This window comes from Colwellia asteriadis (genome assembly GCF_039523295.1).
GTDB lineage: Bacteria > Pseudomonadota > Gammaproteobacteria > Enterobacterales > Alteromonadaceae > Colwellia > Colwellia asteriadis.
In genome coordinates this window covers 57,672-173,014 of sequence record NZ_BAAAFA010000009.1, presented here as the reverse complement: position 1 = coordinate 173,014, position 115,343 = coordinate 57,672, and the positions used below count along the sequence as shown (strand labels likewise).

At 37.5% G+C, this 115,343-nt stretch carries 109 protein-coding genes and 1 pseudogene (2 of these 110 cut by a window edge); 50 read left to right on the top strand and 60 right to left on the bottom strand.

Annotated elements, in window-relative coordinates:
* A protein-coding gene (locus ABD005_RS13810) for a hypothetical protein (RefSeq protein WP_343818122.1) crosses the window boundary here: on the bottom strand, positions 1-253 show its 5' portion. Its footprint begins 2,603 nt before the window's first position; the window shows 253 of its 2,856 coding nt (coding positions 1-253); it begins with the start codon at positions 251-253; the stop codon falls past the left edge of the window.
* 276 nt (positions 254-529) lie between these two features.
* Between ABD005_RS13810 and hemF the strand changes: the two genes are divergently transcribed.
* The 16 genes and pseudogenes from hemF (at position 530) to ABD005_RS13730 (ending at position 9,098) form a co-directional block, all read left to right on the top strand.
* A complete protein-coding gene (gene hemF / locus ABD005_RS13805; RefSeq protein ID WP_343818120.1) occupies positions 530-1,462 on the top strand; it encodes an oxygen-dependent coproporphyrinogen oxidase in 933 nt (310 codons plus the stop codon).
* A 287-nt stretch (positions 1,463-1,749) separates the two neighbouring features.
* Complete coding sequence (locus ABD005_RS13800) at positions 1,750-2,067, top strand: hypothetical protein (protein ID WP_343818118.1); 318 nt, start codon at positions 1,750-1,752, stop codon at positions 2,065-2,067.
* 38 nt (positions 2,068-2,105) lie between these two features.
* Positions 2,106-2,519: a hypothetical protein gene (locus tag ABD005_RS13795; RefSeq protein WP_343818117.1), complete on the top strand. Its 414-nt coding sequence runs from the start codon at positions 2,106-2,108 to the stop codon at positions 2,517-2,519.
* 36 nt (positions 2,520-2,555) lie between these two features.
* Positions 2,556-2,816, top strand: a complete 261-nt coding sequence (locus ABD005_RS13790) for a hypothetical protein (protein WP_343818116.1) — start codon at positions 2,556-2,558, stop codon at positions 2,814-2,816.
* Between the two features lie 47 nt (positions 2,817-2,863).
* Positions 2,864-3,706, top strand: a complete 843-nt coding sequence (locus ABD005_RS13785; protein WP_343818115.1) for a hypothetical protein — start codon at positions 2,864-2,866, stop codon at positions 3,704-3,706.
* 107 nt (positions 3,707-3,813) lie between these two features.
* The gene (locus tag ABD005_RS13780; protein WP_343818113.1) at positions 3,814-4,224 is read left to right on the top strand and encodes a hypothetical protein; all 411 of its coding nucleotides are present in this window, start codon (positions 3,814-3,816) and stop codon (positions 4,222-4,224) included.
* A 134-nt stretch (positions 4,225-4,358) separates the two neighbouring features.
* On the top strand, positions 4,359-4,673 hold the full coding sequence (locus tag ABD005_RS13775; RefSeq protein WP_343818110.1) for a hypothetical protein: 315 nt from the start codon (positions 4,359-4,361) through the stop codon (positions 4,671-4,673).
* On the top strand, positions 4,633-5,052 hold the full coding sequence (locus ABD005_RS13770) for a hypothetical protein (RefSeq protein ID WP_343818108.1): 420 nt from the start codon (positions 4,633-4,635) through the stop codon (positions 5,050-5,052). Before ABD005_RS13775 ends, ABD005_RS13770 begins: the two co-directional genes overlap by 41 nt.
* Positions 5,053-5,103: 51 nt before the next feature.
* Complete coding sequence (locus ABD005_RS13765; protein WP_343818105.1) at positions 5,104-5,439, top strand: DUF6559 family protein; 336 nt, start codon at positions 5,104-5,106, stop codon at positions 5,437-5,439.
* A gap of 201 nt (positions 5,440-5,640) precedes the next feature.
* Entirely contained in the window at positions 5,641-5,901 is a 261-nt protein-coding gene (locus ABD005_RS13760; protein WP_343818102.1) for a DUF4282 domain-containing protein, read from the top strand.
* Positions 5,902-5,979: 78 nt separating this feature from the next.
* Entirely contained in the window at positions 5,980-6,336 is a 357-nt protein-coding gene (locus tag ABD005_RS13755; protein ID WP_343818100.1) for a hypothetical protein, read from the top strand.
* Between the two features lie 15 nt (positions 6,337-6,351).
* Positions 6,352-7,005, top strand: a complete 654-nt coding sequence (locus ABD005_RS13750; protein ID WP_343818098.1) for an NAD(P)H-binding protein — start codon at positions 6,352-6,354, stop codon at positions 7,003-7,005.
* A 134-nt stretch (positions 7,006-7,139) separates the two neighbouring features.
* Positions 7,140-7,594 (top strand): annotated as a pseudogene (locus tag ABD005_RS13745) (GNAT family N-acetyltransferase).
* Positions 7,595-7,687: 93 nt separating this feature from the next.
* Positions 7,688-8,128: a hypothetical protein gene (locus ABD005_RS13740; protein ID WP_343818096.1), complete on the top strand. Its 441-nt coding sequence runs from the start codon at positions 7,688-7,690 to the stop codon at positions 8,126-8,128.
* A gap of 152 nt (positions 8,129-8,280) precedes the next feature.
* On the top strand, positions 8,281-8,676 hold the full coding sequence (locus ABD005_RS13735) for a DUF3224 domain-containing protein (RefSeq protein ID WP_343818094.1): 396 nt from the start codon (positions 8,281-8,283) through the stop codon (positions 8,674-8,676).
* 134 nt (positions 8,677-8,810) lie between these two features.
* On the top strand, positions 8,811-9,098 hold the full coding sequence (locus ABD005_RS13730) for a hypothetical protein (protein ID WP_343818092.1): 288 nt from the start codon (positions 8,811-8,813) through the stop codon (positions 9,096-9,098).
* 259 nt (positions 9,099-9,357) lie between these two features.
* Here the strand turns inward: ABD005_RS13730 and ABD005_RS13725 are convergent, their stop codons facing one another.
* The 3 genes from ABD005_RS13725 to ABD005_RS13715 are packed head-to-tail and all read right to left on the bottom strand — an operon-like array spanning position 9,358 to position 13,505.
* Positions 9,358-12,090: a hypothetical protein gene (locus tag ABD005_RS13725; protein ID WP_343818090.1), complete on the bottom strand. Its 2,733-nt coding sequence runs from the start codon at positions 12,088-12,090 to the stop codon at positions 9,358-9,360.
* Between the two features lie 15 nt (positions 12,091-12,105).
* Positions 12,106-12,831: a PP2C family serine/threonine-protein phosphatase gene (locus tag ABD005_RS13720; protein WP_343818089.1), complete on the bottom strand. Its 726-nt coding sequence runs from the start codon at positions 12,829-12,831 to the stop codon at positions 12,106-12,108.
* Positions 12,831-13,505, bottom strand: coding sequence for a vWA domain-containing protein (locus ABD005_RS13715; protein ID WP_343818087.1), 675 nt, complete (start codon positions 13,503-13,505; stop codon positions 12,831-12,833). Before ABD005_RS13715 ends, ABD005_RS13720 begins: the two co-directional genes overlap by 1 nt.
* A gap of 205 nt (positions 13,506-13,710) precedes the next feature.
* Here ABD005_RS13715 and ABD005_RS13710 point away from each other — a divergent pair, with 205 nt between their 5' ends.
* The 6 genes from ABD005_RS13710 (at position 13,711) to ABD005_RS13685 (ending at position 16,966) form a co-directional block, all read left to right on the top strand.
* Positions 13,711-14,037, top strand: a complete 327-nt coding sequence (locus ABD005_RS13710) for a hypothetical protein (RefSeq protein WP_343818085.1) — start codon at positions 13,711-13,713, stop codon at positions 14,035-14,037.
* Between the two features lie 164 nt (positions 14,038-14,201).
* Complete coding sequence (locus ABD005_RS13705; protein WP_343818083.1) at positions 14,202-14,585, top strand: STAS/SEC14 domain-containing protein; 384 nt, start codon at positions 14,202-14,204, stop codon at positions 14,583-14,585.
* A gap of 260 nt (positions 14,586-14,845) precedes the next feature.
* Positions 14,846-15,004 (top strand): DUF3012 domain-containing protein, encoded by a 159-nt coding sequence (locus ABD005_RS13700; RefSeq protein WP_215981345.1) that lies wholly within the window; start codon positions 14,846-14,848, stop codon positions 15,002-15,004.
* A gap of 118 nt (positions 15,005-15,122) precedes the next feature.
* Positions 15,123-15,659, top strand: coding sequence for a DinB family protein (locus ABD005_RS13695; protein ID WP_343818080.1), 537 nt, complete (start codon positions 15,123-15,125; stop codon positions 15,657-15,659).
* A gap of 52 nt (positions 15,660-15,711) precedes the next feature.
* On the top strand, positions 15,712-16,368 hold the full coding sequence (locus ABD005_RS13690) for a Bax inhibitor-1 family protein (protein WP_215981347.1): 657 nt from the start codon (positions 15,712-15,714) through the stop codon (positions 16,366-16,368).
* Positions 16,369-16,414: 46 nt separating this feature from the next.
* On the top strand, positions 16,415-16,966 hold the full coding sequence (locus tag ABD005_RS13685) for an HPP family protein (RefSeq protein ID WP_343818078.1): 552 nt from the start codon (positions 16,415-16,417) through the stop codon (positions 16,964-16,966).
* An 81-nt stretch (positions 16,967-17,047) separates the two neighbouring features.
* Here the strand turns inward: ABD005_RS13685 and arfA are convergent, their stop codons facing one another.
* Complete coding sequence (arfA, locus tag ABD005_RS13680; RefSeq protein ID WP_343818076.1) at positions 17,048-17,272, bottom strand: alternative ribosome rescue factor ArfA; 225 nt, start codon at positions 17,270-17,272, stop codon at positions 17,048-17,050.
* 360 nt (positions 17,273-17,632) lie between these two features.
* Here arfA and ABD005_RS13675 point away from each other — a divergent pair, with 360 nt between their 5' ends.
* Entirely contained in the window at positions 17,633-18,370 is a 738-nt protein-coding gene (locus ABD005_RS13675) for a dienelactone hydrolase family protein (RefSeq protein ID WP_343818074.1), read from the top strand.
* Positions 18,371-18,478: 108 nt separating this feature from the next.
* On the opposite strand, the gene rplS is transcribed toward ABD005_RS13675, so the two are convergent.
* The 11 genes from rplS to ffh form a co-directional block, all read right to left on the bottom strand.
* Positions 18,479-18,832, bottom strand: a complete 354-nt coding sequence (rplS, locus tag ABD005_RS13670; RefSeq protein ID WP_215981351.1) for a 50S ribosomal protein L19 — start codon at positions 18,830-18,832, stop codon at positions 18,479-18,481.
* 34 nt (positions 18,833-18,866) lie between these two features.
* Positions 18,867-19,628: a tRNA (guanosine(37)-N1)-methyltransferase TrmD gene (gene trmD, locus ABD005_RS13665; RefSeq protein ID WP_215981366.1), complete on the bottom strand. Its 762-nt coding sequence runs from the start codon at positions 19,626-19,628 to the stop codon at positions 18,867-18,869.
* A gap of 39 nt (positions 19,629-19,667) precedes the next feature.
* Positions 19,668-20,195 (bottom strand): ribosome maturation factor RimM, encoded by a 528-nt coding sequence (gene rimM, locus ABD005_RS13660; RefSeq protein ID WP_215981352.1) that lies wholly within the window; start codon positions 20,193-20,195, stop codon positions 19,668-19,670.
* A gap of 27 nt (positions 20,196-20,222) precedes the next feature.
* Complete coding sequence (rpsP, locus tag ABD005_RS13655) at positions 20,223-20,471, bottom strand: 30S ribosomal protein S16 (RefSeq protein ID WP_215981353.1); 249 nt, start codon at positions 20,469-20,471, stop codon at positions 20,223-20,225.
* Between the two features lie 146 nt (positions 20,472-20,617).
* Entirely contained in the window at positions 20,618-22,243 is a 1,626-nt protein-coding gene (locus ABD005_RS13650; protein WP_343818072.1) for a putative bifunctional diguanylate cyclase/phosphodiesterase, read from the bottom strand.
* An 8-nt stretch (positions 22,244-22,251) separates the two neighbouring features.
* Positions 22,252-23,088, bottom strand: a complete 837-nt coding sequence (locus ABD005_RS13645) for an outer membrane beta-barrel protein (protein WP_343818070.1) — start codon at positions 23,086-23,088, stop codon at positions 22,252-22,254.
* Between the two features lie 115 nt (positions 23,089-23,203).
* Positions 23,204-24,157 (bottom strand): sterol desaturase family protein, encoded by a 954-nt coding sequence (locus tag ABD005_RS13640; protein WP_343818068.1) that lies wholly within the window; start codon positions 24,155-24,157, stop codon positions 23,204-23,206.
* Positions 24,158-24,333: 176 nt separating this feature from the next.
* Positions 24,334-26,622 (bottom strand): TonB-dependent receptor family protein, encoded by a 2,289-nt coding sequence (locus ABD005_RS13635; protein ID WP_343818066.1) that lies wholly within the window; start codon positions 26,620-26,622, stop codon positions 24,334-24,336.
* Between the two features lie 2 nt (positions 26,623-26,624).
* Positions 26,625-27,887, bottom strand: coding sequence for an imelysin family protein (locus ABD005_RS13630; protein WP_343818064.1), 1,263 nt, complete (start codon positions 27,885-27,887; stop codon positions 26,625-26,627).
* 150 nt (positions 27,888-28,037) lie between these two features.
* Positions 28,038-29,888, bottom strand: a complete 1,851-nt coding sequence (locus tag ABD005_RS13625; RefSeq protein ID WP_343818062.1) for a DUF4856 domain-containing protein — start codon at positions 29,886-29,888, stop codon at positions 28,038-28,040.
* Positions 29,889-30,360: 472 nt separating this feature from the next.
* Positions 30,361-31,746, bottom strand: coding sequence for a signal recognition particle protein (gene ffh / locus ABD005_RS13620; RefSeq protein ID WP_215981360.1), 1,386 nt, complete (start codon positions 31,744-31,746; stop codon positions 30,361-30,363).
* A gap of 361 nt (positions 31,747-32,107) precedes the next feature.
* Between ffh and ABD005_RS13615 the strand changes: the two genes are divergently transcribed.
* A complete protein-coding gene (locus ABD005_RS13615; protein ID WP_343818059.1) occupies positions 32,108-32,908 on the top strand; it encodes a cytochrome C assembly family protein in 801 nt (266 codons plus the stop codon).
* A 122-nt stretch (positions 32,909-33,030) separates the two neighbouring features.
* Entirely contained in the window at positions 33,031-34,311 is a 1,281-nt protein-coding gene (locus tag ABD005_RS13610; protein ID WP_343818057.1) for an HlyC/CorC family transporter, read from the top strand.
* Positions 34,312-34,743: 432 nt separating this feature from the next.
* Here ABD005_RS13610 and ABD005_RS13605 read toward each other — a convergent pair whose 3' ends face one another.
* The 3 genes from ABD005_RS13605 to ABD005_RS13595 all read right to left on the bottom strand — a co-directional run bounded on the left by ABD005_RS13605 (position 34,744) and on the right by ABD005_RS13595 (position 41,071).
* Complete coding sequence (locus ABD005_RS13605) at positions 34,744-35,364, bottom strand: transglycosylase SLT domain-containing protein (protein WP_215981363.1); 621 nt, start codon at positions 35,362-35,364, stop codon at positions 34,744-34,746.
* Between the two features lie 982 nt (positions 35,365-36,346).
* A complete protein-coding gene (gene gshA, locus ABD005_RS13600) occupies positions 36,347-37,927 on the bottom strand; it encodes a glutamate--cysteine ligase (RefSeq protein ID WP_343818055.1) in 1,581 nt (526 codons plus the stop codon).
* A 183-nt stretch (positions 37,928-38,110) separates the two neighbouring features.
* On the bottom strand, positions 38,111-41,071 hold the full coding sequence (locus ABD005_RS13595) for a M16 family metallopeptidase (RefSeq protein WP_425544903.1): 2,961 nt from the start codon (positions 41,069-41,071) through the stop codon (positions 38,111-38,113).
* A gap of 9 nt (positions 41,072-41,080) precedes the next feature.
* Here ABD005_RS13595 and ABD005_RS13590 point away from each other — a divergent pair, with 9 nt between their 5' ends.
* Positions 41,081-41,773 (top strand): TIGR01621 family pseudouridine synthase, encoded by a 693-nt coding sequence (locus ABD005_RS13590; protein WP_343818051.1) that lies wholly within the window; start codon positions 41,081-41,083, stop codon positions 41,771-41,773.
* A 265-nt stretch (positions 41,774-42,038) separates the two neighbouring features.
* Positions 42,039-42,407: a hypothetical protein gene (locus tag ABD005_RS13585; RefSeq protein ID WP_343818050.1), complete on the top strand. Its 369-nt coding sequence runs from the start codon at positions 42,039-42,041 to the stop codon at positions 42,405-42,407.
* 90 nt (positions 42,408-42,497) lie between these two features.
* On the opposite strand, the gene ABD005_RS13580 is transcribed toward ABD005_RS13585, so the two are convergent.
* A complete protein-coding gene (locus tag ABD005_RS13580; protein WP_215978790.1) occupies positions 42,498-43,850 on the bottom strand; it encodes a sodium-dependent transporter in 1,353 nt (450 codons plus the stop codon).
* Positions 43,851-44,272: 422 nt separating this feature from the next.
* On the opposite strand from ABD005_RS13580, the gene ABD005_RS13575 reads away from it, so the two are divergent.
* The 4 genes from ABD005_RS13575 (at position 44,273) to ABD005_RS13560 (ending at position 48,485) form a co-directional block, all read left to right on the top strand.
* Entirely contained in the window at positions 44,273-46,318 is a 2,046-nt protein-coding gene (locus ABD005_RS13575) for a TonB-dependent receptor (RefSeq protein ID WP_343818048.1), read from the top strand.
* Positions 46,319-46,519: 201 nt separating this feature from the next.
* On the top strand, positions 46,520-46,738 hold the full coding sequence (locus ABD005_RS13570) for a hypothetical protein (RefSeq protein WP_343818047.1): 219 nt from the start codon (positions 46,520-46,522) through the stop codon (positions 46,736-46,738).
* A gap of 287 nt (positions 46,739-47,025) precedes the next feature.
* Positions 47,026-48,003, top strand: coding sequence for a hypothetical protein (locus ABD005_RS13565; protein ID WP_343818045.1), 978 nt, complete (start codon positions 47,026-47,028; stop codon positions 48,001-48,003).
* A gap of 2 nt (positions 48,004-48,005) precedes the next feature.
* Positions 48,006-48,485 carry a hypothetical protein gene (locus ABD005_RS13560; protein WP_343818043.1) on the top strand — a complete coding sequence of 160 codons (480 nt, stop codon included), beginning with the start codon at positions 48,006-48,008 and terminating at the stop codon, positions 48,483-48,485.
* A gap of 499 nt (positions 48,486-48,984) precedes the next feature.
* On the opposite strand, the gene lysS is transcribed toward ABD005_RS13560, so the two are convergent.
* The 4 genes from lysS to ABD005_RS13540 all read right to left on the bottom strand — a co-directional run bounded on the left by lysS (position 48,985) and on the right by ABD005_RS13540 (position 54,604).
* Positions 48,985-50,577: a lysine--tRNA ligase gene (gene lysS, locus ABD005_RS13555; RefSeq protein WP_343818041.1), complete on the bottom strand. Its 1,593-nt coding sequence runs from the start codon at positions 50,575-50,577 to the stop codon at positions 48,985-48,987.
* Between the two features lie 57 nt (positions 50,578-50,634).
* Positions 50,635-51,733 (bottom strand): peptide chain release factor 2 gene (gene prfB, locus ABD005_RS13550; protein ID WP_343818039.1). Its coding sequence is split into 2 segments (ribosomal slippage): positions 50,635-51,657 and positions 51,659-51,733, totalling 1,098 coding nucleotides; the frame shifts between segments, so codons are not numbered across the junction.
* Positions 51,734-52,019: 286 nt separating this feature from the next.
* Positions 52,020-53,156, bottom strand: coding sequence for a GNAT family N-acetyltransferase/peptidase C39 family protein (locus tag ABD005_RS13545; RefSeq protein ID WP_343818037.1), 1,137 nt, complete (start codon positions 53,154-53,156; stop codon positions 52,020-52,022).
* Between the two features lie 2 nt (positions 53,157-53,158).
* Positions 53,159-54,604, bottom strand: a complete 1,446-nt coding sequence (locus ABD005_RS13540) for a RimK family protein (protein ID WP_343818036.1) — start codon at positions 54,602-54,604, stop codon at positions 53,159-53,161.
* 704 nt (positions 54,605-55,308) lie between these two features.
* Here ABD005_RS13540 and ABD005_RS13535 point away from each other — a divergent pair.
* Positions 55,309-57,927 (top strand): bifunctional diguanylate cyclase/phosphodiesterase, encoded by a 2,619-nt coding sequence (locus ABD005_RS13535; protein WP_343818034.1) that lies wholly within the window; start codon positions 55,309-55,311, stop codon positions 57,925-57,927.
* A gap of 29 nt (positions 57,928-57,956) precedes the next feature.
* Here ABD005_RS13535 and ABD005_RS13530 read toward each other — a convergent pair whose 3' ends face one another.
* The 3 genes from ABD005_RS13530 to ABD005_RS13520 all read right to left on the bottom strand — a co-directional run bounded on the left by ABD005_RS13530 (position 57,957) and on the right by ABD005_RS13520 (position 61,464).
* The gene (locus ABD005_RS13530; protein ID WP_343818033.1) at positions 57,957-58,661 is read right to left on the bottom strand and encodes an ABC transporter permease; all 705 of its coding nucleotides are present in this window, start codon (positions 58,659-58,661) and stop codon (positions 57,957-57,959) included.
* 63 nt (positions 58,662-58,724) lie between these two features.
* Complete coding sequence (gene recJ, locus ABD005_RS13525) at positions 58,725-60,533, bottom strand: single-stranded-DNA-specific exonuclease RecJ (RefSeq protein ID WP_343818032.1); 1,809 nt, start codon at positions 60,531-60,533, stop codon at positions 58,725-58,727.
* 142 nt (positions 60,534-60,675) lie between these two features.
* Positions 60,676-61,464, bottom strand: a complete 789-nt coding sequence (locus ABD005_RS13520; protein WP_215981054.1) for a thioredoxin fold domain-containing protein — start codon at positions 61,462-61,464, stop codon at positions 60,676-60,678.
* 315 nt (positions 61,465-61,779) lie between these two features.
* Here ABD005_RS13520 and fldB point away from each other — a divergent pair, with 315 nt between their 5' ends.
* From fldB to ABD005_RS13500, 4 genes are all read left to right on the top strand, one after another.
* Positions 61,780-62,298, top strand: a complete 519-nt coding sequence (gene fldB / locus ABD005_RS13515; protein WP_215981053.1) for a flavodoxin FldB — start codon at positions 61,780-61,782, stop codon at positions 62,296-62,298.
* 105 nt (positions 62,299-62,403) lie between these two features.
* Positions 62,404-63,651 carry an ATP-dependent RNA helicase SrmB gene (srmB, locus tag ABD005_RS13510; protein ID WP_343818029.1) on the top strand — a complete coding sequence of 416 codons (1,248 nt, stop codon included), beginning with the start codon at positions 62,404-62,406 and terminating at the stop codon, positions 63,649-63,651.
* A gap of 543 nt (positions 63,652-64,194) precedes the next feature.
* Complete coding sequence (locus ABD005_RS13505) at positions 64,195-66,777, top strand: TonB-dependent receptor plug domain-containing protein (RefSeq protein WP_215981051.1); 2,583 nt, start codon at positions 64,195-64,197, stop codon at positions 66,775-66,777.
* A 251-nt stretch (positions 66,778-67,028) separates the two neighbouring features.
* Positions 67,029-68,156 carry a porin gene (locus ABD005_RS13500; RefSeq protein ID WP_343818224.1) on the top strand — a complete coding sequence of 376 codons (1,128 nt, stop codon included), beginning with the start codon at positions 67,029-67,031 and terminating at the stop codon, positions 68,154-68,156.
* A gap of 137 nt (positions 68,157-68,293) precedes the next feature.
* Here the strand turns inward: ABD005_RS13500 and yaaA are convergent, their stop codons facing one another.
* A complete protein-coding gene (gene yaaA / locus ABD005_RS13495) occupies positions 68,294-69,070 on the bottom strand; it encodes a peroxide stress protein YaaA (protein WP_343818027.1) in 777 nt (258 codons plus the stop codon).
* A 247-nt stretch (positions 69,071-69,317) separates the two neighbouring features.
* Between yaaA and tal the strand changes: the two genes are divergently transcribed.
* The 3 genes from tal (at position 69,318) to ABD005_RS13480 (ending at position 71,825) form a co-directional block, all read left to right on the top strand.
* Positions 69,318-70,280 (top strand): transaldolase, encoded by a 963-nt coding sequence (gene tal / locus ABD005_RS13490; protein ID WP_215981048.1) that lies wholly within the window; start codon positions 69,318-69,320, stop codon positions 70,278-70,280.
* Between the two features lie 200 nt (positions 70,281-70,480).
* Positions 70,481-70,654: a DUF3545 family protein gene (locus tag ABD005_RS13485; protein ID WP_215981047.1), complete on the top strand. Its 174-nt coding sequence runs from the start codon at positions 70,481-70,483 to the stop codon at positions 70,652-70,654.
* 370 nt (positions 70,655-71,024) lie between these two features.
* Entirely contained in the window at positions 71,025-71,825 is an 801-nt protein-coding gene (locus tag ABD005_RS13480) for an alpha/beta fold hydrolase (RefSeq protein ID WP_343818026.1), read from the top strand.
* A 44-nt stretch (positions 71,826-71,869) separates the two neighbouring features.
* Here ABD005_RS13480 and ABD005_RS13475 read toward each other — a convergent pair whose 3' ends face one another.
* From ABD005_RS13475 to pyrG, 3 genes are all read right to left on the bottom strand, one after another.
* The gene (locus ABD005_RS13475; RefSeq protein ID WP_343818025.1) at positions 71,870-72,664 is read right to left on the bottom strand and encodes a hypothetical protein; all 795 of its coding nucleotides are present in this window, start codon (positions 72,662-72,664) and stop codon (positions 71,870-71,872) included.
* Positions 72,665-72,887: 223 nt separating this feature from the next.
* A complete protein-coding gene (gene eno / locus ABD005_RS13470; protein ID WP_343818024.1) occupies positions 72,888-74,186 on the bottom strand; it encodes a phosphopyruvate hydratase in 1,299 nt (432 codons plus the stop codon).
* Between the two features lie 112 nt (positions 74,187-74,298).
* Positions 74,299-75,936 carry a CTP synthase gene (gene pyrG, locus ABD005_RS13465; RefSeq protein WP_343818022.1) on the bottom strand — a complete coding sequence of 546 codons (1,638 nt, stop codon included), beginning with the start codon at positions 75,934-75,936 and terminating at the stop codon, positions 74,299-74,301.
* Positions 75,937-76,262: 326 nt separating this feature from the next.
* Here pyrG and ABD005_RS13460 point away from each other — a divergent pair, with 326 nt between their 5' ends.
* Positions 76,263-76,856, top strand: coding sequence for a DUF4202 domain-containing protein (locus ABD005_RS13460; protein WP_343818020.1), 594 nt, complete (start codon positions 76,263-76,265; stop codon positions 76,854-76,856).
* Between the two features lie 32 nt (positions 76,857-76,888).
* Here the strand turns inward: ABD005_RS13460 and ABD005_RS13455 are convergent, their stop codons facing one another.
* From ABD005_RS13455 to rlmD, 5 genes are all read right to left on the bottom strand, one after another.
* On the bottom strand, positions 76,889-77,269 hold the full coding sequence (locus tag ABD005_RS13455) for a YbaN family protein (RefSeq protein ID WP_343818018.1): 381 nt from the start codon (positions 77,267-77,269) through the stop codon (positions 76,889-76,891).
* Positions 77,270-77,344: 75 nt separating this feature from the next.
* Positions 77,345-77,956 carry an RNA methyltransferase gene (locus ABD005_RS13450; protein ID WP_343818016.1) on the bottom strand — a complete coding sequence of 204 codons (612 nt, stop codon included), beginning with the start codon at positions 77,954-77,956 and terminating at the stop codon, positions 77,345-77,347.
* 78 nt (positions 77,957-78,034) lie between these two features.
* Positions 78,035-78,895 carry a nucleoside triphosphate pyrophosphohydrolase gene (gene mazG, locus ABD005_RS13445; protein WP_343818015.1) on the bottom strand — a complete coding sequence of 287 codons (861 nt, stop codon included), beginning with the start codon at positions 78,893-78,895 and terminating at the stop codon, positions 78,035-78,037.
* Positions 78,896-78,992: 97 nt separating this feature from the next.
* Positions 78,993-81,203, bottom strand: coding sequence for a GTP diphosphokinase (gene relA / locus ABD005_RS13440; protein WP_343818014.1), 2,211 nt, complete (start codon positions 81,201-81,203; stop codon positions 78,993-78,995).
* Positions 81,204-81,269: 66 nt separating this feature from the next.
* Positions 81,270-82,685, bottom strand: coding sequence for a 23S rRNA (uracil(1939)-C(5))-methyltransferase RlmD (gene rlmD, locus ABD005_RS13435; RefSeq protein ID WP_343818012.1), 1,416 nt, complete (start codon positions 82,683-82,685; stop codon positions 81,270-81,272).
* 183 nt (positions 82,686-82,868) lie between these two features.
* On the opposite strand from rlmD, the gene barA reads away from it, so the two are divergent.
* On the top strand, positions 82,869-85,691 hold the full coding sequence (barA, locus tag ABD005_RS13430; RefSeq protein ID WP_343818011.1) for a two-component sensor histidine kinase BarA: 2,823 nt from the start codon (positions 82,869-82,871) through the stop codon (positions 85,689-85,691).
* Between the two features lie 461 nt (positions 85,692-86,152).
* On the opposite strand, the gene ABD005_RS13425 is transcribed toward barA, so the two are convergent.
* The 11 genes from ABD005_RS13425 to rpoE all read right to left on the bottom strand — a co-directional run bounded on the left by ABD005_RS13425 (position 86,153) and on the right by rpoE (position 95,811).
* Entirely contained in the window at positions 86,153-86,410 is a 258-nt protein-coding gene (locus tag ABD005_RS13425) for a hypothetical protein (protein WP_343818010.1), read from the bottom strand.
* Positions 86,411-86,665: 255 nt separating this feature from the next.
* Positions 86,666-87,403 carry a pyridoxine 5'-phosphate synthase gene (gene pdxJ, locus ABD005_RS13420; protein ID WP_215981037.1) on the bottom strand — a complete coding sequence of 246 codons (738 nt, stop codon included), beginning with the start codon at positions 87,401-87,403 and terminating at the stop codon, positions 86,666-86,668.
* 17 nt (positions 87,404-87,420) lie between these two features.
* Positions 87,421-88,143 (bottom strand): DNA repair protein RecO, encoded by a 723-nt coding sequence (gene recO / locus ABD005_RS13415; protein ID WP_343818008.1) that lies wholly within the window; start codon positions 88,141-88,143, stop codon positions 87,421-87,423.
* A 9-nt stretch (positions 88,144-88,152) separates the two neighbouring features.
* Positions 88,153-89,079, bottom strand: coding sequence for a GTPase Era (era, locus tag ABD005_RS13410; RefSeq protein WP_343818007.1), 927 nt, complete (start codon positions 89,077-89,079; stop codon positions 88,153-88,155).
* 2 nt (positions 89,080-89,081) lie between these two features.
* Positions 89,082-89,888 (bottom strand): ribonuclease III, encoded by an 807-nt coding sequence (gene rnc / locus ABD005_RS13405; RefSeq protein WP_343818222.1) that lies wholly within the window; start codon positions 89,886-89,888, stop codon positions 89,082-89,084.
* A gap of 8 nt (positions 89,889-89,896) precedes the next feature.
* Positions 89,897-90,841: a signal peptidase I gene (gene lepB, locus ABD005_RS13400; protein WP_343818006.1), complete on the bottom strand. Its 945-nt coding sequence runs from the start codon at positions 90,839-90,841 to the stop codon at positions 89,897-89,899.
* Positions 90,842-90,917: 76 nt separating this feature from the next.
* Positions 90,918-92,708, bottom strand: a complete 1,791-nt coding sequence (gene lepA, locus ABD005_RS13395) for a translation elongation factor 4 (protein WP_343818004.1) — start codon at positions 92,706-92,708, stop codon at positions 90,918-90,920.
* A 181-nt stretch (positions 92,709-92,889) separates the two neighbouring features.
* Entirely contained in the window at positions 92,890-93,381 is a 492-nt protein-coding gene (locus tag ABD005_RS13390) for a SoxR reducing system RseC family protein (protein ID WP_343818002.1), read from the bottom strand.
* Between the two features lie 15 nt (positions 93,382-93,396).
* On the bottom strand, positions 93,397-94,356 hold the full coding sequence (locus tag ABD005_RS13385; RefSeq protein ID WP_343818001.1) for a MucB/RseB C-terminal domain-containing protein: 960 nt from the start codon (positions 94,354-94,356) through the stop codon (positions 93,397-93,399).
* Positions 94,357-94,450: 94 nt separating this feature from the next.
* On the bottom strand, positions 94,451-95,149 hold the full coding sequence (locus ABD005_RS13380) for a sigma-E factor negative regulatory protein (RefSeq protein WP_343818000.1): 699 nt from the start codon (positions 95,147-95,149) through the stop codon (positions 94,451-94,453).
* Positions 95,150-95,229: 80 nt separating this feature from the next.
* Positions 95,230-95,811, bottom strand: coding sequence for an RNA polymerase sigma factor RpoE (gene rpoE / locus ABD005_RS13375; protein WP_343818220.1), 582 nt, complete (start codon positions 95,809-95,811; stop codon positions 95,230-95,232).
* Between the two features lie 310 nt (positions 95,812-96,121).
* Between rpoE and nadB the strand changes: the two genes are divergently transcribed.
* Entirely contained in the window at positions 96,122-97,774 is a 1,653-nt protein-coding gene (gene nadB / locus ABD005_RS13370; RefSeq protein ID WP_343817999.1) for an L-aspartate oxidase, read from the top strand.
* A gap of 61 nt (positions 97,775-97,835) precedes the next feature.
* On the opposite strand, the gene ABD005_RS13365 is transcribed toward nadB, so the two are convergent.
* Together ABD005_RS13365 and ABD005_RS13360 are read right to left on the bottom strand one after the other, a co-directional pair.
* Positions 97,836-98,252, bottom strand: coding sequence for a hypothetical protein (locus tag ABD005_RS13365; RefSeq protein ID WP_343817998.1), 417 nt, complete (start codon positions 98,250-98,252; stop codon positions 97,836-97,838).
* 73 nt (positions 98,253-98,325) lie between these two features.
* A complete protein-coding gene (locus ABD005_RS13360; RefSeq protein ID WP_215981027.1) occupies positions 98,326-98,616 on the bottom strand; it encodes an FAD assembly factor SdhE in 291 nt (96 codons plus the stop codon).
* 183 nt (positions 98,617-98,799) lie between these two features.
* On the opposite strand from ABD005_RS13360, the gene ygfZ reads away from it, so the two are divergent.
* Both ygfZ and ABD005_RS13350 read left to right on the top strand, forming a co-directional pair.
* Complete coding sequence (gene ygfZ / locus ABD005_RS13355; RefSeq protein ID WP_343817997.1) at positions 98,800-99,774, top strand: tRNA-modifying protein YgfZ; 975 nt, start codon at positions 98,800-98,802, stop codon at positions 99,772-99,774.
* Positions 99,775-99,818: 44 nt separating this feature from the next.
* Positions 99,819-100,307, top strand: a complete 489-nt coding sequence (locus ABD005_RS13350) for an FKBP-type peptidyl-prolyl cis-trans isomerase (RefSeq protein WP_343817995.1) — start codon at positions 99,819-99,821, stop codon at positions 100,305-100,307.
* Positions 100,308-100,461: 154 nt separating this feature from the next.
* Here the strand turns inward: ABD005_RS13350 and ABD005_RS13345 are convergent, their stop codons facing one another.
* Positions 100,462-100,944 carry a YajQ family cyclic di-GMP-binding protein gene (locus ABD005_RS13345; protein WP_215981024.1) on the bottom strand — a complete coding sequence of 161 codons (483 nt, stop codon included), beginning with the start codon at positions 100,942-100,944 and terminating at the stop codon, positions 100,462-100,464.
* 127 nt (positions 100,945-101,071) lie between these two features.
* Between ABD005_RS13345 and ABD005_RS13340 the strand changes: the two genes are divergently transcribed.
* Together ABD005_RS13340 and ABD005_RS13335 are read left to right on the top strand one after the other, a co-directional pair.
* Positions 101,072-101,461 carry a VanZ family protein gene (locus ABD005_RS13340; RefSeq protein WP_343817994.1) on the top strand — a complete coding sequence of 130 codons (390 nt, stop codon included), beginning with the start codon at positions 101,072-101,074 and terminating at the stop codon, positions 101,459-101,461.
* Between the two features lie 34 nt (positions 101,462-101,495).
* Positions 101,496-102,443 (top strand): ketopantoate reductase family protein, encoded by a 948-nt coding sequence (locus ABD005_RS13335; protein ID WP_343817993.1) that lies wholly within the window; start codon positions 101,496-101,498, stop codon positions 102,441-102,443.
* A 69-nt stretch (positions 102,444-102,512) separates the two neighbouring features.
* Here the strand turns inward: ABD005_RS13335 and thiI are convergent, their stop codons facing one another.
* The 3 genes from thiI to pomA all read right to left on the bottom strand — a co-directional run bounded on the left by thiI (position 102,513) and on the right by pomA (position 105,788).
* Positions 102,513-103,967 carry a tRNA uracil 4-sulfurtransferase ThiI gene (thiI, locus tag ABD005_RS13330; protein WP_215981021.1) on the bottom strand — a complete coding sequence of 485 codons (1,455 nt, stop codon included), beginning with the start codon at positions 103,965-103,967 and terminating at the stop codon, positions 102,513-102,515.
* 99 nt (positions 103,968-104,066) lie between these two features.
* On the bottom strand, positions 104,067-105,017 hold the full coding sequence (locus ABD005_RS13325) for a flagellar motor protein MotB (protein ID WP_215981020.1): 951 nt from the start codon (positions 105,015-105,017) through the stop codon (positions 104,067-104,069).
* A 6-nt stretch (positions 105,018-105,023) separates the two neighbouring features.
* Positions 105,024-105,788, bottom strand: a complete 765-nt coding sequence (gene pomA, locus ABD005_RS13320; RefSeq protein ID WP_215981019.1) for a flagellar motor protein PomA — start codon at positions 105,786-105,788, stop codon at positions 105,024-105,026.
* Positions 105,789-106,034: 246 nt separating this feature from the next.
* Between pomA and ABD005_RS13315 the strand changes: the two genes are divergently transcribed.
* From ABD005_RS13315 to ABD005_RS13300, 4 genes are all read left to right on the top strand, one after another.
* Complete coding sequence (locus ABD005_RS13315) at positions 106,035-106,283, top strand: exodeoxyribonuclease VII small subunit (protein ID WP_215981018.1); 249 nt, start codon at positions 106,035-106,037, stop codon at positions 106,281-106,283.
* Entirely contained in the window at positions 106,283-107,173 is an 891-nt protein-coding gene (gene ispA, locus ABD005_RS13310; RefSeq protein ID WP_215981017.1) for a (2E,6E)-farnesyl diphosphate synthase, read from the top strand. Before ABD005_RS13315 ends, ispA begins: the two co-directional genes overlap by 1 nt.
* Positions 107,174-107,190: 17 nt before the next feature.
* On the top strand, positions 107,191-109,053 hold the full coding sequence (gene dxs, locus ABD005_RS13305; RefSeq protein ID WP_215981016.1) for a 1-deoxy-D-xylulose-5-phosphate synthase: 1,863 nt from the start codon (positions 107,191-107,193) through the stop codon (positions 109,051-109,053).
* Positions 109,054-109,147: 94 nt separating this feature from the next.
* Positions 109,148-110,011: a substrate-binding periplasmic protein gene (locus ABD005_RS13300; protein ID WP_343817992.1), complete on the top strand. Its 864-nt coding sequence runs from the start codon at positions 109,148-109,150 to the stop codon at positions 110,009-110,011.
* A gap of 149 nt (positions 110,012-110,160) precedes the next feature.
* Here the strand turns inward: ABD005_RS13300 and nqrM are convergent, their stop codons facing one another.
* From nqrM to ABD005_RS13265, 7 genes are all read right to left on the bottom strand, one after another.
* Positions 110,161-110,391, bottom strand: a complete 231-nt coding sequence (gene nqrM / locus ABD005_RS13295; RefSeq protein ID WP_215981014.1) for a (Na+)-NQR maturation NqrM — start codon at positions 110,389-110,391, stop codon at positions 110,161-110,163.
* A 99-nt stretch (positions 110,392-110,490) separates the two neighbouring features.
* Positions 110,491-111,510, bottom strand: a complete 1,020-nt coding sequence (locus ABD005_RS13290; protein ID WP_343817991.1) for an FAD:protein FMN transferase — start codon at positions 111,508-111,510, stop codon at positions 110,491-110,493.
* 232 nt (positions 111,511-111,742) lie between these two features.
* Complete coding sequence (gene nqrF / locus ABD005_RS13285) at positions 111,743-112,966, bottom strand: NADH:ubiquinone reductase (Na(+)-transporting) subunit F (RefSeq protein ID WP_215981012.1); 1,224 nt, start codon at positions 112,964-112,966, stop codon at positions 111,743-111,745.
* Between the two features lie 63 nt (positions 112,967-113,029).
* Entirely contained in the window at positions 113,030-113,653 is a 624-nt protein-coding gene (gene nqrE / locus ABD005_RS13280; RefSeq protein ID WP_215981011.1) for an NADH:ubiquinone reductase (Na(+)-transporting) subunit E, read from the bottom strand.
* Between the two features lie 4 nt (positions 113,654-113,657).
* The gene (locus tag ABD005_RS13275) at positions 113,658-114,281 is read right to left on the bottom strand and encodes an NADH:ubiquinone reductase (Na(+)-transporting) subunit D (protein ID WP_215981010.1); all 624 of its coding nucleotides are present in this window, start codon (positions 114,279-114,281) and stop codon (positions 113,658-113,660) included.
* The gene (locus tag ABD005_RS13270; RefSeq protein ID WP_215981009.1) at positions 114,281-115,051 is read right to left on the bottom strand and encodes a Na(+)-translocating NADH-quinone reductase subunit C; all 771 of its coding nucleotides are present in this window, start codon (positions 115,049-115,051) and stop codon (positions 114,281-114,283) included. The genes ABD005_RS13275 and ABD005_RS13270 overlap by 1 nt, the downstream gene beginning before the upstream one ends.
* Positions 115,044-115,343, bottom strand: the 3' portion of a protein-coding gene (locus ABD005_RS13265; protein WP_343817987.1) for an NADH:ubiquinone reductase (Na(+)-transporting) subunit B. Its footprint extends 903 nt past the window's final position; only the last 300 of its 1,203 coding nucleotides appear in the window; the start codon falls outside the window, past its right edge; its stop codon occupies positions 115,044-115,046. Before ABD005_RS13265 ends, ABD005_RS13270 begins: the two co-directional genes overlap by 8 nt.

Below are 115,343 nucleotides of genomic sequence, written 5' to 3'. Positions count from 1 at the left end.
TGCTTGACTTACCTGGCAATTCAACATCACTACCACCGCCGTTACCTGTACCAGTGTCAGGGTTATTGATAACGGTATCACCTACTGAATTGTCTACATCTGATGATAAATTAATGTCACCACCACAAGCGGTTAAACCTAATGCTAACGCGCCAACAAGCGTGGTGTGTTTTGCAGTTTTTTTAGCTGAGGCAATTGCCGTATTAATCGCAGTATTCGTAGCGCTGACTTTAAATAGTTTGTTTAATTGCATGTTTTTCTGCTCCGCAGAGTTAGTTGTTAGACCAAAGAATTAAATAGTTAAATTAAATAACTAAGTTAAATAATTAAGTTAAATACATAAGTTGAATGATTAATTTTTCGAACATGCTACAAGGGATAAATGACAAAAATGTTTTAGAAATATTACCGTTTAGGGTCGGTAATATGACAAACAAATGACAGTAAGCTTTTTCAGCTTGTTTTGATTTTGACACGCCTATACGCATTCTCTACAATGCACGTCTTGCCAACTTACTCATAACAAACAATGACAACGCAACACTCAACAAATAACGTACCTGATATAAACCACATCATTGAATTCTTTAAAAGTTTACAAGACAGGATCTGCAGCGCTTTAGCGCAAGCTGACGGCAGTGGAGAATTTATTGAAGATAACTGGCAACGTAAAGAAGGTGGCGGCGGTCGTACCCGTGTTTTAACCAATGGCAGCGTTATTGAACAAGGCGGTGTAAACTTTTCAGTGGTGTCAGGTGACAAATTACCCCCGTCGGCAACAGCGCATCGTCCTGAATTAGCAGGCAGAACATGGCAAGCCTGTGGCGTATCATTAGTTATTCATCCGAAAAATCCACATATTCCAACTTCACACGCCAACGTACGTTTTTTTATTGCCGAAAAAGAAGGTGAAGACCCTGTTTGGTGGTTTGGCGGTGGCTTTGATTTAACCCCCTTTTATCCAGTAGATGAAGATGTAACACATTGGCACCAAACGGCACATGATTTATGCTTACCGTTTGGCGAAAATATCTATAACGAGCATAAGAAATGGTGTGATGAGTACTTTTACTTAAAACACCGTGATGAAACTCGTGGCGTTGGTGGTTTATTTTTTGATGATTTAAATCAGTGGGATTTTAGCCAATGCTTTAACTACGTAAAAGCGGTTGGCCAAGGCTTTATTGATGCCTATGTACCTATTATCGAACGTAGAAAAAACGATGAATACACGGAGCAGCAACGTCAATTTCAATTATATCGTCGTGGTCGTTATGTCGAGTTCAACTTAGTATTTGATCGCGGCACGTTATTTGGTTTGCAATCTGGCGGTAGAACCGAGTCTATTTTAATGTCAATGCCACCGTTAGCTCGCTGGGAATATAATTATACGCCTGATGAAAATAGCGCAGAGGCAAAGCTAAATAACTACCTTGTAGCACAAGACTGGCTGGCTAAATAAGCTAACTTGAGTTAACTCAACTAGACCATTTAAATGATAAGGCGTATTTACGGACGGGAAACTACCGCTAAATGCGCTTTAGCCTATGAATAATGTCATAGAAAAATCCCCCCTACTCCACACTACTTTTCAAAGAAAGACTTAAGTGATTGATTAAAGATAACAATAAGCATAGAGTTAGTGATAATGATTTTACATGAGGAATACATCATAAGGCGTATAAAGCATATATATGCCTTCTAATAAACTGTTAGGCATTCACCATAACTTGGCAGTAGGCATCCTTCATGAAAGAATCTGATTGGAAAGTATTTACAGCGCTAAAAGACAAGGCGATAGAAAAGTATTGCACTTTGGCCTTAGAAGAATCACAAGAAGTTATTTCTAATAATAAAGAACATGTACATAACAGATATCTTTACCTTTATAAATTACTTCAAAACAGTAATAAGAAAATGGCTTTACTTTTTGATGGGCATAGTCGCTCAAAAGCTTGGATTCAACTCATTGCTATTCGAAGCCAAGGACTTGCCGACGAAGATCTATTATCTAAATTATCAGATAAAATGCTTGAAGAGACAGATCCTGAAAAGCATGGTTGGTAAAAATGCCTAACAAGGCATCAAAGTTATAGGAAAAGTATATGAATCATAAGTTAATCAAAAATGGATTTGTTTTAGCTGCATTAATGAACTTTAGCGTTATTATTTTTTCTAGAGGCTTTACTAATGTAGCAATTAATGAAGCTGACCCAATTGTAATGTCTAATTTTGGGCTTCTTATGATCGTTATCTGGGGTTTAGCTTACCTTGCTGGTTCGACTGCAATTTCAAACATAAAATGGTTAGCCGCTGTTTTTACTTTAGAAAAGCTAGTTTATGGTGTTATCTGGATTAAATGGCTATCCGAAAATAGCTTAGATGCTGTTTATTCTAAAGACATTTTTGCAGGTGTTTTTTATAGCATATATGGCGTAAATGATCTCTTTTTTATGTTCTTCTTTATTTATGTATTCTTTGCTAGCAGCAAGAATGAAAATGCCGAGCAAGTTGTTTAAACGTTAGCTAACTCAACTATTTAACATGGAGTCGTTATGTATAAGATTATTTTAGTCATCTCAATTTTATTTTTTCTTCAGTTTTCTTATGCAAATTCAGACGTAGATAACGAACCCTTATATAAAATAGTTTTTGAAAATGTTCAGATTCAGCATGATGGTGAGATAGCAAGTATATATTTTGATTACGCGTTATATCATCTAGATGTAAAATCATTCTGGGGTAAGAAAAGTATGCTTTTGGTTAACACAGAAAATGGCTGGAAAATCAATTTGGCTATTCACTCTATTAGGTAGAGGATAAACGTTAGTGGTGATTCCACAATTCAACTTCAGAGTAACTAATGATCCAGATTTCACTTAAAATTACCGTAATATTATCGGTGTTAACCTCCTGTGCATCAACAGTAGATCAAACCATTCCCCTTTCAAACGAGTTTGAGGTGAATTCTAAAGTTATAACTTTAGAAAATCCTAACTGGAAAACTCCAGATACAATTTATGATAAAAATTTAGATCAATATTCTACTGAAAACTCTAAAACCTCTTGGAGGAACTCGGACAGGACGTTAGTAGACAGAAAGAAAGACAGTAGCTTTATCAATTATATTCTTTTTGATGATGCTCTTTCTTTTATAACCGAAGAGTTTGAAGTTGATGATACACAAATCTTTTCTTTTAATCTTGTGAAAGGTGATTCATTAATCTCCACATCTAAATGTGAAATATTTTCACAATCTTTAGCTAAAGAAACGGTAGCTAAAGATAATGAAAATTCAAAGGGGAGCTCAAATTCTAGCTATGGTACAAGACTTAAAACTTATTTGATTTGTGCTATTACACACAATAACAAGCTGTGGGAGCTTACGTTAACATCCTATAGTAAAAATAAGCTTAAAGTACAATTGAAAAGTGATGATCTATTTTATGAAGTCAAAGATGTGTCAAAAGTTATAAGTTTAGTGAAAGATGGAGACATAGTAGAGCGGAGAAATTCTCCACCATGGCTTTCATTAAAATCAGGACTTGAATATTATCAAAATACAAAACAGGTTGCGGCTTTATCTTTTGTCGGAAAACCTAAAATTTGGTTAAGGGGAGACTTATCTTCGGAATCAAAAGAGTTGTTATTATCAGTCAATTACAGTTTAATTATGTTTAATTGGCTAGATAGTAATTGGAGGTGACAACGTAATACCACTAACAAATTACTTAAACGGAATCATAATAGTTGGCCATCCAACTATTATCAGCCTCTTAGCAAGGCATTAGCTTACAAGGAAGTATTCGAATATTGGCAACTCTAATAGGTTTTTTCTTATTATTCATTCCCCTTGTAGCAATAGATTTTTACTCACATAAGGAGTTTGATTTATCGCTTTCTGATAATCTTAAAAAGTGGCGTGTAGCTAAATACATCGCTATTTTTATTATATTTTTATATTGTATTCATCTTTTAATAAATGGACATGAATACGTCGTTATGGGTGAGTATGAAAATACAACTTATTTAGAAGACTGGTTTAGTTATTATCTATTTCCCGGCTTATGTTTAGCTGGGATAATTTATTCTAAACCTGCAGGTTACTGCCTGAGTGAGTCTAGTTCACCATACGGTTCAGGTATGAAAGATGATTATGCTTTCTTCATTGGTTGGCTTGGTTTGCTATTTTTTACTTGGGTAGTATTTCTAGAGAGTTTGTAAGTTAACGAGTCACTTAAGCAGAACAAATAACAGTTGGTTTTTGCTCGTTCCTCATTTATTTAAGCCAACAGATTTTTGCCTGTTAACAAGGCGTTATATTTTTACATTCTAAGTAGATACAAGGAAGTTTTGCTATGTGGATTTATAAATTAACGTTAATTATCAATGTAATATGTATGGTATTATTGTCTCAAGATAATTCTTATAGTGAGTTAAATTACTTATTTATTCCAGCTTTAGTATTATCTTTGTTCGGCCTTGTTTACAAGTTCACTAATATAAAATTTTTTGGTTATATGGCTATGTTCGGACTTGTTGTTTTTTTACCCATTGGCTTTTTAGGTATTTACTCAATAAGAGAGGCAATGGATAAACAAAATAAACTTAACTTTATAAGGAAATTAGAAAATGACGGATACAGTAATAGAAAGTCCAAAGACAGTAATTAAGCCTGCAATCGACAAATTGCTACCTCATATCATCGGTGGGATTGCTGTTGTTGGGATAGGTCTACTTTTTGCTCCAAACGTCATTTGGATAGGCATAATGGTCATAATTATTTTTTCAATGAATGGTAGCATTGAAGTTTTTAGATCCTACTCGAACTATTCAGAAGTAAAGTTAGCAATTGCTCGACCTCGTTGGTTCATTTTAAATTCCAGTATCGAAAGTGCGGATGTTAATGGGAAAGTATTGACTATCAAGATAACTGAGGAAGATAAAACATACACCAGAAAAATACCATTAAATACACTTTCTGATGAAGATGGCCAAAAAATCATTAGCTATTATAAAGCCAAAGCTAAACAAAATCGCAAATCAAAATAAATATAACTAGTTGTTTAAATTAATTAAAATAGTTTGCGTGAAGGAATTTCAATGTTCGGGAAGAATTCAGCAATTCGAAAGTACAAATATAAACTACGACCAGCACTTGCAAAGAGATATGGTGGTTCCCCTGTATATACTCAAGCTCAAGTTGACAAAACAATCGATGAGTTAGGTTTTAATAAACGACATATACAGTACGCCTATTTAATGTATTGTGATGAATATACATTCACCTCTAATATTTCCTCGAATGCAAATAGAGAAGATATGAGTAATACCATAGCTGCGGCAACTACTTTTGGTTTCATCGGTTCCCTTTTTTATAGTTCTGGTGACGATGGAAGTGGTGGTTTTTCGGATGGCGGCTCAGGTGGAGGTGAATAATACCAATCGGATTAATTAATCCGATTGGTATAAGTTTACGCATAATAAACTCTCTAAAGGATAAGACTGTTGGCTTTTCTCCTTAGTCTCTTATTTTAGACAACTACAATTTGCCCCTTAACGGGGCCTTAGACTTTTAATAACTCCATTAGTCTAGCGTACATTTAAATGGAGTTATTTAATAATAAAAAGGATTTACCCATGAGAAGTATATTTTTCTTTGACTCAATGCTGACACCTAAGATCATTACATTTATTTATTGGTTAATGTTGTTAGGTGTCGTTATTAGCGGTATCACAACTATGTTTAGTGGTTATGATGGGATTTCATTTTTAACATTTATAACAGGATTCTTATTTATAATAGGTGGAGCTATTGGTGCAAGAGTTTGGTGTGAACTTATGATTGTGTTATTTAAAATACACGGTAACCTACAAAAAATTGCAGATAAATCAGAGTGAAGCCATGCCGTTTTCTTAAGCGGACTCCAAAAAGTTGGCTGTTAACGAAGCGTTATATACCAGTGCAAAGGAGTTGCCGTGTTCAAGTTTGAAGTTCACAATGTTATTAAACTAGCAGCATTTATATCCGCTTTAGCTGTATGTGTTACCCATTGGCATATGAATGCCCTAGCCTTACTCCTCTTATGTACTCCATATTTAGTTGTGTATTACTTAGCAACAAAAAGTAATTATAAAAATTGTAAGGTAGCTTTTCTTAGAGGGGTATCTGCAATTATTGTTTTTATGGCTGCCATTCGTTTAGGCGTTTATCCTATAGGAATAGATGCGCAATCAGCCATCCCTTTTAGCTACTTTATTGGTATACAATTAACAGCTATTAGCGCTTCAGAGGTGTACATTTCATTCTTTACCCGTAATTCAACTAGCACATAACATAAAAGTGAGTTTATGAAGGTAGCAATAGTTTTGGGAGCAACAGGTTTAATAGGTCGAAAGCTTGTTGATAGACTAGCCAAAGAAGACAGCGTTGTAAAAATTGTTGCTGTTACAAGGCGAACTGTTGAATATGCATCCCCAAAAGTCATTAATGAAGTTATTAACTTTGAAAATATTGAGGAATATGGTCATATTTTTAAAGGAGATGTACTTTTTTCATGTTTAGGAACAACGGTTAAGCAAGCTGGAACGGTTCAAAAACAAAGAAAAGTTGACTTAGAATACCAATATACAGCTGCAAAAATATCGTCAGAAAATAACGTAGCCCATTATATTTTAGTCTCCTCCTATGCTGCCAACGAAAAAAGTAAAAGCCCATACTTAAAAATGAAAGGTGAATTAGAACAAAAAGTTTTAAGGTTGAATTTCAAACAAATCACCATATTACAGCCCTCTCTTCTAAAAGGAGAACGCGAGTCTTTTCGTTTAGGTGAAACACTTTCAAACTGGTTTCTTCCCATAGTTTGTAAATTATCATTTTTGAAAAAATACCGACCCATATCAGGTGATGAGGTTGCTAAGAAAATGGTATCGGTTAGCTTGTCAGCTATAAAAGAGAATAAAGTATACCGACTTGATGAAGTTTTCTGCTCAAAAGAAGATTAAACAACTCCCTAAAGTCACTTAAGTAGAAGTAACCGTTGGCTTTTTACTCGTCAGTCGATAACTTTAATCAATAACTCTTGCCTCTTAACATGACGTTAGTTAAACATTTAATCAATAATTAACTTAGGTACTACATGGAAATTCGTATTGGTGAATTAAGCAATAAAGACGTTATTGCAATGCTCAAAGAGCATCATGAAGATATGCTGTGTCATTCACCGCCAGAAAGTGTTCATGCATTAGATTTAAGTGCTTTAGAGTCGCCCGGTATCACTTTTTGGAGTTTTGGGGAAATCAGCAGTTAGCTGGGGTTGGCGCGTTAAAAACGCTAGAGAATGAGCATGGCGAAATAAAGTCAATGCGCACATCAACTAATTTTTTGCGTCAGAGCATTGCCAGTAAGCTATTAACGCATATTATCAAGCAAGCGAACCTTCGTTCGTATAAAAAACTAAGCCTAGAAACAGGCACTATGGATGCTTTTTTATCTGCACAGTAACTTTATCAACACTTTGGTTTTAAAGAGTGTGAGCCATTTGGTAATTATAAAGAAGATCCGTATAGTATGTTTATGACAAAAAACTTGTAGGTACTCCCTCCACTGAAGAAGTACGCTTAAATAAACTATTACTTTTTACCTAATCAGACTTCGTATGAATAAGAGCATCATGGATAGAACATTATGAAAATATTACTGGTTATATCGCTATTAACCTCTTCAACTTTCTCTTTCGCTTTAGAAAGCAATTTAGCTGGCAATTCTAACGGTGCTCAAGTATTTAATAAGGCTCAAGTTACTTTTGTTTCAGCTGCTCAGCAATTCGATGGTAGTTGGTGCTTTAACACCTCGGTTAAGCATAATGATGAAGGCTGGAAACATTACGCCAATGGTTGGGAAATTTTAGATATAGAGGGTAAGCAGTTATGGGAGCGACCATTAACTCACCCTCATGTAAACGAGCAGCCCTTTACCAGACGCCTTTGTGATATTTATATTCCTTCAGACATTAAAAAATTAGTAGTTCGAGCAAAATGTAATCAGCACGGTACTGGTGATAAAACAATTACCCTTGACTTAACAACCACTCAAGGGCTTGGCTACGAAGTTAAGCGCTTCGATTAAAGCTGGACGACCACCTTTTGTTAGGTTAATTTTACTACGTATTCTTTACTACGCACTCAAACCAACGAACATTTGCTACTAAAACTTGCCTGTTCATATACCCATTCCACTTGAGGGTTCAGGAAGGCTAGTCATTATAACCAGGAGATATTATGTCAATTCAATTAAACGGTACCTTTCAAATCACAGCTTGGGATGAAAGCCCATACAATCAAAACGACGATGGTTCAAAGCAAGTTCTCGCTAAAGTTACTCAAATTTATTCGGGTGATATTGAAGGCGCAAGTGAGCTACAATATTTAATGGCATATTCAACTAGTGGCGCTGCAATGTTTGTTGGCTTAGAAACATTAACGGGTACAATTAATGGCAAATCAGGCAGCTTTATTATTAAGCATGAGGGTAAGTTTGAAGCTGGCGTTGCCAGTAGTAACTTCACTATTGTGCCTAACTCTGGCACCAATGAATTAGTTGGTATAGTAGGTACGGGTAGCTTTAAGTCTGGTGAAAGTGGTCAAGCAGATTACAGCTTTGAAATAAACGCCTAAAAACCAATTAATGCGCAATTTATAAAGAGTAACTCATAAGGAGTAACTTAAATATGCTTATAACAAATACCGTCAACAGCCTTATTTAAGAGCAAACACTAAATAAATTAGTGCTAACCAATAAGAACAAATTCATGGAAAGAAAAAACACAAAAATACAACGCAGTGCACTGTTAATTAAAGGCTTTATGGCTTTGGTTATGTTCACCTTAGCTATTAACACCTATAAAACCAATGTTATTGATTTTGGAGCTGTAGCTGGCGCTATTGGTATTTTAGCTATGTTACGCGGGTTTCTTGCTTCACCAAGTTTATTATCAATGCCACTCAAGCACTGGCTTGAGTCAAATCATAAAATATCAAGAGAAAGTTATTTATATTTTTCCCTCGCTTTCATCTTAATTGTGGTCAGTGGTTTTTGATCTCGATTAGAGAGAAGTACTAAGTAGCAAGATAATTAAATAACTCATATCCGTTACCATTCAAAGTGCTTGATTTCAGTAGCTGATAAAAATGATTTAGGTGCATGTTATACGCTCCAAACATAACCTATGTCGCTCCCCCATATAGCTGAGGCGTTCTTTATACAATGGTCTATCATTATTTAAATAACGCCACGTAAATAATTTTTAGCCTTATCAGTTAATTAATTCGGGCTAATGAATTGTCACTTAACGGTAATTAATGAACCGGTTTGGTATTAACATTAAAAAGATCGAGCTGATACTGTTGAGTCGCTAGCGTTTTCTTCCAGTCATCTGATTTAGCGTCAGCAAATACAAACCAACCAAAAGCAACTTGCGTACCATCATTAGATAACGCAGCACTTAAATAGGTAAACTCTTTTAAGCCTAACGTCTTTTGTGAACTGTTCGTAGAAGTATAGGTTTCTTCCAACTCGGCAGTTAACGATAGACTATTACGTGCGGCGTTTAACTTATATATAGAAACCTTACTGTCTGTGAACTTCCCCCTTCTTTTCGCATCTATCCCTGTCAGTAAAACATTGCCTCGCTGGTTGAACATAAACCCTCGATTCACACCTAAATCACTCACTATTTTAGAGTCAGAAAGCACTGTCAAAAGCGCTGCCATATGCATTATGGTGTCACTAATATTGCTTGGTACTTCCACTAACACTTTTGCTGGGTTATATTGATTAGGGGTTACTGTCAGGGTTTTATTCTCCAATGACTGCAATGGCTGCCAACCTTGAGCTGTTTTCTGCCACAAACTAATTACAGGGTAAGCAAGCGCTACTTCAATTGGCTTGCTGAAAAATTCATACTTAGTACCGTTTATTTCAGGATGAACATATTCACCTATTGCTAAAATATCACCAGCAAGGTTAGTTGCAACATCAACACCCGACATAGTATTAGCGCCCGTTAACCTAGAAAAATCAGTAGTGATTTGATAAACGCCATCAATTAACGAAAGCTCAACCACAAAACCTTGGTAGTTTATGCCGTATTTCTCACTTTTCGCTAAAGAAATAAATAATCGTTGCCCGTTATTAACCGTTAACAAACGAGTAATATTCCAGTCTGCCCATTTTTCAGGGAGCTTTTGTTTAATTATTGGCTTATTGGAATTGTTAACATCATAAACAAGTAGCTCAAAGTTACTCATCATCACTATTTTCTTACCATTACCTGTTAAGCTAAAGCGCCAAGGTCGGTAACTATGCTCTGACATTTTAACCTTTTCACCTGGTAATCTATCTTCGGCGCTAAAGTCGTTAAATTTATAACTGACTTTTTTCCCTGAGTTCATTTGCGTAACATGGGTACAAACACCAGGGCTGTACTTGCAATTATAAACATAGGCATGGTTATTATGGCGGTCATATTGCCAATCATCCAAGCGATAAAGTCTGTCAGTTCTATGGGCAAGCTTAGCCACTTCTGATCCTGTCATTTCAAAGTCAATTTTTTTCAAACTTACTTCAGGCGAAACACTCGGAGAAATAGCACCAAAGGGCGAGTACTTTATTAACGGAAAATCGGCTGCAGAGTCAAATGCACTTAGCTGATAAAAAGGTATTTCAGCTAAAATTTCAGAATCACGGCGAGAGGTTATTCCTCGACTTTTATAAGTAACATTGCCAGATAACGAATGAGCCACGGTTAGTTCAGGCGCTGCTTTATAGGTAAATTTAACTCTGTCATTGGTGATAGCAGTGTCATCGGCATTAGAGTTAGTAGGTGATTGTGACGAGTTGTTTTGCTTGATTACTGATTCAGAGCCAGAACAACTATATAGCGTAATAATGGCTAGCGTAATAACAATAATCGCCATAATAACCGAGCTAGGATTCACCGTCCTAGGATGAGTTTGATTATTTGCTGATTGCTGTTGAGCATTTAGCCCTGAAGGCTGTTTTGCTGATGTATTATTATTACCTTTCGTTTTTTTCTGAACTTTTGCCCTACTTTGATGTAATTGGCAATGCGGGCAATTTTTCTGCCAATAAGCATGGTTTGCATCTTGTTGACATACTTTTAACTGCAAACTCTGTGCGCTAAGGAGCTGCTGCCAAACACTTGCTTTGGTTCTCAGTTTACTAATTAAGCTTTGCGTAAAGGCTTGTGATAATGCCTCAGGAAAATCGGTATGTATACTCCACGGGGAAGGCTTTATTTTTGCGTGTGGTTTTTTCGCATAAGCATAAAGACCTGCGGTAATTTTAGCTTGGTTGTCACTTGGTAACAGTTTGCCATTTCTCGACACGCCTTGAAAAGGGTGTAAGCCATTATTAAGTAATTGAAATAGTATTGCCGCTAAGGCAAATAAGTCTTGCCCTATACCGAGTTTTTCAGGGGTTATTTTTGCGCCAAATGCTTCGGGGGCAATATAACCTGCGGTATATTGATGCCCTTTAAAGCGCTTATTTTTACCTTGAATAGAAAAGCCATCACAATCTAGAATTACTACCTCGCCAGTATGTTGATCAAACGATAAATTGGCGGGTTTTAAATCAATAATATGATGGCCCAAACGATGAAGTTCTGCGACTTTACTCGCTAAGTTAATCGCAACAGTTACCCTAAACTGATAACTTTCTGTAATACCTAGCGACTCTCGTAACCGTTTAGAAAGTAGCATTTCAAGGGTATGACAACTACTTAAATCAAGTAGTGGCATTGCATAACCAATAAAGTTATTTTTTTTGTCGCTAACTACCGCAATAGGCCAACAAAACCCAGCCGTTGTTGGTGCATGCGCCAACATTTGCCATAACTTGTCTTGACGCTGCATGTCTTTAGTTGGGTCATGATAAATTTTTAACGCTAATTTACCGTCAACGCTAGCGTAAATTGTGCCATCAGCGCCGCTGCTAATAGCTTTTTGCTTATGCTGTACTTGCGCCGACTTCCCATCAAGGTAAAGTAGTTTTACGTTATTGCTCACTTTACCATGACCCATTTAGCTATTTTCACTTGATAACCAAACCAAGGTTTTATCGTCACTCGTAATACTATTGGTGCGTGGATCTTTTAAGGTATTCTCTAATGCCTGTTGCCCTGTAGCATTATCAACACTGTTTAAATAATTGTGTATTGGTAGCAAAAAATTTTCAGTGGGTCGATAAGGGTTAGTTAATGCTGCGAAACTGGCCGCACCATCAGACATTAAAAACCACAATGTATAGCGCTTAGGCGCACAAATAAATCGCAAGTGCGACTGCCAATCAGGTAAAGTGAAAAAGTAAGTGGTTTCAGCAAACTCGCCATTTTCTGGTTCGCTAACAATAAAGTCAGACCAATCATCAGGGTTAACGCCAATAATAACGCCATCGCCCAAATGAAAAACCACACTACCCTCAATGCCAGTAACTACACCGCATAACGTGGCGTGGTAGTCAGCAATTTCTCCTTGCTGACTAACAGTTTCTCTAACATTACGGATCGCAGCGGTAACACTTTTTATTGTGCTTTCGCCAAGAGCTACTTGCTGATCAAGTGCTTGACATACTTCATCAACCAATAGTCTCGAGCCAATATGTGAGTGTTTCGCCGAGCCAGCGCCATCTGATACACAGGCTACTAAACCAGTAGCGGTTTCTGTTACTTGCCAAGCATCTTGGCAAGGAATATTTTTATCTAGATGTGATGTACCTGTAACCGAGCTACCAAGAAAGCGCCCAGCCATTAAATTTCAACCTCAGCCCATTCATCGGCAGCAGGAAGGCGTACTTTTTGACCCGGAACACTCGCAGATACCGTTGCCATTGAACGGCTTAACCACACAAAAAGCTCCGTAAAATTGAGCCCTTTTAATTTTTTAGCAGATTTATTCGAAAACTGACCAAGCGCTTCAAAGTTTGCACCTTCAGTACCAATTGGAAAAATAACTACTTTTTTATCGGTTTCCGCTTTACGACATGCGCTAGCAGATTGTTCCCAGTTAAGATCAGTTGGGCAACCATCAGATAATAAAATAACCCAAGGGCGAGTACTTGAAATACCATTAGCGTCGTACACTGACTTTTGCTGCTGTACTTCTTGCAGTGCAGTTTCCATACCAGCACCTAACGGTGTTAAGCCACCAGCTTTAATAGTTGGCGCGTTAAAGTCAACGGCATCAACCCAAGGTTGTAGCACCTCAACATCATCATGCCCACCAACAGCCAATACTAATACCTGCACTTTTAAGGCAGCAGAAAGGTCACTCTTGAGTTGTTCTTCAAAAACTTTAAGACCAAGGTTAAGTTGTTTTAACGGCTCACCAGCCATTGAACCAGAAGCATCTAGTACTAATACACAAGGAGTTCTTTGATTGGCATTATCGATAAATTCAACACCAGGGATCGCATCATGAGACATTTTGAAATTAAGTCCTTTTAAAATAAAAAGCTATTAAATCAAAGAAATCTAATAAATTCTAGAGCTTGCTTAATATTAAAAATATTTTATTAACTACCAGATAGAAGACACACGCATTGTGATTTTGCTACTTTTTTAATATAGTCTCTGCAATTAATACGCGCTTGTACTACACATTTATACTATAGAATTAGCTATTTATCTCATGGACAAAATATCGAAAATACAGTCATCCACTGAAAAGGTGTTAGCATTTAGTACCGCTTTCATTCATGTGGTAGCTTTTACAGCTATTGTTTATCATTCGCAAATTTATCACCATATCCCTGTATCTGCTGGGGATGCTTACGGCTTAGGTGATGTTATTAATTTAGGTTTTGCTTTTGTCATTGTGTGTATTTGGTTCTGCTCAGCTTTGTCAGCCTTAATACTTAGTATTGTTAACTTTAAAAGTAACAGTTGGTTTGCCTTTAAAACGTTATTGTTTTCAAGCGTAGCATTAATCGGGTACTTTTTTTATATAAGTATATAAATGCGAGCAAAGAGGTGGCTGTTATTAAAGGAGTGATTTTAGCTCGGCCATTCGCCGTATCCGCGTAATATCAAATGTAGTTATACTCTTTATTAATATACCTTGATATGAGCTAAAATAACTATTCACTACTCTCGATTAGGGTTTAAATACAAGGATTTTATATGAATACTCATGGACATATTTCTTTTTTATGGGAGGACGATTTATTCATCGCTTCTGTTGAAGGGGCATTCAATGAAGAAGCTATCGCTTATTACACGCCGTTGCTTCAAGAGGCTATATTAACAAGAAAACATGCTCACTGGCATCGTTTAGAAATATGGAATAGTGAGGTACTAGGCTCACCTGAGACAATAGCTGCTGCCAAATTAATATATGACTGGTATGAAAATAACGGCTGTAAACGAATTGCAGTGGTTGCTTGTAATAGCTTACAAGCTCACGTAATTGAGAATATATTTAACAGTAAGGCAAAATTGTTTAGTAATGTAGCTAAAGCAAGAGCATGGTTAACTGCACAAAAAGTCACTACCGATGAAAATTAGCAGCTGTATAGTCATAACAGCTTGCTGCCCCCTTATTAAAAAATGCGCTAAAAATAATTTACCAGGAATTAAAATTATATGCTCATTAAAAACTGGTTTCCATTAGTTAAAAAAGTATCGCAAACTTGTTTGCACTCTTTTGTAGTTTTTTAATATAAGTCACAATATTTTTCTATCTGCACCTTATTTTACTCGCTCCTCCCTTAAGTTACGGTTATTATTTAGTTTATTTTATTTTATCAATCAACTTTGGAGTAACAATGAAAAAGCTTATTAGTGTTTTATTTATCGGCGCAATGATTACTGGCTGTGCACCTAAAATAGGTAGTGAAGAATGGTGTACTAGCATGAAAGAAAAAGATAAAGGTGACTGGACTGCCACTGAAGCAAAAGACTTCACTAAACACTGTGTTTTTTAAGTCTACTTAAAAATAAACGGGGAAAATAAAGTTTCCCCGCTGTTTTTTAAATCATACCAATAGCTCTATCTAAAACAATCACGACATAAAGTGATCTCGATAAAAATTAAGGACGATTGTGAGTTTAGTTAAGAACTTTCAGATGCTAGCGCGCTATAATCAACGTATTAATAATCAATTATTAACTTGTTGCTTAACACTCTCAAACGCGCAACTAACAGCTAATACCAACAGTTTTTTCCCGACGATAATTAGCTACTGGAACCACCTCTTATTTGGTGATTTAATTTTGTTAGGCCGATTAGCCAAAAATAATATTGCTAATATTTCAATAGATGATTTTTCTAAGTTCCCTACACCTAAATCACCACAAGATGTTTATTATAATAATCTGGCTGACATTGCCCAATTAAGAGAGCAATTAGATAGGCTTATCATACAATATTGCCAACAATTAACCGATGAAGAGTGCCGACAATCAATTAATTACCAAACAACAGAAGGTCAACCTATGACTAAGGTCGTCGCTGATGTTACCCAACACATTTTTAACCATCAAACTCATCATAGAGGTCAATTAACCTGTATTTTAAGCCAATTTAATGTAGATTATGGCTCGATGGATTTACCCGTTATTGTGCCAGAAGGCAGTTAATAACCGTATGTTTAAACAAACGAATTATTATTTCAACTTATAAGGATATACCGTGGAAGTTAGCGTATTTAATAGAACCGAAACTAACGACAAAATAATTAGTGCTTCATTATATAATTTAGTCATTGGCTTAACATTATTATGGGGTTTTGCCGTTAATTATTTAATGGTGGTTAATATTTCTGCTGAGTCTATTGGCAGTATTAACCCTATCATCTTTTTCATTGGTTATATCGCTTCATGCTTTTTTGGCATTTACCTTTTTAGTAAATCAGACAAGCCTATTGTCAGCTTTATTGGCTATAACTTCGTTGTGGTTCCTTTTGGTTTAATTATTAATTTAGTCGTTAGCCAATACGATCCAACCATTGTACAAGAGGCGATCAGAGTAACTGGTTCAGTGACTTTTGTGATGATGCTATTAGGCTCTATGTACCCTGCTTTTTTCCAAAAAATAATTGGCGGCCTAACCATAGCGCTCATTTGTGTCATTATTGTTGAGTTAATTGAAGTATTTATTTTTAAGACGCATCACGGTATTTTAGACTGGATAGTGGCACTTATTTTTTGTGGTTATATTGGTTATGATTGGGCTCGTGCTAATGCGATCCCAAAAACCTATGATAATGCTATAGATAGCGCAGCAGCATTGTATATGGATATCATTAACTTATTCTTACGTATTCTGCGCATTCTAGGTAGAAAGTAAGTAGGTAATATCAACATTCTATAGAGTAATCGGTCATATCGAAAACATGCTAAAAACAATCATTTCTAGAACAAGAGGTGGTGAGCAAAGTCCACCACGCAAACCTTTTTCAAAAATAGCTTGGTCTTGGTTAGGTGCTTTTATTGGCATTTACTTAGTATCTATTATCAGTCAAATCACTGAAGTTGATCTTTTAAAAAGTATGTTTTTGGTGGGCTCATTTGGCGCATCTGCTGTATTGATTTATGGTGCGCCTCAGGCAGAGTTTTCTCAACCTAGAAACCTGCTTGGAGGACATATTATATCGGCGCTCATTGGTGTGACGATACAAAAGTACCTCGCCTTAGATATTACTTTATTGGGTGCACTCGCGGTGTCATTATCTATTGTAGCAATGCACTTTACCCGCACACTACATCCACCTGGCGGCGCAACAGCGTTAATTGCCGTGATAGGAAGTGCTGAGGTACATAGTACTGGCTACTACTTTGTTTTAACTCCTATTGCCATTGGCGCAGTAATATTGCTACTAATTGCCTTGGTTGTTAACAACTTATCAAGTAACCCACTGCGACACTATCCAAAATATTGGTTATAGCATTAAAGCGATAATATTACATTTAGCGGTAGAAAATTGAATCGCAGCAAGCTAAGTAAAGTCTTATTTAATGGTAACTTATTAAGCAACCATTAAATAAGACTCTCGTCTTAAATTTTTAGCTTTACGTTGATATGCGCCTTTACCTTTTTTCGCCTTTACAACTTGCATTTTATACACTTTAGAAGTGACTAATGCTTTTAAAAAGCTATCTTTGATCACGCCTCGACCTAAGTCATTGCTGCTTTTGCTTTCAGCCTTTACTGTTAATTCAGTTTTAGCTTGTTGTTTTTTTCGTTTACTCATTGAACTTCCTTACTTTATTACTTAGTTTATTGCTTAGTTTATAACTAAATTAATACGAATACGCGCTAACTAGTCAGCTTATATTCAAGCTAATCAAGCATGATAAAAAGCTAAGCTGGAATGATCGTATAAAAATAAACCACCCATACTAGTTGCGCGGCAGATTATATGATTATGTGAGCGCTGTCATTAATTATTATTCGTTCTTATAAAAATAATTATTCCATGACAATATTGTTAAATACTCATCAAAGATCAACATTGATGCGCCACCTTGTGCAAATATCATCAAAGGCTATTTTTATACTTTTTCAGCAGGTAAACTAGCTTAATTAAACATAGAAGGAAGAGCATTACACAATGATTATCCAACAAGAAAGTGTAGATATTGAAACACCCACAGGCACTATGCGTACTTATGTATATTGTCCACAAGCCAGTGGTGTTTATCCTAGCATTATTTTTTATTCAGAAATATTTCAACAAACAGCCCCAATAGCCAGAACCGCAGCAATAATGGCTGGTCATGGTTTTGTCGTACTTGTACCTGAGGTTTTTCATGAGCTTAACCCTATTGGCACTGTATTGGGTTATGATGATGAAGGTAAAGACAAAGGCAACCAAGATAAGTGGACTAAACCTTTAGAAGATCACGACAGCGATACGCAAGCTCTGATTAACTTTACTGCCTCACAAGACTATTGCAGTGATAAAGTTGGCGCTATGGGAGTGTGTATTGGCGGTCACTTAGCTTATCGCGCAGCACTTAATAATGGCATTATTGCAGCTTCTTGTTTATACGCCACCGATATTCATTCTAATACGCTACCATGTGCACAAGGTAATGATTCATTCACGCGTACTCAAGATATTAAAGCTGAGCTACAGATGATTTGGGGTAAGCAAGACCCACATATTCCTGATGAGGGGCGTATGGCTATTCATCAAAATTTACTCGCCTCAGGTAATGTATTTTCTTGGCATGAGTTTAATGCCTCACATGCTTTTATGCGCGATGAAGGTGAACGTTACGACCCTCAATTAGCTTTAAGAGTGTATGGCATGGCCGTTGAACTATTTACTCGCACATTAAAATAGTTAAGCACATACATATTATCAAGTACTTTAAAACAAAAAGGCTTGAGCAATAAATTGCTCAAGCCTTTTTTCAAACTTTCTTTACAGAAAATCGCCTTAAAGATATTACTATCTTTTAGCCAATTTCTCTTTGATACGTGCAGATTTACCTGAACGCTCACGAAGGTAGTAAAGTTTAGCTTGACGAACATCACCACGACGTTTAACTTCAATTGAGTCAACAATTGGGCTATGTGTCTGGAATACACGTTCTACACCAACGCCGTTCGAGATTTTACGAACAGTGAAAGCAGAATGTAAGCCGCGGTTTTTAACAGCAATAACAACACCTTCAAACGCTTGAAGACGTGATTTATCACCTTCAGTAACTTTTACTTGAACTACAACAGTGTCGCCCGGAGCGTATGCTGGTAGGTCTTTTTTCATTTGCTCTTGCTCGAGCATTTCAATAATTTTACTCATAATACCTTCTTCCTAGTGTGCACAGTCAAAGTGGTTACTTGGCTTGCTTTTTAATTAAAGCGAGCGTTTTTTCCTGCTCAGCTGTCAGAGCTAGGTTAGTTAATAATTCTGGTCTTCTGGTCCATGTTCTACGCAAAGATTGCTCTTGGCGCCATAGGCGTATATGTTCGTGATTTCCGCTTAATAGCACACTCGGTACTGACATTTCTTCCCCGTTAGAGGCTGTTAGTACTTCTGGCCTAGTGTAATGAGGACAATCAAGTAAACCATTAGAGAAAGAGTCTTGCTCTGCTGATTCGCTATGCCCCAATACGCCCGGCACTAATCGTGCTACGGCATCTATTACATTCATCGCAGGGAGTTCACCACCACTTAAAATGTAATCGCCAACCGACCATTCTTCATCAATATCTGATGCGATAAGTCGCTCGTCTATGCCTTCATATCGTCCAGCAATAAATACCAGTCGATCATGTTGCGCTAATTCACTCACACCCGCTTGGTCCAACTTTCGTCCCTGCGGCGACAAATAAATTACTTTAGCCTTGCCACCATCACTCTCTAACGCGGTTCGCGCAGCAGTAATAGCGTCTCGAAGTGGCTGTACCATCATCAACATACCTGGACCACCGCCGTAAGGGCGATCATCAACAGTGCGATGTCGATCATGGGTAAAATCTCGAGGGTTCCATTTCTGAAACTCAATAAGACCACGACGAATTGCTCGGCCTGTCACCCCATACTCGGTAATAGCATCAAACATTTCAGGAAAAAGGCTTATCACCCCAATCCGTATTTTGCACTCTGTGGTGCAAGGTTTAGTGCTAGTCACAAGTTAGAAACCTGGGTCCCAGTCAACACAAATTTGTTTATTTTCAGCGCTAACCGACTGAACAACTTGTTCTAAAAGATACGGGATTAATCGCTCTTTTTGACCAAAGCCGTCATTTAAGTTAGCTTTTACAACCAGTACATCGTTAGCGCCAGTTTCCATCATCTCGGTTACTACACCAAGGTCGTAACCTTGACTCGTCACCACAGACATACCTATTAGATCACGCCAATAAAAATCACCCTCAGGTAATTCAGGTAACGCGAGTTCATTAATGAAGATCTCTGAACCGACTAAAGCTTGCGCTATGTCGCGATCATCGATGCCCTGAACTTTAACTATTAGGCCTTTGTTATGCTTGCGCCAATCAGTAATTTTTACTGTTTGTATGTTATTCCCTAATTTTAATGACCAAGGGAAATAGTCAAGTATGGCATCGGGATCATCAGTGAACGAATGAATTTTCAACCAACCTTTGATGCCATAAACAGCGCCTACTTTACCTAAGGTTATTTCTTTTTCTTTACTCACTACTAACTCCTACTACCTACTAAGCAATTAAGCCGCAGCGTTTGCGTCTTTGATTAACTTAGCCACACGATCAGATACAGCAGCACCTTGACCAACCCAATGGTTGACACGGTCTAAGTCTAAGCGTAATTTTTCAGCTTGACCTTGTGCTGTAGGGTTGAAGAAACCAACTTTCTCGATGAAACGACCATCGCGAGAGTTACGGCTATCTGCAACAACAACCTGATAGAATGGACGCTTTTTAGCGCCACCACGAGCTAAACGAATGGTAACCATATCGTCCTCTATTATGTTAAGTGTTAAAACGGATTTTCCAGACACTTCCTGCCAACAAGCGACAGAAAAGCTCGCGTATTTTACGCTTTTAGAATGTTTTTACAAGGGGTATTTGCTTTATTGGTAAAGTATCTGCTTAAAAAGTATTAGTGACTAGGCGGTAAAACACCTTTTTGAAGTAGTAATGCAAACTCTTCTGCACTCACTGCACGACTAAAGTAAAACCCTTGAGCCGAGTCTGTTAGTGTTGTGCGAATAAATTCATACTGCTCTTTAGTTTCAATTCCTTCTGCGGTAATTTTTAGTCCTAAATTATTCGCTAACGTAACAATAGCGTTAGTAACGATAGTATCTTCGCGGTTATGTGGAATATGTTGAATAAAACTTCTATCAATTTTAATACGGCTTAATTGTAATTTACGTAAATAACTCATTGAAGAGTAACCTTTACCAAAGTCATCCAACGCAATTACAACACCTAATCCCGACAAGTACTCAAGCTGCTGAATAGATAATTCTGGGTCTTTCTTAATAGCAGTCTCTGTTAACTCTAACCCTAAATACTTGGCCTCTAAGTTAGTTACGGCTAACGTACGTTCAACTAACTTAGCAAAGCCGCGTAAACTTAACTCCTTAGCGGAAATATTCACCGAAACTGTAATAGTGGTATACCCCAAGTCTTGCCAGCGCTTATTTTGTTTACATACTTCAAATAATACCCATTCACCAATGCTGGTAATAATGCCTATTTCTTCCGCAATAGGGATAAAAACACTGGGCTCAATATTACCTAACTTAAAGCTATTCCAACGTAACAAGGCTTCTGCCCCTTTAATAGCTCCTGTTGTCACATTAACCACAGGTTGAAAATATAAAGTAAATTCATTACGCGCTATTGCTTTACGCAACTGCCTCGCTATTTTTTGCTTTTGCTCAGATTCTTTATTTAAGGCAACAGAAAAAAATTTAAAGGTATTTTTACCCGAGTGCTTTGCATAGTACATCGCCGTATCAGCATTTTTCATTAACTGCTGGGAGCTTTCGCCATCATTAGGGAAAATAGCAATACCAACACTAATACCGACATAAGCTTCTTGTTTTTGAATAATAAAAGGTTGCGATATTTTATCAATAAGCCGCTCTGCAAGAGCACTTATATCGCTAATAGAAAAGAGTGACTCAAGAATAATAACAAACTCATCCCCGGCGATACGCGCTAAAGTATCACCTGTTCTCAACTCATTAGATAAGCGCTCTGAGGCTTGCTTTAATAACTCATCGCCACCATCATGCCCTAAACTATCATTGACCTTTTTAAAGTCATCAAGATCAATAAACATCACTACGGCCATAGTATTACCACGCGTAGCATGGGCTAACGTATGTTCTAAACGATTTAAGCATAAACCTCGATTAGGCAAGCCTGTTAAGCCATCATAAAAAGCCAATCGCTTGATTTCTTCTTCTACTAGCATTCTTCGTTGCATCTCAGCACGTAAATAACTAGTGTTTCGAGTGATAATAGCAATGAGTGCAACTGCCGATATCATTAGCAATGTAAAAAACTCGTCTAGCTCCCATTCTTCATATTTTCGTGACAATTCAACTAACTGCTCAAAAGCATCGTAAGCTTGAGCAAACCAAAAAAGAATACCAGCAATAAAGACAATAGAGACAACTTCAGTGATAAAGCGATGCTTCTCTATTACCGTGGTACACTTTTTCGTTAGGTGCTTTATAGTCTTAATAGTCTTAATAGTCTTAATCAACAAAGTTAACCTTAAAACTCATATTGAAATTTAACCGTAAATGCGCGCTCTAAACGTTCATCATTATCACTTTGACCGTAAGCTAAACCCGCGATAAAACCATGATTATTTTGATAACTAAAGCCAACAGTGAACTGCGCTAATACTTCGGAATTACTCCCTTGTAATACATCTTCCTGCTCGCGCTCAACTAAATACTCAATCATTGCTGAAAAATTATCGTTAATCGGCCTAACAAACCCCAAGCCATAGCTTAATTCTGTTTCATCACCTTTATCGGCAACCCCATAAGCAAGGTTTGCATGTAAAAAGCCCCAAGCCTCAAGGTACTTACTAGCATTCACAAAACCTTCATAACCCCACTCTTCTGAGCGTATTGGCGCTTTATCGCTACTTGCTGCTATTTCAACACCGACCCCGATACTAACAACAGGTAAAACGCTGGTTTCTTGAATAACTTGGTAAATAAGTTCAATTTCAGGGTTACCAGCAGTTGAGGTGTTTATTTTAACATTGCCTTGGTAGCAACTACTTTTTTGATAAGGTAAAAAAAACTCAACCTGGAATCTGTCGGTAAAACCATATTCAACACCAAGCTTCCAAACATTATCAGTCCCCTTTTTTTGGTTTGGCTCACCGCTATAACTCACGTCTTGATAGCTAAGTCCAAATTGCCACTCCCCTTTTTCTTGGGTATAACCTTCTTCAAGTAAAAATAAAAAGTCTTGTTGATGCTCACTCTCATGACCATCAAAATCAATAGCTAATGCGTATGAAGATAAAGGAAATAAGAAAAGGATCGCATAAAAGTTACATATTCTTTTAATAGCACAGCAATAAAGCGTCATAACCTAAACCCTTACCGAATAAGTGCATTGAGTTAAGCAGATTAGTTTTATTATAGCCGAGCTGAAAATATTGAAAGGTTAAATGGAGAATTTAACCAAAAGCATAGAGCCTGTATTATAGTCGACGAGAAAATAAAGCCTGAATAGACTTCTTAAAAGGTTCAAGGTAAATTTGAACTAAGCTATGATGCCCTTTATGGTGCACACTAATGCCGTAAGTTATTTTACCAACGGCTGACGCTTTAATAAGGCAAGAAAAAAGACGATCCCAAACAGCAAGCGCTGAGCCGAAATTACGATCAAAATGTTTTGGGTTATCACTATGGTGTATTTGATGCTGTGCAGGGCTAATTAACCACCCTTCTATTTTATCTCCCCAGCTCAACCAAATATGGCTATGACGTAAATTAGAGCCAAAAATATTAAAAAGAAAAACAAAAGCATTCGCCCCTAAAATATCATACATTTTTAAGGTTGGCCCAAAGAGGTAATAACAAAGCCCAACAACAAAGCCTTGAGTGACTGCCATTCTAAAAGCATACAGTAGGCTCTCTATTGGGTGACTTCTGTATATAGTAAAAGGCGTTAACACTAAAGCCGAGTGATGTACTTTATGAAACTCCCATAACATAGGTACTTTATGTAAAAGGTAGTGCAGTAAAAATCGGGTAAAATCATCAATAACAAATAGCAACAAAGTAAATATGATAATGATGCTGGCACTTGACCATTCAATTGGCGGGTTTACCCCAAAGACACTTTCAAAGCCAGAAGAAACCGCAATAGCAATAGGTGCCATGCTAAAAACAACAAAAGGAAATAATGCTGATTTAATTAGTTTATTAATAAAAAATAACGCGTAGTCATGCTTAGCCGACTGATGCGTATAAACCGACTTAGGAAACAAGAAACACCAAAAATCAACTACCGAAAATTGGCTTGATGTTTTGATAAAAACAGGAACAGCTAACAGTATCGCCGAGAGTAAATAAACAAAGTAAATACGTTTATTAGCGTCAAACAAATAGTCGCTTAGCTCTACAATATTCCCTGAAAGAAAATCGAACACTAGTACTCCGCAAAGACTCAAATTAAAAAGCTAAATCAAATTGTTAACACAGTTTGATTTAGCTTTAGCGAGTTAACCAATGAATTACCATCGATTAACGATTTTTCATTTTAAACCATTAGACGTTAATAGTAACGTCAGTAGCTTAAAGGCTATAACATTTGGAGCTATACCCCTTAAAAATTATACTGATAACCTACAAAAAACTGTTGTGGTTTACTAGGTCTTGCACCATAAGGGCGACGACTAATAATTTCTTCACTTTCAAAAAGGTTGTCAGCTTTTACATAAATTTTACCGTAATTACCCAAGTAATAACTGGCTGATAAATCCACTACCGAATAAGCTTTTGTGCTAATACCTGATAAAGTGACGCCATCACCCGAAGCTTCAAGCATATCATCAACATATCGAGCTATTAAGTTGATGTCCCATTGCTCGGCGGTAATACCAATATTTATCGTTAATTGGTTTTCAGGTAAATAAGGTACTGCGTCACCTGCTTCAATATCACCCCACATAGGGAAGTCTGAGCTAAAGGTGTTTTTAAACTCAGAGTCGGTGTAGGTATAAACCACAGATAATGGTAAGTCGAGTTGCTTAGTTAACTCAGCAGTATACCCTGCGGTAAACTCTAAGCCGTACACGTCAACTTCACTACCATTAAACTCTTTATCTAAACTATCACCACAAGATGATGCGGCAGAAAAAGAACAGCTTTCTTTAAGATTACTCACATCGTTGAAGAAAAATATTGCTTCAACATTGGCATTACCATTGTTATAGCGACCGCCAAATTCATAATTGACACTTTTTTCAATATCAACTTCTGGACCTTCTTTCGGGCTGGTTGGCACAAATCCTTGATGCACACCAAAAAGTAAACCAGCACTATCACTTAAAGTATAAAAAGCACTTAAGCTAGGTAACCAAATACTTGAGCTTTTCTTCTGCCAATCATCTTCTTCACCTACTTTTCGGTTTTGGTAAGTTGAGTCAATAAACTCACCACGTACACCTAAGGTGACAGCAAGTGCTTCATAATTAATAGTATCTTTGAAGAACACAGAAATAGCATCAGTTTTTTCACGATTAGTGGTAGTTGCTACTTGCGCACTTCCGTCACTGACTAGCTGCGCTGAGCGCATATTAAAGCTATCGGTAGTATGATTACGCTCAATTTGATCTTGATGAAAACGTATACCCGTATTAAATTTATGGGTAAAACCTAGTAGGTTAACATCGAAGAAAATATCACTTTGAATACCTTGTGAGTAATACTCACGAGCGTTATCACCTACAATAATTTTTTCGTGCTCTGCTAAGCTATTAGCTTGACCGGTTAATATTTGATAAAAACGTGCATTAACATCACTGTCAGGGTTCGCTAAAATATCCTGTAAGTCGCTGTTAATTAAACCGCCCTTAAAGCCGTTAATTTTAAACCATGAACGCTCAAATTCATTACGATATACATGAGTGGTTATATCAAAGCTTTGCGTTTGCATGAAATGCGTGAACTGAATTTGCTGATGCTGCCAATCCATTTTGTCTAACTGGCTGGCACTATAACGGCGATTAGGTGATTGATAAAAGTCATCATCGGTTAAGCCTAAATAGCTCTCATTAGATAACTCGTCAGCATAAGACAACTTTAAGCCAAAGGTATGTTCAATATCACCTGTGGTTAAATCATAGCGAAATTTAGCCATGATGTCGTTTTTATCAAAGCCTGTATCGCTACTGCCATTATCGTTAACACTATCAAGGGTTTTAAAACCCTCTGACTGCATGTTAATGCCTTCAATCAAAACACCTAAATTACCAAAGGTATTACCGTAAAAGCCATGAACTTTCGAATAAGCATCTGTGCCAAGTGATACATCAATCATACCTTCTTGGGCATCAGGTACCGCTCTGGTATTCATATTTAATGCACCAGCAACAGTATTAGGACCATATTTAATAGCTGCAGGGCCTTTAAATACTTCTAGTGAAGTCATTTTGCTCATCATAGGGAAGTAATAAGCCGCAGGCGCAGAATACGGCGCAGGACCAATGAGAATGCCGTCTTCCATTACTGTGATTTTTTTACTACGTTCCGGTGTCGCCCCACGAAAGCCAATGTTCGGGCGTAAGCCAAAACCGTCTTCTTCACGAATGTTAATACCCGGTACGTTATAAAGTACGCGGTTAATATCATCAAACTTAAATTTTTCTAATTCAACTTCGCCAATTAAAGTAGCTGAGCCAGCCTCGGTTCTAAGCTTGTCGTTGTGACCGATAATTTGTAAGCGCTCAACAAAGTCAATTTTTTCTTCGGTATTAGCTGTTTGGCTAGTTACCGTACTCGTTTGAGTATTGCTGTTTTGAGCATCGTTAGCGTTTGCCATCACGGGTGATAAAGCAATAGCTAATGCTATGGTAACTTGAGATAAGCTAAAAGGTTTTGAAATGTAAGCCATGATTAATCGTTATCTCCTGCAGCAGTTTTTGGTAGCTCTAAAGCAAGACTTTGAATAAAGTCACTTTTCAATTTATCGCTGATATTTTTAACTTCATCATGGGTTTCCATGACCTTATCAGGATCATCACTTAACGTTTTAGCAAGTGAGGCTTGATAGTTTTGCGCCGAGCTTAGTGCATTGTCGATATATTCATTAATGCTATCAGCCGTTATGGTGTCACCAACGTCTTTTAGATAATCCGTAAAACCTAAAGCGGTTAGCTCATCGATGTTTTGGCTACCGTGCATAAACATTTTTAACGCTTGTAAGTTATTAATTATATTCTCTAGTGAGTGTTCACTATATGTTGACTCTACCGCCGAAGGACATGCCTGTGCGCCACACTCATTGGCGAATAAACCTAATGGGGTTGCCAGCTTGCCATCTTTTGTAAACTTAGTGAAATAGAAAATAGCATCACTTAATCGATTAACCGCATCATGTTCGGTTGTAAACTCACTATCGCTATTACCTGCTGCTTTTAACTTAGCGGCGTAACCACTTTCGCCATTATTTCCTAACCAAGTGGTTAGTAACGTTTGACTACTATTATAAATGTCACCCGCAACCACTTCTGCAAATTCACAACGAGCAATTTTCCGGTATTGTTCGGTTTGATTATTCCAGCCTTGCGGTACTGTTGAGCCAGTACAACTGTGAGCTAAGTCATCGTTAAACAGCAAGTATTCTAACGCCACTAGGCTTTTTCTAGATGCCGTACGTTTAGTAATATCATAAGGCTGACCATTAACAACGCCCTCTTTAAAAAAGCTAATATCTAAATCAACACCACAACTATTTTTAGTTGGCCATGAATAAATGTTGTTACGTAATGCACCATCATCTTCTAATAAAGGAGGTAGTTGCATCATTTCAGCTTGTTGCCAGATATTCATCGTTGAGCGCCAGCTATTTTGAGCCGCTAACTTACTCTCATCAATAAGTGCTGAACCAGACTTTTCTTGCTGACAATAAGCGCTAATCGCTTGCTGCTGCTCTAAAGCGACCACTGAAAATTGCTCAAAAGTAGGCGTAATTACTTTATCAACAATACTTGCAACTAACTGACCTTGATTAAAGTCGGTATTCGTATCGCTACCTTGATTGAAGCCGTCACCACTCGTTGAACTTGAGCTTTCACCACAAGCACTTAAGTAAAAAACAGAACTAAGCGCTAAAGCAACTAAGGTTTTCGTTGAGTTTATTTTTTTGGTTTGAATCATTAAAAATATTACCTTTTTTGAGCCTTATTCTTTCACGTAAATTTTAACAGGCTTAAACGCAATAAAGCTCGAACACTTCCCTGTTCAAGCTTTATTGATTATTGTTAACGTCCTACGACCTAAAGTTAACCTTTAGGCTAACAATTATCGTTACCAGTTTGCTACTGTTTTTTCATCAAGATCATACACATCTTTCAATAAGTCGCGCGCAATGAGTAACCTAACTCTGTATTCTGCAACACTGCGATTCCCAAATTCTGGTGTATTGGTTAATGCTGGTGCATCTTCAATATAAGCATGAAGTCTTACAAAATCTGCATCAGATAAAGGTGAGTAAGGATTAAATTGTAAACCTAAAGCAAAACCTTTTAATTCAGAGAAGTGTTTAGCTGCCGTTACAAAGTCAACTTTTTCTCCCTCTTCTAACGGTAAAAGGTCTGCACGTAAATCGTTAATATAATGAATAACCGTGCCGACTACACTACGTTCCCATGCATCAAGCGCGATATCACGGTGCTCTTTTAATTCGACTAATTGAGCTTCTGTAAAGCCTATACCAGCATTGTCATTAATCAACTTACGACCAGCTAAGAAAGCATCCATCGCTTGTTTAGTGTAATCTGTTGCGTTCGGGTTTTCTGAGCCATCCGCCAATAACTTTGAGCCTCGGTCACGCTTTGCTGCGTTACCTGAGTTACCAAAGTTTTTCTCACTAAGTAAGTCAATTACTCCATCACCATTAGTGTCGTGTTGACCATTCCAAGCTAGGCGACCATTTGACTCATCGTCCTTAACTTTGCCAGCAATTTCATCATCGCTATACGATAAATAGTCTCTTGCGGCTCCAAAATAACCAAAGCCTTCGTCAAATTGATGCTCTAAGTTTGTGTAACCACTTTTAACAAGAGCTACGTTATCAGTAAGAAAACCTTTACCTTCAGTCTCATGACCAAAATAATCATCAGCTGATTGCGAGTATGCTATCGACATTAATAAGAATTTTTGAATTAATTGATTTAAATCAGTACCGTCATAGTTTACATAAACAGGAATTTCATTTTCTGTGGTTTGCTCTGCACCTGGTACGTAACGTTTCCCCCCTGGGTTTTCCATAGCATTGTTAGCTATTTGTTCAAAATAATATTGAACTAAGCCATGAGGTGTTTGCTCTTCCGATGGAACATTTTTCCAGTTAGACCAACCTGAGAATTCAATAGAACCAGCAATAAGCTGGCCCGCTTCATCTTCCTGACCGTTCCAAAACTTGTGTTGGCCTTTAACATCATTACCTGCAACTTTATCTTTAAGTGATTTGTAGCTACCAAGATCTGCAAATGATTCCTGCTTCGCATCGGTAAAGGTAATTGGAAAATTATCCCATGCATTTTGATCGCGATGATAAAAACCGTTCAACTTAGCAATAACTTCATCTTTAGTAGAAATGCCTTGTTCAAGGTCAAACGCTAAACCAGCACCTGATGAGCTCTTTGCGCCAATGTAATGTTTCAATTCAGCGATGAGTGCATGACGTGTAGTTTGACCGCCGTAAGCAACACTTGACATAGTAGCGTCATCAACTTTGCTTTTAAATTCATAAAAGTCTAATAAATCATTTACAGTAATGGTTAATGCTTGAGTATGACTTAAACCACCGTTATCGGTAACTGTTACATTTAAAGCCACAGTTTCAGTTGCTTCAAAATCAAAGCTAGTGCTATCTTTTAAGCTAAGCTTATCGCCAGCAATAGCGAATAACTCGTTATCTGTAGTGAAGGTAAATGTATCGCCTGCGTTAGCATCGGTCGCGCTTAAAGTACCGACTTCAACACCGGTTACGTTTTCATCAACAGTGTTTGCTGACAGTGTTACTGCTGTAGGCGCGCTATTAGTTGGAGTTGTGCTAGTGTCGTCTTTTGAACCACTGCTTGAACCGCCACAAGCTGTTAATGTTGAGCTGGCTACCATTACGGCAATAGCTAATGCTTTTCTTTTGAATTCCATGTATTACTCCGTTCTGCTTATACAAATAAAGTAGTTATTTAATTAAGACTTTATTGCTTAGCCTTTCTTGTTAATTTTAATTATGCACATACTACACAAACTTAAACACAAATACGAATAGATATCATAAAGATGTAACAATTAATTACAAACGCAAATAATTCTCATAAAGATAACGTTTAATAATATACGTTATACTGAACGAAGCACAAAAGTTGCACCAACCAAAAAAACCGCATAAAACACTGATTATATTAATTTTTAGTGTTCACATGTAAATACTGTTAGTGCTTCAGCTTTATAATGCTGACATAACAAACTAGAAAGCACTAACTATAGAGTCTTATTCAATTGCATCGTCACCCATATTTTACCGACAAAAAAAGTGGCCTAAGCCACTTTCTATTATAATTCTAAGTACTGATTTATTGATGAACAACCGACAACACTAACAGCTACTTCATCGATTGTCTTAACGGCCAAACATGCCACCACCACCGCCCATACCGCCTGGTGGCATCATACCTTGCATAGAGCGCATCATTTTTTTCATACCGCCTTTGCCAGACATTTTCTTCATCATTTTTTGCATTTGACTAAATTGTTTTAGCAACTTATTCACATCTTGAATTTGTGTGCCTGAACCAGCAGCAATACGGCGCTTACGCGAACCTTTAATAACATCAGGGTTTTCTCGTTCCCCTGGTGTCATTGAATTAATAATAGCTTCCATTTGTACGGTAATTTTATCATCCATTTGATCTTTTACTTGCGCAGACATATTCCCCATACCTGGTAACTTGTCCATAAGTCCCATCATGCCGCCCATGCTTTTCATTTGCACGAGTTGATCACGAAAGTCCTCTAAGCTAAAGCCTTTACCACTTTTAACTTTTTTCGCTAACTTTTCAGCTTGCTTGCGATCAACTTTTTGTTCAATTTCTTCAACTAGCGATAAAACATCGCCCATACCTAAAATACGAGAGGCAATACGGTCAGGGTGAAATGGCTCTAATGCTTCAATTTTTTCACCAACACCCATAAACTTAATAGGCTTGCCAGTAATATGACGAATTGATAATGCAGCACCACCGCGAGCGTCACCATCAGTTTTTGTTAAAATAACCCCAGTTAATGGCAAGGCATCATTAAATGCTTTAGCTGTATTAGCAGCATCTTGACCTGTCATTGCATCAACGGTAAACAAAGTCTCAATTGGGTTAATGGCGCTGTGCAGCTCTTGAATTTCCCCCATCATATCTTCGTCAATATGTAAGCGACCGGCGGTATCAACAATTAATACATCAAAGAAGTTTTTCTTAGCGTGATCTATAGCGGCATTAGCAATATCAATCGGCTTTTGTTTAATATCACTTGGGAAAAAAGCAACGTCAATTTCATTCGCTAGAGTTTCTAACTGCTTAATAGCTGCAGGACGATATACATCGGCACTCACAACTAAGACTTTTTTCTTTTCACGCTCAGTTAAAAATTTAGCTAACTTAGCAACAGAGGTAGTTTTACCAGCACCTTGTAAACCAGCCATTAATACAACGGCTGGTGGCGCTGCACGTAAATCAAGTGCTTCGTTAACTTCACCCATTGCAGATTCAAGCTCTTTTTGTACTATTTTGACAAACACTTGACCTGGAGTAAGGCTTTTAGAAACATCGGTACCAACAGCTTTTTCTTTAACTTGTTTAACAAATTCACGAATAACCGGCAGAGCAACGTCAGCTTCAAGTAACGCCATACGTACTTCACGCAGGGTATCTTTAATATTATCTTCGGTTAAACGGCCACGGCCACTAATATTTTTAAGCGATTTACTTAAACGATCGGAAAGATTCTCAAACATGAATTACTCTAACAACGAAATATTGACGAAATTTATAGCGCTATTATACCCAACTAAACTTGAAATGCGAGCATCTGCCATGGTTACACTACGAGTAATAGAGGTCGATACATTTACTTACCCACTAATTTGATTTTAGCGCAATACGCTATTGATATTACGAGGCAAATGCAGCATGCTCATCAAATATCAAACGATATTGATAATTAATACTGTTTTAGCTTATTAATACACATTATTTATACGTAATCTCTAAGGTACCTTTATTATTCTAGGTCAATGATATTGCTTAATGGCATGGCGCTAATATCATTATCTGATAGAATATTTTTACTTAAATTTCATATTGTAGGAACTGTTTGTGAATTTTTTGGTTATTGGCTCTAGCATCGCTTTTATTGCTTATATGCTTGCTACGCTTGCGGTAGTATCGCGTTTATTTCACCCTAAAGGGCCAAATATCCCCTTAGTGCTTGGCTTAGCAACCGTTGCTATTATTGTTCACGCAATAAATGATATGCAATTGCTTTTTGCTCAAGACACAATTAATTTCAGCCTACCTAATGTTATTTCTTTGGTGAGTTTGGTTATAACCACTACGGTAACCTTAGTGGCCTTGCGCTTTAAAGTGAACTTATTATTACCCGTTATATATGGCTTTACTGGTTTATGGCAATTAGCGGTTATTTTTATTCCTCCGATTGAGTCAATACCGCTAGTTGTTGGTAAAATTGTATTGCTAAGCCACATAGGTTTAGCTCTCATTGCCTATTGTATTTTAATTATTGCAACCTTATATACCTTTCAAGTGACTTACATTAACCTAAAATTAAAAAGTAAAAACTTAACGGCTGTTGCTCATTTACCGCCTTTAATGCAGGTAGAACGTCAGCTGTTTAATATTTTATCTTTAGGTACTGCCATATTATTTGTTAGCGAGTTAATTGGCTTTTTCTTTTTAGATGGTTTCTTAGCTAAAGAAAACGCCCATAAAACCGTGTTATCGTTAATGGCTTTTGCTTTATACTGCGTTATTGTTTGGGGTCACTTTAGAAAAGGTTGGCGCGGACATCGCGTATTAGTATTGATGATTTCAGCAAGTAGTTTACTTACTTTAGCTTACTTCGGTAGCCGATTTGTTAAAGAGTTCATCTTAAGATAAGTCTATTAAGATACGCCTTTACATAACATCAGTAGCGACATCATTAAATAAAAGCTAAAATAGCGGGCTAACGTTGAATATTCCGTTAGCTTAACTTTATATAAACAGAGGAATTCCCCTTCTTGGACAGTATATCCACCGAAGTACTATTTATCATTCTAGGCATGTTGGTATTAATGTCAGCTTATTTTTCAAGTTCTGAAACCGGTATGATGTCGCTCAACCGCTATCGACTTCGCCATCTTGAAAAGCAAAAACACAAAGGGGCCAAGCGCGTTAGTAAGCTACTTAACCGCCCTGATCGACTTATAGGTTTAATCTTAATTGGTAACAACTTAGTTAATATTGCTGCCTCTGCTATTGCCACTATTATAGGTTTGCGTTTATTTGGTGATATGGGTGTGCTGGTTGCCACAATAGCCCTAACACTAATCATTTTAATTTTTGCTGAAGTTACCCCTAAAACACTCGCTGCCCTTTACCCAGAAAAAGTTGCCTTCCCAAGTTCAGTTATTTTATCTATTTTATTAAAGGTACTTTTCCCGTTTGTTATTATGTTGAATTGGATAACTAACGGCTTACTTATGCTTATTGGTGTTAGCTCAGAGCAACGTGAGCAACATAGTTTAAGTAGTGAAGAGTTACGGACGGTAGTAAATGAGTCTGGTGCTTTATTACATAAACGCGACCAAGATATGTTGGTGAGTATTTTAGACTTAGAAAAAGTTTCCGTTGAAGATATTATGATACCGCGTAGTGAGTTAGTGGGTATTGACGTTAATGGCAACTGGAAAAAAATTCAAAAACAATTAACGCAAGCAACCCATACCCGTGTTTTATTATATCGAGATAAAATTGATAACGTAGTCGGTTATATCCATGCTCGCGATGCCTTAAAACTTTTATCAAAAAACCAATTTAACAAAACTACACTACTTAGAGCAGTACGTGAGCTTTACTTTATTCCTGAAGGAACAACGCTCAACATCCAACTATTAAAATTTCAACATGCGAAAGAGCGCTTAGGCTTAGTTGTAGATGAATATGGCGATATACAAGGCTTAGTAACGCTTGAAGATATACTTGAAGAAATAGTGGGTGATTTTACAACAACAATGACCCCCACACCAAGCGATGCTGTTACCTTACAGCCAGATAGCAGCTACTTAGTTGATGGTGGTGCGAGTATTCGCGATATTAATAAAGAAATGTCTTGGAAGTTACCTACCGACGGACCTAAAACATTAAACGGTTTAATTGTTGAATACTTAGAAGACATCCCTGAAAGTAATATTAGCCTACGTATAGCTGGCTACCCTGTTGAGATAATTGATGTTGCCGACAATAAAATTAAAACGGTGCGAGTTATGCCTGAACATTTTATTAGTCAGACAAATGATTAATAACTTTACTAACTCAACACTAATGTACTTAACCTGAACTCGGTTTAAAAGATATTTAACAAATTTAAATATTAGCAAAATTATTTTCTGCTCAAAAAATAACAGATATAAATACCGACATAAAGTTATCCAAAAAGTTATCCACAGGCATAGCTAATATTTTTAACTTATTAGCTTTCCACAATTTCTGTGGATAACATATCCTACCCCTATAAATTACAGCCTTTAGCATTTTCAACATTTATTTAACAAAAATAATAACTTTATTTTGTTATTTTTCTCTTAAATAAGTAGCTATTTCTACAGCTACTATTCCTGCTCGCTTAAGAGGATTTTCGTGCTAAAAAAACTAAATTGGCAAGATTTATGCGTTGTACAGTTACTAATCTATAAGGCTTTCAGGCAATTTTTACATTTTGGCTATATTTACAGCTAACCAAAAAATAATCTCCATAACCAGCCATGCTGAAACTCTTTCTCACAACTTTTTAACTGACTACTATAACGACGCGCACGATCATCTACTTTGCGTGAAACTTTCATCAACCAAGGCTTCTTTTTGTAACTTTTACGTTTAAAGCCACCCCAGCCTTCGTGGTAATTTAAATATTGATTGTAAGCATCCCACTTAGAAACACCATTTACTTTTTGGGTTTTATAAATAAACCAACCCATAAAATCAATTGCATCATCAAAATCTTCCCTGCTTGCCCAGTTATTGCCTGTTTCACGCGTATAGTCATCCCAGGTCATGGTTTTCGCTTGAGAGTAACCATAAGCAGTACTCACTCTTCCCCATGGAATAAACCCTAAAAGATAATCTCTAGGAGGTAAGGCGTTATGGCGAAACGAGCTTTCTTGGTACATCATACTGATAGGCACATGAATCGGAACACCCCAGCGCTCTTGAGTTGCTTTAGCAGCATCATACCAATCTCTGTGCTCTCTAAATATTTCACAGATATTTTCAGGGTTTTTAGGAGGAGGCGTTGCGCAACTTGAGAGTAATATTACGCTTAACGTACTTGCCGTAATGGTTTTAAATTTAAACATAAAAAATCAACTAACTTACAGGTAGTTAAGATAATGCCAGAACTCATGACACATTGCATAAAAATAATTTAAGGAAAAAACAAATGAAATGGAACTAAATGAAAATACCATACTCTTACTTAACAGTAATGTTATTCCCTTATCATGTTTTTATACGCTCCGTTGTGAGCGTATTTTTTTGCCTAAAATTCAGTATGTCGTATTTAAACTGAATAAAATTAAAAATTTAGCTATTTTACTCAATAAAAGTAAAATTAAATTGAACTAACTAGCAAGACTACACTCTTACTTAACAGTAATGTTATTCCCTTAATGTTTTTTATACGCTCCATTGTGAGCGTATTTTTTTGTCTAAAATTCAGTATGTCGTGTTTAAACTGAATAAAATTAAAAATTTAGCTTATTTACTCAATAAAAGTAAAATTAAATTGAACTAACTAGCAAGACTACACTCTTACTTAACAGTAATGTTATTCCCTTATCATGTTTTTATACGCTCCGTTGTGAGCGTATTTTTTTGCCTAAAATTCAGTATGTCGTGTTTAAGCTGAATAAAAATTAAAATTTAGCTAATTTACTCAAGAAAAGTAAAATTAAATTGAACTAACTAGCAAGACTACACTCTTACTTAACAGTAATGTTATTCCCTTATCATGTTTTTATACGCTCCATTGTGAGCGTATTTTTTTGTCTAAAATTGGCCAAAACCTACTATTTACACTTAAAATAAAAAGATTGAATATTTTTTGAACTAATTAGAATATAAGCACTCTTATATTAGGAGTAATGTACTCCCTAGTGTTTCATGTTTTATACGCTCCTTAGTGGGCGTATTTTTTTGCCCTCATCTCATGCCATAGTAGTTAATATTACAGTGAAAAAACGCATAAAAAAAAGCTAACCCCATACATAAAATGTACATTGGGTTAGCCTTTATATGCATTAATAAAGCAATGACAGCGTTAGTCATTACTCCCTTACATTACTTATTAAAATAATGCTCTAAAAAATCATCAAAATTAAGCGTATCTTCATTTTCAATCGCTTGTCTCTCTATGTGCGACTGCTTAGCACTCTCAATAAAGTGCTCTTGTGAATAAAACTGATAATCGCGCTGTATTGCTTGCTCTTGATATTTTTTCGCTTGAGCTAACGAATAATCTGTTAGCTTTTGCTCTTGCACTATCGCTAATATTTGTGCTGATGGCGTTAAATTACTGTCGGTAATTTTGGCCCACTCACGTGTAACCGCTTCAGTGTATTTTGTGCTGTGGTAAGCCTGATCAAGTAAAGTTGCCACTTGCTGCATTTGCTCAAATAATTCATTACCCCACTGTTTTACTGACTTTTCTGTAGAAACGCCGTCAGTATTTATATCAGCGAGTAACAATGCGGGATCACGACCACGTAATACCACCTCATGCATATTTTTTTCATTAACACGCTGGCTTTCACAGTCAAGCTCGTGATCTCCTGCAAAGGCACAAAAGGTTAAAAACACATCTAAAAAGTAAACTTGCTCAATACTGATCCCTGTTTCAACAAAAGGGTTCACATCAAGAGCACGCACTTCAATATATTCAACACCACGTTTGCCTAGTGCTTGAGAAGGTTTTTCACCCGACTTAGCAACACGCTTAGGACGAATAGGAGCATATAGCTCATTTTCAATTTGTAATACGTTGTCGTTAAGTTGCTGATATTTACCGTCAACCTTCACGCCAATTTCGGCAAAATCATTTGATTTTAATTTAATCGCCTGTTGCACGGCCTCAACATAGTCAGCTAAATTGTTATAACAAATTTTTAATGATGATTGCTCGCTGCTGGTATAGCCTAAATCACTCATACGTAAAGAAGTCGCATGCTCTAAATACAAAGCGCCAAATGGTGTTTGTTTAAAAGGTAGCGAGGTTTCTCTACCTTGCAAGAATGAGCGACATATTACCGGTGAACTACCGTATAAATAAGGTATTAACCAGCAAAAGCGTTTGTAATTACGTAAAATTGAAAAATAACCTTCTGAGATAAACTCATCAAGTGGCTGAGTATTTTCATGTAAGCTTTGTTGTAACGTCCAAAAATCATGTGAAAAAGAAAAGTTAAAATGAATTCCAGCAATCACTTGCATCATAGAGCCGTAGCGGTTTTTCAAGCCTTGTCGATAAACCGTTTTCATCGTTCCTATATTAGAACTACCATATTGTGCCAGCTCAATGGTATCAGCATCGCTCACAAAGCAAGGCATACTCATCGGCCATAACCATTCACCTTCAATATTCTCGAAAGTAAACTTTTGAATATCTTGCAGCTGAGCAATAGTTTGCTCTGGTGAGTGACTAACAGGCGTAATAAACTCTAATAATGATTCGGCATAATCAGTGGTGATCTGCTCATGAGTGAGTGCCGAGCCAAGTTGGTGATAATGACCATGAGTAGAGAGCTTCCCCTCGGGCAACACTCGTAATGCTTCTCGCTCTATGCCTCGACCAATACCTGTTAAAGCAGATAAGTTGTCGTGTTGGCTAAAAGCACCGATATAATCGTTTAATGATAATGTCAAAATCGTTCCTGTTTCATTAACTTGAGACGTTATTTATAGTTGCTACGTTAACAGCAAAAGGCTACCAAAAGATATGCACTAAAACATATTAACGTAATTTACGTTATGAAAAAGATAACCCTCAATTAGATATCAACTAAATGAGGGTTAACGTTGTGATTTCAATAGTTCAGAACAACTTTATTATTGCGCTAATGTTAAATCGACAACATCAACATTTAATTTTTCAAGTTGTGGTCTAACTATTTGACCGTCCCCAACCACAATCCATTGCATCGGCTTAGCTAATTCTTCAGCCGCAATAGCATTTAATTGTGCTAGCGTAATATTTTGAATAATTTCAGTTTGCTGCTCACCATAATTAGTGGGTAAATTAAATTGTAGCAACTGTCTTAAAAAGCCACTCTTTTGACTAGGCGTTTCAAAACTTAACGCTTCACTTTGTGAAATAGCTTGGCGCATAAAAGTAACTTCATCATCAGTTAGCCCTTTTTCTTGATAGTTTTTAATTTCATTTTCAATTTCAACCATAGCATCATAAGTGTGCTCTTTTTTCACACTTGCGCCTGCGCTGAAGCTTCCTTGCGTTTTACCACCAGAAAAATAACTCGATGCACCATAGGTATAACCTTTATCTTCACGTAAATTTAGATTAATACGGCTATTAAAAGCACGACCAAGTGGATAGTTCATTAAGCTAGCTTTAAAGTATTCTGAGGTTGCATCATAGGTCATAGCACGGCGAGATAGCTTAATTGACGACTGACTGGCATTAGGTAAATCAACAAAGTACACCTTGTTTGGTGTTACTTCAGGTAAGGTAAAATCAGTGTTTATGGTATAACTTTGTCCTTGCCATGATTTAAGGCGTTTAAGTTTAGGTAATAAATCGCCCCTACTAACATCGCCAACGACGACTAAGCTTGATTTACTTGGCGAGAAGTATTGCTTATAAAAGCCCTTAACATCAGCCAAGGTAATGGTATTTACGGTCGTGATTGTACCGCTATCGGCTAAACCAACACGATTACCTTTACCGTAAGTAACTTGTTTAAAAGCATTACGGGCTAAGGTACGAGCATCTTTATTTCCTTGCTCTAATCCTTGAATGGTTTGATTTTTAACGCGGTCAAAGTCTGCTTGTGCAAACAGTGGATTAAACATCATTTCATGTAATAGCACCAAAGTAGCATCTAGGTTTTTTACTAAACTACTGACACTAATAAAGGTATTACGTCCTGATGCGCCAAAAGATATGTCACTGCCTAATTTAGCAAGCTCATTCGAGAGTGCCTCTTTAGAACGTGCTAAAGTACCTTCATTCATTAAACTTGCAGTTAATTGCGCTAAGCCAGCTTTATCAATAGGGTCTAATAATGGACCGCCTTCAAGGCTTAATAATAAACTTACCGTCGGTGTTTCATTATTTTCGCTGGCAATAACCTCCATGCCATTCGCAAAACTTTCACGCCATAACTCAGGAACTTTCACTTGTGGATTTTCACCCGCACTTGGCATAACGCTACGGTCAAAATCACTAATATTTTTCATAATAGGCGTGTCTAACTCTACTACGGCTGGCGGGTTACTGACATCAGGCAAGGTAAAGTTATCAGCTTTAGCCACTAGCGCTTCTTGTCCGTGCGGCACTATCGATAAAACCGCAGCGCCTTTACCTTTAATGTATTGATTAAAAACACGCATGACATCGGCTTTAGTCACCTGGTTATAACGTGCCACTTGCTGCTCAGTATAATTAGCATCATCGAGCATAGTTTGGTAATGCGCCAAGTTAGAGACTTTACCCGAAACACTCTGTAAACCATAAATAGTATCAGTTTCAATACTGACTTTAGTTTTTAACAAATCGTCATCGTTAACGCCACGGTTTTCAAACTCAACCAACGTGTCGTTAATCACTTGCTCAATATTAGCTAATGCTAAACCTTGTTGAGGATTAGGCAAGGCGTAAAAATTCATTTGGCAAACCAACTCACGACATGGGTGACTGGTACCTGCTTGCACTGCAACACCTGATTTGACTAAATTTTTATAAAGTAGAGAGGTTGGACCGCCACCTAGAATATTCGCAAGCACATCAAGAGCAGGCTCATCGTCATGCATACCATAAACCGTTGGAAAACTGATATAAAGCAGTGGTAATGATACGTTGTCGCTAAAGGAGTAATAACGGTTATCTGCTAAGCTCACTGGCGTTTTCGCTAATGGCTCAACTGCAGGTCCTGCTTTAAGTTCACCAAAATACTGGTTAACCCAGGCAAGTGTTTGAGCTTCGTCAATATCACCACCGATAGTTAATACTGCATTGTTAGGGCCGTACCAGCGTGAGAAAAACTCTTTTAAGTCGGTAACGGTACCACGATCTAAATCACTCATATAACCAATAACCGGCCAAGAATATGGATGTTCTCGTGGAAATATCATTTGGTTAACGGTTTCATTTAAACGACCATAAGGACGATTATCAACGTTTTGTCCTCGTTCATTTTTTACTGTTGCTCGCTGTACTTCAAATTTTTCAGCGGTAATAGCCTCAAGTAAAAAACCCATACGGTCAGACTCTAACCACAACATTTTTTCTAACTGATTTTTAGGTACTGTTTCAAAGTAATTGGTACGATCTGAGTTGGTTGTGCCGTTTAAGTTACCACCACTTTGCGTTACCACTTTAAAGTGCTGCTCATCAGCCACGTTATTAGAGCCTTGAAACATCATATGCTCAAAAAAGTGAGCAAAACCCGACTTACCTAACTGCTCACGCGCCGAGCCAACATGATAAGTAACATCTACATGCACTAATGGATCGGAGTTATCTTGATGAAGAATAACCGTTAACCCATTCGCTAAGGTATATTTCTTAAAAGGAATATTAACAACGCCTTCTTGCGCCTTAACGCTCTCAACTAAACTAACGCCCTGTGGTAGCTCAACGGATGGCTGTTGATAGTTAGTACATGAGGCAATAACGGCAACACTGGCAGCAACAGCGGTAACGTTAAATAGTTTTTTAAACGCTGTACCACTAGCTAGTGAAAAATGAGAAAATTTAGACAAAATAGTGTCCTGTAAAAAGAGTAAAAAGGTGAGATTTAAATTATCATAGCAAACATAGCCTTTTAACATCCTATTAATATGTTTAAAATTATTTCAGAGCAGCCCGATTTTATTGTGGTTGATAAAAATATCGGCGTTAATTTTCATGATGAAGGAGATCTTGGCGCTGGGTTGTTTTCTCAAGTCAAAGCGTATTTGCAACAGCAGCATAGTCACAATGAACTTTATCCTGTGCACCGCCTTGATAAAATGACTTCAGGGCTTGTTATGTTTGCAAAAAATCAACACAGCGCTCAACGTTTTGGAGAGCTTTTTGCTAAGCATGATATTGAAAAATATTACCTTGCCATTAGCGATAAAAAACCGACCAAAAAACAAGGGCTAATCAAAGGCGATATGGCGAAAAGCCGCCGTGGAATGTTCAAATTAATGCGCACTATGGAAAACCCAGCAATTACTCAGTTTTTCTCTTACAGTGTTGCGAATAAACAGCGACTTTATTTATTAAAACCGCACTCGGGGAAAACTCATCAATTACGAGTGGCATTAAGTAGTATTAGCGCCCCAATAATTGGTGACCCTCTCTATAATAGCAATTCAGTTGCCGATAGAGGTTATTTACATGCCTATTGCCTTAAATTTACTTATGCTAATACGCCTTATACTTTTCTGGCTAAGCCAAGTACTGGCGAGTTATTTTTAGCTGACTCTACCACTCAAGCGTTAGCCTTATTAAATGAACCTTGGCTACTTAATTGGCCAAAACTATAAATAACCATGTAGTGGCATATATGTGCCCTAACTAACCTGAACTCGGTTTAAGAAGTGCTTAACAAATTGAAATATAAGAAAAAATTACTCTTCAGAATCTCTAGCTTGATAGTTTTTCTTCTTTTCATATGATAAGCAAGGTAAATTTCGCGTCAATAGCTGGCCTATTGCAAGTAAATTTAACGAAGAAGTTAGGAAAAATAGCTGCTAGAGAAACATTTGTTAAGCCGAGCTCAGGTTAACTAATCAAAAAACGAGAAAAACTATGCCCTACTGTAATGAATTAGCAGTATTTGATGTGCCGCCAGCCAATCAAGCAAAAATAATTTCATTAAGTTTATCGTTATTTAAAGAGATGAATGCTGAGCAAGAGTTATTAATTTCACATCAAATATTACGAAAAACTGATAACCCAACACAGTTATGTTGGTATTTAGTATGGAAAGATGAAGCAGCTGTCGCCAAATCTAAAGCGAAATGGTCAAATTACCCCAGTGCAAAACCAATCGAGGCCTTGGTAACTGCGAAAGTATTTTATGGGCACTTTATGGATGTAAATACGGATGTCGATGTCGATGTCGATGTCAATAACAGTGTAGCTAGTAATATAAATAGCAATGTAGCGAGTGACTAAATACAATAATCGTTTTTCCATTCCCTAATAAGCAAAAAGCAAGTGCTTAGTCACTTGCTTTTTTAAAATTAAGGCTTAATTAGACTACATTTAACTTGCTAACGAGTGCCAAAAGACTAATGCAATTGCCGTAGGGCAAACAAACTTAGTGTACCAAGGCCAAATTTTCCAAAAAACACTGTGCTCTACTTCCGCATTACCTTGCTTTATTTCAGCGAGAATACCGCTGCGCTGCCAAACCCAGCCAGCAAAAATACAACATAACATAGCAATAATTGGCTGGCCGTATTGTGTTGATAAAATCGCAACAAAATCTAACATCCAATCTAAGTTAACAACAATGATCGTACTTAAAAGTAAAATACCTAGCCCAATCATAGTAGTCGCTTTTTCACGCGGTATATCATGGCGCTCAACAGCAAATGATACAGGCCCTTCAAGCATTGAAATACTAGAGGTTAATGCAGCTATCGACATTAAAACAAAGAAGCCAAAAGCGACAAACAATCCCACATAGCCCATACCTGAAAATAACGCGGGTAGTACCGTAAACACTAAGTTAGAGCCTGATATTAAGCTACCATCTTCAGCGAATATAGCAACGCCTTGAGCTTGAGCAACATACATTGCAGGAATAATCAGTAAGCCTGCTAAAAAGGCTATAGACACATCAATAAGTGTTACTTGTGCCCCTAACGTGACTAAATTCTCTTTTTTCGCGATATAAGAGCCGTAAATAATCATCACACTGGTACCCAGTGAGAGTGAGAAAAATGCCTGCCCTAAGGCACTAATTAATAAATCAGGCTCTAATACTCGAGAAATATCGGGGTTTAAATAGGCTTCAAAGCCTGCTCTAGAACCATCTAAAGTGAAAACGTAAATAATTAATAAAATCAACAAACCAATGAGCATTGGCATTAAACGTTTCGACCACTTTTCGATCCCCTGTTCAACACCACGACGAATAATAAAAATGGTTAACGCCATAAAGCATGTTGTGAAAAGAATATTACGTGTCAATGAATGATTGGTGAGCCAATTCGCCGATTCGTTAAAACCAGCTAACAAAGCCAGAGGCTCTACCGCATAGGAAATCATCCAACCAGCAATAATGCCATAAAAACTTAAAATAAGTGCCGCACAAATAATACCGCCAAAACCGACGACAAAACCAAAACGTTTTTCTCTAGTATTGCGCGCTATTTTTTGCATTGAGGTCACCGCGTTAGCTTGACCGTAACGACCAATAAGTAACTCCGCCATAAATGCTGGGTAAGCTAAACAAAATGCTAACACTAAATAAACCAATACAAATGCGGCACCACCATTACTAGCAGTTTGAGTTGGAAAGCCCCAAATATTACCTAACCCTACCGCAGAGCCTGCAGCGGCCATAATAAAGCCTAATCGCGAGCTAAAGCCGCCTCTTGAAACACCCATTTACTTCCCCATTTTTTGCGTTTTATTGCCTATAACTTATTGAGTTATTTTTATAATAAGGTCTCAAGTACAAGGCTATTTTTATCATGGTTACTGTTTTAAGTGACCATACTTTTATTAGCGCACTAATTTACGCAATTACGCTCAAGAAAAATAGCTTTAACTGTTAAAAAAAGTAAAAAGCACTGTGTATCACTCTGTGTACAGCGCTTTAAGCAAAGTATCACTTACAAGTTATTAACATATTAAACCTGTTCCATTAGCGCTTTCTCCCTTAACAAGTTGTTATTTATATTTTTTATCAATGAACTTTATTTAGAGTTAAAGCCCTAAATACGACTTTACATGATAATCATTATCATTTAGGATCTAGTTTCTTTTTTACCTACTCCTGTTATGGGATATATTTTTGTAGGAACAACATGAAAAAAAAATATTTATCTTTTGTTATCGCTTCATTTCTAAGCGCTCAAACCTTAGCGGCTGAAGCACAACGTTTAGCTGAAACTAAAGTTACAGATGATGCAATAAGTACTAACACCGAAGTTAGCGCGAAAGATCTCGAAAACATTCAAGCTAACGATATAAAAAGTGCCTTAAAAAAAGTTGCTGGTGTAAGTGTTGCCAATGGCGTTAGATATAGTCAAAAAGTTTATGTGCGTGGCGTTGAAGAACATTCTGCCAATGTGACTATTGATGGCGCTCGCCAAGATGGCCAGCTGTTTCACCACTCAGGTAACCAAATGGTTGATACTAATATGCTTAAACGCGTAGAGGTTCTGCTTGGCGCATCATCAGTGCTAAGCGGTTATGGCGCCAATGTAGGTGCAATTAAGTATGAAACTAAAGACCCTGCTGATTTATTATTACCTGAGCAAAAGTTTGGTTTTACCGCTGGAGCTAGCGCAGATACAGCAACTGAATTTAGACAGCTTAACCTTGCGTTATACGGCAGAGCAACCGAGAAATTAAGTCTGTTAGCCATGGCTAATATGAATGAGTCTGGTGATATAGAAACACCAGATAATGACCCTATTGTTAGTAAGCATAGTGAATTGACAAGTGGTTTGATTAAAGTCGTTTACGACTTTGATGAAACACAACAGTTTGATTTTAGTGCTCAGCGCTATGATGACGGTGGTAATCGTAACTTTTCAGGTGAAAAGCCCGGTGCAAAAACATTAGAAGAGCACTTAGGCTATAACGGTTATATCCGCGATACTTATACACTAAATTATTATAACGTAAGTGAAAATCCACTACTCGATTTAAACATTAATGTTTATTACAACGATAAGCAAATGGAGCGTGAAGGAGCAACAGGTGATAATTGGTACCGAGACTCGCAAGGTAAATGGCACAAAGACGGAACATCTACGACTCCTAAGCGCATGTACCATTATAAAACATCAGGTTTAAATATTCGTAATACTTCAATCATTTCAGATATCGCATGGACCTATGGTATTGAGAGTTTTAAATCTGAACAGAGTATTTCAGCAAAAGGGTTAGCTCATTATACGCTAAGCGATGGTAGCCAATTTAGCGAGCATATTTCTTTTGAAGACGGCCCGACCGCAACCTTAATTAGTGGTTATGTACAAGCTGAACTTAACTTCGGTAGTGTACAACTTATCCCAGGGCTGCGTTACGATGACTACAGTTTAGGTGGAACCTACGATACTAGCTTTAGCGAAGCGTCGCCTAAGTTTATCGCTAATTGGCAGGCTAATGATGATTTAAAATTAGGCTTGTCATACGGTCGTATTTTTAAAGGTCCGGGTTTACCTGAAACCCTAATGATTCAAGAAGGTATGGAAGAGTCGCCTGATGTTGAACCAGAAACAGGTAACCATTACGAATTCAATGTACTTTATGATCTACAATCATTAACAAATATTGATTCCTTTAATATTTTTGCCAATGTCTATCAATATAATATTGATCACTTTTATCATCCAACTAAAAATACTAGCTTAAATAAAACCCACGATTTAGAAATGCAAGGTATGGAAGCTGGCGTTAGCCTCTCATATCAGGGCTTAAATGCATCTATAAAGTATAGCTACAACACAGGAGATAAAGATTACCAAAGCTATGTAACCGACGCTTTAACTGCTGGCACACAACGTGTAAATTTAAGTTTTGATTATGCCCTAGGTGATAGTTTAGTTATCGGTTGGGATACATTTTTAGCTGATAATGCAGAGTTAACCGATACTTATTTCAATCGCCAAGGTGACCTAGTGCATGACGATGTATTAAAAGCTGGCTACGGTGTAAGTAATGCTTGGTTAAATTATAGCCCAGTAGAAGTCGCGGGATTATCGGTGCAATTTGGTGTCGATAATATCTTTGATAAAGCTTATCAAGATCATAATAGTTTTGGTATGTACTGGGGTAATGAAAAGTACAACGATAATGAAGTTGGTCGAAACTTTAAGCTAACGTTGAATTATCAATATTAATTAGCGAGCAAAATACTATGCGAGCTGCATTAGTATTAACCTAGCTCAAGTTATAATAAAGCCTCGTGTATCGTTTTTTTTATGGCGCTTTACACGAGGCTTTCTCTTTTCTGAACGCCTACTGCTAGCATTATTTTTACTGCTCCTATTGTAACTACTCAGGCTATCATTTGGTGATTCAATTAAGCTCAAGGAAACATATTGAAAAAAATAAATGTTCTAACTGGTATAGGTTTAACTACGCTTCTATTAGCAACGTCTAATCAATTATTAGCAAAAGATGTCAATATATTATGTGATGCTTGCTCTGTTAAAGAGATGGAGATTAAAGCAAAACAAAAGCTAGCCAATAGTCTTCCCTCAGAAGTAAAAGAAGGGTCATACAATCGATTGAAATCATCCTATTTTATATTCACTTAGATACGAAACCGGACGTTCCCCACAGATATAAAATGTATTGTTTGACTATAAATTTTACCAATGAGTTGAATAACCTGACTGGCAAAATTGCCACCATTGCAGTCATTAGTAATTACTAATTAATGGATAATGCTCCTTTTTAACTAGTAGGCGTTATCTTTAAATCATTTTAATGAATATTTACACCTATGTTACCAAAAATTATGACAATTATATTTTTGACTGAACATCATTTTTAAAGGTATAGTTGATTTATAGGATTCCCTGCCACGGATTAATAAAAGGCCATGAAACTAAATTATTACGCATACACTATAACCTTTAAAGACACTGGCAAAATTTGCAATATTTGTATATCTGACATTGTTGAAGTCTATTGTAAGCACCAAAGTAAAAAATCAATTCTTGAAAAGTATCATGATAAGTCATCTAAAAATCTATATTTTGCTAAAGCAGAAATTTATCCCGATGTTTACTATTTGATGGTACCTGCGTCCTTAGCCAATTATAGAACTCTTAATAAAGGGTCTGGTGTCATAAAGGACTTAAATGAAGTTTTAGAAGACGGTGATAGTTTAGAAAAAGTTACATACATCCATTTTGATAAGAGTAAACCTATAATTGGTGTTACTTCATCTTTAGGCGGGGCTTCAGTAGATGATCTTGAATACTACTTAAATGAAATATTGAATGGAATATATGGCCCTGATATAAAAAAATACCAACTAAAAGTAATACCACTTCAAAGTGAAGTTAGTAAGTCATCTGTAGGGAAGTTGAAGCTAATATCGCAAGCTAACGTAATCCTAAATGGAAAAACCAGTATGAATGGAATTTTGTCTGGTTTATTAGCAAGTAACACACCTGATAACAATGTAGAAATTAGTATCAGTGTAAAGCGTACTGGCATTAAAAATGGAATTGAAAAAGACATTAAGCCACTACTTGATTTAATACAATCAGATACTAATGGCAAAGAGTTTGCAGAAGTACACCTTAGGGCAAAACAAAATAGCCTTCAGGAAAACATTAAAGATTATTTCTTAGATCATTCGATGATACTTTTTGACATCATCAACCCTTATTTGAAAGCTTCTATAGAGATGCAAATTCAAGATAAAAGATACGCCAATCAGTCTATTGTAGATGCCTATAACGCATATATTGAAGGTGTTAGTGACAGGATAACGACTGACCATTCTTGCTCAAATTGGTCTAAACTTTCAAATAAAGACACTTACTTAATTGATGAGAGTGAAGGTTAAACATGCGTCAGCTTTCCAATGATGAAATCAAATCATTTGCAAGAGGAATATGGTTAATATCTGCATTACTTAGCCCTGCTTTACTTTTTATTTATTGGATCATAACTAAATGTATTGGTGTATCACTCTTTCCTCACATAGTTCCTAAAAATACTGATTTATTGATTAGCATATTAACGTCATTCAGTATGACTATGACAGGTTTCATAGCTGCAATAGGGGCTTATATTCTTTCAGTATCAAACAACCCTAGCTTTACATTATGGCGCAATGCTGGTTACCTTAAGCTTTTCTATCACTTATATGCTGCCGCAATCACATTTTTATTATTCACTTTTAGCTTATGTATATTAATGTTGCTTTCAGGCCAAACAATTATTTGGCTAAAAATAATACTTACATTGATAGTAGTGAATTTTATACACATAGCATTAATAACTACATCAGCTATTAATCAGACCAAGAATTCAACACAAAGTTAATTAGGCCACACTTGCGTTATCAATAAGCTGCAACAGCCTTATTAGTTAATGGCTAAGGCTTTTGTTGTGCTAGCTAGTATTGGATATGATCAATCAATGGCAGCAATGAGCTTACACCCGTCTAACAGACGAGCAGAAAGTCTTGATTAATATTTAAGTAAATATGCTCCTGAATTTGCAAAGGCTTAATGTCAGCAATTGGCTAATTACTGACCTAAAAAATAACCAGTAGTTAACATCATCTTAGCGTACTAAATGGTTAGTTTAAGTAAAGTCCTACTTTTGAACTTACAAGTTCAGATATAAATTCAATTTTTAGTGTACAAAAGCATCGTATTCAAACATTAACGGAGATGTTGGCATTTTTTGATAAGCACCTAAAATAATTAAAACCTTTAGGCACTTTCTAAAATTAAAAAGCCAAACATATGTTTGGCTTTTTATTACGTGTCGCTTGAGAAAGAAAGTTCAGGGTAACTAAAATCCCTTTCTAAACGATTTACTCAGCTTCAGGGCGCATATGTGGGAACAAAATAACGTCTTTAATGCTTGGTGAATCAGTAAATAACATTACTAAACGATCGATACCAATACCTTCACCGGCAGTTGGCGGTAAACCGTATTCAAGCGCATTGATATAATCAGCATCATAATGCATTGCCTCATCGTCACCCGCATCTTTTTCTGTTACTTGCTTTTGGAAACGTTCAGCTTGGTCTTCTGCATCATTAAGCTCTGAGAAACCGTTAGCCAACTCACGACCACCAACAAAGAATTCAAAACGATCTGTGATGAATGGGTTTTCATCGTTACGACGCGCAAGCGGTGAAACTTCCCACGGGTATTCTGTAATGAACGTTGGCTGGTCTAATAAATGCTCTGCTACTTCTTCAAAAATTTCACAGATGTATTTACCAGGTCCCCACACTTTAGACGCATCACTTTCTTTTACGCCAACTGCTTTTGCCATCGCTTTAATCGCATCAAAGTTGTTTTCTGGATCACGTAATGCTGCTTCATCAAGTTGCTCTGCACCGCGGTGATCTTTACCGTATTGTAAAATAGCATCAACCATTGAAAGACGTGCAAACGGCTTACCTAGGTCATAGAATTTCTCTTCTACTACTTCGCCATCACTATTTTTAACGGTATTACGAATAGTCGTTGTACCTAAAACATCTTGCGCAATAGTACGAAGCATGTCTTCAGTAGTGTTCATCAAGTCATGGTAATCAGCATAGGCTTGATAGAATTCGATCATCGTAAATTCTGGATTGTGACGTGTTGAAATACCTTCATTACGAAAGCTTCTGTTGATTTCAAATACACGGTCAAAGCCACCTACCACTAAACGCTTCAAGTTTAATTCAGGCGCGATACGTAAATACATATCAAGATCAAACGTGTTGTGGTGCGTCATAAATGGTTTGGCTGTTGCGCCACCAGGTATGATTTGCAACATTGGCGTTTCAACTTCCATAAAATCACGTTGTGTTAAAAAGTTACGAATACCCGCAACAATTTTTGAACGGATTTTAAAGGTGTTACGTGTGTCTTCATTGATAATTAAATCAACGTAACGCTGACGATACTTCATTTCTTGATCAGACAAGCCGTGGAATTTTTCTGGTAACGGACGCAGTGATTTAGTTAGTAATGAGTATTCGTCCATATTAACGTAAAGGTCGCCTTTACCTGACTTATGTAAAATACCTTTAATACCTACGATATCGCCAATATCTAACGAGCCCCACTTTTCACGAATTTCTTTTTGTACAGTTTTTTCAGCGTAACCTTGAATACGACCCGATGAGTCTTGAATTACTAAAAATGGTCCACGTTTAGCCATAATACGACCAGCAATAGCATAAGTGAGTTGCAGTGTTTCAAGCTCTTCTTTGGTTTTTTCACCATGTTCCGCTTGAATGTCTGCCGCTAAATGTTCGCGATTGAAATCATTAGGAAAACCATTCGCCGTAGAATTTGAGCGAATTTTCTCAAGTTTTACGCGGCGCTCAGCAATTAGCTTGTTTTCATCTTGCGCTGCGGATGCATTATTTTCTTGGCTGGTTTTATTGGCTTTATCTGTCATTTTATTTCCAAAGTTATCTGTAATTTGTTCAATAGGTTCAAAGGTAATTCAGTAATTTTACAAGCCAGACTTTAAACTCGCTTCAATAAATTTATCTAAATCACCGTCAAGTACGGCTTGAGTGTTTCTGTTTTCAACACCCGTTCTTAAATCTTTAATACGGCTATCATCAAGTACGTAAGAGCGAATTTGACTGCCCCAACCAATATCTGATTTTCCATCTTCTAATTCTTGTTTGCCTTCGTTTTGCTTTTGTATTTCCATTTCATAAAGCTTGGCTTTAAGCAACTTCATCGCAGTCGCGCGGTTTTTATGTTGTGATCTGTCAGCCTGACAAGCAACCACAGCGCCCGTTGGAATATGGGTAATACGAATTGCTGAGTCTGTTTTGTTAACATGCTGACCACCAGCACCTGAAGCACGGAAAGTATCGGTACGTAAATCAGCTGGGTTAATGTCAATATCAATATTGTCATCTATTTCAGGGTAAATAAACGCTGAAGCAAATGAGGTATGACGACGACCAGATGAGTCAAACGGTGATTTACGAACCAAACGGTGAACCCCTGTTTCAGTACGTAACCAGCCATAAGCAAATTCACCGGTGTATTTTATCGTACAACCTTTAATGCCAGCAACATCGCCATCAGTAACTTCAATGGCTTCGGTTTTATAACCATGTGCTTCACCCCAGCGTAAATACATACGCATCAGCATTTCTGCCCAGTCTTGCGCTTCGGTGCCGCCTGATCCTGATTGAATATCTAAATAACAGTTGTTGGCGTCTTGCTCGCCAGAAAACATACGACGAAACTCTAATTTTTCCAAAACGGCATCAAGCGCTTCGGCTTCAGCTGTTGCATCGTCAAAAGTATCTTGATCAGATTCTTCAACAGCAAGTTCCACTAAGCCTTCAATATCTTCACAGCCTGTTTCAAGCTCAACAATAGTTTTTACGACTTCTTCAAGCGCGCTACGCTCTTTTCCTAGCGCTTGCGCTCTTTCTGGTTCATTCCAAACATCGGGTAATTCTAATTCGCGGGTAACTTCAATTAAGCGCTCGGCTTTAACATCGTAGTCAAAGGTACCCCCTAAGCAGGTTTGCACGCTCGCGAATTTCTTTTAACTTACTTAATACTGGGTTAGTTTCGAACATAAGCCTTCTGAATACTTTAAATTATTGTAATTATATCAATTTATTACATAGACGTTTTGAAAAAATATCCGCTAACATTCCTAATAGTTATGGCATGTTAGCGATTGTTGCTAGCGCGTGGTCAACGCTAATTTAATAACGCCATTGACTGACTTAAATTACCACGCAAAAAATACGGCAAGCGACAAAACGCAAATAGTCGCGCATTGTAACGTAAATATGGGGGTAAATAAACGGCTATAAATTGAATAGCTGCTGCCATGTAAACGATGGTAATGTTCTGCTTTTACGATCGTTTAATTGCCACTGCAGTACGTAGTTTTCCACCGCCAAACATCGACATTTTGTCGAAGTCATCACCTGATATTGGTAAATATTGGCAATCAATAGGTAGCTGCTGTTTATCGTCTAAGTCTGGATCGTTCACATAAAAGCATAATTCATCAAAACCGGTCACGGTAACCCAGTGCGGTGCTTTTTTTCCATCTAAGCGGTAGGTGCTAATTAATAAAATAACCGCATAGCCATCACTGAGTAATTTCGCCAGCTGGTGTTGATTAATATCATCAAACCTCACATCAACCGCCAGCGCTTGAGCGTCTTCAATAAATTGTTGATGGACACTTTGCATAATGTGCTTTTTATGAGGGGCTCTTACTCCATCGACAAATAAAGGAGTTTGCTGGTTAATAAAAACTTTAGCGTCAAAACCTCGCTTTTTAGCAGCGTTACCTAAGCCAACAGGATGACAACCACCATGACCTGAGGTCATAAAAATGGTGGTTGCTTCACGCCACAAGTCTAATTCTAAACGCTGCGTCATCACTATTGGAGCATGTAAACTGTTCATTGCCATCATTAATGAGGCTGGACCACAGGTAAACTCAGTGGTTTGTTGGTACCAAGGTGTTATGGTTTGAAAGTCTGATGGTGTTTTTCGTAATAGCTGTTTTTGCATACGATAAGCATCACTGTGATCCTCATAATAATCACTGTATTCACCAAAAACACGATAACCTAAACCCTGGTATAACTTAATGGCTGCGCCATTGTTCTTAGCCACTTCTAAGCGTAAAAAATAATGGTTACGTATTAGCGTTTCTTGTTCAAGTTGCGCTAAAAGACCGCTGGCAATATGCTGTCCTCGACACGCTGGCGCTACCGCTAAAGAATATAAACGTGCTAAACGCGTACCTTTATGACACCAAACTAAGCCATAACCAATAAGCTGTTGAAGCTCAGAGCTCGCGTCAATATAACGCTCGGCGATTAATAAAATACCGTGATGCGCTTTGATCCAATGCTGTAAACTACGCTTACTTAATTTGTCTTGCTCGAAACAGTTATTCTCTAGAGCGACTAAAGCATTTAAATCGCTACTTTGTGCGATACGGTAATGCACATTGCCCCGTGTGTTAGCCATTATTATCGACCACGCTCTTCTAAGCGACGATTAAACTCTGCCATAACTTGCATGTATAATTCATCTTTTAGGTAGGCATCTTCAACTTTGTAATCTATGCTCGGGTTATCATTCACTTCAAGTACATAGGCTTTATTATCAACAGCCTTAATATCTACGCCATAAAGCCCTGTGCCAACGACACTTGCTGCGCGTAATGCTGAATCTAAAACATATTTAGGCACTTCAAACGTTGGCAGCGTTTCAAAATCACCTGAGAAAAAGCGTTTAGCGCTGTGGTTATAAATTTGCCAATGTCCGCGCGCCATTAAATATTTACAAGCATAAATAGCTCTACCGTTTAATACGCCAATGCGCCAGTCAAACTCGGTATATAAGTATTCTTGTACTAATACCAATGCACTCACTTTTAATAGCTCGTCTAATTTAGCTGACAGCTCTTCCCTATTTTTCGCTTTAAATACGCCATTAGAGAAAGAGCCTTCAGGCAATTTCAATACCACAGGGTAAGTAAACGCTTGCTCTAGTGCTGTAATGGTTTCTACACTTTGGTTGTTAACCACTTCAGTTTTTAAACTACGTACCTTTTTATAATTAAAAGCATCGTGTAAATACACTTTATTACAACAGCGTAAAATAGAGGTTGAGTCGTCTATTACAACTAACCCTAAATCTTCAGCTTTTCGTGCTAAACGATAAGTATGGTGATCTATCGCAGTGGTTTCTCGAATAAATAAAGCATCGTAATGAGCGATATTATCAATTTGATCAATACTTACCACGTTGGCGTTAATACCAAATTTGGCCGCGGCTTTTACAAAACGTGAAATAGCTTCTTTATTACTTGGCGGCACTTTATCTTGATGGTCGACTAATATAGCCATATCCCAACGATAGTTTTTACGACTGTTATTAATTCGCCATAAGGTTTTATTAAAGCCTTCAAGTTGTGTTAAAAAGCACTGCTTTTGCGCTTCATCAAGATCACAAAATGACATACGAGTAATGGTAATATTTGCTTGACCATTAAGCTGTTGTACCGATAAATTTAATAACGGGGCTGGGTATAATGCAAAAATTTTTGCTGTTAATTTATCTAACTCACTGCTATCACTTTTACCAAAAAACACATGTTTATTAGTAACCGTATTAAGGCCAATAGTTAAATGTGATAATACCGCAAAGTTATCGCTATCATGCGCTAAATTACGTAAACCATTAATAGTTTTTACGCTAGGTAACACAATATGGTTGCGCGCCTCTGCCAATAGTGAGCAATAGTAACCTTTGCTTAAGTATTGTTCGGTGTCACATAAATTAATAATACGTGTTTTCGGCTCATTTAGTTTTGGGTACTCACGTAAATACTTTTCAAAACTGATCACATCGCTGCGATCTTTATCCAATGCAACGTATTCATCATCCACTACAATAAGTGTTTTATACACGTTTGATATTCCTTAAAAAAATTAGACCAAAGTTATTATCGCGATACGTAGTCTTTAGGATTTTTTCAGTTGATGTAGGACGGATTTTGAGTTCGTGATAATCGATGAAAGTATCGTGATTTGCAGAATGTAGCACCTTTTATTCTGCAAGAATATAATTTTTATACTACTGAACGAAAATAAAAATAAACCGTTAAAAATCAAATAGTAAATGTAAAACTTATCGTGACATTATCGGTGATTTAAAAATAGGCGTCTTAATGAAAATCGAAATTCATCAAATCTGATTACTGTTATTATTTAACCTGAACTCAGCTTAAGAGATATTTAACAAATTGAAATATCAGTAAAAATTACTTTTATGAGTCTCTAGCTTGATAGTTTTTCTTCTTTTCATATGATAAGCAAGGCAAATTTCGCGTCAATAGCTGGCCTATTGCAAGTAAATTTAACGAAGAAGTTAGGAAAAGTAGCTGCTAGATAAACATTTGTTAAGCCGAGCTCAGGTTATTTAGTAAGTAATACGGGCTAATAAGCTATATAACTTTCATAAAATAATCTCTTTGCTATATTTAAAACTAACGAATGATAGGTTTTATAAAACAAATTAAGTCAATTTATTAAATATCTCTTAAACCGCGTTCAGGTTATATACCTAACAATAGCTTTAACATTATAATTTTATTTCACAAGGAAGAGACTAAATGACGTTTAAAGAAAGCCAAGATACGTCAACGTTAACCTTCATAAATAATGAACAAACGAAGCTTTACCTTCATGCAATTCTCACTAATACAAGAGATCCTATCTTTGTAAAAGATAATGAGTGTAAATTAATACTAGTTAATAACGCTTTTTGCCAACTATTTGGGCTATCAAGAAAAGGCATCATAGGTAAAACGTTAGCTGAAAAAGTCCCCCCATCGGAAAGAGAGCACTTTCTTGCTATTGATAAAAAAGTCCTTGAAGAAGGAAAGGAGATTCTATGCGAAGAAACACTTACCCTTAGTGCTGAGCAAGTTAAGATAATTAGTACAAGAAAAAGTCGCTTCACCGATAATTTAGGTAATCGCTACCTGATTGGCGTCATACACGATATTACTGAGCGTAAAAAAAACGAATTACGTAAAAAGTCTCATCGCCATGTATTAGAGCTTATTACTAGTGGTAAGCCACTAGCTATTATTCTTGATGCAATTTTGCACCTTGTTGAGCAAGATAACCCTGAGATGATTTGTAGTATCTTACTATTAGATAATTCAGGACAACATCTAATAAGTGGCTCTGCCCCTCGTCTTCCTACATTTTATAGTGAAGCTATTCATGGCGTCGAAATAGGCATCGGTGTTGGCTCTTGCGGTACAGCAGCTTTCATGAATGAGCGTATTATTGTAGACGATATTGAAAGTCACCCTTATTGGGAGCCTTATAAAGGATTAGCTAAAGAAGCTGGGCTAGCTTCTTGCTGGTCAGAGCCAATAAGATCTACAGAGGGAGACGTTTTAGGTACTTTTGCTATATACCATAATGAAATTAATGCACCAACCAAAGCAGACCTTACCGTAATTGAGCAAACTGCAAGTTTAGCTAGTATTGCTATAGAAAAAAAACATACTGAAGACAAACTAAAGCTCGCTGCTAGCGTATTTTCTCATGCGCGAGAAAGTATTATCATTACTGATGAAAATAATCATATTATTAATGTTAATGCTCGGTTTAGTGAAGTATCAGGTTACTATCATGAGGAAGTATTAGGAAAAAAACCACAGTCCTTAATGTCTGATGTTCATTCGCCCGAATTTCATGATGTGATGTGGGAAGAGGTTAATGCTAACGGCTACTGGATCGGCGAGGTAGTTAGTCGTCATAAAAGCGGAAAAAAATATACAGAAATGCAAACTATTAGTGCTGTACGTGATGAGCATAATAAAATTAGCCATTATGTTATTTTAGCTAATGATATTACTTCAATGAAAGAATACCAAAAACAGTTAGAGCATATAGCACATTTCGACGTACTTACTAATTTACCCAACCGGGTATTGCTTGCAGATCGCCTATCTCAAGCACTATTACAGTGTAATCGTCAAAAGCAGTCTCTTGCTGTAGTTTTTCTAGATTTAGACGGTTTTAAAGCGATTAATGATGCTTACGGTCACGACATCGGTGATGAACTGCTAATTTCTCTTTCGGGGTTGATGAAAGCATCATTACGCGAAGGTGATAGCTTAGCTCGTATTGGCGGAGATGAATTTGTAGCTGTATTAACAAACTTGCCGGAAAAAATTACCCCAATGGATTACGTGCCTATATTAGAGCGTCTTTTATTAGCTGCATCGGATCCCGTTATGGTTAATGGTGCCATTTTAAATGTTTCCGCTAGCATTGGAGTAACTCTTTATCCACAAGATAACGTTGATGCCGATCAACTCATGCGTCATGCTGATCAAGCTATGTATATTGCAAAAGAAAGGGGTAAAAATCGCCACCATCTATTTGATATAGCTCAAGATGATGCTGTAAAAGTACAACGAGAGGGCCTCAATGCTATTCGTCATGCTTTAGATCATAATGAATTTGTACTTCATTATCAGCCCAAAGTGAATATGAGATCTGGTACTGTAATTGGTTTTGAAGCTCTTATCCGCTGGCAACATCCGAAAAAAGGGCTATTAAGCCCAGCTGAGTTTTTACCCATTATTGAAAACAACCCTATGAATATTGAAATGGGTGAATGGGTTATTAATTCAGCTTTAACACAAATTAGTCAATGGCAAAAACAGGGGCTTCATCCCCCGCTCAATATCAGTGTAAATATTGCTGCTGTACAGTTACAGCAACCTAAGTTCACTAAAAACATTATAAAGTTACTGAAAAGCCATCCAGATGTTGAGCCTCACCTCTTAGAGCTAGAAGTGCTTGAAACAAGTGCTCTAGACGACATAAGCCATGTCTCAGCTACAATGAATGCGTGCATAAAATTAGGCGTAAACTTTGCGTTAGATGACTTTGGTACCGGGTATTCATCTTTAACTTACCTGAGACGTCTTCCTGCAAGCCTGATTAAAATAGATCAAAGCTTTGTACGAGATATGCTATGCGATCCTGATGATTCGGCAATTGTCGAAGGGGTTATTGCTTTAGCTAAATCTTTCAAGCGTAACGTCATAGCCGAGGGTGTCGAAACAATTGAACATGGTAAAGCATTATTAAAGCTTGGTTGTGACTTAGCACAAGGCTACGGTATTGCCAAGCCGATGCCCGCCAATGAAATACCGCAATGGATAGATAGCTGGCAGTGCAATGAAGTTTGGCAGCAATAAATAAAGATAAATTAGAAGGCCATGTTTAACTACTTATAACCTTTATTTAACCTTAAAAAAATAGCTGAAGCTAAGCCAGCTGACGCAAAAATCATACACATCACCATAACTTGATAACGTGCGGCAATAAATGGGGATACCCCTGCGAGTATTTGCCCCGTCATCATCCCCGGCAGTGATACTATTCCCACCGCAAAAAGCGCATTAACATTAGGGATCATTGAGGCCTTAAAGGCAATATTACGCGCATTAATATAGGTTTGTGCACGTTGACGTTCAGAAAAAAATCGCTCTCCTGATAAGCTGACACTGTTCATACAGTTAGCAAAAACCATTCCTGCTAATGGAATAATAACCTTCGGTTGGTACCAAGGTGATAAATGTAATACACCTTGTGTTATGACAATTAGAATAAAAACACCGCTAATAAAAATTGCGATAAAGGTTTGCTTAAATAACACTATTTTAGGTTGCTCAATATTATTAAGCGCGATCCAACTTGAAACAGCTATCATCAGTAATAATAGTAAGCCAATTACCCAAGCATTATCGCTTTCAAAAATATAACTGAGTACATAACCGACTAACAATAATTGCACTAGCATACGCACTAAGGCATGTAAGGTATTTTTAGTAGGCAGTGACCATTGCACTAAAATAATAAGCACTAACAATACAGGTAAAAATGCAATAGCAAGGTTGGCTAACGGTATAGCTGCGAGTGAATTTTCCATTACTTTCTCACGATGTTGTCGCAATATCTAAATTTACATTATCTTTATAATAATAAACGTATGTTACACCGCGGTGATATTTTCAATCATTAATTGCACGCTACGTTTACCTCTAAATTCATTCACATCAAGTCGATAAGCTAAGTGCACTTGTGTAGCTTGAGTATTAGGCCAAGCGTTAATATCAATATTAAAAGCAATACCGTCAAACACTTGATTCCCTCCGTTAGACGACTTTTGCACCACAACTTTCAAATGTTTTTCGCCAACAATGCGCTGCTGAATTAAAGTAAAAGTATCGTCGAATAATGGCTCAGGAAAGTTTTGTCCCCATGGTCCTGAATCTCTGAGTAATTCAGCAAAGTCTAGGTTCAAATTTTCAACCGGCAAAGCGCCGTCAGATAAAATAATACTCTGTAAGTCTTCAGGTTTAAGCCATTGACTAGCTAATTGGTCAAATAAAGTTTGAAAACGAGTAAAGTCACACTGTTTTATTGATAAACCTGCCGCCATGGCATGGCCACCAAATTTCAGAATAAGCCCAGGGTGTTGACTGTCAATATGTTCTAATAAATCTCGAATATGTAACCCTGGAATAGAGCGCGCTGAGCCTTTTATTTCTCTCGACTGCTCATCATTGACTTCATCATCACTGCCATTGGCAAAAACAATACAGGGACGGTGAAATTTTTCTTTTAAACGCCCGGCAACAATACCAATAACCCCTTGATGCCAATCTTTTTGATACAGTGCAATGGCACTTGGAAAGTCAGCTTTATTGTCTTTTGCTGTGCTCGTTTCATTAAAGTTAAACGCATCGAAGTTAAGTGAACTTAACACCCGTTCAGCCTCACCTTGCATACCCTGCTCTATTTCACGACGTGCTTTATTTAAATCATCAAGCTCTGCCGCCATTACCCTTGCGCTTGATAAATCACTCGCTAGTAAACAGTTAATACCATAAGCCATATCATCTAAACGTCCAGCCGCGTTAATTCTTGGGCCGAGTGCAAAGCCAAAATCGCTCGCCACTAAGCGTTGTTGGTTTTTATTAGCAATTTCAATCAATGCCTGAATACCCGGACGAGTTTGCCCTGCTCTTATACGCTTTAAGCCTTGCTCAACTAAAATACGGTTATTGCCATCAAGTGAGACCACATCAGCTACTGTACCTAAGGCAACTAAATCAAGTAACTGCGCAATATTAGGCTCAGGGATGTGATATTCACTGAAATAATTTTGCTCGCGACAATATTTTCTTAGCGCCAGCATGACATAAAAAGCGACACCGACACCAGCAAGCGATTTGCTTGGGAAGGTACAGCCGACTTGATTAGGGTTAACAATAGCATCAGCATTAGGCAAGCTATGTCCTGGTAAATGGTGGTCGGTAACAATCACTTGCATTCCCAAGTCTTTAGCGCGCTTCACTCCCGCAATACAGCTAATACCATTATCGACGGTAATTAACAGTTGCGCTCCTTGGCTTGCTGCAATATCAACTATTTCAGGAGTTAAGCCATAACCGTATTCAAAACGATTTGGCACAATAAAGTTATGATGTGTGCTACCAAATAAGTTAAACGCTGTCATCATTAAAGCGGTGCTCGTAGCACCATCGGCATCAAAGTCACCCACAATAATAATATGTGTTTTGTTGATTAAGGCTTGATACAGCAATTCACAGGCAGTATTTATACCCATTAATGATGAAGCAAGTTCGGTAACACCATGTAAGTTATTCACTTTAAGTTCAAGTTCGCTTGCTGATTTAACGGCTCGCGCGGCATAAACTTGTTTAATAATTGCAGGAAGATGAGGAGGTAAATGGCTATAGTCTACTGGTGTGCGACGAATTATTTTTTTACTCATAGGTTACTAATCTTCTTATCTTTTTTATAAAATACTGTAATTTAAAAAACTTACTCAATAGCCAGTTACAAAAAAGCAGTGATCGTGATCACTGCTTTTTATATGACACTTCAATGTAAGGCTTTACATTAAGGTTCTTACATTAAACTTCTTTTAATATTGCTTCAAGTTGTGCTGGCGGCTTGTAACCTGGCACCATCATACCGTTAGGCAAAATAATTGCTGGTGTACCTGTAACACCAATTTGGCGACCAAAGTTAAATTGCGCTTCAATAGGCTTATCACAAATTCTATAAGCAATACCTGCACCTGATTTTGCTCGTGTTAACGCATCGGCAGAGTCATCATTACACCACACTGAGCGTAAATCTTTAAAGCCATCGGTAAAGTTACCTAAACGATCGTTAATACCTGAGCGCGGATAAGCTAAATAGCGAAAGGTAATACCGAGTTTATTATACTCAGCCATTTCAGCGTGCATTTTACGACAATAACCACAAGTAATATCAGTAAAAACTGTCACTACATATTTTTCATCTTTAGCTGGATACGTAATAACATCATTAGCAAATGACTTTACCCCTTCAAGACGTATAGCAGCTAAGCTTTGCTCGGTTAAATCAGTCAGTTCATTTTTAATGCTATAAAGTTTGCCATGAATTAAAAATTCACCGTTATAACTAGAATAGAAAAGTCCTTGCTCGGTATGAATAGCCGCTAAATCATTCATTGGTGTTTTTTCAACTTTAACTACATTTAGCCCTAATTTATTTCCAACGACTTCTTTTAGCATTTGCGCATCAAATTTGTCACTAGGAGAGCTTGCGATTAAAGCGGGTACATTTTCATTCGCAATAGCTACTTGGGCTAACGTGGTCGGTACAATAAATACTATCGCGGTGATGACATAGGTAATAAATTTGCTGTGCATAGAAACTTCCATAAAGGTGATGTATTAATACGAATAAAATTAAGCTTTCATTAAAGACCGTACTTTAGCGTGTGAAATTACAGCCTAGTTAAACATATTGCAATTTTTTTAGCTAAAACGGTTATTTTATCGGATAAATAGCAAAACTAAAGGCATATCTTCTGATAAACTCAGCGAAAGTGTTACTAAGTATGATGACTTACTACGCTAGATAACTAAATTTAAGTAACTAAATCTAGGTAACTAAGCACTTAGAGCACAAAGTTACACAACACCATTTTATTATTGATGTAAATCCAACGAACGAGATCGCAAATGAAAATAGGCTTATTTTATGGTTCAACCACTTGTTACACTGAAATAGTTGCTGAAAAAATACAAGCAGCAATAGGTGAAGATTTAGTTGATATATTTAATATAAAAGATCAGCCACTTTCACTCTGCCTTGATTATGACTTCATTATTTTTGGTATTTCTACCTGGGATTATGGCGAGCTACAAGAAGACTGGGAGTCTATTTGGCAAGATATTAACTCGCTTGATTTATCAGATAAAATTGTTGCTTTGTATGGCATGGGCGATCAAATTGGTTACACCGAATGGTTTCAAGATGCTTTAGGTATGCTCCACGAGCAAGTACTTGTTCAACAGGCTAACGTTATTGGTTACTGGCCAAATGAAGGTTACGAGTTTACCGCATCAAAAGCACTGAGTGACGATGAAAGCCACTTTGTTGGTTTATCTTTAGATGAAGATACCCAATATAATTTAACCGATGAACGTATCGAGCAGTGGTGTGAGCAAATTTTACTTGAATATAGCGAGTTACTCTAACCCGTAATTGACCAGCATTAACGATTAAAGGGTTACAGCAAGCACGAAAGTCACTATAATTGCCGCCATATTTGTATTTATTTAACAGTTAGTGAATTATTCCCTATGTTTGAGCAATTTGATCTCGACTCTGAGTTATTAGCCAGTGTCAAAAAAGCGGGTTATACCAAACCAACATCTATTCAAGAGTTAGTTATTCCTGAGGCGATGCAAGGTAAAGACATTCTTGCTTCTGCGCCGACAGGAACCGGCAAAACCGCCGCTTTTTTACTGCCAATTGCTCAACACTTACTTGATTACCCAAGAACACAACCGGGCTTTCCTCGCGTATTAATTTTAACGCCAACCCGTGAATTAGCGATTCAAATCGGTGAAGACAGTGAAAAAATTGCTGAACTAACCAATATTAAAACGGGTGTTATTACCGGTGGCGTTAATTATGGTAGTCACAGTGATATCTTAAATAGCACCACTGATATTTTAGTGGCAACCCCTGGTCGTTTATTAGAATACATTGAGAATGAGCAATTTGATGCTCGTGAAATTGAAATTCTCGTATTAGATGAAGCAGACCGAATGCTTGATATGGGCTTTAGAGAAACTATTGATCGTATTGTTGGCGAAGCACGCTGGCGTAAGCAAACCATGTTATTTTCGGCAACATTAGAAGGTGCTGGGGTTTTACGCTTTTCTAAAGAAGTATTAAATGAGCCAGTCTTTTTAGAGTCTAATCCGTCACGTAAAGAAAAGGCGGTTATTCATCAGTGGTTGCACTTAGCTGATAATAGCGATCATAAATTAAAGCTTTTAGTGCATATTCTTAAACAAGAAGGCGTTAATCGTACCGTCGTTTTTGCTAATAAACGCGAAACAGTACAATATCTTTCAGGTAAATTATATGCCGAAGAGCTGCCTTGTGTGTGGCTTGAAGGCAAAATGCCGCAAGATAAACGTAACAAAGCCATTGAGCGTTTTAAAAGTGGTGAAATCAAAGTATTAGTTGCCACCGATGTTGCCGCCCGTGGTTTAGATATTGACGATATTAGCCACGTTATTAACTTTGATATGCCACGTAAAACAGATATTTACGTGCACCGTATTGGCAGAACCGGCCGTGCTGGTAATAAAGGCACGGCAATATCATTAGTTGAAGCGCATGATATGCCTGTTGTGGGTAAAATTGAGCGTTACGTTGACGAGCGCTTATCGCGCCGTGTTATTGAAGAGCTTCGCCCTAAGCATAAAGAGTCCCGCGTTGCTAACAAAAAAGCGAAAGTAAAACTGACCACGTCACAGAAAAAAGCCAAGGCAAAAAAGCAAGCGAAAAAACAAGCCAAACGCGCTAAAAAATAAATTTTTATAGCAATAAATTTTTATAACAATAAATAAGCCGCTCACATGTTTAATTAACCTGAACTCGGTTTAAGAGATATTTAACAAATTGAAATATCAGAAAAATTACTTTTCTGAGTCTCTAGCTTGATAGTTTTTCTTAATTCAAGGCAAATTTCGCGTCAATAGCTAGCCTATTGCAAGTAAATTTAACGAAGAAGTTAGGAAAAGTAGCTGCTAGAGAAACATTTGTTAAGCCGAGCTCAGGTTAATTACTAACATAGCAGCGGTTTTTTATTATTTGCATAGCGCGCTTTTATGGCTGCTTTATTGATCAACCTGAGTTCGACTTACTCAGCGCATTACTTCTTATCAGGCACTCTCCTTCCCTCAAGTTATTTAAAAACATTGTATTTTAACTTTATTCGACTACGCTTTAGCAAGTAAATGAATTAAAAGGTTATTATTCGATTACAACCGATAAATGATAATAATACGGACGTTAATCGATGTTGTTAATAGCTTACGCAGTTAAGTTACTAAACATGATAGGGAATATTCACAATGTACAATCGTAAAAAACAAATAATAAATACCACACTAATACCTATTTTACTTGGTGTAGCTAGCCAAAGTGCTTTAGCCCAAGAGCCCTCAAAAGCCTCATTAGAAGACGTAGAACAAATATCTGTTATTGGTAGCCGCGTCAGTGGTCGCTCTGTTGATGAGTTACCAGTGCCGGTTGATATTCTTTCAGCAGAAGCACTAGCAAACACAGGTCAAACAGAAGTTGGTAGAATGCTGCAAGCAATTGCACCTTCATTTAACTTTTCAAGCTCTGCCATTAGTGACGGCACTGATGCACTCAGACCAGCAACGTTAAGGGGTTTAGGCCCAGATCAAACCTTAGTATTGGTAAACGGCAAGCGTCGTCATCAAGCCAGCCTTATTCACATTAATACCTCTGTTGGTCGAGGCACCGCGGGAACAGATATGAATGCGATTCCTGCCGCCTCAATAAAACGCATTGAAGTGTTACGTGATGGCGCTGCCGCTCAGTATGGCTCTGACGCTATTGCTGGTGTTATTAATATCATTCTTGATGACGCTGATGAAGGCGGTAAAGTCGCACTTTCTTACGGTGAATATTCAGAAGGTGATGGAGAAACCACTAACATAGATATTTCAAAAGGCTTTGCACTTGGCGATAAAGGCTATTTAAATACCACCCTTAACTTTAGAGATAGAGGTTTTACTAATCGCGCAGGTTTGCATGGCTCTTGTCAGTTCTCGGGATGTACTGATTTAGGTAATGGTACTTCACTACTTGGCGATCCAAGAGAAGCAACGGCACCTCGTAATACCTTTCGAATTGGTGATGCCGACTCTGAACAGTTTGGTTTAACCGTAAATACCGGTTATGAGCTTGGTGAAGGTGAGCTTTATGGTTTTATTACCTACTCTAATCGCGATAACGAGTCTGCCGCATTCTTTCGTCATAACAACAATACCGGTGGTAATGCGCCACTACAAGATGGTGACGCGACTGTTCCTATGGGGTTTCTACCTAAAATAAATTCAGATATTAAAGATATGTCATACAACTTTGGCTACTTAACTGAATTTGACAATGGTGCCAGTTTAGATTTTTCTTACACTTATGGTCAAAACACCATTGATTACACCACCAGCAACACGATTAATTCATCGTATGCCAATGCACTACAGTACAATGACGATGGCTCCTTAGCGAGTATTACTCCTGATGAAATTCGCGCTGCAGTACCTAGCGAAGCTTCTGCCTACGGGTTGGAGCTAAGCTTATCAACCTTGAATCTTGATTATACTCAAGATTTTGACTTATTTTCATTGGCAATGGGCGCTGAAATTCGCACTGATACTTACAAAGTAACCCCTGGCGCAGAATATTCATATAGAGATTACGACACCGTAAATGGTGTTAGCTTATTTCCCACCGATAGAAGTGCTGGTACTCAAGGCTTTGGCGGTATAGGCCCGGTATCGGCTGTTGATGAAACCCGTGATGTTATTTCATTTTATCTGGATGCTGAAACGGAAATTACCGATGATTTAATTGTTAGTGGCGCTGTGCGTTACGATGATTATGACGGCTTTGGTGATAGCACTAATTTCAAACTTGCCGCGAATTGGTCAATTACCGAAGATATTGCATTACGTGGTGCAATGAGTACCGGCTTTAGAGCTCCGTCAATGCAGCAGCTCTACTTTAATAATATTAGTACACAGTTTAAGACCAACCCGAATGATCCTGATGGCGATCAAATTGCTGTTCAAGTGGGAACATTTAGAAACGATAGTAACTTAGCGCAAGCCATTGGTATCCCACAATTAAAAGAAGAGGAGTCAACCAACTTTAGCTTAGGAACCGTGATTAGAATAGCCGATAGTATTAACTTAACCGTTGATTTTTATACCATTGATATTGATGATCGTATTGTCTTAAGTAACTCGTTGGGTGAAGGTTTATCTCCAGCCTTAGATGCTGCACTGCAAGCCTCAGGCGCAGGTGGTGGTCAATTCTTCCTAAATGGTGCAGATACAGAAACACAAGGGGTAGATATTATTGCTACTTGGAACGGTGAAATGCTCGGTGGTGATTTAGACTTAACCTTTGCAGCCAATTTTACTGAAACCGATGTGGTTAATATATTCACACCACCCGATAGCGGCTTAGGTGATATTCCACCTGAGGATATTTTCTCCGAGCAAGATATTTCTATTATTGAAGAGTGGCAACCCCAAGATAGAATTAGCTTATCAGGTTTGTATCGTATTAATGACTTTACCGTTAATCTAGCATTTAACCGTTACGGCGAATACACAGTTACCGATGGTGGTAGACAAACCTATGGTGCTGAAATACTAACCGATTTACGTGTTAGTTATCAGGTTAACGAGCAATTATCATTTAACATTGGTGGTAATAATTTATTTGATGTCATGCCTGATAAAAACGAAATAGGTAACTCGAGAACAGGGACTATTGTTGATGCTAGCGGTAACGTAATTGTTAGTAGCCCTGGCGTATTTACTTACTCTCGTCGCTCAGCTCCTTTTGGCTTTAATGGCGCCTTTTACTACGCTGGTGCAGAATACCGTTTCTAATAATAAGACGGTTACCATAATAGCCTAACACTAAAAACACTCGCTTTGTCTTGATAGCGAGTGTTTTTTTTTGTCATAATCCACTCATGTCACAAACTTGTCACATAAAAATGTTGTAATTGTAATCATAACGTCATCTATTAATGAATTAAGTTGGCATTATCTGCTCGGGTAATAAATACGCTGGCAAATTTCAACTTAACCATTCAACTTAACCATTCAACTTCAAAATGAAAAAGACTACTGTGAAAATGATATCTAAGAAAAACCTATTAACTTTATCGGTGATTGGCGCATTAAGCAGCGTTAGCGCGTTAAATGCATATGCAGCACCTTCAAATCAATCAAGTGATACTAGCTTCAACGATGCTTGGAAAATGGCTGAGCTTTATCAGAATGAACAAGGTGATTATTTTAAGCTATCTGGTCGACTACAGCTTGACTCAACTTGGGTTGATGCTGAGCAAGGTGAATTTAATGACACCGAATGGCGACGCTTTCGCTTTGGTTTTAAAGCCAAAAAAGGCGAGTTCAAGTTCGCGTTAGAAGGTGATTTTAACCTAAATACTAGTCTTGATGACTCATATCGTCGTTTAACCGATGCCAATGTTGCTTGGGCGCTAAATAAAAATACTGAGCTAAAATTTCTCAAGCAGTCTACCGGCTTTACCTTAGACGGTAAAACCTCGTCAAATCGTTTATTAACGCCGCAACGTAATAACCTTAGTAATAACTTATGGTTTACTGCTGAATATTTTACAGGGGTTAGCGTTAAGAGCAGTTTAAGCAATGGCTGGAAGTATAAAACAGGTGTCTTTTCAAGTGATGGCTCTGATGAGTTATCAGTAAAAGAAGCAAGTTACTTCGCACTTTTATCAACCTCAAAAAAACTCGAAAAAAATGCACTTTGGGAGCAAGGCGAGCTGGGTATAGATTATGTTTACAACGATACTCATGAACATGGTAATACTCGAAAATTTTCTCAAATAGTCAGTGTATCAAGTAAATTAAAGCAACAAGCATGGGGCTTAGATACTGATATTTCATGGGGCAAAGGTGACTTAGGTCAAAGTAACCTATTTGGAATGGTGTTAATGCCAACTTTGCAACAAACAGAAAAATTGATTTGGGTTGCTCGTTATACTTATCTAAACAGTAAAGATAATAATGGCGTAAGACTTGGTCGTTATGATCGCGACATTGTCAGCGGCCGAGGCGATCAATACCAAGAGGTTTATGGCGGTATGAACTATCTAGTTAATGGCCATAAATTGAAATTTCAGGCCGGTGTACATTACGCAAAAATGCAAGACAGTGCTAACGATGGCGGCGAATATGCAGGCTGGGGTTTAACCTTAGCGATGCGCAGCTTCTGGTAATAAGCCAACCTAAGTTCAGATTAACTAACCCTTTAAATATTATACTAAAAAGCCTGTACAACAAATGTTGACAGGCTTTTTATTGGTTGCAACGATTACTCTTGATGATTAGCTACTTCAGATAACTCTGCGCACTATTACTCTACTTCTTTGCGAGTAAACACCCAATCATTACCTTTAGATAAAGCTTCATCATATTGATAGCCGCCTAAGTCAAAACCTTTAATTTGTTCAACAGAGGTCAACTTATTTTGGATAATGTAACGTGCCATCATACCGCGCGCTTTTTTGGCAAAGAAGCTGATCATTTTATATTGACCATTTTTCCAATCTTTAAAGTTCGGGGTAATAATGGTGCCTTTTAACGACTTTTTCTTTACTGACTTGAAATACTCAGTTGAAGCAAGGTTAATTAAAACATCATCCCCTTGAGCCGCAAGCGCTTCATTTAACTCATTGGTAATAATATCACCCCAAAATTGATATAAGTTATCACCTCGACAATTAGCCAATTTACAGCCCATTTCAAGGCGATAAGCTTGAATTAAATCAAGTGGTTTAAGTAAGCCGTATAACCCCGATAAAATTCTAAAGTGCTGTTGGGCAAACTCAAAGTCGCTATCGCTAAACGATTGTGCATCTAACCCCGTATAAACATCACCATTAAAGCTCAAAATGGCTTGCCTAGCATTCGCACAAGTAAATGGCGTAGACCACTCACCAAAGCGTGCTGCGTTCAACCCCGCTAATTTATCGCTAAGCTTCATTAACGTCGCTATTTGATCGGGAGATAGTTTAACGCAGTCATCAATAAGTAACTGACTGTGCTCAAGTAATGTTGGCTGGCTGAATTTTTCAGTCGCTAAGTCAGATTCAAAATCTAATTTTTTTGCTGGAGAAACAACAAGTAACATGGCTAACCTTCTAATAAACGGGTGTATTTTATAGTGCAGAACTATAACACATCCCCAGGCATAAGTGACTTAGAAAGTTATGCAAAAAGTACCTAAAAAAAGAAATAGAATAAAATTACAGTTTATTACGCATTACTTGGTACTTTTACGCTTTTATGTTGTAATATTTCATCAGCTACATTTATATACTGGCTATCAACGCTATGCTGTAGTCAATATTTCCAAGACACTATTTTAAGGTTACGTTATGACAAACTCTTCTTCACAGCTTGCACAATTAAAGAAAGTAACAACCGTTGTTGCTGATACGGGTGATATTGAGGCTATTGCTAAGTTTCAACCGCAAGACGCAACAACAAACCCATCACTTTTATTAAAAGCCGCTTCATTACCTGCATACCAGCAACTAGTGGCTGACTCAGTAGCATGGGCAAAAACACAGTCGAATGATGCCGCTCAACAAGTGATTGATGCCGCAGATAAACTTTCTGTGTTGATTGGTTTAGAAATTCTAAAAATTGTCCCTGGCCGTATTTCAACCGAAGTTGATGCCCGTTTATCATTTGATACCAAAGCCTCAATTACTAAAGCACATAAGCTGATTGCTATGTACAACGAAGCAGGTATTAGCAACGACAGAATTTTAATCAAACTTGCTTCTACTTGGGAAGGCATTAAAGCCGCTGAACAATTAGAAAGCGAAGGTATTAACTGTAACCTCACTTTATTATTTAGCTTTGCTCAAGCACGTGCTTGTGCAGAAGCGGGTGTTTATCTTATTTCTCCTTTTGTTGGTCGTATTCTTGACTGGTACAAAAAAGATACCGGCCGTACAGAGTACCCTAGTGATGAAGACCCTGGTGTTGTTTCAGTAACCAGTATTTATAACTATTACAAGCAACAAGGTTTTAACACTGTAGTTATGGGTGCCAGCTTTAGAAATATTGGTGAAATTCTAGCCTTAGCAGGCTGTGATCGTTTAACTATTAGTCCACAATTAATGGATGAGTTAGCCAACAGTACAGAAACAATTGAAACTAAATTAACTGCCAGTGATGCAACGCCATCTAATGAGTCAGCGTTAACACAAGCACAATTTCGCTGGGAAATGAATGAAGATGCAATGGCAACTGAAAAGCTAGCAGAAGGTATTCGTAACTTCGCAATTGATCAGGTTAAATTAGAGAAACAATTAACCGACTTACTGTAACTTTTATTAATAATTCATAAAGGTTACCACTAAAGCACCTAACGCTATATTTTCAAACAAAATATGCTTTAAAAAATAGCAGAAAACGTGTGATTAAAACGCATATTTTTAAGTAAATATGCGTTTTTTTATTTGCACAACTTCATAATTATGGTATTAAAATAGCTGTTGTATTTACTTTGTAATATCAGGGGTACTTTATGGATAATTTAAACCGTGTTTTAGAGTCTACAGAGCAACCAGAAAAAAGCCGTGCTACGATAACTAAAAAAAGAAAATGGCGAGAAATTGAATCACTACGTGATAAATTTCAATTAGAAAAAGACTTAAAAGTATTTGATGACTCGTTAGAGTATATGCTTGAAGAGTTCTAGTTTTTCTTCTTATACTGCTATTTAACAAAATAATTAGCCTAGCTAATTACAAGTAACATATTTAACAGCGAAACTTAATATCTAGACTTAATACCTAAATTCATACTTAAACTGCCCAACATTGTTTGGGCTTTTTATTATCTACCTAACTCGGTTTAAGGGCTATTTAACGAAGAAGTTAGGAAAATAACTGCTAGAGAAACATTTGTTAAGCCGAGCTCAGGTTATCTAGCGTGTACCCTATTTTTAGTGGTAACAGATACCCCTTAACTCACCTTGCCATTTTACGCACACACTAAAAGCTTATTGACAATATTTAAACACCCGTTTAACTTGCTAGACCTGTTTACCTGTTATGTTGTCTTTTTTAATGCAAAAAACTACCGTCAACTTTGTTCATGCCAATGGCTTTCCTGCTGGAAGTTATCAAACACTATTTAGCTACTTTCCTGAAAATATTGAGGTTATTGCACATGAAAAGTATGGTCACAACCCAAACTACCCCATTAAAAATAATTGGCAGCATCTTGTTGAAGAGTTAGTAGACTTTATTAAAAGCCAGCAACACAATAATGAGAAGATAATTTGTGTAGGGCACTCTTTTGGCGGTGTTATTTCTTTTATGGCTGCCTGTAAATACCCTGAGCTATTTAAAGGCTTAATTATGCTTGATCCTCCCGTAATTACAGGCTCAACTGCATTGGCGGTTAGATTAATTAAAAAGACACGCCTAATAGATAAGTTCAGCCCCTCAGGTAAAGCAATGACTCGTAGAACTCATTGGCCGTTAGGCACTGATATTGTCGAATTATTTGCTAAAAGAAAGTTATTTAGACATTTCGACAGGCGCTCCTTAGTTGATTATGTTAATAGCGGAGTTGTAGAAAGAAACGCACAGCAAGAGCTAGTGTTTGATGCAAATGTTGAAGCAGATATTTTCAGGCACTTACCTTCAAACTTAGCGAGCTTTAAAGATAAGTTAATCGTACCGGCAACACTTATTTATGCAGAGCAGACCGATGTTTGCCCAAACCCAAAACAAGTGTTTCAACGATTCGCCAAATTAAACAAAAAAGTCACGCTAAAAACAGTCAACGGTGGCCACATGTTTCCACTTGAACAGCCTGAAGAGACTGCTCAATTAATTACAGATATTATCAAAAACGTCTAAAAGCATGAGGTGCGTCCAAGTAACACCCTTTTAGCCTATTTAACTTAGCTAGGTTCGTAAGAAATAACAATGAGTGTTGTTTCTTCACCTGACATTTTTAAACTATAAGTTTCAATATGTGGGACAAAATATAAAGGTAAATTTTCCAAATCATGGCTGAGCTGTGACAAATTACCTGGCAGCTTTTCCATCATATAATATATCTCTCCGCTGTTACCAATTTCAAAGTTTGGCAGCGATTTTTTATAAAATTCGATAACTTCATCAACACTATCGGTTGTCGTAAATGTTGCAACTGGTAGGGTTTTATTACCTGAACTACTTTCCATGCCGTTGATATAATGAGATGTTAAGCTACTTGGGCTGTAGACAGGTAGGGTAATTTTACCTTCTGTACCTTCGCTGGCTTTCTTCATGAAAGCGGCCATTTCTTCCATATTCGCCATCGCTTCAGTACGCTGCTGATCCAGCAAAGCGTTTCGTTCATCATCTGATAATGTTGATAAATCTATGTCACTTTCCGCTTGAGCATATTCAGAGTCATCGCTAGTGCAAGCCTCAAACTTGCTTTGAGGTAAACCAAATATCTCTGGTACCATTTCATCCATGCAATCTCCCTGCAAAGCATCTTTAGGGAAACAAAGTTTTATTGTGTCTGTGTAAGCATTAATAAACTTTTCTTCAGTTATACCTAAGCAGGTACTCAGATCACGTATTTCTCCAGATTTTTTCATCATGCTAACGATCATTTCAACCATTGCATCACTTTCATTTGCTTTGACGGTTAAAATGGTAGTTAGTAGTGCTGTTGCAGTTATGGTGGCGAGCAGTTTTTTCATAAAAAATTCCATTTATATCTGTAATAGATTGATGTTTAGTAATAAATATAGCTAGTAATTCATGCTATATTTAAAGCATAAAAAAAGCACGCTTTCTTTACAGAAACGTGCTTTATATATAGAACTAACACTCAATTAGTACTGCTTTAAGGTGATACTCAGTAACATATTAATCAAAAGTACAAGAACTGAGTAATCAAGCTGATTAGCATCAGGTTTATCTTTACTGGCCTTTAATTTCGCTTAAGCCATTATATACAGCTTTATCACCTAAGAACTCTTCAATACGTAATAATTGATTGTACTTAGATACACGGTCACTACGACATAATGAGCCTGTTTTAATTTGACCTGCTGCTGTACCAACCGCTAAATCAGCAATGGTTGCATCTTCTGTTTCACCACTACGGTGAGAGATAACAGCAGTGTAACCAGCGTCTTTTGCCATGCGAATAGCAGCTAATGTTTCAGTTAATGAACCAATTTGGTTAAATTTAATCAAGATTGAGTTAGCGATATTTTTATCGATACCTTCCTTGAAAATTTTAGTATTCGTTACAAATAAGTCATCACCAACGATTTGTACTTTATCGCCTAGTAATTCAGTTTGATACTTGAAACCATCCCAATCTGACTCATCTAAACCATCTTCAATTGAAACAATTGGGTATTCTTTACAAAGTTCACCTAAGAAGTTAGAGAACTCATTTGAGCTAAATTGCTTACCTTCACCTTTAAGGTCATAAATACCTAACTCTTTGTTGTAGAACTCAGAGGCAGCACAGTCCATCGCTAAAGTGATGTCAGTACCTAATTCATAACCAGCAGCAGCAACCGCTTCTTTAATTACCGCTAATGCATCAGCATTTGACGCTAAGTCAGGTGCAAAACCACCTTCATCACCAACGGCAGTATTTAAGCCTTTTGCCGATAATACTTTCTTTAATGCATGGAAGATTTCTGCGCCCATACGTAATGCTTCAGTAAAGTTTTTAGCGCCAACAGGCTGAACCATAAACTCTTGAATATCAACGTTATTATCAGCATGCTCACCACCGTTGATGATATTCATCATAGGCACAGGTAAGCTATAAACACCTGGGGTGCCGTTTAAATCAGCAATGTGTTCGAATAATTGTACGCCTTTATCCATTGCTGCTGCTTTAGCTACCGCTAAAGACACTGCTAAAATTGCATTTGCACCAAATTTTTCTTTGTTTTCTGTACCGTCTAAATCAATCATAATTTGGTCGATTTGACTTTGTTCATGCGAGTTCTGACCAATTAAGGCAGGTGTAATATCATTTTTAATCGCTGCAACGGCTTTTAGCACGCCTTTACCTAAATAACGAGACTTATCACCATCGCGTAACTCTAACGCTTCACGTGAACCGGTAGAAGCACCTGATGGTGCTGCTGCACGCCCCCAAGCACCTGACTCTAAATATACGTCTGCTTCAACGGTTGGGTTACCACGAGAGTCCATAATTTCACGGGCGAATATTTTACTGATATTTGACATTATCTTTCCTAAATTTTATTAAATATAACGCTCTCTACTAAAGTGAACGAATTACTTCTGTGTAAAAACAAAAACCGCAGCAAAGGCTACGGTTTCAATAAAAGTGTTTATCTTAGCTATTCTTTTGCTTTTGAAGTGCATAAGAAGCAGCAACAAAACCTTCAAATAACGGGTGTCCGTCACGCGGAGTTGAATTAAACTCTGGGTGGAATTGCCCCGCTATGAACCAAGGGTGATCTGGAATTTCAATCACCTCAACTAAGCTTTTATCTGTCGATAACCCCGAGAACACTAAACCAGCTTTGCTTAATTGTTCACGGTAGTTATTATTTACCTCAAAACGGTGACGGTGTCTTTCATAAATTGTTTCACTACCATATACGTCGCACGCTTTGGTACCTTTCACAAGGTGGCACAATTGTGAGCCTAAACGCATGGTACCACCAAGGTCTGATTCTTCATCACGGTATTCAATTTGGCCTTCTTCGTCTAACCATTCACTGATTAAACCTACCACTGGGTATGGTGTTTCAGCATTAAATTCCGTACTGTGTGCACCAGCTAAGCCTGCAACATTACGAGCAAACTCAATTAGCGCCACTTGCATACCTAAACAAATACCTAAATAAGGCACTTTGTTTTCACGTGCGTATTGTGCAGCTAATATTTTACCTTCAACACCACGTTGACCAAATCCACCTGGTACTAAAATAGCATCAAGTTCTTTTAGTATTTCAACGCCTTTCACTTCAACATCTTGAGAGTCAACGTATTTAATATTTACGGTAACTTGATTTTTCAAACCTGCATGCTTTAACGCTTCATTAACTGATTTATAAGCATCTGGTAGTTCAATGTATTTGCCTACCATACCAACGGTAATTTCACCTTTTGGATTAGCTTCTTGATAAAGTACTTTTTCCCATTCACTTAAATCAGCCTCTGGTACATCTAAACCAAAACGCTTAACCACTAATTCATCGGTTCCTTGTGATTTTAATAACGCTGGAATTTTATAAATGCTGTCAACATCGCGCATTGACACAACGGCTTTTTCTTCAACATTGGTAAATAATGCAATTTTAGCACGTTCAGCATTAGGAATTACACGGTCAGAGCGACAAACTAAAATGTCAGGCAAAATGCCAATTGAGCGTAAATCTTTAACTGAGTGTTGTGTTGGTTTAGTTTTAATTTCACCAGCTGCCGCTAAGAAAGGTACTAATGTTAAATGCATAAACATTGCACGGTCACGGCCGACTTCTAATGCTAACTGACGAATAGCTTCCATAAATGGCTGTGATTCCATATCACCTACAGTACCGCCAATTTCTACCATGGCAATATCGTAACCTTCAGCACCTTCAACAACGCGTCGTTTAATGTCATTGGTAATATGAGGAATAACCTGAATCGTTGCACCTAAAAACTCACCTTTACGCTCACGCGCAAGGATGTCTTGGTAAATTCGACCCGAGGTAAAGTTATTACGTTTAGTCATTTTGGTGCGAATGAAGCGCTCGTAATGACCTAAATCAAGATCCGTTTCTGCACCGTCTTCGGTAACAAATACTTCACCATGTTGTATTGGGCTCATGGTACCCGGATCAACGTTAATATACGGATCCAATTTAAGCATGGTAACCTTTAAACCACGCGCTTCAAGAATTGCTGCAAGTGATGCCGCCGCAATACCCTTACCAAGAGACGATACAACACCGCCAGTTACGAAAATATATCTAGTTGTCATGTCTACACCGATGTTAGAAAAACAGGAATTTTTTTTGCTTAATTAATAACTTATCTTTCGCTTGCATTACACAAAGCTAACCCATAGATGAGAATACTAAGGATTAAATAGTGAAGTTATTGCTTAATAAGCAGGACGGGAAAGTATTATACGTAAAGTCAGCGCTAACGACAATAACAACAAGCAATCTCTTGGAATAATATTTATGCTTTTTACTACTCAAGACAAACTAGGTAAAAATAATAAACTTTATTTGGTAAGTCATAGCTAAGTTTAATTTTCTTATTATAATAAACGCATCTATTTATTATCAATAAAGTCAACATATGACAACTCAATTAGCCAAGGTGTTAAGCGCTATTGATAGCATTAATGCACAAGACCCTAACCAGATTATCTTTAATGATGTATCAACGCCGAAAGAATTAGCATACAGCCAACAAATGAGTGCGTGTTTAGCCCAATATTGGCCTGATGCTAATGAGCTATTAAAAATTGCAGTACATGCTCAACACATACAGCGCTGGCAGTTAAAACGCTCAGATTACCCCGAAGGAAAAGCGGGTTACTATAGTTGGAGAATTGCTCAAGGAAAGCACCACGCGCAACTTACAATGGCGTTAATGCTAGAGCAAGGCTACTCTGACGAACAGGCACAAATTTGTGGTGCAATTATTCGTAAAGAAAACTTAAAAAGTAATAGCGATACGCAAACCCTTGAAGATGTCGCTTGTTTGGTATTTTTAAGTCATTATTTTGATGAGTTTGCTGCGACTTATATAGCGCAAGATAACGAAGCTAAAGTGGTACGCATTGTAAAACTTACTTGGGGGAAAATGTCTGAGCAAGCCCACAATATTGCATTAAGCTTAACATTACCAGAACATTTAGCGGCATTAGTTGCTAAAGCGTTAAACTAAAAATAGTAAAACTAAAAAGCACGAGGGAATTTTTAACGACTTTCAGGTAGTCGCCATAAAAAAATAAAAGGTCCGGCAATAAGTACAACCACTAAAGCCGTTAACAAAACATTTTTTAACATAAAGGCTGACCAGCATACTGATAACACCATAGTGAGTAAAGCAATACGTTTTGCTCGCTTAGGAATTGAACGATGTTTTTGCCAGTCATGAATAAGTGGCCCAAAAGTTTTATTAGCGAGCAAGCGTTGTTGTAATCGCGGTGAGGATTTAGCAAAACAAGCCGCAGCAACCAGTAAAAATGGCGTAGTTGGTAATATCGGTAATACAACACCGATCATTGCCAAACCAACAAAGAAAATACCCGTGCCTTTTAAAAAAAGTACTTTACCTTTATTACCTAATTGCGCCATATCATAATCTATTAAGTCATCTACTTTTAAATTTTAAGTGTTAATTTCTAGCCAATAATAACTTAGTTACAGTTATTATTGGCTAGTTATATCTTTCACCTTGACCTTATTATTGGTATCTCTACTTTGACGAATAAGATCGTTATCTATTTGCTGTGCCTTATTTTGATGCTGCAGTGATTTAGCTAAGCGGTCATAAAGTAGCACGTTAACAGAAGCAGCTAAATTCATACAACCTACTGTGGGCACATAAACCACGTCATCAGCCATATCTATAACTGCTTGTTTTATTGTGCCATCTTCTGGTCCAAAAATATAAATAGCTTCATCAGGATGTACAAAAGCAGGAAGTGGAATTGCGCCCTCAACTAAATCAACACATATAATTTTAGCATTTGGTGAAATATTTTCAGCTAACGATTTGATATCAATAAAGTTATCAATTCCTTGAAGTGGTATTTTCTGTTGTACATTTTTAGTATCAGTTTTAAGCGTATCTTTATTATGCTTAGCCGCTAATTCATAACGCTTACCGGTATAAAAAACTTGGTCTACTTGATAACAACCTGCTGCGCGCATAACAGCACCAACATTGGTTGGGCTTTTAGGGTTAGTTAACCCAATACTAACTTGCTTAGTTGAAGGTCGCTTAATGGTTATGCTGCTTTTCTGTTCATTCAATTGCACGTTATATTACTCATAAAGACTGATATTGATGTTTGTTTTATTGGAATAGCGCTTAGAGATTAGCTAATAACAATGCCACTATTGTTTTTCAAGGCTTTTGACCTGCTGCCAATATTGTTCGAGCTCTGTTAACTGGTGTTGTTCAAAGCCTTTTCCGGACTGAAAAACTTGCTCTTCAACCCCTTGAAAGCGACTAGTAAACTTTTTATTTGCTTGTCGTAAAATGGTTTCAGGATCTGCTTTCGCATGGCGACATAAATTAACCACCGCAAACATTAAATCACCGAGTTCTTCAGTAAGGGCATTATGATTAACAACATCGGCCTTAAGCTCGTCTTTTACTTCCAGCACTTCTTCTTCTATTTTGGCAAAAACATCATGAATATTATCCCAGTCAAAACCAACGTGCGAACAACGCTTTTGTATTTTGGCTGCCTGTGACAGTGCTGGTAAATTTTTAGGGATATCGGCCAATAAGCTCACTGGCTTATTGGCGCTGCTATTAACGGTGTTTACTTTGGCCGTATTATCACCACCTAAACTCGCTTTTTTTTGTTCGCGCTCTTTAATTTTTTCATTTTCCCAGTTCGCTTTTATCTCAGCATCACTGGTAAAATTAGCACTATCAAATACATGAGGATGGCGACGAATAAGCTTTTCACAAATTGCCTCTATAACGTTATCTAAATCAAAAAGCTGCTGTTCTTGCCCTAGTTGACTATAAAAAACAACTTGAAATAATAAGTCACCTAATTCTTTTTTAAGCTCACTAAAGTCGCCTTGCTCGATAGCATCGACAACTTCATAGGCTTCTTCTAGTGTATGGGCAGTAATTGAAGCAAAATTTTGCTTTAAGTCCCAAGGGCAACCTGTAATAGGGTCACGCAATTGCGCCATTATCCAACGCAGTTTTTTTATTGAAGCTTGATCATTTAACATAGGTTTGATTTACCATTTACTTAACTGTTATCTCGATATTAGTATTAATTATGAGGTTGATATATATATCTTGCTAAAAGTGCTTAATCATACTTTTTTATAAGCGCTTAACTTGCACAACATCATCAAGCTGTTGAATTTTATCAAGAACCTTCGCTAGGATTTCACTACTTGATACTTCAAGTTTAATATTCATACTCATGGTTTGTTTCGCTTTATCGGTATTACTTTCCATACCAACAATACTAATACGATCATTGGCAATAATGGTTGAAATATCACGCAGTAGACCTTGTCTATCACTACCAACAATTAATGCTGAAGCTTGATAACTTTGTTTTTGGTCTTGTCCCCACTGCACTTCAACAATACGTTCGGGTTGAGTACTTAGCGCATTAGCAAGCTGTTCACAATCTTTTCTGTGCACAGAAATACCGCGCCCCTGGGTAATAAAACCCGAAATTTCATCGCCTGGTACTGGCTGACAACATTTTGCCATATGAGTTAATAAGTTACCGACTCCTGAAACGGTAATACCATTATCATTTTCGGTATTAACCTTTTTGCTTGTTGCACTCTGACTGACCAAACTTTGCGGGTCGATTTCAGCCTTAGGCTTTGATTTATTATCAAGCTGTGCAAAATAATTAATAATTTGCTGTAAACGCGCATTTCCTGAGCCTATTGCTGCGTATAAATCATCCATTGTTTTCATATTAAAGCGTTTGGCCGCTGTTAATAAATCAACCGAGCTAAAATCATGTTTAGCCATTTCTGCGTCAAATAGCTCTTTACCTTGAGCAATATACTTATCACGGTCGAGTAATTTGAAAAAATGCTGAACCTTCGCTCTAGCTCTTGAGGAATGGATATAATTTAAGTTAGGATTTAACCAGTCTCTGCTGGGGTTAGGCTTTTTACTCGTTAAAATGTCAACCTGATCACCCGTTTGTAACTGGTGCGTAAACGGTACTATTTTTCCAAAAACCTTGGCGCCAATGCAGCAATGCCCTACATTGGAGTGAATGTAATACGCAAAATCAAGTGGTGTTGAGCCCATAGGTAAATCGATAACATCGCCACTTGGGGTGAATACGTATATTCTGTCTTCAAAAACTTGACTGCGTAATTCATCAAGCAATTCACCGCTTTCAGCCACGTCATCTTGCCATTGCAGTATTTTTCTCAACCAACCGATTTTGTCATCAAAACTATTACTTTTTCCGCTTGCGCTACCTTCTTTATAGCGCCAATGTGCTGCAACGCCTAGTTCAGCGTCATCATCCATCTGCTTCGTTCTTATTTGCACCTCAACCGACTTCCCTTGAGGTCCTAAAACAACAGTATGGATAGACTGGTAACCATTATTTTTGGGTGTTGCAACATAGTCAGAGAACTCTTTCGCTAAATGTTTCCATTGTGTATGCACTATACCTAATGCCGAATAACAATCTTGTACTTCAGCAACAACAATTCGCACGGCTCTCACATCAAATAACTGCTCAAAGTCTAATGACTTTTGTTGCATTTTTTTCCAAATGCTATAAATATGTTTTGGACGACCGTAAACCTGTCCGTTAATATTTAACTTATGAAGTTGGTCATTGAGTCCATCAACAAATTCAAGCATATATTGTTCGCGCTCTAAACGCGTTTCATCAAGTAATTTTGCTATTTTTTTATAAACTTGCGGGTGAAGATAGCGAAATGAAATATCTTCTAACTCCCACTTTAACTGACCAATGCCAAGCCTATTCGCTAACGGTGCGTATATATTGGCGCTTTCTTTAGCCGCTAAAACTCGAGTTTCTTCATCACTATTTTTTTTGTTGCGTAAGTCACATAAACGTTCAGCCAACTTAATAACAACTGCTCTAACATCGTCAACCATAGCTAATAACATGCGACGAATATTGTCGACATTCTGGCTAGTTTGCATTTCGCCATGCTGTTGTTGCAACGCTTTAATAGCTGCCATTTTCTCGACACCTTGACATAACGAGCACACTTGCTTTGAAAAGTGCTCTTGTACATAGTCACCGGTTAAGATCTTTTTATCGAGTAATGGTGTTAAAAATGCTGCTGATAATGAATCTGCATCTAGGTTAAGTGCTGCTAAAATTTCAACCATTTCCATGGCATTAGCTAACAAGCTTTCACGTTCTTTGGTTTCATCAAGATAGAAAGTAGACACATTGAGCCACAATGACGATATTACTTGTCTTTTAGCATCATTCAACTGTAACTGCGACAACCATTGCTCAAAGCTGTTAATTGATACTTGATGAGACTTACGTACCGAAACCATGAATACTCCTTTAACCTTTTCTCTATTGCCAACTAAAGTAGGCTTTATATGCGACTTATCAAGTTGTTATAACGTGCGATTTAACAATACCATAGTCTCTACATGCTTTGTTTGGGAAAACATATCTATTAACGAAATTCTCTCAATTGCGTATCCATGGGAGACTAAAATTTGGCAATCTCTTGCTAGTGTTGTTGGCTCACAGCTAACATATAAAATAGTCGGTATTTTCAACTGAGCGATTTGTTCAACAGCTTGCTCCGCGCCAGCGCGGGCAGGGTCAAGAAGCACCTTATCAAATGCTGTAACGGCCCACGTCTCGTTTAACCAATCACTATTTAAATCTGCTTGAAAGAACTGACAATTGTTAAGATTATTTTTATTGGCATTATCTTGCGCTTTATCAACCATAGCTTGTACGCCTTCAACACCTACAACCTCTGATACCTGTTGAGCAAGCGCTAAACTAAAGTTTCCTAAACCGCAAAATAAATCCAGCACTTTATCATCTGGTGTTAACTTCAGCCAAGATAAGGCTTGCTCAATCATGACATTATTAATATGTTCATTAACCTGAATAAAGTCGCTGGGTGCAAAATCAATTTGTAAGCCATTCGTTAGCTGATAATTTAACTGGCTGCTTGTTTGACTTAACTGTTCACTTTTTGAACCGATATCAGCTGATTGAAAAGGTTCTTCGTCACTAGGGCATAATGTTTGCTGATGATTGCCATGATCAAAAATAACATGCCATTGATAACGATCGGCGTAACTTTCCCACAAAATCATATCGGCACTACTTAACGGCTTTAATTGCCTAACTATCACGGTTATTTTTTTATCGCTATCTGCCACGTTAGCATAAATAACTTCAAGGTGACCAATAGCAGATTTAATCGTTAATTGAGTAATAAGCTCATTAAAAACGGTGAAAATATCAGTTAATGGTTCCACTAATACTGGACATGACTTAATCGCGGCTAAATGATTTGTCGATTTTTGCCTAAAACCAATGGTCGCTTCATTATGCTTATTAAATTGCACGCCTATTCTTGCTTTACGGCGATAGTGATAAGGTTCCCCTACTAATGTAGGCTGCCAAGGTAGTGATGTAGCGATATTAGCGGGCACCAAGTTTCGTGAAAACAGAGCTGTCACTTTATCTTTTTTAAACTCAATTTGCTGAGAAAACTCACTCATTTGTAAATCACAACCTCCGCAAACAGAAAAGTGCTGACACTCAGGTTTTACTCTCGCCTCGCTTTGTTCTTTAATCGTTAATAACTTAGCTTTAGCATATTTATTCTTTTGCTCAAAAACCTTTACTTCAACCACCTCTCCAGGTAATGCTCCTTGAATAAACAATGGCTTTTTATTCCAGCGTGAAACTGCAACACCATTCATATCAAGTTTATCAATACGAACAGTTATTTGCTGAGCAGTTTGCTTTGCTTTAACTGCCGGTTTAAAAAAATTTGCCATTATTTACCACTCTACCTTTGCCGCGTAATAACGCGATGAATATTGATTACTTTATGTTTATTAAGAAGAAGTCGCTTGGGTTTGTAACACTAGCTATGCTATGTTTAACCATGGTGCTATGCTATGTAGGGTATTTTACCCTAACCACTGTAAAAAAGTTTACTAATTATATGCAGAAGAAGTATGCCGAAAATAAGTCTTAAAGACTGGGTTATTTTACTCACTATCTTACCAACGACCTTAATTAGTTTTGGTTTAGCTGGCTACTTTTCTTATAGTCGCTCTATCGAGCTAAGTGATCATTTAGAGCAACAAGCAAAGAGCATTATTGAACCTATTGCTATTGCCAGTAAAAATGCCTTATTGAATAAGAATCGTGAAGAATTACGAGAACTTATCAGCATCACCCATCGCAGCCAATCTAGTATAATTAATAGTATTGTCATCTTTGGCGAAGACAATCAAATGATTGTCACAAGTAATTACCACGGTGACGCAAATTTAATGCGCTTACCACAAGAGCACCCTGCACTTCTTTCTACTGAAATTGAGCATATCAGTGATTATATAATATTTCGAAGCCCTATTCTCGATGAAAAACAAAACCATAACGATTCCATCAGTAAAATAAAATCAATAACAAGCTCCCAAAAAAACTTAGGCTATATTGCCTTGCAGGTTGATAAGAGCAAAATCAATTTCACACAACAAAGTCAATATATTATAGCTTTCACCTTTGCTCTTTTTGCTTCGCTATTAAGCGCTATTTTTGCCATGCGGTTAATTCAAAAAGTAACGAAACCATTAAGCTCGATGGTGGTTGCGATTGATAAGATTAGAGAAGGTAAATTAGAAAGCAGAGTCAGTGGTCAACTTATTGGTGAGTTGAATTTTTTAAAGGGCGGCATTAATGCTATAGCGCAGTCTTTAGATAATTATCAAATGGAGATGCAAACCAGTATCGACCAGGCCACTATTGACTTACGAGACAGCTTAGAGCAGTTTGAAATTCAAAATGTTGAACTAAGTATGGCGAATAAAAAGGCGCAAGAGGCCAGTAAAGTAAAGTCTGAATTTTTAGCTAATATGAGTCATGAGTTAAGAACCCCCCTCAATGGCGTTATTGGCTTTACTCGCCAGGTATTAAAAACACCATTATCAGACAATCAACGTGAATACTTACAAATAATAGAGCGTTCAGCTAATAACCTACTAAGAATTATTAATGATATTTTAGACTTCTCTAAGCTTGATGCCGGTAAAATGGTTATCGAAAACATCCCTTTTTCTTTAAGGGAGTCTCTTGAAGAAACGTTGACGTTAATTGCACCATCTGCACATAAAAAGAATATTGAGTTATCCGTTAATATAGCCAACACATTACCAGACTCATTAGTGGGCGATATTATGCGCATCAAGCAAATTGTCACTAACTTAATTGCTAATGCAATAAAGTTTACCCAAGAAGGCAGCGTCACAATAGAAATTGGGCCTGAACAAATTACAGATGAGCAACGTGAAACGCTTGGCGATAAAGCCATTCGTCTTAAAATTACCGTAACCGATACTGGTATCGGTATGACAGAGCAGCAGCAACGCACTATTTTTGATGCTTTCACTCAAGCAGATCAAAGTATTACTCGCCTATACGGCGGCACCGGTTTAGGTTTAGTGATTTCGCAACGCTTAGCACAAGAAATGCAGGGTGATATTGCTTTTAATAGCGAGAAAAGAGTTGGTTCAAGTTTCTGGTTTACCTTCCAGTGTGAGATAAACCCAATACCGTTAGTTATCGAATTAGATAATCATCACCTAACAAATAAGTCAGTACTTTATTATGAAGAAAACCAACATAGCCATATTGCTACGAGTAAAATACTACAGCAATGGCATATGAATATAGTCAGTGCTTCTAACCCGCATCAACTGGCACAAATATTATCACATAATGAACAAGCCCAAAAAGGCTTTGATTATGCGCTTATAGGTCACAGCCATACTGCAACAGCGCTAAGTGCACTGAAAAAAACCATAGCACAAGTCCAACCTAGAGCCGATAAAATTTATTTGGCACTGAATAGTAACTCTCCAAGCTTACAGGAAGCGCTTATCGCTAGTGGTGCCGTAAACTGCATAAGTAAACCATTAACACCAATAAATTTAAGCAGAGCGTTACAGCCAAAAACAAAAAATGAGCAACTCTCAATAACTAAATCAAAACGGAAGATACTACCAATTAAAGTACTTGCGGTTGATGACAATGAAGCGAACTTAAAACTCATCCAAGCCTTATTACTTGAACAAGTTAGTGAGGTTGTATTGGCAGAAAATGGTAAACAAGCAGTAGAGCTATGCCAAAAAGAAGCTTTCTCGTTAATCTTTATGGATATTCAAATGCCTATAATGGACGGTATTAGCGCACTTAAAGCGATAAAAAACACGGTGCATAACGACTCAACAGCCATTATTGCCGTCACTGCGCATGCGCTCAGTGGAGAGAGAGAAAAAATGCATCAACAAGGCTTCAATGCTTATATGACCAAGCCTATTGATGAAACTATGTTAAGTCATATTATTTACGAGTATTGCGATATCGAGCATTTCATCAACGAAGAAGCTAATATCCAAGCAAAAAAAGTAAGCGTACAAGAAACCTATAATAATGGCATAGTCAATTGGGATCTAGCGTTAAAACGTAGTGCCAATAAAGAAGTGTTAGCTCAAGAAATGTTTTCAAGCCTCATTAATAGCTTATTAGAAACTCAAGCAAGTATCATTAACGCGGTTCAAGAAGATAATATTGATGAATTAAAAAGGCTAATACATAAACTTAATGGTGCATGTTGTTATACTGGCACACCAAATTTAGCCAATATCGTGTCACAATTAGAAACACAATTAAAACTAGGGATCAGTGTTAATGAGTTAGAGCCTGAGTTTCTAGAGTTTTTCGAGCACATCGAGCAGCTGATTAATTACGCCCCGTCGGTACTTGCTAAAAATTAATCTAATACATTAACTTAATACATTAATTTAACAGTAAAAATTTTCAGTGACATTACCGCTAAACTTAAAACTAGAAGATATGGTATAAAGCTTCACTTGTTCTAATGTTGACAAATAAAAACGACTATTGGATAAAGTAATAATAGAGGAAATAGGTAGAATACTAACTAACCTGAACTCGGTTTAAGAGATATTTAACAAATTGAAATATCAGTAAAAATTACTTTTCTGAGTCTCTAGCTTGATAGTTTTTCTTCTTTTCATATGATAAGCAAGGCAAATTTCGCGTCAATAGGGAGCTATTGCAAGTAAATTTAACGAAGAAGTTAGGAAAAGTAGTTGCTAGAGAAACGTTTGTTAAGCCGAGCTCAGGTTAACTAGGTTATTTAGCATATAAGGTATACGCTAAATGAGGAAGAAGTGATATGACTAATTATAACTAGTCACTTTATCGCTTAGGTTTATCGTATTTTAATATTAGGTGAGGTATTAATTTCGCCATCTTCAGCAATAACTGCAATGCCACCTCGACACGACAATACAGCAAGGCTTCGACCTTGCTCATTACGAACAAAAGAAAGCTCATAACCAAACTGCCCTAGGCTACTGGCAGAGAATTTCTGCGCTAACGAGAGCTTATTCCACCAAACTGACTGCTCAGGAGTCTCTTTACGTCGCTCCACCATCGGCTTCATATCAGGTTGCATTTCTGGCTGCATAACTGGCTCTCCTTATCACCTTTATAATTCATTTCGTCATAAAAAATCTACTCCGATCTAGTTCAGTGTAGACTATAAAATAAACAAAAAGAAATAAAATACTAAAATTTTATTTCAGGTGACAAGTAATTTAAGCTGGCTTGAAGTAAGTTATTGCTAACGTTCTGAACTCAAAAGAGAATCAAGGTGCTACCCTCTAGCCAGCTATTTTAGTACTACGTAAATAAATATATTCACCCGATGATGCTTAAGCAACTAAAGTGAACTTCTTGCCTCTTGCATTAAGCGCTTCATATCACGTACTGCTTTATCTAAACCATCAATGACTGCACGAGCAATAATGGCATGACCGATATTTAGCTCAATGATCTCTTCAATGGCTGCAATTGGCTTCACATTAAAATAATTTAAACCGTGTCCAGCATTAACTTTTAAGCCAAGGTTATGGGCGTACTTTATTCCTTCAATTAAACGCTCAAGTTCTACTCTTTGTTCACGCTCGTTAGTAAGCTCTGCATAATGCCCTGTATGAATTTCAATATAAGGGGCTTTGGTTGCTAAAGCAGCATCTATTTGTGCTTTATCAGCATCAATAAACAAACTAACTTCAATCCCTGCATCGCTCAGTTTAGCCACTGCATTACTGACTTTATCAAGCTGCCCTGCAACATCTAAACCGCCTTCGGTCGTTAACTCTTCTCGCTTTTCAGGCACTAAACAACAAAAAGCAGGCTTAACATCACAAGCAATAGCAACCATTTCATCTGTTACTGCCATTTCAAAGTTCATACGCGTATGTAAAGTTTGTTTTAATACATGAATGTCTCTATCTTGTATATGCCTTCTGTCTTCACGTAAATGTACGGTAATACCGTCTGCGCCAGCATGTTCTGCAACACTTGCAGCATAAACAGGATCAGGATAATTGGTGCCACGGGCTTGACGTAATGTCGCAATATGATCGACGTTAACGCCTAATAATAATTCAGTCATTGTGTGATTCTCATTGTTTATAAGTTTTTAATAAATAACTTGCGACTATTTAAAGGTTTATTTCCAAGTAGGTTATTAATCACTTGTCGCATTAATAATTTAAATGTTTGCTCTGACTCGACAGATAAAGTAGCAATACCTTGATGTTGGTTATTCGCAATTGCGCGTAAATGCTCACTATTAAAGTAACGATTATGTTCAGTCTTCGTCATAACTTGCTCATCATAAATAGGTATAAAGCCTTCTTCTCCCACATAACAAAACCATTGAACGTCATGCTCAAAAACAGGAGAAAATTCAAATGATACGCCAAGCTCGGCTAATAGCGCCGCTTCAAAAATTCGTAATTGAGGGGCAATATCCTGTTGGTTAGCTAGTGCAGAAATGGTTTTTTGATACTGATTAAACAAGTCCTGACAAGTAATATGCTCCGTTAATAAACGAATTAAAAGTTCATTAATATAAAAAGCACTAAATAAACTATGCCTCACTAACGGGTATGATTTGGCACAGCTTTCAATAGCATGAATATGCTTAAGATTTGCATTACCTTTTATAATAACTTTTAAGGGTAAAAATGGTTGCAATAACGCTTTTTTAATAGAGCGCTTAGATTGACCAACAAACACTAAAGCTGACACTTTACCTTCAGCTTCAGTGAATAAGTCAACTAATTGTTGATTATCTCTATAAGGGCGAGCGTGGAGAACAAAAGCATATTGTTCAGGCATTATACTCATATTGGTATATTAACCTGAGTAGTCATCACCATAACCTAAGCTACGTAGTGCTCGTTCATCATCAGCCCAACCCGACTTCACTTTAACCCAAGTTTCTAAAAATACACGACTTTCAAATAGCTCTTCCATATCACGTCGCGCTTCTTGACCAATAGTTTTTAAACGCTCACCTTTGTTACCAATAACCATACGTTTTTGGCTATCACGCTCAACCAAAACGAGTGCATTAATATGAATAACGCCTTTGGCATCCATTTTAAACTGCTCTATTTCTACAGTAGTTGAATAAGGAAGCTCATCTCCAGTAAAACGAATTAGCTTTTCACGGATTATTTCTGAGGCCATAAAACGACTTGAGCGATCGGTAATTTGATCTTCTGAAAACCAAAAAGCACTCTCTGGTAATGCATTAAGACAAAGTTTACGAATAGTATCAACGCCCTGCCCTTTGCTAGCTGAAATAGGCACAATATCGGTAAAGTCATGCAAACCGCCCAGAGTTTGTAAGTGCGGCAGTAAGTCATCTTTATCTGAAATATTATCGGTTTTATTAACCACTAAAATACACGGTGCACCACTTTGTTTTACCTTGCTCAGTACGAGTTCATCGTCTGTGGTCCAGTGCGTGCCCTCAACCAGAAAAACAATAAGCTCAACTTCAGCAATTGAACTACTCGCTGCACGGTTCATTAAACGGTTAATCGCACGTTTTTCTTCAGAGTGTAACCCAGGAGTATCTACCAAAACCGCCTGTTTATTCTCTTCGGTTAAAATACCTAAAATACGGTGTCTTGTCGTTTGCGGCTTACGCGATGTAATACTAATTTTTTGCCCTAAAAGCGCATTTAATAACGTTGATTTTCCAACATTAGGTCGTCCAACAATGGCAATTAAACCAGCAAAGGTGTTTACAGAGGGGGCAATATTATCAGGCATAGTTATTTTCTCGTGCGGTTAGGCTTACTTTTGTGAGTGCTTTTTTTAGCGGTACTTGCTTTACTATTTGAAGTAGTACTTGAATTAGCACTTAGTTTAGCCTTTTTTTCTTTAGCACTAGCATTTGCTTCGCTAATTAACGCAAGAATTTGTTGTGCTGCAGCTTGCTCAGCCTTACGACGACTGGTGCCTTTAGCAATAACTTCTTTATCGATCACTGACGTTTGACAGCTCACGGTGAATTCTTGATTATGCGATTGCCCTTTAGTATCAATTACTTCATAACTTGGTAAAGGTGTTTTTCTGCCTTGCAAATATTCTTGTAATTGTGTCTTGGGATCTTTTTGCTCATTGCCCGGTTTAATCTTGCTTAAGCGTTTATCAAACCATGTCAAAATAAGCTGTTTGCATTGCTCAATATTCGAATCAATGTAAATGGCCCCAATAATAGCTTCAATCGCGTCTTCTAAAATTGACTCCCGGCGGTGACCACCGCTTTTTAACTCTCCAGGTCCTAATATCAGGTACTCACCTAAACTAAAATCACGCGCTATTTCAGCCAAAGTAACCCCTTTGACTAAACTTGAGCGCATACGAGTTAAGTCACCCTCATCATGTTTAGGAAATTGCTCATACAAAGCTTCTGCAATGACAAAGCCTAAAATAGAGTCACCTAAAAACTCTAAGCGCTCATTATGAGCACCTTTAGCGCTACGGTGAGTTAACGCTTGAATGAGTAAGTTAGTTTGCTCAAACTCATAGCCTAGTTTTTTAGTTAACCTAGCTAAGTTATCAACACTTGTTTTCAATTTATTACTCAATTAATTGCACCTAAACGATCAAAACGTATACCTGTAGGTACCCAACGCGGTAAAATACTATCCGCATCACGATCAAAATCAAAGCTCATCCAAATAGCAACAGCTTCACCCACTAGGTTTTCTTCGGGTACAAACCCCCAAAAACGGCCATCTAATGAGTTGTCACGGTTATCACCCATCACAAAATAGCTATTTTCAGGCACAACGAACTCATCACGAGCGGTGCCAGCTTGAAAAGCATAACGCTCAACACGTGGGGTAACATGGCTATCATTTAATATTTGATGAGTTTTACCCAACATAAGCGATTCAAATTCTTGCATACCCTCTTCAGCATCTGGACCGACATAATTTCCAACAAAAGTTTGCTTCACTGGAATAAACTCAGGGCACTTACTGTCGCTGTCTTTACAAGCAGGTTTAATATAAAGTGACTTGTTACGATAAATTACTCGATCGCCTGGTAAACCAATCACACGTTTTATATAGTCTACTCGTGGATCTTCTGGGTACTTAAATACCACAACATCACCATGCTCTGGCAAATTATTTTCAATAAATTTATGTCGTTTAACTGGATCACGTAAACCATAAGTAAATTTATTGACTAAAATAAAGTCACCATCAAGTAATGTCGGCATCATAGAGCCTGACGGTATTTGAAAAGGTTCATATAAAAATGAACGCAAAACTAATACAAACGCTATTACTGGGAATACTTGCACGGCTGTGTCAACTAAACCAGATGGCTCAGTAATAGTTGCTAATGCTTCGGGTGTTAATTCAGCTCCTGAAAGTGCTTTTGCGCTCTCTTGCGCGCTAATTGCCTTTTGTTGACGCTTCGGCGCTAAATGAAACTTATCAAGACACCATACAATACCCGTAACGAGTGTAATGACTACTAAAATGATTGAAAAATAAGCGGAGAAAAAGTCGGCCATGCTATTCCTTTTTATGAATAATATTAAACAAGTATTTAAACGAGCAGGTGTAATACTGCTCGCTAGTTACTTTAATTTAGCTATCTAGTTTAAGTACCGCTAAAAACGCTTCTTGAGGCACCTCAACATTACCTACTTGTTTCATACGCTTTTTACCGTCTTTTTGCTTTTGTAGTAGCTTCTTCTTACGGCTAATATCACCGCCGTAACATTTAGCCGTTACGTTTTTACGTAATTGTTTCACGGTTGTACGTGCAATAACGTTATTACCAATTGCTGCTTGAATTGCAATATCAAACATTTGTCGGTGAATAAGCTCTTTTAATTTATCAACAAGTAAACGACCACGAGGCACAGAGTTGCTGCGGTGTGTAATCATTGCTAATGCATCAACCCTATCACCATTGATCATTACATCTACGCGCACCATGTCTGCTGCTTCAAAACGAATAAACTGGTAGTCTAACGAGGCATAACCACGGCTGGTTGATTTAAGCTTGTCAAAAAAGTCCATAACCACTTCAGCCATAGGTAACTCATAAGTGACTGCAACTTGATTACCATGATATATAAGATCTTTTTGTACACCACGCTTCTCAATACATAACGTAATTACGCTGCCCAAATACTCTTGAGGTACCAAAATATTGGCCTGTACAATAGGCTCTCTAATTTCATCAATATTATTAATTGCAGGTAAATCAGCTGGATTATCAATAGATAAGACTTCGCCATTGGTACAAGCAATCTCATAATTTACGGTAGGTGCGGTAGTAATTAAATCGAGATCATATTCACGCGCTAGACGCTCTTGAATAATCTCCATGTGTAACATACCTAGGAAGCCAATACGGAAACCAAAACCTAATGCTGATGAGTTTTCTGGTTCGAAAAACAATGAAGCATCATTTAAGCTTAACTTATTTAATGCTTCACGGAAGTTTTCGTAATCATCAGAGCTAATTGGGAAAATACCTGCATAAACTTGCGGTTGCGCCTTTTTAAAACCCGGTAATGCTTTAGCCGTTTCTCTTTTACTAATAGTAATGGTATCACCAACTGGTGCACCATGAATCTCTTTAATACCCGCAATGATATAACCAACTTCACCGGCTTTTAAAATGCCAGTGTCCGTTTGCTTAGGTGTAAAAATACCCACTTTATCAATATGGTGAACTTCACCAGTTGACATAACCAGCATTTTATCGCCTTTCTTCACTTGGCCATTCATAATACGAACAAGTGAAACTACGCCTTGGTAGTTATCAAACCACGAGTCAACAATTAATGCTTGCAGTGGCTCGTCAATATTTCCTTCTGGCGGGGGAATATTCTTCACAATGGTTTCTAAAACATCTTCAATACCTATGCCTGTTTTTGCAGAGCAGGTTACCGCATCAGTGGCATCAATGCCGATGATATGTTCAATTTCTTCACAAACACGTTCTGGATCGGCTTGAGGTAAATCAATTTTATTTAAAATTGGAATAACTTCTAAGTCCATTTCAATAGCGGTATAACAGTTAGCCACAGTTTGAGCTTCAACACCTTGTCCCGCATCAACAACTAATAAAGCACCTTCACAAGATGCTAAAGAGCGAGATACTTCATAAGAGAAGTCAACATGCCCAGGAGTATCAATAAAGTTTAACTGGTATGTTTCACCATCTTTAGCTTTATAATCTAATGTCACACTTTGTGCTTTAATGGTAATACCACGTTCACGCTCAATATCCATAGAATCGAGTACTTGTGCAGCCATTTCACGCTCTTGTAAGCCACCACAATGTTGGATTAAACGGTCTGATAAAGTAGATTTTCCGTGATCGATATGAGCAATAATACTGAAATTTCGTATGTTCTTCATTTTAAAAGAATTTCTCTATAAATTAATTTGATTTTTGACGGTGAATATCACTAAATACGCCAAATAAATTATGTAATGCGGCAATTTTAACGAATTTACTGCGCTGGGGCTATCTTTTGTTCAGATATCTTTTGTTTCAAGTAATGACAGGATGTTATGTAAAGTTGAATAGTAATTAAGCCTATTTATTTGAATTTACTGCGACATTAGCAATTAGTTTTCTTAATATACGCGGTTGTAACGCTGCTGACTGGTGACTTTTATTTTGATAATATTTTGCTAATCGATAACCTAAGTATCCCCCAAAAATCCCCAGAGACAAACCCAGTAACTCATGAGGCAATAACTGCTGAGATATTAACCATTCTCCGAGCCCTGAAAAAACAGCTAAGCCGACGAGAGGAAATAAATAAACTTGCCCTGCACTCGTTAGAACATTTACTTCAGGCAAGCCAAGTACAACAGAGTCTCCAACTTGTAATTGCTCATGCTGTTGCTTGACATAAGGAAGTACCAATTTCAGTTTACGTTGAGGAATAGCCTTAGCAACTTGGCCACTAGCACATGACTTTACTTGTGCGCAGCTACCACAGCTTGATTTAACTTGGCTGGTTAACGTAATACTGTTATCAGTTATAGCAACTACATCAACGAGTTCTTCGATCATAGTCATTTTTTTATCACTCTGCTATTGGCTGTTAGTCGCTACAGGCCCAACTGAGTCAGCGATCATTTTGGCTGTTTCTAATGGAATTTTTCCAACAACACTCACTTCTAAGCCATCAACTATTTGACTGAAAACTGCGGTTGCGCCATCACTTGCATACTCGATAGGTCTTTGTTGAATATTACTCGGATTTATATAAACCGATATTTCAACCAAACCATCACTTAATAAAATAAATTCAACGGTTTTATCATTATTAACCCTACGACGACTACTTTTAATAATTTCAATGCCTTGGGGTAACCAACTAACATGCCAAAACAATTCATCTTGTTGATTTTGTATTCCAACATCACTAACACTTGGTAATTCTGCACTTTGTAATTGCTTTAAACTTTCGGCAATATCATTAGTAACATCTAGATGAGTAAACTGTACTTGCTCTAATAATTGACCTTGACGCGTAATAATAGCCATTTTGAGCAACAGGCCACTTTGTTGATCTAACCATAACCAGTGATCAAAACGATGACTGTCTTTAGGTACAATGCGAATAACTTGTGCAACTCGGCCAAGCACACGACTGCGGCCAACAGAAATAAAACGATAACTACTCTCTAGCGCTTCAATATCATGAGAAAAAATAGCCGGAATTGGACCACTTAAGTAAGCAGAGCTAACAGAGTATGCATCTTGTTCTGGCTCAATATAACTAACAGTATTACCACGCCTTAATACATCACGACGAGGTCCATTGAGTTGAGCAAGAATTTCTAACTCTTGCTGTTTATCATCAACCCCATGTAACCAATGATAAGGCTCTGCTTGGTTATTTTTTACAACGACAAATGAAGTACTGTAATTTAAAGTTTTTAATGAGGTTGATAAGCGTTCTAGCCAAGGCTTTGCCTGCTCAATATCATTAGCAAAAGCAGAAAAGGAAATGCATAACATGCATAAAAAAGAAGAGATTAATTTCATAGACTCGTTAACAACAGCAATTGTTTGTAGTTAAGTTCAATGAACTTAACTACATTATTAATTTAATTAGCAGCTAGTTTACAGCCTGTTGCAATTATTTTATAGCGCTACTTAATTTAACTTGTTGCTCATGATCATTAATTAACGCTTGTAGACGACGTTGTTGAGCAATTCTTTGTTCAACTTTTTGCTGATGGGTTAATTCGCCAGCAGATTGAGTAGTGCTCGCCAAGGCTTTCTTTTCAGCTATTGAATTTTGCTCAGCTTGCGTTGGTGATAAATAATTAAAGCTTACTGGATTAGCATAACCACCAAGTGGCATAGGTTGTACAATTTGATTTGGTGTAACTGCTGCATCATCAGCAACATTTTGCTGAACACCTACTACCATAAGTACTGCTGCAGACGCTGCAATGGCAATTTGACCTGCAGGTTTAATAAACTCTTTAACTTTAGCGGTAAAACGATTTTGCGCTTGAATAACTTGTGGTGCTTCTTGTGCAACATTATCGCTTAACTCATCAGCAACAGCCGTAACAGAAGCAGAATTTGGCGAAAGAATAGTTGCTTCATTAGCAATAGCTTCAGCAATTTGACTACTTAAATCCAATTGTAATGATTGAGGCATTTCATCTCGTAAAACATCACCAATTAAATGATAATTTTGCCAGCTTTGTGCTAACTCCTCATCTTTAAGTATGCAATCAATTGGCTTAGCGTCCTTTGATAAATCTATTGAGGATAGGCTGTCATCTACTAACGAAGACAATGTCTCAAATTTACTTTCACTCATACTTTTACCTTAAAATAGTTTTATAACTAACTATGAAACCAATAACTTAACACTGGCTTAGTTAATATAGTCCAGTATTACTAACGCTTTTGTAATAATGGCTTTATTTTTTTCTCTATCGCATCACGAGCTCTAAAAATTCTAGAGCGAACAGTGCCTACAGGGCATTCCATAATGGTTGCAATTTCTTCATAACTTAACCCTTCAATTTCTCTAAAATTAATGGCTAAGCGTAAATCTTCAGGTAGTGCATTCATGGTATTGAAAATAACTTGCTTTATCTCGCTAGTTAACAAAATATTTTCAGGTGAGGCATTTTCTCGTAATGCCCCACCATCATCATAAAGTTCGGCATCATCAACATCAACGTCATTACTTGGTGGTTTACGACCTAAAGCAACGCTGTGATTTTTAGCACAGTTAACCGCAATACGGTACAGCCAAGTATAAAATGCACTTTCACCTCTAAAATTAGGTAACGCACGATAAGCTTTAATAAAAGCTTCCTGAACAATATCAGGTACATCACTGTTATTTTTCACATAACGGCTAACCAAATTGGCAACTTTGTGTTGATATTTGCTAACGAGTAAATTGAAAGCGCTTTTATCACCGCGCTGTACTCGTTCAACCAATTGTTGGTCAACACTTTGTTCGCTCATTCGAGCCGTATCTTTTAATACTGGCAATTGATTTGTACTCATATATTCCATTTGGGCTCTAACAAACGCATTAATTAGGACTAAGGCTTTGGGAAAAAGTTCGATTTAATTTAAACTTTTTTTATTTTTTGCATTATTTAACTAATTAAATGGCTATTTATCGGTATTTTATTGCTATGTAATAAAATCAAAAAATTAATCAACGCTAATCTTGAGGGTTTATATTCTTACATAACGATATATTATAGAATACCAGAAATAGCTTCATTTATATATTAGCTTACCTTAAGCAACTTTCATCGGTAACCATATGACGAAACAACATAACTGTGATGTATTAATTATAGGCAGCGGCGCGGCTGGATTAACGCTCGCATTACATTTAGCCAAGAATGCCGATGTCGTTATTTTAAGTAAGGGTCCATTGAATGAAGGGTCAACCTTTTATGCTCAAGGTGGAGTTGCTGCTGTTTTTGATGAAAACGATAGTATTGACGCACATGTTAAAGACACCCTTATTGCTGGTGCGGGTTTATGTGATGAGTCATCAGTGCAGTATACCGCCGAAAACGCTAAAGCTTGTTTAGAATGGTTAATAAATCAAGGGGTAGCTTTTGATCAAGAGTCTGACAACAAAGGCGGTGAACGTTACCATTTAACACGTGAAGGCGGTCATAGCCATCGTCGTATTCTTCATGCTGCTGACGCTACCGGTCAGGCAATACAAACCACGTTAGCCGAACAAGTAAAAAAGCACTCTCGTATTCGCATATTTGAGCGCTTCAATGCTATAGACCTTATTTGTCATAACGCCGAGCATACAAGCCAAACCAAAGAGTGTATTGGAGCTTATGTTTGGAATAGAAATTCTGAGAAAGTCGAAAGTATTTACGCACAAAAAACGATTCTAGCCACAGGGGGCGCAAGTAAAGTATATCAATATACTTCAAACCCTGATGTTGCCAGTGGCGACGGTATTGCAATGGCATGGCGAGCGGGTTGTCGCGTGGCTAATATGGAATTTAATCAATTTCACCCTACCTGTTTATTTCACCCTTCTGCTGGCACGTTTCTACTGACCGAAGCTTTACGCGGAGAAGGTGCTAAATTAAGACGTCCTGACGGCAGTCGTTTTATGCCAGCATTTGATGAAAGAGCAGAGCTAGCCCCACGCGATATAGTCGCTCGCGCTATTGATTATGAAATGAAACGCTTAGGCGCTGACTGCATGTATTTAGATATCAGTCATAAACCCAGTGACTTTATTAAGCAACACTTCCCAAATATTTATGAAAAAACACTGTCATTAGGTATAGATATAACCAAACAACCTATTCCCATTGTACCAGCAGCTCATTACACTTGTGGTGGTGTTATGGTTAATCATCAAGGAAAAACCGATGTAAATCAGCTTTATGCTATTGGTGAAATGTCTTATACCGGCTTACATGGAGCAAATCGACTTGCCAGTAATTCTTTACTAGAATGTTTAGTTTTTGCCCGTGCTGCTGCGATAGAAATTAGCGATACCTTAAAGCAAAAACATCGTTTTCAAACCTTGCCTGATTGGGATGAAAGTCGTGTTACAGACTCAGATGAAGAGGTCGTTATTCAACACAACTGGCACGAGCTACGTTTATTTATGTGGGATTATGTCGGTATTGTTAGAACAACTAAACGCTTAGCGCGCGCCTTACACCGTGTTGAATTATTACAACGAGAGATTGACGAGTACTATCGCAACTTTAAAGTGAGTAATAACTTACTTGAACTGAGAAACTTAGTACAAGTAGCAGAGTTAATTATTCGCTGCGCTATGGCACGAAAAGAAAGTCGAGGGTTACATTACACCTTGGATTACCCAGAGATGTTACCACAAGCATTACCGACAATCTTAACGCCTGATCCCTTATGTTCAGCAGAAGAAACCATGAGTAATGTTGCGGCAGAATCACTAAAGTAAGCTCTATTTGACCTATGTTCTCTACTCAAAAAGCTATTACAAACTCAATGTGTGATGGCTTTTAGTCAGTAGTATGAAAATTCCTAATGACTTTAATTACACGAGAAAAGTCTTGTCGCTGCATACTGTCACGAAATAAAAAAAGAGATTGAAGTGTTTTTTGCGGAGCATTGTTAGCTAGGTTATAAGTATGTTCGCCCTGGAAGTAACCTTTAACACTATTTGAGTTGACCGTGGTTAGAGGAGTTAACACCAACCATATACCTAAGGTGCTAGTTCGAGTCTTGTCACTTATTTGATAGGTTTGTTTAAGCTTAGAGAAATAAATTTCCCCCTCGTTACTGATGATAAAACTATCTACCTTAGTTCGGTTGTCGTCACTGCACAATTGAGTAAGGTGTAATTGCCAGCCTAACCAAAACAACCACGTGATGATAACAAGTAAACTCAGTACAACTTGCCATAAAAAAATGGTCAAACTAGCAGCGATAAAGAAAACGAACAATGTATACCAAGCATAATGCTGATAACGTGACTGGTAAACCGTTATGTTATACTTTGACGCGCTTAAGAATAAATTGCACCATGGCGTTAAGCTCTGTGTCTTCACAAATTTCATGCCCCATAAACCAAGCAAATAACTCAGGATCTTGACAAGTTAATAAGCGTTCAAAGGTTATTTGATCTTTTGTAGAAAGTGCATCATACGCCTCATCAACAAAAGGAGAAAATAATACATCTAGCTCTAACATGCCGCGACGACAGGCCCACTTTAATCGCGCTTTATTTACTTTTGATATTTTATTTACGTCGGTGTTCTCTAAAACTTCATTGCTTGACATATAAATAACCTTGATTTGTTTAACACTAGCGCTATTCTACCAATAACTCTAGTTAGTGAGCTAACGAAATTGCCAAATAAATACTTAAAAACGTTGTTTTTAACATTTTAGCCCTTATCTTAATGCTATTGTTTCAATATATTCTCACTGTATAAACACTACAGTAGCAACTAAGAGCTTACTATGACTATCACTTCGAGTTCAGCCCTACCTTCACTATCAGAACTACCCGAAAACTACTGTATTAACTTATCTGATTTCAGTGCAATATCACTAGCAGGTGAAGAACAAAGTAAATACCTACAAGGTCAAGTAACCTGCGATGTTAATAACGCTAATGAACATAGCCTTATGATCGGTGCTCATTGTGACGCGAAAGGCAAAGTGTTCTCAGTTTTCCGTTTAATTAACCGTAATAATGCTCATTTACTTATTCAACCTAGCGCAAGTATTACTGACTCTCTTGCTGAATTGAAAAAATTTGGTGTTTTTGCCAAAGTTGAAATAACACAAACCCAAGATTTGAGCTTTGCGGCATTAGTCGGTGAAAAAAGCGTAGAATTATTACAAAATAAATTCTCCCAGGTTCCTGACAGTTCAACTCCTGTAGTACAGGACAACTCAACCACACTTGTTTATGTTAGTGGTAAACAAGCGCGATACTTATTAATTGATAGCCCTGATAATTTAGCCGCGCTAGTACAGTCTTTCGAATTGCCAACCTATACACAAGCAATATGGAACTTATTAGAAATTACCGAAGGCTTTCCTATTCTTTCAATAAACAGCTGCCGTCAATACGTACCTCAAATGCTTAACTTACAAGCAATCAATGGGATTAGCTTCACTAAGGGTTGCTACTTAGGTCAAGAGACCGTTGCTCGCATGCAATACCTTGGTAAAAACAAGCGAGCTTTGTTCAGCTTAACGGCTCAACTACCTGACACGCTTAATAATGACAATACCATTGAAAAACAGCTAGGTGAAAATTGGCGTAAAGCAGGCGATATACTTGCAAGCTACCAAAGTGATAACGGCACTTGTTATCTACAGGCAGTGTTAGCTAATGATGGCGAAACACAAAAATTACGCTTAGGTCTTAACCCTGAAACCGTTGTTACCAAAGCTGCATTACCTTATGCTTTAGTTAGCGAATAAATTCAATATACCTTACATTTACCCTGAAAAACTTAGGACTCTTTATGAAAATTACCAAAAACAGTGTTGTTGTTATGCATTATGCCGTATCAGACAGCGAAGATACGCTAATTGATAGCTCTTATGATGACAAACCTATGGCAATCATCCAAGGAACGGGTTATTTAATTCCAGGCTTAGAGAATGCATTAGAAAGTCACGAAGCTGGTGATAAATTTGAAGTAGCGGTATCGTGTGAGCAAGCTTATGGTCCTCGCCATGATGAATATGTACAAACCGTCCCTAAAGAAGCGTTAGCAGGTGTTGAAGAATTAGAAGTAGGTACACAGCTACGTGCAACAACTGATGACGGTGAACAAACCGTTATTGTGGTTGATGTTCAAGATGACGTTATTACCGTGGATGGCAATCACCCTCTTGCAGGTATTGATTTAAAATTCGACGTAGAGATTTTAGAAGTAAGAGAAGCAACAGCAGATGAGCTAGAGCACGGCCATGTGCATAGTGAAGATGGCTGTGGTCATTCTCATTAAGCATTATATCGACTAACTCACTTTTGTGAGCGAGTATAAAAAAGGCTGAAAGTTATTATACTTTCAGCCTTTTTTCTTTGTGTTTTTACTCGCTAGCTTGAGCTACTTTTCATCGCCTGAGCTTAGGCTACTTAAGTTAGGGAGAATATTAAGCTTAATCTTTAAAGTTAGTAAATTGGAAGCTTTGCTCTAACTCAGCCTCTTTAACTAAACGCATAGTTGCCTGTAAATCATCACGTTTTTTACCCGTAACTCGCACTTGCTCACCTTGAATAGCTGCTTGTACTTTCAACTTTTCGGCTTTAATAAGCTTTACTACTTTTTTAGCAACATCTTGCTCAATCCCTTCTTTGAAGGTGATTTTTTGGCTCCAGTTTTTGCCAGTAGCACTAGGCTCTTCTAAAGTCATTGATTTAGGGTCAACACTACGTTTAGTTAACTGACCACGTAAAACATCACACATTTGCTTCAGCTGAAAATCGCTTTCGGTTTTAATTGTTACTGCAGGCTTTTTCCATTCAAAGCTCGCTGCAACACCTCTAAAATCAAAGCGTGTTGAAATTTCTTTATTCGAGTTTTCTACTGCGTTACGAACTTCTTCTAAATTTATCTCTGATACGATATCCATTGAAGGCATAATTTTTCTCTAAAATTTTTAATGAACTTAATGGTGAACTATTATACGCACCAAAAAAAACCAATCAAGAAACAACAAAAAAATCATGCTAACATGCCACTAACTTGATTAAAGTAGACCCTGCTACGTGAAAATCCGACAATATTTTATTTTTCTTCTAATATTATTAGCGCTGCTATTAACCTTAGCGATATTTCCTCAATTTGTCCCCAGTGAATTGAAAAACTTCACCTTTCGGTTACCTAAAATCGACACTATTGGTCACTTTATTAGCTTTTTCTTACTCACTTGGGTGGTACACTCATTAATAAAAGTGCCATTAGTAATCAGTGTGATCACTTTAATATTTTATGCCGCGTGTACAGAAATAGGACAATATTACTTAGGCTTTCGCTCAGCCGATTGGTTTGATTTTTTAGCTGATGCTACAGGCGTTATCAGCTTTTTATTGATAAAACTAACGTACCTAAAATATGTCAGGTTAAAAAAATCAACTATTAAAGTAACTATGAAGTAATAACCTTTTAGAGAAATGCTATTAAAAAATCATTATGAAAAACTCATTAACAGCCTCTACTCATAACTTATCTAAACGTATCGTCGTTGTCGGTCAAGGCGCTATAGGTTTACTTTACTATCACCATTTTAGTCAACAAAACTACCAAGTAAGTTTACAAGCCTCAACTAGCATAAGCTCAAGCACAACGAGCTATTCATTTACCGCTTATAACACAACAACCGAGCATAACTTTTTATTACAGCATACACAGACGGTAGATATCCAAAACGCCGACATAATTCTTATCTGTGTAAAGTCTTACCAAGCTGCCGTTGTAATTGAGCAGTTAGCACCATTAATTAAACCAAAGAGTATTATTGTACTCGCTCATAATGGCATGGGGGTTTATGAAGAGATAAAAGGCTACCTTCCTACAACTCAACCAATTTTAGCGTTACTGACAACGCATGGTTGCTTACGCAACAAACCATTGGCGATTACTCATACTGGTATTGGAAAAACAGACATTGGCTTATTAAACGGTAATTTGTCACTCGATACTATAGAAGCACTTACCTTGCTATTTAACCAGGCAATCCCCGTTGCTGAATATCACCATAATATTAATAACAAACAATGGTTAAAGTTAGCCATTAACTGTGTTATTAATCCAATAACTGCCTTACATAACATTGAGAATGGCCAAGTAAATCAATATAAATTTACGCCATTAGTTACTAAAATACTTGAAGAGGTCATCGCTGTTGCAAAAAAAGAAGGGGTGACTTTCTCATTCGACAAATTATTTGAAGTGGTTCACGGCGTAGCAACAGCAACCGCTAAAAATAGCTCATCAATGCGCTGTGATGTCATAGCAAAGCGTGTCACCGAAATAGCCTACATTAACGGTTATATACACCGTTTAGGTGAAAAACATGGTATTGCCACCGTAGAAAATACGCGATTGTGGCAACAAATTACGACATTAACTGATACCTAAATTTTACTTTAGTAAACGAAAAACAGCGGATAGTTAACTATGCGCTGTTTTTAGAAACTATTATAAAGATTAAGGACGGTAAACTTTTACATTACTAAAGCCATTATCAAGTAAATATAACGCTTGTAGTTTACTCATTACGCCATGATCGCAGTACAACAAGTACTCTTTTGACATATCTAAGTCGCCAAATTGTGTCGCTAGTTTATAAAACGGTATATGTTTTACTTCAACATCACCCAGCTCTAATGGTTTATCTTCTTCTTCCTCTGGGCTACGTATATCAACAATCACAGAATTAGTAGGAATATTTTCAACCAAATCGACTGCATGGATCTCTTTTTCAGTTTCAGTACCAATATCGCGAATATCAAATACACGCGTTTCAGCAATGACTTTATCTAAAATCGAAAAATCAAAATTACCTTCTTCTTCTTCAACTTTTGATAATACCGCTTTAACTGTTGGCTTTTTAGAAATAACACCACAGTATTCAGGAATCGTTTTAGCGAAATCTTCAGTACCAATTTCACGTGCAATATCAATAATATCTTGCTTATCGTAAGCTGATAAAGGGCGTAGAATAAGATTATCAGTCACGCGGTTAATTACATTCAAGTTAGTTAATGTTTGGCTCGATACTTGACCTAAACTTTCACCTGTCACTAGCGCTTGAATTTTCCCTTTCTCAGCAATTTTACTTGCTGCGCGAATCATCATACGCTTTAAGACAACACCCATTTGACTATTTTCAACGTTTTCTAAAATTTCAGCTACAACAGGTTCAAAGTCTACCGCAAAAAACTTCACTTTATGAGATGCACCAAACTTGTTCCACAAGTAGTAACTTACTTGTTTAACCCCAACTTCATGAGCCGAACCACCTAAATTAAAGAAGCAATAGTGGGTACGTGCGCCTTTTTTAATCATTTGGTAACTTGATACGCCCGAATCAAAACCACCTGACATCAATGATAAAACATCTTCTTGCGTTGCAATAGGAAAGCCACCCAAGCCTTTATGGCGCTCAGTAACAATAAATAAATCTTTATTTTTGATTTCTAAATGAATGGTCACATCTGGCTTACTTAACTTTACTTTAGCGCTATCAACATGTTGATTTAAACCACCACCTACATATTGCTCAACTTTCAGTGAATTAAAGTCATGATTACCAGTACGTTTTACACGTACACAGAAGGTTTTATTTACAATCGTTTTTGCATGTACCGCTAATGTTTTTTCATAAATATCATGTACATCTATAAAGTCTGTTTGCTGTACTTCTAAAAACATAGGCACGCCTGGAATGCATTTAAGCGCGTCAACAAGGCGATCACGGTTTTCAGGTGAATTGTCTTTCGTATTTACTTCAACGTTATCCCAGTTCATACGGGTCGTGACTTGTTCATCAACACGGCGTAACACATTCTTAATATTAGATTCTAATATTTTAGTAAAACGTTTACGAACGGGGCGAGATTTAATAGTGATCTCAGCTTGAAGCTTAACGATAAATTTCATCGACAAATAACCTAAAAGGACAAAAAAATAATGGCGCGGATTATAGCAGGTTTTTTGAATACTGGGCACATGCTTTTATGCCCAGCAGTCAAAGGAAAGTTAAGTTTGTGGTTTGAGTACTTGAATTGGCTCACTCTCTTTAGCTTTACCTTGATTAATTGCGATTTCAACGCGTCTATTTCTTCGACGATTAAGCGCATTAGTATTAGGCACTAATGGCCTGGTATCTGCGTGACCCGCAACAATTAAGCGCGTTTGATCAAACCCTGGCACTTTAATTAACTCATGAGCAATAGAGACCGCTCGCTTACTTGATAAGTCCCAATTAGAGTTAAACAGCTCAGAATCGACACCACGATTATCAGTATTACCCGAAACCATAATCTCTCCAGGCATTGTATTTAGTAATTCACCTATTTCACGAATAATCGGCTTAAATTTAGGTTGTAAAAAAGCAGAGCCTGATGGAAACGAGCCATTTTCTCGAATACGAATAATAACTTGCTGACCTAAGGACTCAAGTTCTATAGCGCCATCTTGTATTTGTTGCTCAAGTTGTTCAGCTATTTTTTTAACTAAGTCATTTACTTGCTCTTGGGCTGCTTGCTCTATTTCTTCTTTCGCTTGTTCCATTGCTTGTGCCGATAAAGCATCTTCGGTATTTTGTGACTGGCCACCACGTTCAGTACCTCGTTGCTCTTGACGGCCCCCTGCAGAAGTTTCATCACCCGCTTGAAACTCCAACATTTGTTGGGTCATTTCCATAGTTTGCTGCTGAATAACTTCAATTGGTGTTGGCTCTGGTTTCCCTGGTCTAAACTCTTGAGCGATAATACTGGTGCCTTTAGGAATGTCTTTCACTTCAATCTTGTTTTGCACACCAAAAGCAAACTTCATAGAGCCTGCAATTTGTTTGAACTTTAAAACGTCCATTTCAGAAAAAGATAACAGTAGGACGAAGAAGCACATTAATAGCGACATCAAGTCGGCAAAAGTCCCCATCCATGCGGGTAGCCCTGGGGGCGGACATTTACATTTTGGTTCACTCATAAAACATTACTCTTCATTGGTATCTATTTTACGTTTACCTTCAGCTAAGTAATTTTTCAGTAAGCCTTCGATTACACGTGGATTTTGACCATCTTGAATACCAAGTACTGCATCAAGCACCAGCTCTTGATTCATCTTTTCTTCTTCTAAACGCAGTTTTAATTTAGCAGCCAATGGAATAGCGATAACATTGGCTAAAAATGCCCCATAAAGTGTAGTTAATAATGCAACCGCCATCGCAGGGCCAATTGATTTAGGGTCATCCATATTCGATAACATTGCAACCAAACCAATTAATGTACCTATCATTCCCATCGCAGGGGCAACATCAGCTAACGCCATTAGCATATCAGCGCTTTTCTCATGACGTTCCGTAGTTAAATTAATATCTTTTTGTAAGGTTGCTCGTACCACATCAGCATCATGACCATCGACTAGCATATCAACGCCTTTTTGCATAAAGGCATTGGTAATTTCGGCTTCCTCTAGTGCTAAAAATCCACCTTTGCGCGCGGCATCAGCCATATCCACGGCTTTATCAATAAGTTCTTCTGGTTTTTCTAATTTAAACATAAAGGCTTTGGCGATAACTTTACCAATACCAAAAAACTGCCCCATATTATAATTTGATAAGACTACGAAAATTGAGCCACCAAAAACAATAATAACGGATTGAACATCGACGAACATCATAATGTCGCCAGAAAGCACCATCGCCATTATTAGTAAACCAATAGCACCTAATATGCCAACTAACGTAGCTAAATCCACACAATTCCCCTAAAACATCACATTTATCGATCTTCAATATAAGAATAGTACAATATGCTAAAACTATTCACTATAACTTTACTCAGTTAACCTTTTATTATCGTCCATAATGTCAATAACTTAACCTTCATGATAAAATAATTCACTTATTTAGGTATAACACCAGATTGACCAACGTCGCAAGCTAAGGTAAGTTTGCGCCAATAAATCACTTTCCACAGCTCTGAGTATATTAAGCGATAAATTATGGCAAAAAAGAAATTAGAAAACCTATCATTTGAGGAGTCTCTCAATGAACTTGACACCATAGTTCAAAGCTTAGAGCAAGGTGAATTAAGTTTAGAAGAGTCAATGGCTTTATTCGAACGCGGCTTAAACTTAAGTAAGGTCAGCCAAGATAAACTTCAAACGGCTGAGCAGAAAGTCAAAATATTGCTAACGCAGAATGAAACCGCACCATTAGCAAATTACGATAGCAGTACGGATCAAGATTAATGACAACGCTTAACAATTATGAGTATTACCAACAACGCATTAATAATTTTTTAACTGTACAACTTGATAAACTCAAGGTTAACGACGAAAGGTTGCTCGCAGCCATGCGCTATGGCTTGTTAATTGGTGGTAAGCGCATGCGCCCTTATTTAGCTTATACAACGGGCGAAGCTTTAGGGGCTGACCTGCATGACATAGACGCTATTGCAGCTTCAATAGAGTGTATACACGCCTACTCTTTAATTCATGACGATTTACCAGCAATGGACGATGACGATTTACGTCGCGGCCAACCTACATGCCATAAAGCTTTTGATGAGGCTACGGCAATATTAGCGGGTGATAGTTTGCAAACCTTAGCGTTTGATATTATTGCTAACCATAAATTCTCTCAAAATGCACAAAATAAACAGGTTGAACTGATTCGACAATTAATTAACGCCGCGGGTTATCAAGGCATGTGTGGTGGCCAAGCGCTTGATTTAGCAGCGACTAATAGTGAAGTTGACATTGCATCTTTAGAAAAAATTCATTCGTTAAAAACAGGGGCTTTGTTACAAGCTTCGGTATTAATGGCTGCAGAATGTGTTGTTGATATCAAAGCAGAACATAAAGCAGCGTTAGCAGAGTTTTCTCAACACATTGGCTTAGCCTATCAAGTACAAGACGATATTATTGATATTACTTCTACCGAAGAGCAATTAGGAAAACCTGCAGGCTCTGATGTTGCAGCAAACAAAAGTACTTACCCTGCACTCCTGGGTTTACAAGCTGCAAAAGATAAAGCTGAAAACTTATTTCAACAAGCGCTTCAAGCTTTGGCGACTTTACCTTACAATACGCAATCATTAGCAGACTTTGCTACGTTTATCGTAAAACGAAATCATTAGAACTCAATATAATAACTATGACTATAAACCTTGCTGACTACCCTCTTTTATCAAATATTAATACGCCATCAGATCTGCGTAATGCTGGGCAAGATCAACTCACGCGTATCAGCAATGAATTACGGAGTTATTTACTTAACTCGGTAAGCAAAAGTAGCGGTCATTTTGCCTCAGGGCTCGGTACAATAGAGCTAACTGTGGCACTACATTATGTTTATAACACCCCTTTTGATCATCTTATTTGGGATGTAGGCCATCAGGCTTACCCACATAAAATATTAACCGGTCGTCGCGATAGACTACATACCATCAGACAAAAAGATGGTTTACACCCTTTCCCATGGCGTGAAGAAAGCGAATATGATGTACTGAGTGTAGGTCACTCAAGCACCTCTATTTCAGCAGCATTAGGTTTAGCTGTTGCCGCTGAAAAAGAAGGTAAAGGGCGTAAAACTGTTGCTGTAATAGGTGATGGCGCAATGACCGCAGGAATGGCTTTTGAAGCATTAAATCATGCAGGCGACATTAATAAAGATATGCTTATTATTTTGAATGACAATGAAATGTCAATTTCTCAAAATGTGGGCGCACTTAATAACCATTTCGCAAAAATGCTTTCTGGTAGCTTTTATACGGGATTACGTGAAGGTGGTAAAAAAATCCTTGGTAATATCCCACCAATTAAAGAGCTTGCTAGTCGCGCAGAAGAGCACCTTAAAGGCATGGTTGTCCCTAGCACTTTCTTTGAAGAACTAGGTTTTAACTATATTGGACCCATTGACGGCCATGACGTGAATGGCTTAGTAAATACTATAAAAAATATGCGCAGCCTTAAGGGACCACAAATTCTTCATATAGCCACCAAAAAAGGTAAAGGCTACGAAGCGGCCGAGCAAGATCCAATTAAGTACCATGCAGTACCTAAATTTAACCCCGAAGAAACGACGCTACCTAAAGCAAAACCAAGCTTACCAAGTTACTCAAAAATATTTGGTGATTGGTTATGCAAACGTGCAGAAATTGATAATAAGCTAGTGGCGATTACTCCTGCCATGGCTGAAGGCTCAGGTATGGTTGAGTTTAGTCAACGCTTCCCTGAACAATATTTTGATGTTGCTATTGCCGAGCAACACGCTGTAACTTACGCTGCTGGCCTTGCTATTGGCGGACAAAAGCCCGTTGTAGCAATTTATTCTAGCTTTTTGCAGCGCGGTTATGATCAGCTTATTCATGATGTAGCAATTCAAAACCTCCCGGTATTATTTGCTGTTGATCGTGCTGGTATTGTTGGTGCTGACGGTGCCACTCACCAAGGTGTCTTTGATTTAAGCTTTTTACGCTGTATTCCAAATATGATTATTATGGCGCCATCTGATGAGCGCGAATGCCAACTAATGTTAAATACTGGCTATCAGCTAAACACTCCAGCAGTGGTACGCTACCCTCGTGGTAATGGTATTGGTAAAGAGTTACCCGCTACTGATGAATTAATAGAAATAGGCAAAGGCGTGGTCATTGAGCAAGGCAAAGAAATCGCCTTATTAAGCTTTGGCACTATGTTACAAGAAGCCAAAATCGCAGCAGAAACACTTAATGCAACACTTGTTGATATGCGTTTTGTTAAGCCAATTGATCAACAGCTTATTGATGGGTTGTTAGTAAACCACAGTACTTTGGTTACCATTGAAGATAATGCTATTGCCGGTGGCGCAGGCTCAGCGGTTAATGAATATATACTAGCACAAGGTAAAGCGGTTAAAGTGCTTAATATTGGCATTAAAGACCACTTTGTAAAACATGGTACCCAAGAAGAAATACATCACGAATTAGAGTTAGACGCACAAGGTATTATTACTCAAATAAACAGCTACCTTGCTTAATAAGGTAGCTGTTCTTAATGTTAAGTTTTGCTGATATGTCAGTGATGCTCTATATTGATGTTATTAAAAAAGAAGGTAACGGACATAACCTAAATTGACAAATAAACTTATTCTTTTCATAGCATTATTTACTATTAGTCAAATAGCTCAAGCCTGTGTATTAACCATGGGTTACCGCACTAGTGCGCGACTACCTAACATTCAAGCTGAAAACAATTCGGGTTTGTATTATGACTTATATCATAAGGCTGCTACCGATATAGGCTGCCAGCTCAAAGTAATACGTCTCCCTAAAAAGCGTGTATTACGAGCCATAGAAAATGGCAGTATTGACTTCTACCCTGGCCTAACATTTACCCCAGAACGTGCTAAATTCGTGTTATTTGTTCCTAATGGCCTCCCCTCTTTAGATATTGGCCTAACACGTACAGGTGTTAATGAAATTAAAACTCCCGAAGACTTTACAGGAAAAATTCTATTATCAACTTTAGGCTCAACTAAACTCCCTCGTACAGAGCATGCACTAGCGGTGAAATTTCCTCCAGAACTAAGTCATGCATCAGCGGTTGAATATGTGTTGAACGGTAAAGTTGATATCTATGTTGATGAACTATCTACTATCGCCTACCAGCTTAAAGAGCACCCGAAAAAAGACAGATTAATGTATCACTTAGACTGCTGTGGTGGGCTTACCGAGTTAACCTTGGGGTTTTCTAGAAAATCAGTACATTATAAAGAGGTTAATAATGAAGACTATAGTGCAGATAAAAAGCTAAGCTTTGATAACTTTCCTAAAAAGCTTGAGCAAAGTAGTGTTGCCCATCAGTTTTATCAATCGTTGATGAAACTAAAAAATAACGGTTACACTGAAAAGATTTATGCTGAATACTTTGGTTTTGATATGAGTATCATTAAAGCGACAATGTTAAAAGACAACGATAGCCTCACCTTACGCTAATCTTCCCATTTATCTGATGTAGCTAAAGTCATTTACTCTAGAGTTTTCGTTTAGCTAACTGAGTGATAATAGAGCAGTAACTGAGCTTAGTAGATATTCATAAAACCTAATAAGCTCATAAAACTATTCAGTAAAGCTGATAGAACAATTTACAAATTACGTACATCAATTTTGTTTTTCAAGTTATCTTCAAGTGCAGCTTTTCGCTCTCGCTCTTGGCGCTTTTCACACGGATTATCGCAATTACATGCTTTGTCGATACCAACGCTAGCTAAACCACCACAGCTACCCGCTAATGTTTTGTGCTGGAATATATAGCCGACAGCCATTGCCGCACCAACAACCAGAAAAAAACCTAGCGTAATTATAAAAATCATCATAACAATATTGCTCTCTAAATACTTTGAACTGTGTTAATTGCTTTAGATTAGATAAAACAATTAAGTGCAGCAACGGACTATTACTACTTCAGGTATCAACTACTTCAGGTATGGCTGGAATTCTACCGTAAATTGCTCACTAAAGCCATGTTCTGTTTTGTTAACGAACAGAGCTGCAATATTATTATCTACCGCAAATTTCATCCCTTGTTCAGCGCCCATCACCATCAACGCAGTAGACAAACCGTCAGCCGTCATTGATGACGGATGAATCACAGTAACCGATACTAACTTATGATTAATGGGTTTGCCCGTAGCGGGATCAATAATATGAGAAAAACGCTGACCATCACTTTCAAAGTAATTACGGTAATCACCAGAAGTTGCCACAGCGTTGTCTTTAGGAATAATAATTTGCTGTACGCTGCGTTCACTTGTTATTGGTTTCTCAATAGCAATAGCCCAAAGCTCACCAGTGTGCTTAAAGCCTTTTAAACGCAATTCTCCGCCTATTTCAACAAGGTAGTTGTTAAGACCATTAGCTTCAATAAGTTCAGCAACTAAATCGACGCCATAGCCTTTAGCGATAGTAGAAAGATCAACATAAAGCTCAGGAATAGCTTTCGCTAAATGATTGTTAGCAAAAGAAAGGTGCTGTAAGCCCACTTTCGCTTTAGTTTGCGAAAGTAACGTATCACTAGGAACCTTCTCAGGCTGTTTTTCAGGGCCAAACCCCCATAAGTTAACTAGTGGCCCCACGGTTACATCTAGCTTACCTTCACTCAATTTACCTAAGCGTATTGACTCTTTAATAACACGCGCTAAACCTACTGAAACAGATACGGGCTCTAAGGTGGTGCTTTTATTAAATAATGATAATTCAGAGTCAGGAATATAGGTCGACATCTCTTGGTTTACTTGCTTTAAAACAGCGTCTATTTTCTGCTGTAAACCTAAAGCTTCGACTTGCTCAATGGTAGCAACTACTTTGATATTATAAGTAGTTCCCATAGTTCTGCCCTGCAACAACACCTCTGTTTTTCCGGTGTTATTACTTGGAAAACAAGCGCTAAGCGCAAGTACCAAAGTGCATAACGCCAATAGTCTTAATTTGATCATAGTTTACCTTCCTAAATTATTATTTATGTCAAGGTACTGAGTAAGCACTTAAAAATACTCTGATATAAATAATAAAGACGACCTAGGTCGTCTTTATTAATAACTCTTTAACTATATTCTTTATTTAAGCGAGTATTTTGATTTGTTAGCAAGAAGTAAGCGCGGAGTTGACGTTAGTCAATGAGCACTTCCGACGAAACTAACAGAGCAAAAGCCCGTTTAAATATGAATATTAGCCACCGAAGTCATCCAACATGATATTCTCGTCTTCTACGCCTAAATCTTTAAGCATACCGATAACAGCTGCGTTCATCATTGGAGGACCACACATGTAGTACTCACAATCTTCTGGTGCTTCATGGTCTTTCAAGTATTCTTCGAAAAGAACATTGTGAATGAAACCTGTTAAACCATCCCAGTTATCTTCTGGTTGAGGGTCAGATAAAGCAACATGCCATTCGAAGTTATCATTTTCAGCGGCTAAGCCGTTATAATCATCTTCATAGAACATTTCACGAAGTGAACGTGCACCATACCAGAAGCTCATCTTACGCTTAGATTTTAAACGTTTAAGTTGATCAAAGATATGTGAACGCATTGGCGCCATACCAGCACCACCACCAATAAATACCATTTCATTATCAGTTTCTTTAGCGAAGAACTCACCAAATGGACCTGAAATAGTCACTTTATCACCAGGCTTCAAGCTGAAGATAAATGATGACATTTTACCTGCTGGTAAATGTAGCTTCCCTGGAGGCGGCGTAGCAATACGCACGTTAAGCATAATAATGCCTTCCTCTTCTGGGTAGTTAGCCATTGAGTATGCACGTAATGTATCTGTGTCTACTTTTGACTCTACATCGAAGAAACCAAAATGGTTCCAATCACCACGGTACTGTTCATCAATATCAAAATCACTGTACTTAACGTGATGCGCTGGTGCTTCAATTTGAATGTAACCACCCGCTTTAAACGGAACAGATTCACCATTTGGAATTTGAAGTTTAAGCTCTTTAATGAAAGTTGCTTTGTTATCGTTAGAGATAACTTCACATTCCCATTGTTGAACACCGAAGATTTCATCTTCAACTTCAATATCCATGTCTTGTTTAACAGCTACTTGACACGCTAAACGACAACCGGCTTTTGCTTCACGTTTGGTAATGTGACCTTCTTCGGTTGGAAGAATATCGCCACCACCTGAGTGCACGTCTACACGACACTGACCACAAGTACCACCGCCGCCACATGCTGAAGGAATAAAAATACCTTGGTCAGCTAGTGCGCCTAATAATTTGCCACCCGCCGCAGTAGTTACTGCTTTTTCAGGGTCGCCATTTATGCTTATCGTTACGTCACCGCTTGATACTAATTTAGATTTAGCGAATAAAATCACCAAAACTAAAACAATAACGATTGCGGTAAACATCGATACGCCGAGAATAATTTCCATCGACTTTTCCTTTATACTTATCTAGGGGTGTAATACCTAAATTGCGTATTACACCAACCAAACCTATAGGGAAATACCACCAAAAGATAGAAAGCCAAAAGCCATCAATCCTGAAGTGATAAACGTAATACCCAAACCTTTAAGGCCGTCTGGAATATCTGAGTATTTCATCTTCTCGCGCAAACCAGCTAATAAAACAATAGCTAGTGCCCAACCAATACCAGAGCCAATACCATAAACAACACTTTCACCAAATGTTAGGTTTTTCGCTACCATGAAAGACACGGCACCAAAAATTGCACAGTTTACGGTAATAAGAGGTAAGAAGATCCCTAGTGCTTGATAAAGCGCTGGGAAATACTTGTCTAGAATCATTTCCAAGATTTGAACTAAAGCAGCAATTACACCAATAAAGGTAATAAAAGATAAAAAGCTTAAGTCAATCGATTCATTAGGATCTGTAATACCCATAATGCTATCTAAAGCACCCGGCGCTAAGATTGCTTGATAAATAACTTGGTTAACCGGAACTGCTAAACCAAGTACCACAACAACCGCAACACCTAAGCCAATAGCTGTATCAACCTTTTTCGATACTGCTAGGAAGGTACACATACCTAAGAAAAACATTAAAGCGATATTTTCAATGAAAATAGCTTTAACTAATAATGCAATATAATGTTCCATGGTATTAATCCTTCTCTACTTGTGCTGGTTTCCACTGGCGAAGACCCCAGATAAGTAAACCAATAACAAAGAATGAACTAAATGGTAATACTAATAAACCATTCGCTTGATACCAACCACCGTTTTGAATTAATGGTAATATTTCATGGCCAAATAACGTACCGAAACCAAATAACTCACGAACAAAAGCAACTAGCATTAAGATTGCACCGTAACCTAAACCGTTACCAATACCATCTAAAAAGCTAACACCGGGCTTTTCTTTCATCGCAAAAGCTTCAGCACGACCCATTACAATACAGTTAGTAATAATTAAACCAACGAATACCGCAAGCTCTTTTGAAAGCTGGTAAGAGAAAGCTTTTAACACTTGGTCAACTACAATTACTAATGACGCAATAATCGCCATCTGTACGATGATACGTACACTTGATGGGATATGGTTACGAATAATTGAAATAAACAAGTTAGAGAATGCTGTTACAAAAACAACTGCCAGCGTCATTACTAACGCGTTAGCCATTGAGCTTGTTACAGCAAGTGCAGAACAAATACCCAGTACTTGTAATGCAATCGGGTTATTGTCAACAATAGGACCCGTTAATACTTTTTTAGCATCTGAAGACATTATTTAACCCCTTCTGCACGATAGTTAGCAATAAAAGGCGCATAACCTTCCTTACCAAACCAAAACTGTAGCGTGTGAGTAACACCGTTACTAGTTAATGTAGCACCAGATAACGCATCAACACCGTGAACATCACCAGCTTTGGCACCACCTTTTACTAACTCAATAGCAACGTTGTTTTGCTCGTCATATATCTTTTTACCTGGCCAAAGAGCTTTCCACTTAGGGTTAAGCACTTCAGCGCCTAATCCAGGAGTTTCTTTATGGTCAGAGTAAATTACGCTTTTTACTGTATTTAAGTCAGACTCTAAACCGATGTAACCGTACATTAAGTCCCATAAACCAGCACCAACGATAGGTAATACAACTGTTTCAACAGCACCTGAATCATTTTTGACTAAATAAACAACCGCTGTTTTAGATTGACGATTGATACCCGCGATATCATTTTCAGGTTTAACTGACAATGCTTTATCACGAGAGTTACGGCGCTCATCAAAGTTAACTACGTCACCTTCAATAAATTCACCAGTACTTAAGTCAATCATACGCGCATCAACATATTCATTGTAAGTTTTAACAATGTCTTTGCCAGCTTTTTCTAAAAGACCAGAGGCTTCTAAAATTTTAGTTTGTTGATCAAGTAATTTATTTGCTTTTTGTAATGGCTTTAACTGCACTGCAGAAAAAGATACTAACAATGCACAAACAACACAAACAGCGAATACAAAACCAACCGTTTTACCGAATGTTTCTTTCTTACTAGACATTGCGTGCAAGCCTCCGTTTAATGTTGCCTTTAACGACAAAGTAATCAAACAATGGCGCAAACAAGTTAGCGAATAAAATAGCTAACATCATACCTTCTGGGAATGCTGGGTTAACAACACGCACAAGTACAACCATTACACCAACTAACGCACCAAACCAGTATTTACCAGTATTAGTGAATGAAGCAGATACAGGGTCTGTTGCCATGAACATCATACCAAAAGCAAAGCCACCAATAACAAGGTGCCAATACCAAGGCATAGCAAACATTGCGTTAGTGTCACTACCAAT

Bases quoted from the DNA above. Each gene is read 5' to 3' on its own strand.
- hemF (WP_343818120.1), top strand. From the start codon at position 530: ATGACAACGCAACACTCAACAAATAACGTACCTGATATAAACCACATC.
- ABD005_RS13800 (WP_343818118.1), top strand. From the start codon at position 1,750: ATGAAAGAATCTGATTGGAAAGTATTTACAGCGCTAAAAGACAAGGCG.
- ABD005_RS13795 (WP_343818117.1), top strand. From the start codon at position 2,106: ATGAATCATAAGTTAATCAAAAATGGATTTGTTTTAGCTGCATTAATG.
- ABD005_RS13790 (WP_343818116.1), top strand. From the start codon at position 2,556: ATGTATAAGATTATTTTAGTCATCTCAATTTTATTTTTTCTTCAGTTT.
- ABD005_RS13785 (WP_343818115.1), top strand. From the start codon at position 2,864: ATGATCCAGATTTCACTTAAAATTACCGTAATATTATCGGTGTTAACC.
- ABD005_RS13775 (WP_343818110.1), top strand. From the start codon at position 4,359: ATGTGGATTTATAAATTAACGTTAATTATCAATGTAATATGTATGGTA.
- ABD005_RS13770 (WP_343818108.1), top strand. From the start codon at position 4,633: ATGACGGATACAGTAATAGAAAGTCCAAAGACAGTAATTAAGCCTGCA.
- ABD005_RS13765 (WP_343818105.1), top strand. From the start codon at position 5,104: ATGTTCGGGAAGAATTCAGCAATTCGAAAGTACAAATATAAACTACGA.
- ABD005_RS13760 (WP_343818102.1), top strand. From the start codon at position 5,641: ATGAGAAGTATATTTTTCTTTGACTCAATGCTGACACCTAAGATCATT.
- ABD005_RS13750 (WP_343818098.1), top strand. From the start codon at position 6,352: ATGAAGGTAGCAATAGTTTTGGGAGCAACAGGTTTAATAGGTCGAAAG.
- ABD005_RS13740 (WP_343818096.1), top strand. From the start codon at position 7,688: ATGAAAATATTACTGGTTATATCGCTATTAACCTCTTCAACTTTCTCT.
- ABD005_RS13735 (WP_343818094.1), top strand. From the start codon at position 8,281: ATGTCAATTCAATTAAACGGTACCTTTCAAATCACAGCTTGGGATGAA.
- ABD005_RS13730 (WP_343818092.1), top strand. From the start codon at position 8,811: ATGGAAAGAAAAAACACAAAAATACAACGCAGTGCACTGTTAATTAAA.
- ABD005_RS13720 (WP_343818089.1), bottom strand. From the start codon at position 12,831: ATGGCTGGGCGCTTTCTTGGTAGCTCGGTTACAGGTACATCACATCTA.
- ABD005_RS13715 (WP_343818087.1), bottom strand. From the start codon at position 13,505: ATGTCTCATGATGCGATCCCTGGTGTTGAATTTATCGATAATGCCAAT.
- ABD005_RS13710 (WP_343818085.1), top strand. From the start codon at position 13,711: ATGGACAAAATATCGAAAATACAGTCATCCACTGAAAAGGTGTTAGCA.
- ABD005_RS13705 (WP_343818083.1), top strand. From the start codon at position 14,202: ATGAATACTCATGGACATATTTCTTTTTTATGGGAGGACGATTTATTC.
- ABD005_RS13700 (WP_215981345.1), top strand. From the start codon at position 14,846: ATGAAAAAGCTTATTAGTGTTTTATTTATCGGCGCAATGATTACTGGC.
- ABD005_RS13685 (WP_343818078.1), top strand. From the start codon at position 16,415: ATGCTAAAAACAATCATTTCTAGAACAAGAGGTGGTGAGCAAAGTCCA.
- arfA (WP_343818076.1), bottom strand. From the start codon at position 17,272: ATGAGTAAACGAAAAAAACAACAAGCTAAAACTGAATTAACAGTAAAG.
- ABD005_RS13675 (WP_343818074.1), top strand. From the start codon at position 17,633: ATGATTATCCAACAAGAAAGTGTAGATATTGAAACACCCACAGGCACT.
- rplS (WP_215981351.1), bottom strand. From the start codon at position 18,832: ATGAGTAAAATTATTGAAATGCTCGAGCAAGAGCAAATGAAAAAAGAC.
- rpsP (WP_215981353.1), bottom strand. From the start codon at position 20,471: ATGGTTACCATTCGTTTAGCTCGTGGTGGCGCTAAAAAGCGTCCATTC.
- ABD005_RS13645 (WP_343818070.1), bottom strand. From the start codon at position 23,088: ATGACGCTTTATTGCTGTGCTATTAAAAGAATATGTAACTTTTATGCG.
- ABD005_RS13635 (WP_343818066.1), bottom strand. From the start codon at position 26,622: ATGGCTTACATTTCAAAACCTTTTAGCTTATCTCAAGTTACCATAGCA.
- ABD005_RS13630 (WP_343818064.1), bottom strand. From the start codon at position 27,887: ATGATTCAAACCAAAAAAATAAACTCAACGAAAACCTTAGTTGCTTTA.
- ABD005_RS13625 (WP_343818062.1), bottom strand. From the start codon at position 29,888: ATGGAATTCAAAAGAAAAGCATTAGCTATTGCCGTAATGGTAGCCAGC.
- ffh (WP_215981360.1), bottom strand. From the start codon at position 31,746: ATGTTTGAGAATCTTTCCGATCGTTTAAGTAAATCGCTTAAAAATATT.
- ABD005_RS13605 (WP_215981363.1), bottom strand. From the start codon at position 35,364: ATGTTTAAATTTAAAACCATTACGGCAAGTACGTTAAGCGTAATATTA.
- ABD005_RS13595 (WP_425544903.1), bottom strand. From the start codon at position 41,071: ATGTTAAAAGGCTATGTTTGCTATGATAATTTAAATCTCACCTTTTTA.
- ABD005_RS13590 (WP_343818051.1), top strand. From the start codon at position 41,081: ATGTTTAAAATTATTTCAGAGCAGCCCGATTTTATTGTGGTTGATAAA.
- ABD005_RS13585 (WP_343818050.1), top strand. From the start codon at position 42,039: ATGCCCTACTGTAATGAATTAGCAGTATTTGATGTGCCGCCAGCCAAT.
- ABD005_RS13580 (WP_215978790.1), bottom strand. From the start codon at position 43,850: ATGGGTGTTTCAAGAGGCGGCTTTAGCTCGCGATTAGGCTTTATTATG.
- ABD005_RS13575 (WP_343818048.1), top strand. From the start codon at position 44,273: ATGAAAAAAAAATATTTATCTTTTGTTATCGCTTCATTTCTAAGCGCT.
- ABD005_RS13565 (WP_343818045.1), top strand. From the start codon at position 47,026: ATGAAACTAAATTATTACGCATACACTATAACCTTTAAAGACACTGGC.
- ABD005_RS13560 (WP_343818043.1), top strand. From the start codon at position 48,006: ATGCGTCAGCTTTCCAATGATGAAATCAAATCATTTGCAAGAGGAATA.
- lysS (WP_343818041.1), bottom strand. From the start codon at position 50,577: ATGACAGATAAAGCCAATAAAACCAGCCAAGAAAATAATGCATCCGCA.
- ABD005_RS13545 (WP_343818037.1), bottom strand. From the start codon at position 53,156: ATGGCTAACACACGGGGCAATGTGCATTACCGTATCGCACAAAGTAGC.
- ABD005_RS13535 (WP_343818034.1), top strand. From the start codon at position 55,309: ATGACGTTTAAAGAAAGCCAAGATACGTCAACGTTAACCTTCATAAAT.
- ABD005_RS13530 (WP_343818033.1), bottom strand. From the start codon at position 58,661: ATGGAAAATTCACTCGCAGCTATACCGTTAGCCAACCTTGCTATTGCA.
- recJ (WP_343818032.1), bottom strand. From the start codon at position 60,533: ATGAGTAAAAAAATAATTCGTCGCACACCAGTAGACTATAGCCATTTA.
- ABD005_RS13520 (WP_215981054.1), bottom strand. From the start codon at position 61,464: ATGCACAGCAAATTTATTACCTATGTCATCACCGCGATAGTATTTATT.
- fldB (WP_215981053.1), top strand. From the start codon at position 61,780: ATGAAAATAGGCTTATTTTATGGTTCAACCACTTGTTACACTGAAATA.
- srmB (WP_343818029.1), top strand. From the start codon at position 62,404: ATGTTTGAGCAATTTGATCTCGACTCTGAGTTATTAGCCAGTGTCAAA.
- ABD005_RS13505 (WP_215981051.1), top strand. From the start codon at position 64,195: ATGTACAATCGTAAAAAACAAATAATAAATACCACACTAATACCTATT.
- ABD005_RS13500 (WP_343818224.1), top strand. From the start codon at position 67,029: ATGATATCTAAGAAAAACCTATTAACTTTATCGGTGATTGGCGCATTA.
- yaaA (WP_343818027.1), bottom strand. From the start codon at position 69,070: ATGTTACTTGTTGTTTCTCCAGCAAAAAAATTAGATTTTGAATCTGAC.
- tal (WP_215981048.1), top strand. From the start codon at position 69,318: ATGACAAACTCTTCTTCACAGCTTGCACAATTAAAGAAAGTAACAACC.
- ABD005_RS13485 (WP_215981047.1), top strand. From the start codon at position 70,481: ATGGATAATTTAAACCGTGTTTTAGAGTCTACAGAGCAACCAGAAAAA.
- ABD005_RS13480 (WP_343818026.1), top strand. From the start codon at position 71,025: ATGCAAAAAACTACCGTCAACTTTGTTCATGCCAATGGCTTTCCTGCT.
- ABD005_RS13475 (WP_343818025.1), bottom strand. From the start codon at position 72,664: ATGAAAAAACTGCTCGCCACCATAACTGCAACAGCACTACTAACTACC.
- eno (WP_343818024.1), bottom strand. From the start codon at position 74,186: ATGTCAAATATCAGTAAAATATTCGCCCGTGAAATTATGGACTCTCGT.
- pyrG (WP_343818022.1), bottom strand. From the start codon at position 75,936: ATGACAACTAGATATATTTTCGTAACTGGCGGTGTTGTATCGTCTCTT.
- ABD005_RS13460 (WP_343818020.1), top strand. From the start codon at position 76,263: ATGACAACTCAATTAGCCAAGGTGTTAAGCGCTATTGATAGCATTAAT.
- ABD005_RS13455 (WP_343818018.1), bottom strand. From the start codon at position 77,269: ATGGCGCAATTAGGTAATAAAGGTAAAGTACTTTTTTTAAAAGGCACG.
- mazG (WP_343818015.1), bottom strand. From the start codon at position 78,895: ATGTTAAATGATCAAGCTTCAATAAAAAAACTGCGTTGGATAATGGCG.
- relA (WP_343818014.1), bottom strand. From the start codon at position 81,203: ATGGTTTCGGTACGTAAGTCTCATCAAGTATCAATTAACAGCTTTGAG.
- rlmD (WP_343818012.1), bottom strand. From the start codon at position 82,685: ATGGCAAATTTTTTTAAACCGGCAGTTAAAGCAAAGCAAACTGCTCAG.
- barA (WP_343818011.1), top strand. From the start codon at position 82,869: ATGCCGAAAATAAGTCTTAAAGACTGGGTTATTTTACTCACTATCTTA.
- ABD005_RS13425 (WP_343818010.1), bottom strand. From the start codon at position 86,410: ATGCAGCCAGAAATGCAACCTGATATGAAGCCGATGGTGGAGCGACGT.
- pdxJ (WP_215981037.1), bottom strand. From the start codon at position 87,403: ATGACTGAATTATTATTAGGCGTTAACGTCGATCATATTGCGACATTA.
- recO (WP_343818008.1), bottom strand. From the start codon at position 88,143: ATGAGTATAATGCCTGAACAATATGCTTTTGTTCTCCACGCTCGCCCT.
- era (WP_343818007.1), bottom strand. From the start codon at position 89,079: ATGCCTGATAATATTGCCCCCTCTGTAAACACCTTTGCTGGTTTAATT.
- lepB (WP_343818006.1), bottom strand. From the start codon at position 90,841: ATGGCCGACTTTTTCTCCGCTTATTTTTCAATCATTTTAGTAGTCATT.
- lepA (WP_343818004.1), bottom strand. From the start codon at position 92,708: ATGAAGAACATACGAAATTTCAGTATTATTGCTCATATCGATCACGGA.
- ABD005_RS13390 (WP_343818002.1), bottom strand. From the start codon at position 93,381: ATGACTATGATCGAAGAACTCGTTGATGTAGTTGCTATAACTGATAAC.
- ABD005_RS13385 (WP_343818001.1), bottom strand. From the start codon at position 94,356: ATGAAATTAATCTCTTCTTTTTTATGCATGTTATGCATTTCCTTTTCT.
- ABD005_RS13380 (WP_343818000.1), bottom strand. From the start codon at position 95,149: ATGAGTGAAAGTAAATTTGAGACATTGTCTTCGTTAGTAGATGACAGC.
- rpoE (WP_343818220.1), bottom strand. From the start codon at position 95,811: ATGAGCGAACAAAGTGTTGACCAACAATTGGTTGAACGAGTACAGCGC.
- nadB (WP_343817999.1), top strand. From the start codon at position 96,122: ATGACGAAACAACATAACTGTGATGTATTAATTATAGGCAGCGGCGCG.
- ABD005_RS13360 (WP_215981027.1), bottom strand. From the start codon at position 98,616: ATGTCAAGCAATGAAGTTTTAGAGAACACCGACGTAAATAAAATATCA.
- ygfZ (WP_343817997.1), top strand. From the start codon at position 98,800: ATGACTATCACTTCGAGTTCAGCCCTACCTTCACTATCAGAACTACCC.
- ABD005_RS13350 (WP_343817995.1), top strand. From the start codon at position 99,819: ATGAAAATTACCAAAAACAGTGTTGTTGTTATGCATTATGCCGTATCA.
- ABD005_RS13345 (WP_215981024.1), bottom strand. From the start codon at position 100,944: ATGCCTTCAATGGATATCGTATCAGAGATAAATTTAGAAGAAGTTCGT.
- ABD005_RS13335 (WP_343817993.1), top strand. From the start codon at position 101,496: ATGAAAAACTCATTAACAGCCTCTACTCATAACTTATCTAAACGTATC.
- thiI (WP_215981021.1), bottom strand. From the start codon at position 103,967: ATGAAATTTATCGTTAAGCTTCAAGCTGAGATCACTATTAAATCTCGC.
- ABD005_RS13325 (WP_215981020.1), bottom strand. From the start codon at position 105,017: ATGAGTGAACCAAAATGTAAATGTCCGCCCCCAGGGCTACCCGCATGG.
- ABD005_RS13315 (WP_215981018.1), top strand. From the start codon at position 106,035: ATGGCAAAAAAGAAATTAGAAAACCTATCATTTGAGGAGTCTCTCAAT.
- ispA (WP_215981017.1), top strand. From the start codon at position 106,283: ATGACAACGCTTAACAATTATGAGTATTACCAACAACGCATTAATAAT.
- dxs (WP_215981016.1), top strand. From the start codon at position 107,191: ATGACTATAAACCTTGCTGACTACCCTCTTTTATCAAATATTAATACG.
- nqrM (WP_215981014.1), bottom strand. From the start codon at position 110,391: ATGATGATTTTTATAATTACGCTAGGTTTTTTTCTGGTTGTTGGTGCG.
- ABD005_RS13290 (WP_343817991.1), bottom strand. From the start codon at position 111,510: ATGATCAAATTAAGACTATTGGCGTTATGCACTTTGGTACTTGCGCTT.
- nqrF (WP_215981012.1), bottom strand. From the start codon at position 112,966: ATGGAAATTATTCTCGGCGTATCGATGTTTACCGCAATCGTTATTGTT.
- nqrE (WP_215981011.1), bottom strand. From the start codon at position 113,653: ATGGAACATTATATTGCATTATTAGTTAAAGCTATTTTCATTGAAAAT.
- ABD005_RS13275 (WP_215981010.1), bottom strand. From the start codon at position 114,281: ATGTCTTCAGATGCTAAAAAAGTATTAACGGGTCCTATTGTTGACAAT.
- ABD005_RS13270 (WP_215981009.1), bottom strand. From the start codon at position 115,051: ATGTCTAGTAAGAAAGAAACATTCGGTAAAACGGTTGGTTTTGTATTC.